Annotated in this window: 101 protein-coding genes and 3 pseudogenes (2 of these 104 cut by a window edge); 56 read left to right on the top strand and 48 right to left on the bottom strand. The window is 59.0% G+C overall.

What is annotated here, in order from left to right; all coding sequences use genetic code 11:
• Positions 1–525, top strand: partial view of a LysR substrate-binding domain-containing protein gene (locus Q1A07_RS19570; RefSeq protein ID WP_299783729.1) — the 3' portion only. Its footprint begins 375 nt before the window's first position; only the last 525 of its 900 coding nucleotides appear in the window; its start codon lies off the left edge, out of view; it ends in the stop codon at positions 523–525.
• A gap of 117 nt (positions 526–642) precedes the next feature.
• On the opposite strand, the gene Q1A07_RS19565 is transcribed toward Q1A07_RS19570, so the two are convergent.
• Together Q1A07_RS19565 and Q1A07_RS19560 are read right to left on the bottom strand one after the other, a co-directional pair.
• Complete coding sequence (locus Q1A07_RS19565) at positions 643–2,565, bottom strand: fasciclin domain-containing protein (RefSeq protein WP_299783727.1); 1,923 nt, start codon at positions 2,563–2,565, stop codon at positions 643–645.
• A 23-nt stretch (positions 2,566–2,588) separates the two neighbouring features.
• A complete protein-coding gene (locus Q1A07_RS19560; protein ID WP_299783725.1) occupies positions 2,589–3,080 on the bottom strand; it encodes a fasciclin domain-containing protein in 492 nt (163 codons plus the stop codon).
• 124 nt (positions 3,081–3,204) lie between these two features.
• On the opposite strand from Q1A07_RS19560, the gene Q1A07_RS19555 reads away from it, so the two are divergent.
• Complete coding sequence (locus Q1A07_RS19555) at positions 3,205–4,047, top strand: DUF6502 family protein (RefSeq protein WP_299783723.1); 843 nt, start codon at positions 3,205–3,207, stop codon at positions 4,045–4,047.
• Positions 4,034–4,957 carry a DUF5666 domain-containing protein gene (locus tag Q1A07_RS19550; protein WP_299783721.1) on the top strand — a complete coding sequence of 308 codons (924 nt, stop codon included), beginning with the start codon at positions 4,034–4,036 and terminating at the stop codon, positions 4,955–4,957. Before Q1A07_RS19555 ends, Q1A07_RS19550 begins: the two co-directional genes overlap by 14 nt.
• Positions 4,958–4,988: 31 nt before the next feature.
• Here the strand turns inward: Q1A07_RS19550 and Q1A07_RS19545 are convergent, their stop codons facing one another.
• Positions 4,989–6,005 (bottom strand): LacI family DNA-binding transcriptional regulator, encoded by a 1,017-nt coding sequence (locus Q1A07_RS19545; RefSeq protein WP_299783719.1) that lies wholly within the window; start codon positions 6,003–6,005, stop codon positions 4,989–4,991.
• Positions 6,006–6,181: 176 nt separating this feature from the next.
• On the opposite strand from Q1A07_RS19545, the gene Q1A07_RS19540 reads away from it, so the two are divergent.
• The 8 genes from Q1A07_RS19540 to Q1A07_RS19505 all read left to right on the top strand — a co-directional run bounded on the left by Q1A07_RS19540 (position 6,182) and on the right by Q1A07_RS19505 (position 16,399).
• Positions 6,182–7,264, top strand: coding sequence for an ABC transporter ATP-binding protein (locus Q1A07_RS19540; RefSeq protein WP_299783717.1), 1,083 nt, complete (start codon positions 6,182–6,184; stop codon positions 7,262–7,264).
• Positions 7,265–7,297: 33 nt separating this feature from the next.
• Entirely contained in the window at positions 7,298–8,635 is a 1,338-nt protein-coding gene (locus Q1A07_RS19535) for an extracellular solute-binding protein (RefSeq protein WP_299783715.1), read from the top strand.
• A gap of 175 nt (positions 8,636–8,810) precedes the next feature.
• Entirely contained in the window at positions 8,811–9,728 is a 918-nt protein-coding gene (locus Q1A07_RS19530) for a carbohydrate ABC transporter permease (RefSeq protein ID WP_299783713.1), read from the top strand.
• The gene (locus Q1A07_RS19525) at positions 9,728–10,600 is read left to right on the top strand and encodes a carbohydrate ABC transporter permease (RefSeq protein ID WP_299783711.1); all 873 of its coding nucleotides are present in this window, start codon (positions 9,728–9,730) and stop codon (positions 10,598–10,600) included. Before Q1A07_RS19530 ends, Q1A07_RS19525 begins: the two co-directional genes overlap by 1 nt.
• A complete protein-coding gene (locus tag Q1A07_RS19520) occupies positions 10,600–11,337 on the top strand; it encodes a cytochrome b561 domain-containing protein (protein WP_299783709.1) in 738 nt (245 codons plus the stop codon). The genes Q1A07_RS19525 and Q1A07_RS19520 overlap by 1 nt, the downstream gene beginning before the upstream one ends.
• A 127-nt stretch (positions 11,338–11,464) precedes the next feature.
• Entirely contained in the window at positions 11,465–12,673 is a 1,209-nt protein-coding gene (locus Q1A07_RS19515) for an FAD-dependent monooxygenase (protein ID WP_299783707.1), read from the top strand.
• 123 nt (positions 12,674–12,796) lie between these two features.
• Positions 12,797–13,000, top strand: a complete 204-nt coding sequence (locus Q1A07_RS19510; protein WP_299783705.1) for a hypothetical protein — start codon at positions 12,797–12,799, stop codon at positions 12,998–13,000.
• 60 nt (positions 13,001–13,060) lie between these two features.
• Positions 13,061–16,399: an EAL domain-containing protein gene (locus Q1A07_RS19505; RefSeq protein WP_299783703.1), complete on the top strand. Its 3,339-nt coding sequence runs from the start codon at positions 13,061–13,063 to the stop codon at positions 16,397–16,399.
• A gap of 90 nt (positions 16,400–16,489) precedes the next feature.
• Here the strand turns inward: Q1A07_RS19505 and Q1A07_RS19500 are convergent, their stop codons facing one another.
• The 5 genes from Q1A07_RS19500 to Q1A07_RS19480 all read right to left on the bottom strand — a co-directional run bounded on the left by Q1A07_RS19500 (position 16,490) and on the right by Q1A07_RS19480 (position 26,142).
• Entirely contained in the window at positions 16,490–19,357 is a 2,868-nt protein-coding gene (locus Q1A07_RS19500; RefSeq protein ID WP_299783701.1) for an EAL domain-containing protein, read from the bottom strand.
• A gap of 227 nt (positions 19,358–19,584) precedes the next feature.
• Positions 19,585–23,529 carry a CHAT domain-containing protein gene (locus Q1A07_RS19495; protein ID WP_299783700.1) on the bottom strand — a complete coding sequence of 1,315 codons (3,945 nt, stop codon included), beginning with the start codon at positions 23,527–23,529 and terminating at the stop codon, positions 19,585–19,587.
• A 147-nt stretch (positions 23,530–23,676) separates the two neighbouring features.
• On the bottom strand, positions 23,677–24,300 hold the full coding sequence (locus Q1A07_RS19490; RefSeq protein ID WP_299783699.1) for a 3-oxoacid CoA-transferase subunit B: 624 nt from the start codon (positions 24,298–24,300) through the stop codon (positions 23,677–23,679).
• Positions 24,300–25,004, bottom strand: coding sequence for a CoA transferase subunit A (locus tag Q1A07_RS19485; protein WP_299783698.1), 705 nt, complete (start codon positions 25,002–25,004; stop codon positions 24,300–24,302). The genes Q1A07_RS19490 and Q1A07_RS19485 overlap by 1 nt, the downstream gene beginning before the upstream one ends.
• 205 nt (positions 25,005–25,209) lie before the next feature.
• On the bottom strand, positions 25,210–26,142 hold the full coding sequence (locus Q1A07_RS19480; protein WP_299783697.1) for a VOC family protein: 933 nt from the start codon (positions 26,140–26,142) through the stop codon (positions 25,210–25,212).
• Between the two features lie 130 nt (positions 26,143–26,272).
• Between Q1A07_RS19480 and Q1A07_RS19475 the strand changes: the two genes are divergently transcribed.
• Positions 26,273–27,178 (top strand): LysR family transcriptional regulator, encoded by a 906-nt coding sequence (locus Q1A07_RS19475; RefSeq protein ID WP_299783696.1) that lies wholly within the window; start codon positions 26,273–26,275, stop codon positions 27,176–27,178.
• 7 nt (positions 27,179–27,185) lie between these two features.
• Here Q1A07_RS19475 and Q1A07_RS19470 read toward each other — a convergent pair whose 3' ends face one another.
• From Q1A07_RS19470 to ltnD, 4 genes and pseudogenes are all read right to left on the bottom strand, one after another.
• The gene (locus Q1A07_RS19470) at positions 27,186–27,953 is read right to left on the bottom strand and encodes a TIM barrel protein (RefSeq protein ID WP_299783695.1); all 768 of its coding nucleotides are present in this window, start codon (positions 27,951–27,953) and stop codon (positions 27,186–27,188) included.
• Positions 27,950–28,597 (bottom strand): aldolase, encoded by a 648-nt coding sequence (locus tag Q1A07_RS19465; protein ID WP_299783694.1) that lies wholly within the window; start codon positions 28,595–28,597, stop codon positions 27,950–27,952. The genes Q1A07_RS19470 and Q1A07_RS19465 overlap by 4 nt, the downstream gene beginning before the upstream one ends.
• A 3-nt stretch (positions 28,598–28,600) precedes the next feature.
• Positions 28,601–29,866 (bottom strand): 3-oxo-tetronate kinase, encoded by a 1,266-nt coding sequence (gene otnK, locus Q1A07_RS19460; RefSeq protein ID WP_299783692.1) that lies wholly within the window; start codon positions 29,864–29,866, stop codon positions 28,601–28,603.
• A gap of 28 nt (positions 29,867–29,894) precedes the next feature.
• Positions 29,895–30,830: pseudogene (ltnD, locus tag Q1A07_RS19455) on the bottom strand (L-threonate dehydrogenase); the annotation flags it as partial.
• A gap of 129 nt (positions 30,831–30,959) precedes the next feature.
• Here ltnD and Q1A07_RS19450 point away from each other — a divergent pair.
• Positions 30,960–31,769, top strand: coding sequence for an aspartate dehydrogenase (locus Q1A07_RS19450; RefSeq protein WP_299783690.1), 810 nt, complete (start codon positions 30,960–30,962; stop codon positions 31,767–31,769).
• 13 nt (positions 31,770–31,782) lie between these two features.
• On the opposite strand, the gene Q1A07_RS19445 is transcribed toward Q1A07_RS19450, so the two are convergent.
• Positions 31,783–32,802: a Gfo/Idh/MocA family oxidoreductase gene (locus Q1A07_RS19445; RefSeq protein WP_299783689.1), complete on the bottom strand. Its 1,020-nt coding sequence runs from the start codon at positions 32,800–32,802 to the stop codon at positions 31,783–31,785.
• Positions 32,802–33,890 (bottom strand): isocitrate/isopropylmalate family dehydrogenase, encoded by a 1,089-nt coding sequence (locus Q1A07_RS19440; protein WP_299783688.1) that lies wholly within the window; start codon positions 33,888–33,890, stop codon positions 32,802–32,804. The genes Q1A07_RS19445 and Q1A07_RS19440 overlap by 1 nt, the downstream gene beginning before the upstream one ends.
• 132 nt (positions 33,891–34,022) lie before the next feature.
• Between Q1A07_RS19440 and Q1A07_RS19435 the strand changes: the two genes are divergently transcribed.
• The 11 genes from Q1A07_RS19435 to ureG all read left to right on the top strand — a co-directional run bounded on the left by Q1A07_RS19435 (position 34,023) and on the right by ureG (position 41,554).
• Positions 34,023–34,313: a putative quinol monooxygenase gene (locus Q1A07_RS19435; protein WP_299783687.1), complete on the top strand. Its 291-nt coding sequence runs from the start codon at positions 34,023–34,025 to the stop codon at positions 34,311–34,313.
• Positions 34,310–35,116: an N-acyl homoserine lactonase family protein gene (locus tag Q1A07_RS19430; protein WP_299783686.1), complete on the top strand. Its 807-nt coding sequence runs from the start codon at positions 34,310–34,312 to the stop codon at positions 35,114–35,116. The genes Q1A07_RS19435 and Q1A07_RS19430 overlap by 4 nt, the downstream gene beginning before the upstream one ends.
• A gap of 174 nt (positions 35,117–35,290) precedes the next feature.
• Positions 35,291–36,106, top strand: coding sequence for an urease accessory protein UreD (locus tag Q1A07_RS19425; protein WP_299783685.1), 816 nt, complete (start codon positions 35,291–35,293; stop codon positions 36,104–36,106).
• A 3-nt stretch (positions 36,107–36,109) separates the two neighbouring features.
• A complete protein-coding gene (locus tag Q1A07_RS19420) occupies positions 36,110–36,412 on the top strand; it encodes an urease subunit gamma (RefSeq protein WP_299783684.1) in 303 nt (100 codons plus the stop codon).
• A 41-nt stretch (positions 36,413–36,453) separates the two neighbouring features.
• Positions 36,454–36,759: an urease subunit beta gene (locus Q1A07_RS19415; protein ID WP_299783683.1), complete on the top strand. Its 306-nt coding sequence runs from the start codon at positions 36,454–36,456 to the stop codon at positions 36,757–36,759.
• Positions 36,760–36,787: 28 nt separating this feature from the next.
• On the top strand, positions 36,788–37,609 hold the full coding sequence (locus Q1A07_RS19410) for a cyclase family protein (protein WP_299783682.1): 822 nt from the start codon (positions 36,788–36,790) through the stop codon (positions 37,607–37,609).
• Between the two features lie 84 nt (positions 37,610–37,693).
• Complete coding sequence (locus Q1A07_RS19405) at positions 37,694–38,080, top strand: lysozyme inhibitor LprI family protein (protein ID WP_299783681.1); 387 nt, start codon at positions 37,694–37,696, stop codon at positions 38,078–38,080.
• 14 nt (positions 38,081–38,094) lie between these two features.
• Positions 38,095–39,804: an urease subunit alpha gene (gene ureC, locus Q1A07_RS19400; protein WP_299783680.1), complete on the top strand. Its 1,710-nt coding sequence runs from the start codon at positions 38,095–38,097 to the stop codon at positions 39,802–39,804.
• Positions 39,805–39,811: 7 nt separating this feature from the next.
• Positions 39,812–40,300, top strand: a complete 489-nt coding sequence (ureE, locus tag Q1A07_RS19395; RefSeq protein WP_299783679.1) for an urease accessory protein UreE — start codon at positions 39,812–39,814, stop codon at positions 40,298–40,300.
• Complete coding sequence (locus Q1A07_RS19390; protein WP_299783678.1) at positions 40,272–40,931, top strand: urease accessory UreF family protein; 660 nt, start codon at positions 40,272–40,274, stop codon at positions 40,929–40,931. The genes ureE and Q1A07_RS19390 overlap by 29 nt, the downstream gene beginning before the upstream one ends.
• Positions 40,928–41,554, top strand: coding sequence for an urease accessory protein UreG (gene ureG / locus Q1A07_RS19385; RefSeq protein ID WP_299783677.1), 627 nt, complete (start codon positions 40,928–40,930; stop codon positions 41,552–41,554). The genes Q1A07_RS19390 and ureG overlap by 4 nt, the downstream gene beginning before the upstream one ends.
• 2 nt (positions 41,555–41,556) lie before the next feature.
• Here the strand turns inward: ureG and Q1A07_RS19380 are convergent, their stop codons facing one another.
• The 4 genes from Q1A07_RS19380 to Q1A07_RS19365 form a co-directional block, all read right to left on the bottom strand.
• Positions 41,557–41,931 carry a hypothetical protein gene (locus Q1A07_RS19380; RefSeq protein ID WP_299783676.1) on the bottom strand — a complete coding sequence of 125 codons (375 nt, stop codon included), beginning with the start codon at positions 41,929–41,931 and terminating at the stop codon, positions 41,557–41,559.
• A gap of 203 nt (positions 41,932–42,134) precedes the next feature.
• Positions 42,135–42,593, bottom strand: a complete 459-nt coding sequence (locus tag Q1A07_RS19375; protein WP_299783675.1) for a (2Fe-2S)-binding protein — start codon at positions 42,591–42,593, stop codon at positions 42,135–42,137.
• Between the two features lie 231 nt (positions 42,594–42,824).
• Positions 42,825–44,468 carry a hypothetical protein gene (locus tag Q1A07_RS19370; protein ID WP_299783674.1) on the bottom strand — a complete coding sequence of 548 codons (1,644 nt, stop codon included), beginning with the start codon at positions 44,466–44,468 and terminating at the stop codon, positions 42,825–42,827.
• An 18-nt stretch (positions 44,469–44,486) separates the two neighbouring features.
• The gene (locus tag Q1A07_RS19365) at positions 44,487–45,599 is read right to left on the bottom strand and encodes an S-(hydroxymethyl)glutathione dehydrogenase/class III alcohol dehydrogenase (protein ID WP_299783849.1); all 1,113 of its coding nucleotides are present in this window, start codon (positions 45,597–45,599) and stop codon (positions 44,487–44,489) included.
• 229 nt (positions 45,600–45,828) lie between these two features.
• Here Q1A07_RS19365 and Q1A07_RS19360 point away from each other — a divergent pair, with 229 nt between their 5' ends.
• Complete coding sequence (locus Q1A07_RS19360; protein ID WP_299783673.1) at positions 45,829–49,260, top strand: indolepyruvate ferredoxin oxidoreductase family protein; 3,432 nt, start codon at positions 45,829–45,831, stop codon at positions 49,258–49,260.
• On the opposite strand, the gene Q1A07_RS19355 is transcribed toward Q1A07_RS19360, so the two are convergent.
• Positions 49,227–50,246, bottom strand: a complete 1,020-nt coding sequence (locus Q1A07_RS19355) for a LacI family DNA-binding transcriptional regulator (protein WP_299783672.1) — start codon at positions 50,244–50,246, stop codon at positions 49,227–49,229. The two genes, Q1A07_RS19360 and Q1A07_RS19355, sit on opposite strands and share 34 nt — an antisense overlap.
• Positions 50,247–50,531: 285 nt before the next feature.
• On the opposite strand from Q1A07_RS19355, the gene hisD reads away from it, so the two are divergent.
• The 7 genes from hisD to Q1A07_RS19320 are packed head-to-tail and all read left to right on the top strand — an operon-like array spanning position 50,532 to position 56,278.
• On the top strand, positions 50,532–51,839 hold the full coding sequence (gene hisD / locus Q1A07_RS19350; protein WP_299783671.1) for a histidinol dehydrogenase: 1,308 nt from the start codon (positions 50,532–50,534) through the stop codon (positions 51,837–51,839).
• Positions 51,840–51,844: 5 nt separating this feature from the next.
• The gene (locus Q1A07_RS19345; protein ID WP_299783670.1) at positions 51,845–52,597 is read left to right on the top strand and encodes an SDR family oxidoreductase; all 753 of its coding nucleotides are present in this window, start codon (positions 51,845–51,847) and stop codon (positions 52,595–52,597) included.
• Positions 52,594–53,610: an alcohol dehydrogenase catalytic domain-containing protein gene (locus Q1A07_RS19340; RefSeq protein ID WP_299783669.1), complete on the top strand. Its 1,017-nt coding sequence runs from the start codon at positions 52,594–52,596 to the stop codon at positions 53,608–53,610. Before Q1A07_RS19345 ends, Q1A07_RS19340 begins: the two co-directional genes overlap by 4 nt.
• Positions 53,611–53,654: 44 nt before the next feature.
• Positions 53,655–54,059: a universal stress protein gene (locus Q1A07_RS19335; protein WP_299783668.1), complete on the top strand. Its 405-nt coding sequence runs from the start codon at positions 53,655–53,657 to the stop codon at positions 54,057–54,059.
• A gap of 53 nt (positions 54,060–54,112) precedes the next feature.
• Positions 54,113–54,619: a sulfopyruvate decarboxylase subunit alpha gene (gene comD, locus Q1A07_RS19330; RefSeq protein WP_299783667.1), complete on the top strand. Its 507-nt coding sequence runs from the start codon at positions 54,113–54,115 to the stop codon at positions 54,617–54,619.
• On the top strand, positions 54,616–55,170 hold the full coding sequence (gene comE, locus Q1A07_RS19325; RefSeq protein WP_299783666.1) for a sulfopyruvate decarboxylase subunit beta: 555 nt from the start codon (positions 54,616–54,618) through the stop codon (positions 55,168–55,170). Before comD ends, comE begins: the two co-directional genes overlap by 4 nt.
• Before the next feature lie 4 nt (positions 55,171–55,174).
• Complete coding sequence (locus tag Q1A07_RS19320; RefSeq protein WP_299783665.1) at positions 55,175–56,278, top strand: alpha-hydroxy acid oxidase; 1,104 nt, start codon at positions 55,175–55,177, stop codon at positions 56,276–56,278.
• On the opposite strand, the gene Q1A07_RS19315 is transcribed toward Q1A07_RS19320, so the two are convergent.
• Positions 56,275–56,955: an SGNH/GDSL hydrolase family protein gene (locus Q1A07_RS19315; protein WP_299783664.1), complete on the bottom strand. Its 681-nt coding sequence runs from the start codon at positions 56,953–56,955 to the stop codon at positions 56,275–56,277. The genes Q1A07_RS19320 and Q1A07_RS19315 overlap by 4 nt on opposite strands.
• Before the next feature lie 491 nt (positions 56,956–57,446).
• On the opposite strand from Q1A07_RS19315, the gene Q1A07_RS19310 reads away from it, so the two are divergent.
• The 4 genes from Q1A07_RS19310 to Q1A07_RS19295 all read left to right on the top strand — a co-directional run bounded on the left by Q1A07_RS19310 (position 57,447) and on the right by Q1A07_RS19295 (position 60,861).
• A complete protein-coding gene (locus tag Q1A07_RS19310) occupies positions 57,447–58,010 on the top strand; it encodes a MarR family transcriptional regulator (protein WP_299783663.1) in 564 nt (187 codons plus the stop codon).
• Between the two features lie 66 nt (positions 58,011–58,076).
• On the top strand, positions 58,077–58,730 hold the full coding sequence (locus Q1A07_RS19305) for a DUF4166 domain-containing protein (protein WP_366944116.1): 654 nt from the start codon (positions 58,077–58,079) through the stop codon (positions 58,728–58,730).
• Complete coding sequence (locus Q1A07_RS19300; protein ID WP_299783662.1) at positions 58,730–59,131, top strand: thiol-disulfide oxidoreductase DCC family protein; 402 nt, start codon at positions 58,730–58,732, stop codon at positions 59,129–59,131. The genes Q1A07_RS19305 and Q1A07_RS19300 overlap by 1 nt, the downstream gene beginning before the upstream one ends.
• Complete coding sequence (locus tag Q1A07_RS19295; RefSeq protein WP_299783661.1) at positions 59,128–60,861, top strand: SDR family oxidoreductase; 1,734 nt, start codon at positions 59,128–59,130, stop codon at positions 60,859–60,861. Before Q1A07_RS19300 ends, Q1A07_RS19295 begins: the two co-directional genes overlap by 4 nt.
• A gap of 51 nt (positions 60,862–60,912) precedes the next feature.
• Here Q1A07_RS19295 and Q1A07_RS19290 read toward each other — a convergent pair whose 3' ends face one another.
• Positions 60,913–61,407 (bottom strand): ClbS/DfsB family four-helix bundle protein, encoded by a 495-nt coding sequence (locus Q1A07_RS19290; RefSeq protein ID WP_299783660.1) that lies wholly within the window; start codon positions 61,405–61,407, stop codon positions 60,913–60,915.
• Between the two features lie 243 nt (positions 61,408–61,650).
• Here Q1A07_RS19290 and Q1A07_RS19285 point away from each other — a divergent pair, with 243 nt between their 5' ends.
• Entirely contained in the window at positions 61,651–62,337 is a 687-nt protein-coding gene (locus Q1A07_RS19285) for a D-lyxose/D-mannose family sugar isomerase (RefSeq protein WP_299783659.1), read from the top strand.
• Positions 62,338–62,386: 49 nt separating this feature from the next.
• On the opposite strand, the gene Q1A07_RS19280 is transcribed toward Q1A07_RS19285, so the two are convergent.
• The 3 genes from Q1A07_RS19280 to Q1A07_RS19270 all read right to left on the bottom strand — a co-directional run bounded on the left by Q1A07_RS19280 (position 62,387) and on the right by Q1A07_RS19270 (position 66,537).
• Positions 62,387–63,208, bottom strand: coding sequence for a DNA/RNA non-specific endonuclease (locus Q1A07_RS19280; RefSeq protein ID WP_299783658.1), 822 nt, complete (start codon positions 63,206–63,208; stop codon positions 62,387–62,389).
• A gap of 47 nt (positions 63,209–63,255) precedes the next feature.
• Positions 63,256–65,262: a S41 family peptidase gene (locus Q1A07_RS19275; protein WP_299783657.1), complete on the bottom strand. Its 2,007-nt coding sequence runs from the start codon at positions 65,260–65,262 to the stop codon at positions 63,256–63,258.
• A 348-nt stretch (positions 65,263–65,610) separates the two neighbouring features.
• Positions 65,611–66,537 carry a LysR family transcriptional regulator gene (locus Q1A07_RS19270; protein WP_299783656.1) on the bottom strand — a complete coding sequence of 309 codons (927 nt, stop codon included), beginning with the start codon at positions 66,535–66,537 and terminating at the stop codon, positions 65,611–65,613.
• 166 nt (positions 66,538–66,703) lie between these two features.
• On the opposite strand from Q1A07_RS19270, the gene Q1A07_RS19265 reads away from it, so the two are divergent.
• The 5 genes from Q1A07_RS19265 (at position 66,704) to Q1A07_RS19245 (ending at position 70,821) form a co-directional block, all read left to right on the top strand.
• Positions 66,704–67,747 carry a D-cysteine desulfhydrase gene (locus Q1A07_RS19265; protein WP_299783845.1) on the top strand — a complete coding sequence of 348 codons (1,044 nt, stop codon included), beginning with the start codon at positions 66,704–66,706 and terminating at the stop codon, positions 67,745–67,747.
• 32 nt (positions 67,748–67,779) lie between these two features.
• Positions 67,780–68,646: an amino acid ABC transporter substrate-binding protein gene (locus Q1A07_RS19260; RefSeq protein WP_299783655.1), complete on the top strand. Its 867-nt coding sequence runs from the start codon at positions 67,780–67,782 to the stop codon at positions 68,644–68,646.
• Between the two features lie 70 nt (positions 68,647–68,716).
• Positions 68,717–69,436: an amino acid ABC transporter permease gene (locus Q1A07_RS19255; protein ID WP_299783654.1), complete on the top strand. Its 720-nt coding sequence runs from the start codon at positions 68,717–68,719 to the stop codon at positions 69,434–69,436.
• A gap of 3 nt (positions 69,437–69,439) precedes the next feature.
• Complete coding sequence (locus Q1A07_RS19250) at positions 69,440–70,096, top strand: ABC transporter permease subunit (RefSeq protein WP_299783653.1); 657 nt, start codon at positions 69,440–69,442, stop codon at positions 70,094–70,096.
• Positions 70,093–70,821 (top strand): amino acid ABC transporter ATP-binding protein, encoded by a 729-nt coding sequence (locus tag Q1A07_RS19245; RefSeq protein WP_299783652.1) that lies wholly within the window; start codon positions 70,093–70,095, stop codon positions 70,819–70,821. The genes Q1A07_RS19250 and Q1A07_RS19245 overlap by 4 nt, the downstream gene beginning before the upstream one ends.
• Positions 70,822–70,899: 78 nt before the next feature.
• On the opposite strand, the gene Q1A07_RS19240 is transcribed toward Q1A07_RS19245, so the two are convergent.
• A complete protein-coding gene (locus Q1A07_RS19240) occupies positions 70,900–71,478 on the bottom strand; it encodes a chemotaxis protein CheB (protein WP_299783651.1) in 579 nt (192 codons plus the stop codon).
• A gap of 275 nt (positions 71,479–71,753) precedes the next feature.
• Between Q1A07_RS19240 and Q1A07_RS19235 the strand changes: the two genes are divergently transcribed.
• On the top strand, positions 71,754–72,623 hold the full coding sequence (locus Q1A07_RS19235; protein WP_299783650.1) for an ABC transporter ATP-binding protein: 870 nt from the start codon (positions 71,754–71,756) through the stop codon (positions 72,621–72,623).
• 13 nt (positions 72,624–72,636) lie between these two features.
• Here Q1A07_RS19235 and Q1A07_RS19230 read toward each other — a convergent pair whose 3' ends face one another.
• A complete protein-coding gene (locus Q1A07_RS19230) occupies positions 72,637–74,028 on the bottom strand; it encodes a mechanosensitive ion channel family protein (protein WP_299783649.1) in 1,392 nt (463 codons plus the stop codon).
• A 191-nt stretch (positions 74,029–74,219) separates the two neighbouring features.
• On the opposite strand from Q1A07_RS19230, the gene Q1A07_RS19225 reads away from it, so the two are divergent.
• On the top strand, positions 74,220–75,455 hold the full coding sequence (locus Q1A07_RS19225; protein ID WP_299783648.1) for a putative DNA modification/repair radical SAM protein: 1,236 nt from the start codon (positions 74,220–74,222) through the stop codon (positions 75,453–75,455).
• Positions 75,455–76,279: pseudogene (locus Q1A07_RS19220) on the top strand (TIGR03915 family putative DNA repair protein); the annotation flags it as partial. The gene Q1A07_RS19225 and the pseudogene Q1A07_RS19220, both read left to right, overlap by 1 nt.
• 140 nt (positions 76,280–76,419) lie before the next feature.
• Here the strand turns inward: Q1A07_RS19220 and Q1A07_RS19215 are convergent.
• Positions 76,420–77,328: a GNAT family N-acetyltransferase gene (locus tag Q1A07_RS19215; protein WP_299783647.1), complete on the bottom strand. Its 909-nt coding sequence runs from the start codon at positions 77,326–77,328 to the stop codon at positions 76,420–76,422.
• Between the two features lie 271 nt (positions 77,329–77,599).
• Between Q1A07_RS19215 and Q1A07_RS19210 the strand changes: the two genes are divergently transcribed.
• A complete protein-coding gene (locus tag Q1A07_RS19210; RefSeq protein ID WP_299783646.1) occupies positions 77,600–77,998 on the top strand; it encodes a RidA family protein in 399 nt (132 codons plus the stop codon).
• Positions 77,999–78,109: 111 nt separating this feature from the next.
• Here Q1A07_RS19210 and Q1A07_RS19205 read toward each other — a convergent pair whose 3' ends face one another.
• Positions 78,110–79,060 carry a LysR family transcriptional regulator gene (locus Q1A07_RS19205; protein WP_299783645.1) on the bottom strand — a complete coding sequence of 317 codons (951 nt, stop codon included), beginning with the start codon at positions 79,058–79,060 and terminating at the stop codon, positions 78,110–78,112.
• Positions 79,061–79,143: 83 nt separating this feature from the next.
• Here Q1A07_RS19205 and Q1A07_RS19200 point away from each other — a divergent pair, with 83 nt between their 5' ends.
• The gene (locus tag Q1A07_RS19200) at positions 79,144–80,055 is read left to right on the top strand and encodes a PhzF family phenazine biosynthesis protein (protein WP_299783644.1); all 912 of its coding nucleotides are present in this window, start codon (positions 79,144–79,146) and stop codon (positions 80,053–80,055) included.
• Between the two features lie 117 nt (positions 80,056–80,172).
• On the opposite strand, the gene Q1A07_RS19195 is transcribed toward Q1A07_RS19200, so the two are convergent.
• The 3 genes from Q1A07_RS19195 to Q1A07_RS19185 form a co-directional block, all read right to left on the bottom strand.
• On the bottom strand, positions 80,173–80,949 hold the full coding sequence (locus tag Q1A07_RS19195) for an ATP-binding cassette domain-containing protein (protein WP_299783643.1): 777 nt from the start codon (positions 80,947–80,949) through the stop codon (positions 80,173–80,175).
• A complete protein-coding gene (locus Q1A07_RS19190) occupies positions 80,949–81,974 on the bottom strand; it encodes an ABC transporter permease (RefSeq protein ID WP_299783843.1) in 1,026 nt (341 codons plus the stop codon). The genes Q1A07_RS19195 and Q1A07_RS19190 overlap by 1 nt, the downstream gene beginning before the upstream one ends.
• Positions 81,975–82,066: 92 nt before the next feature.
• Positions 82,067–83,086, bottom strand: coding sequence for a sugar ABC transporter substrate-binding protein (locus tag Q1A07_RS19185; RefSeq protein WP_299783642.1), 1,020 nt, complete (start codon positions 83,084–83,086; stop codon positions 82,067–82,069).
• Positions 83,087–83,235: 149 nt separating this feature from the next.
• On the opposite strand from Q1A07_RS19185, the gene Q1A07_RS19180 reads away from it, so the two are divergent.
• From Q1A07_RS19180 to Q1A07_RS19165, 4 genes are all read left to right on the top strand, one after another.
• Entirely contained in the window at positions 83,236–84,426 is a 1,191-nt protein-coding gene (locus Q1A07_RS19180) for an ROK family transcriptional regulator (RefSeq protein WP_299783641.1), read from the top strand.
• Positions 84,427–84,863: 437 nt separating this feature from the next.
• Positions 84,864–85,436, top strand: a complete 573-nt coding sequence (locus tag Q1A07_RS19175; protein ID WP_299783640.1) for an aspartyl/asparaginyl beta-hydroxylase domain-containing protein — start codon at positions 84,864–84,866, stop codon at positions 85,434–85,436.
• A gap of 118 nt (positions 85,437–85,554) precedes the next feature.
• Complete coding sequence (locus Q1A07_RS19170) at positions 85,555–86,391, top strand: alpha/beta hydrolase (protein WP_299783639.1); 837 nt, start codon at positions 85,555–85,557, stop codon at positions 86,389–86,391.
• Positions 86,388–88,037 (top strand): ABC transporter ATP-binding protein, encoded by a 1,650-nt coding sequence (locus Q1A07_RS19165; RefSeq protein WP_299783638.1) that lies wholly within the window; start codon positions 86,388–86,390, stop codon positions 88,035–88,037. The genes Q1A07_RS19170 and Q1A07_RS19165 overlap by 4 nt, the downstream gene beginning before the upstream one ends.
• A gap of 197 nt (positions 88,038–88,234) precedes the next feature.
• Here the strand turns inward: Q1A07_RS19165 and Q1A07_RS19160 are convergent, their stop codons facing one another.
• The 5 genes from Q1A07_RS19160 to Q1A07_RS19140 form a co-directional block, all read right to left on the bottom strand.
• Positions 88,235–88,906, bottom strand: a complete 672-nt coding sequence (locus tag Q1A07_RS19160) for a response regulator transcription factor (RefSeq protein ID WP_299783637.1) — start codon at positions 88,904–88,906, stop codon at positions 88,235–88,237.
• A 121-nt stretch (positions 88,907–89,027) separates the two neighbouring features.
• Complete coding sequence (locus Q1A07_RS19155) at positions 89,028–90,593, bottom strand: HAMP domain-containing sensor histidine kinase (RefSeq protein ID WP_299783636.1); 1,566 nt, start codon at positions 90,591–90,593, stop codon at positions 89,028–89,030.
• Positions 90,594–90,771: 178 nt separating this feature from the next.
• Entirely contained in the window at positions 90,772–91,875 is a 1,104-nt protein-coding gene (locus tag Q1A07_RS19150) for a hypothetical protein (RefSeq protein ID WP_299783635.1), read from the bottom strand.
• Between the two features lie 193 nt (positions 91,876–92,068).
• Positions 92,069–92,839 carry a hypothetical protein gene (locus tag Q1A07_RS19145; protein ID WP_299783634.1) on the bottom strand — a complete coding sequence of 257 codons (771 nt, stop codon included), beginning with the start codon at positions 92,837–92,839 and terminating at the stop codon, positions 92,069–92,071.
• 1 nt (position 92,840) lies between these two features.
• Positions 92,841–93,374, bottom strand: coding sequence for an RNA polymerase sigma factor (locus Q1A07_RS19140; RefSeq protein ID WP_299783633.1), 534 nt, complete (start codon positions 93,372–93,374; stop codon positions 92,841–92,843).
• Between the two features lie 140 nt (positions 93,375–93,514).
• On the opposite strand from Q1A07_RS19140, the gene Q1A07_RS19135 reads away from it, so the two are divergent.
• The 3 genes from Q1A07_RS19135 to Q1A07_RS19125 all read left to right on the top strand — a co-directional run bounded on the left by Q1A07_RS19135 (position 93,515) and on the right by Q1A07_RS19125 (position 98,357).
• Positions 93,515–94,951: a S8 family serine peptidase gene (locus Q1A07_RS19135; protein WP_299783632.1), complete on the top strand. Its 1,437-nt coding sequence runs from the start codon at positions 93,515–93,517 to the stop codon at positions 94,949–94,951.
• A 412-nt stretch (positions 94,952–95,363) separates the two neighbouring features.
• Positions 95,364–97,055: an SLC13 family permease gene (locus tag Q1A07_RS19130; RefSeq protein WP_299783631.1), complete on the top strand. Its 1,692-nt coding sequence runs from the start codon at positions 95,364–95,366 to the stop codon at positions 97,053–97,055.
• Between the two features lie 102 nt (positions 97,056–97,157).
• Positions 97,158–98,357: a glycerate kinase gene (locus tag Q1A07_RS19125; RefSeq protein WP_299783630.1), complete on the top strand. Its 1,200-nt coding sequence runs from the start codon at positions 97,158–97,160 to the stop codon at positions 98,355–98,357.
• A gap of 210 nt (positions 98,358–98,567) precedes the next feature.
• Here the strand turns inward: Q1A07_RS19125 and Q1A07_RS19120 are convergent, their stop codons facing one another.
• The 8 genes and pseudogenes from Q1A07_RS19120 to Q1A07_RS19085 all read right to left on the bottom strand — a co-directional run bounded on the left by Q1A07_RS19120 (position 98,568) and on the right by Q1A07_RS19085 (position 108,476).
• Complete coding sequence (locus Q1A07_RS19120; RefSeq protein WP_299783629.1) at positions 98,568–98,987, bottom strand: response regulator; 420 nt, start codon at positions 98,985–98,987, stop codon at positions 98,568–98,570.
• A 99-nt stretch (positions 98,988–99,086) separates the two neighbouring features.
• Positions 99,087–101,300, bottom strand: a complete 2,214-nt coding sequence (locus Q1A07_RS19115; RefSeq protein WP_299783628.1) for a response regulator — start codon at positions 101,298–101,300, stop codon at positions 99,087–99,089.
• Between the two features lie 96 nt (positions 101,301–101,396).
• Positions 101,397–102,113 carry a transporter substrate-binding domain-containing protein gene (locus tag Q1A07_RS19110; RefSeq protein WP_299783627.1) on the bottom strand — a complete coding sequence of 239 codons (717 nt, stop codon included), beginning with the start codon at positions 102,111–102,113 and terminating at the stop codon, positions 101,397–101,399.
• A 738-nt stretch (positions 102,114–102,851) separates the two neighbouring features.
• Positions 102,852–103,067, bottom strand: a pseudogene (locus Q1A07_RS19105) (integrase); the annotation flags it as partial.
• A complete protein-coding gene (locus Q1A07_RS19100) occupies positions 103,015–103,650 on the bottom strand; it encodes an endonuclease (protein ID WP_299783841.1) in 636 nt (211 codons plus the stop codon). The gene Q1A07_RS19100 and the pseudogene Q1A07_RS19105, both read right to left, overlap by 53 nt.
• Positions 103,651–103,915: 265 nt before the next feature.
• The gene (locus tag Q1A07_RS19095; RefSeq protein ID WP_299783626.1) at positions 103,916–105,154 is read right to left on the bottom strand and encodes an FAD-dependent oxidoreductase; all 1,239 of its coding nucleotides are present in this window, start codon (positions 105,152–105,154) and stop codon (positions 103,916–103,918) included.
• On the bottom strand, positions 105,155–107,368 hold the full coding sequence (locus tag Q1A07_RS19090) for a TRAP transporter fused permease subunit (RefSeq protein ID WP_299783625.1): 2,214 nt from the start codon (positions 107,366–107,368) through the stop codon (positions 105,155–105,157).
• Positions 107,369–107,465: 97 nt separating this feature from the next.
• Positions 107,466–108,476 carry a TAXI family TRAP transporter solute-binding subunit gene (locus tag Q1A07_RS19085; protein ID WP_195818332.1) on the bottom strand — a complete coding sequence of 337 codons (1,011 nt, stop codon included), beginning with the start codon at positions 108,474–108,476 and terminating at the stop codon, positions 107,466–107,468.
• 107 nt (positions 108,477–108,583) lie between these two features.
• Here Q1A07_RS19085 and Q1A07_RS19080 point away from each other — a divergent pair, with 107 nt between their 5' ends.
• The gene (locus Q1A07_RS19080) at positions 108,584–109,537 is read left to right on the top strand and encodes a LysR substrate-binding domain-containing protein (protein WP_366944115.1); all 954 of its coding nucleotides are present in this window, start codon (positions 108,584–108,586) and stop codon (positions 109,535–109,537) included.
• Positions 109,538–109,556: 19 nt separating this feature from the next.
• Here Q1A07_RS19080 and Q1A07_RS19075 read toward each other — a convergent pair whose 3' ends face one another.
• From Q1A07_RS19075 to Q1A07_RS19060, 4 genes are all read right to left on the bottom strand, one after another.
• Complete coding sequence (locus tag Q1A07_RS19075; protein WP_299783623.1) at positions 109,557–110,837, bottom strand: TRAP transporter large permease; 1,281 nt, start codon at positions 110,835–110,837, stop codon at positions 109,557–109,559.
• Between the two features lie 8 nt (positions 110,838–110,845).
• Complete coding sequence (locus Q1A07_RS19070) at positions 110,846–111,358, bottom strand: TRAP transporter small permease (RefSeq protein WP_299783622.1); 513 nt, start codon at positions 111,356–111,358, stop codon at positions 110,846–110,848.
• A gap of 66 nt (positions 111,359–111,424) precedes the next feature.
• On the bottom strand, positions 111,425–112,402 hold the full coding sequence (locus Q1A07_RS19065; RefSeq protein ID WP_299783621.1) for a TRAP transporter substrate-binding protein: 978 nt from the start codon (positions 112,400–112,402) through the stop codon (positions 111,425–111,427).
• Positions 112,403–112,489: 87 nt separating this feature from the next.
• On the bottom strand, positions 112,490–113,233 hold the full coding sequence (locus Q1A07_RS19060; RefSeq protein WP_299783620.1) for a glucose 1-dehydrogenase: 744 nt from the start codon (positions 113,231–113,233) through the stop codon (positions 112,490–112,492).
• 239 nt (positions 113,234–113,472) lie between these two features.
• Between Q1A07_RS19060 and Q1A07_RS19055 the strand changes: the two genes are divergently transcribed.
• On the top strand, positions 113,473–113,759 hold the start of the coding sequence (locus Q1A07_RS19055; protein ID WP_299783619.1) for a GntR family transcriptional regulator. Its footprint extends 394 nt past the window's final position; 287 of the gene's 681 nt are visible here — the first part of the coding sequence; it begins with the start codon at positions 113,473–113,475; the stop codon falls past the right edge of the window.

Raw genomic sequence — 113,759 nt, 5'->3', positions numbered from 1 at the left:
CAACTGATCACGACGATCTGGCCGGATGACTTCGCCGCCAGCACCGCAGACATCGAGATCCGCTTTGGCGCGCCGGGGGTCGTGGGGACCGGTGCCAGCCTGCTGGAACCGTCACATCTGCATGTCGTGGCAGCGCCTCAGGTCGCGGACACATTGCCGAAGTCCGTACATCTGGCAGACCTGCGCGCCTTTCCTTTGATACAGGCGGTTGGCCTGTCAACGGGATGGACCAGCCTGTCACGTCAGCACAAACTCCCAGAGGCTTTAGAGACCGATCTTTACGTCGATACCCACGGCATGGCGGTGGACCTTGCCATCGCCGGGGCCGGTGTCGCCCTGACCCATTGTCAGATCACGCGCAACGCGATCCAGCACGGTGACCTTCGTGAAATCGCCCTGCCACATGTCCCTGCAGAAGAAGGGTATTACGTCGCCCTGAAGGCCACCGCGCTGCCGGAACAACAACAGCAGTTCGTTGACTGGTTTCTGGAGGTTACGAGGCCATCCCCTGTTCTCGGGGGCTGACCGCCAGGAACGCTGTGAAGCACATCCATCCGGTCGCAGGACCGCGCCGCGTCCGGAACACGGACCCGGCACCGCCAACTGCGCGGCGCCGGGCCTTACAGCCAAAAGCATTGACCGTCAGAAAATGAAATCCTCTTCCGTCAGATTTAAGCGCGTGCCCTGCACCAGGATGCTCTGATCCTCGCTCAGCTTGATCTCTGCCCGGTGGCCACGGACATGAATGGCATCCTCCAACTCGGCGAAACTTTCGAACCTTGTGCCGCTGAGATCAATCAGATCCAGACCGTCCTCAAAGCCGATGATGCGGTCGTGCCCATCCCCGGTATTGAAGATAAAGATATCCGCATCCCGCCCGCCAAAGAGCTTGTCGTTGCCCAGACCGCCGGTCAGCATATCCATTCCGCGCCCACCCAGGATGATGTCATTCCCATCCCCGCCAAAGCCAACGTCATCACCACGGCCCAGCGTAATGAAATCGCGCCCACCGTTGCCATCGACCAGATCATTGTCACGACCCGTGCGGATATGGCTGCTGCTATCGTCGTCGATGATGAAATCCACATCATTCGACCCGTCCGATTGCAACAGGTCAGCAGGCAGGAGCACGCCGTCCAGCACATGCGCAATGCCGTTCGAGGCTGCGATATCGGTAGCAATCAGCGTCGGATCGGGCACGTCCGGGTCGGCATCCACCAGCGTGGCCCCATCGACCCCCAACGTACCGCCCTGCAGGGTTTCGATTTCTGTGGCGGCCAGTACTGCCTCTGATCCAAGCGCCGCGGGGGCCACGTGATAGGTCAGAACCTCGGTCAGGAGCGGGATCGGATCGCCGCCACCCAGAAGCGTCAGCGCCTCCACGAGATAGGCAAAGGCTTCACCTTCATCACTGCCCTCAAACCCAAGCGCCTGCGACAGGCCGACAAAGGCCGCATCGTTGGGTGCAAAGACCGTGAGGTCAGCCTCCGGATCATTCAGCGCTCCGGTCAGGTTCGCGGCCTGCACCGCGTTGAACAGCAGATCGAAATCGGTCCCGTCCTGGTCGAAGGTACCCCCGCTGGCCGCGACGATACCGGCCAGGGTCGGCAGCTCCGGCTCCGGCGGCGTGTTGCCGGGAATGTCGATGGGCAGCAGCACCCGGTCGATCACCTGAAGGGTGCCATTTGCCGCCGGGATGTCCTCCGCCACGATGTTCGGATTGGCAACGTCAGGCTCGTTGTCCACGAGTTCAGTGCCCTCCGATCCGAACGTCGCCCCGTCGAGCAGTGTCGACACCTCACTGGCGGCATCGACTTCCTCGGCGGTCTTGGCGCCCGGAGACACATGATAAAGCAGGATATCCGCAAGCAAGGGGATCGGGTCGCCATCCAGCGCAAGCCCGGCCAGGGCATCGGCAATGAAGCCAAAAACGGCGTCTTCATCCGTCTGGTCACCGGCAAACCCCAGATCAACCGCCAGCGCGGTGAAGGCAGCGTCCGTGGGTGCGAAAACGGTGATGTCGTCCGAGGCATGCACCGCCCCCGCCAGACCCGTGACTGTCAACGCCTGCACGAGGATGTTGAAATCACTCGAACCTGCCGCGATGTCGACAATGTTGGGCGGTGGCGCCGGCAGATCCCCCGCAGAGAGGTCATCGTATTTCAGCCCCCGGAACACATTGGCAGTGCCCCCGACGGTGAGCGTCACCCCCGCAGGCGGAACGGGCCCGAGAAAGGTGAAGCTGTCCGGCAACCGGCCCGGCTGTTCCAGCTCCACCAGCCTGTAGGTCTGACCGTTGTCGCCGTAGAGATGCCACACCTGTTCGGCGTAAAGGCGGCCACCATTGCCGACCTCCTCGCCATCGCGGACAATGGTTGCGGTCTGGCCGGATCTGTCATCGCCGCGCTCGTTTCTGAACGCGTCCCCCGACAGGTATGCGTCGTCATCGGTCACGCTGAAGTCGAGGGTTGCCGCTTCAGGCATTGTGAAACTGGCGTGTCGGGCAATGTGGCCTGCACCAAAGAGATCGGCCGAGGCGAACCCGGTGAAAGTAAAAACACTCATGTTAACGTCCTCTCAGTCTTGGATCAGGGCAAAAGCACTTTGTCGATCACGTGGATCACACCGTTCGAGGCCGTGATATCCGCGCTGACAACCGTTGCATTGCCGACTTTCACGCCGTTGCGCCCGTCAACCCTCAGGGCCTTGCCGTTCACGGTTGTGGGGCTGAGGCGTTTGCCTGCCACATCCGCCGCCATCACCTTGCCGGGCAGCACGTGGTAGGTCAGGATCGCGGTCAGCTGGTCTTTGTTCTCCGGCTTCAGCAATGTCTCAACGGTGCCTGCGGGCAAGGCGGCAAAGGCCTCATCGGTTGGCGCAAACACCGTGAAGGGGCCATCGCTCTTCAGCGTGTCCACCAGATCGGCGGCGCTCACTGCGGCGACCAGGGTGTCGAAGGAGCCCGCCGACTGCGCGACCTCGACAATATCGGGATTGGGCGGCGCGGTGGTTCCGGCGCATCCCGCAAGGGCCACGGTTGCGGCCAGAGCAGATGCCTTCAGCAGTTTCGAAAACGTCATCAAGTGGGTCCTCCTTTATAGTTGTGTGTATTTTACACACGATGCATGCGACATATCTGTACCGAGCACCGGAATTGGCAAGATTTTTGTGGAAATTTTTCACACTTGCACCCATGTTGCCGCCATGACTGCGCGCGACCCCATCTCTCAATCCCGCCTGTTCGAGCGGGCGCTGAGACGTCTTCTCAGGCCATTGGTGCGCGCGCTGATTGCGCAGGGCGTGTCTGCTCCGGCACTCTACCGCATCGTAAAACAGACCTACGTGGAGGTCGCTTCCGATGATCTGGGCACGGCGGCAACAGACAGCCGGGTCACGGTGTTGACCGGGGTGCACCGGCGCGACGTCAAGGAATTTCGCACCCGCGATCAGGAAGAGGATGGCGAGACACAGCGCAAGGTTTCCATCCTGCTGACCGTGGTGGGACGCTGGATGTCGGACCCTGTCTATCTTGAAGACGGTCAGCCCCGCGTCCTGCCTCGCTTTGGTCAGGACGGCCCAAGTTTCGAAACGCTGGTGCAGTCTATCAGCAGGGACATACGGCCCCGTACGGTGCTGGATGAATTGACGCGGCAAGGCATCACAGGCGTTGACGAGGATCAGGTCAGCCTGATGTCAGAGGGTCTCGTCGGCTCTGCGGACACCGATCAGAAACTGCATTTCTTTGCGCACAACCTTGGGGACCACATGCAGGCGGCGGTCGAAAACCTGCTGTCCAATGACCCGCAACACCTGGAACGCGCGGTGTTCTACAACCACCTCAACGCGGCATCCGTAGAGGACGTCGAAAGCGAGGCGCGGCGTCTTTCGCTGGATGCCTTGCGGCAAATCAATGCGCTGGCTGCGGGCAAACAGGCAAAAGACAAGACAGAGGCCTCTGCCACCCACCGATTCAGATTTGGCGTGTTTTTCTACAAGGAAGATGAAGACGCCGAGACAAAAGGAAAGACCTCAGATGACGACCGGTAAATTCTCCCGCCGCGCAGCCTTGGCCGCAGGTCTGTCCGGCCTGATGCTGCCGGGCACCGTCTGGTCGCAATCGGCGGAGCGCGAGGTCGAAGGCGGGATCGGTGGCACCGGGATCGTCGGTGTGCTGACCGATTTCGGCAGCCTGATTGTCGGCGGGAACCGCGTGCAGACAGACGCGACAACACGGTTCAGCGATGGCTTCGGCGGTCTGCGCGAAGAGGATGTGCAGATCGGCGACAGCCTGACGGTCGAGGCGACGGGCACTCCCAACGCTTTGATCGCGCGCCGGGTACATGTGACACATCCGCTGGTCGGACGGATCAGTGCCGCATCTGAAGACGGGCGCAGGGTGAAGATCAACGGGGTCGAGGTTGTGACCGGCAGAAGTGATCGCGGGTTTGTCCTTGGCGATCGTGTCGCTGTCTCCGGCCTGTGGCAAGGCCCGCGTGTGATGGCGAGCCGTCTCACCGCGGCGCGTTCCGAACTGGATCTGATCTCGGGCGACGTCAAGCGCAGCGCGGGAGACATACGCCTTGGTACAGTCTCTGTAAGAGGCCGAGGTGTTGGCGCTCTGGCACAAGGCTCCTTTGCAAGCGCCACCGGTCGCTATGACGCGGATACCGGACGCTTCCGGGTCGACACGCTGAGCACGCAACGTTTTGTCGGCGCTGCCGGGCCGTTGGCCCGCCTGTCCATCGAAGGATACCTCGAACCCACCGACACGGCACCGGGCTACCGGATTTCCGGCCTCGGCCATAGTTTCGAGCGGACCCTGGATCTGCGGCGATATGCTGAAGCGCGGGTCCGGTTCAGCGGTGCCTATACGGGGCGGTTTGCCGCCGACAGCGCGGTGATTTTGCCTGAAGGGACCCAGGCACGCCGCCGGGTGCTGCGCCGACTGAGCCGATAGCACCCAGCAAGACGATCCCGTGCGATCTTTGTCAGATCTGCGTCCGCGTGGTTTCACCGGGGATCAGTTCCAACGGCAGGGGTTTGCTCTTTTCCGTCGGCACCCCGTTGATCCGCGCCAGAAGCTGGGTGGCGCCCGTGATCCCCATCAGGCGCCGCAGCGTCCGAACGGTTGTCAGTTTCCTCGGCAGTACGCTTGCCAGATCCAATTGATTGAAACCAACAATGCCGAGGTCTTGCGGCACGGACAGTCCACGCATCTGGCAGCACATCAAACCGCCAAAGGCCATGTGGTCATTGAGATAGCAGATGATGTCGGGCGCGCCCGCGTCCAACAGCTCGGCTGTGCCGTCAAAGCCCGTGGCGAATGAATTGCCCGACTGCGGGCGGGCAGAGAGCACCTCGGTCCCTCTTTCGCGCGCAAACACGTCCCGGAGCCCTGCAAGGCGATTGTCGGCGCGCGTGTCGTGCCCGCGCGGGGTGCTGACAAAAGCCGGACGACGATACCCAAGGGACACTGCGTGATCCCCGATCATCTGGCCCGCCCTGTAGTGATCGATCCCGACGCAGATATCGATTGGTGTATCGGTGTGATCCCATATCTCCAGAACCGGGATGGGCGAGGCCCTGAGCAAGTCCACCGTCTCCGGCTGGTGATCGAGGCCGGTGAGGATGATACCCGCAGGCTGCCAGGACAGCAGGCGACGGACCCAGCTCAGCTCCGCCTCGGGGCTGTATTCAGTGGTGTCGATCACGCTGGAATAGCCCGCTGAATCAAACGTCCGTCGCATCCCGTTGAGGATGTCGGCAAAAACCTCGCCCGCGAAGGTCGGCAGCGAAATGCCGATCAGGTTGGAGTTCGCGACGGCGAGGGAACGGGCATTGCTGTTGGGCACATATTTCATCTCGCGGGCAATCCTGAGAATCTCCCTGCGCTTCTTTTCAGACACCCCGTCGACCCCGCGAATGGCGCGCGAAACGCTCATGATGCTGACGTTCGCGCGGGCTGCGACGTCCTCGATCTTGGCTGGGTGATGCTTTTTACTCATGAAACCGCTACGTCCGGACGCAATTTTTTGCAATTATTTTCAATGTATTGAACCTCAAATAACGTTAACGCTAACGTTCATTTTGGCTTTTTCGCTTCGTTATTGGAACCCCTTTCGGCACTCTGGAACGCAAAGCTGGGAGGCTTTTCAGGGAATTCGGCGCGTCAGGGGGGCAAGTGCCACGTATCGTTTTTGATCAGGTGTCTAAGAGCTATGGCGCGGTGGAGGTTCTGCCTCCCTTCGACCTGCATCTTGATGACGGAGAGTTCACGGTTCTGGTTGGCCCGTCGGGCTGCGGCAAGTCGACGACCCTGCGCATGCTCGCGGGGCTGGAGACCCTTTCCGGTGGCGAGATCTTTTTTGACGACACACCGATCAGCAGGCTGGATCCGAAAGAGCGGGACCTTGCGATGGTGTTTCAGGACTATGCGCTCTACCCGCATATGAACATCGCCAAGAACATGTCCTTTGCCTTGCGTCTCGCCCGGGTGTCGAAATCCGAGATTGAAACCAAGGTGCAGCGGGTGGCAGGCATGCTGAACATCGCGCATCTGCTGGACCGCAAGCCGGCGGAGCTTTCCGGTGGGCAGCGTCAGCGGGTCGCCATGGGCCGCGCGCTGGTGCGCGACGCGGGGACGTTTCTCTTCGACGAACCGCTTTCCAATCTCGACGCCAAGCTGCGCGGCAAGATGCGCGCGGAGCTTGCCGAGATGCGCGACACCATCGACAAGAACATGGTCTACGTGACCCATGATCAGGTCGAGGCGATGACCCTGGGCGACCGGATCGTCGTGATGAGCGACGGGTTCATCCAGCAGCAAGGTACGCCCGAGGAACTCTTTAAGGCGCCGGTCAACAAGTTCGTGGCGGGCTTCATTGGCGCGCCGACGATGAACTTTGTGGACGGCGATCTTGTCGATGAAAAAGGCACGCTTTGGGTCCGAGGCGACGGGTTTGCCCTGCCGCTGACCGCCGAGGCAGGCCAGCGTCTGGCAGCGGCCAAGGATCGCGCCGTGACGGTTGGTTTGCGGCCCTCCAGTTTCACCACCGATCTGACACGAGGCGCGCCCATTGAGCTGAAAGTGGTCGTGTCCGAATACCTCGGTGCACAATCGGTTCTGGTCACCCGCTGCGGCGGTGCGGAGATCCTGGTTGAGACGCAAAGCGCCTCGCCTGTCCGTTCCGGCACCGAACAGACCTTTGGCGTGCTCACGGATGAAATCATGATTTTCGACAAAACGTCAGGGCTCCGGCTCTGACACTTCAGAAATAGCATCAGGGAGGACTGACGAATGCTATCACTCAAGACAATCCTGACGGGGACAGCCGTTTCCGCAACACTGGCGAGCGCTGTCTTTGCCGCGGGTCACGGCGGGCCTTACGAGCCCTATGCGGGCACCACGCTGGTGATCAACGTGCCCGCGCACCCGCACTATAATGCGATGATGAAGGTGCTGCCCGCCTTCACCGAAGAGACCGGCATCGAGGTCGAAGTCGACCAGCTGCAGTATCTGAAAATGCGCGAGCGCCAGACGCTGGAACTGACCAAATCCGAAGGCGACTATGACATGATCGCCTATGTGGTCTTTTCCAAGGCCGACTACGTCTATGCGGACCAGCTGGAGAACCTGGCTAAATACTTCATGAACCCCGCATTGGCCGATCCGAACTATGATCAGGCGGACCTGATTTCAGGCTACGTGGAGAACATCGGCGTGGCGGGCGGTCAGAAGGGCTATCTGCCGGGTCAGTTGGGTTCGGCCTTTGGTATTCCGTTTGGCTCCGAGACCTCCGTGCTGGCCTATCGTAAGGACATCTTCGAAAAGCACGGCATTGCGGTGCCCGAAACCTATGACCAACTGCTCGATGCGGCCTGCAAGATCCCCGAAGTGGAGCCGGGCATGGGCGGCATGGCCTCGCGCGCGGCATCCGGCCACCAGGCCAGCCACGCGTTCCTTTTGCATCTCGCCCCGCTCGGCGGTCGTGTCTTTGACGACAACTGGGAGCCGATCATCAACAACGAAGCCGGTGTCGCTGCGGCCAACGCCCTGAAGACCATCGTGGATTGCGGTCCCGAAGGGTCACAGACCTTTGGCCCGGCAGAGGCTGCGGCTGCGTTCCAGCAAGGGCAAGCGGCCATGTTCATGGACAGCATCGCCTTTGCGGCTGGCTTTGAAGACCCCAGCAAATCCACCGTTGCGGGGAATGTCGGTTACGCCCTGCACCCCGAAGGTGTGCGTCGTGGCAGCCAGACCGGCGGCTTCGGCATCGCAATCCCCAAGAACGCCCAGAACAAGGAAGCGGCCTTCCTGCTGATGCAGTGGCTGACCTCCAAGAAGGGCGATCTGATGGTGGCCATGGCGGGCGGCAACCCTTCGCGCTTCTCCACCTATGAAAACGCGGAGTTGAACGAGAAATACACCTATTCCGCCACCTTCGGCGAAGCCCTGAAGCATGCCGACCCCGACTGGCGTCCGATCATCCCCACCTGGGGCAAGATCAACGCCGACATCGGCACCACCATGAGCCAGGTACTGACCGAGGGTCTCGACCCACAAGAGGCGCTGAACGGTGTCGCCGAACGTGCCCGCGCGATCATGGACGAGGCCGGGTATTACACCTGGCAATAACGGTCAGCTCTGCTGACTGAGTGTGGAAAAGCGGGTTTTCCGGAGGAAAACCTGCGGCCCCACCCCCTCACCACTCTTTGCGCTGACCGCCTAGAGAAAACCACCCAAGGCCCCGGCGCGCCAATCACCAGCGCCGGGACCACCCAGAAGCCCTCGTAGCACGGACCAGCAGCCCATGCAGACCGCCAACGCAAATCGGCTCACGCCCTATCTCTTCCTGGCGCCTGCAGCGCTGGTGATGGCGGTGGCCCTGCTCTACCCGATTGGCTACATGATCTACGCCAGTTTCCTCGACTGGAACCCCAGTCAACGGATCGGCGAGGCGGAATTTGTTGGCCTGAAGAACTACATCGGCCTGCTGAGCGACGCGGCCTTTCGCGAGAGTTTCTTTGTCACGCTGAAATTCGCTGCCGTTGTGGTCACGCTGGAGATGGTGCTGGGCGTCGGTCTTGCCCTGCTGCTCGACCGCAACATTCGTGGCATGTCTGTACTGCGCACGCTGTTCATCCTGCCAATGATGATTGCGCCGATCGTGGTTGGCCTCATGTGGCGGTATATGTATCACCCGTCGGTTGGCATATTTAATAGAACGCTGAAATCATTAGGGTTTGAGCCGGTCCCCTGGCTGAGTGACGGCAGCTGGGCCTTTGCCTCGGTGGTGATCGCGGATGTCTGGCAGTGGACGCCGTTCATCTTCATCCTGTCGTTGGCCGCGCTGCAATCGCTGCCGCGGTCCGCGATGGAAGCCGCCCGGATTGACGGCGCCACCGGCTGGCAGCAGATCGTCTATATCAAGCTGCCGCTGATGATGCCGGTGCTGATCGTGACGCTGCTCTTGCGCCTGATCGACGCCTTCAAGGTGCTTGAGGTGATCCTCGTGCTCACCAACGGCGGGCCGGGTCTCTCGACGGAAATCCTGTCGCTGCGCATCTCGCGCACCGCCTCGGAATTCCGAGAACTTGGCGAGGCGGCGGCCATGTCGAATTACCTGCTGATCCTGCTGGTGATCCTGACCTTCGCGATGTTTGCCTACAACAAGGCGGTCGAAGCCCGCGCCGCGCGGCTGCGCAAAGCGGCGGAGGAGGACCTCTGATGGCCGAAAAAATCTACGACAAGCAGAACCCGGCCTTTTACGCGCTTCTCGTGGCGCTGGTGGTCATGGCCGTCGGGCCCATCGTGATGATGCTGACCACCTCACTCAAGTTGAACGTGGACATCATGTCAGACAGCTCTTCGCTGCTTTTCATGCCCACGCTGCGCAACTATGAAACGGCGCTCTGCGACTTCCTGTGGTACGAAGCCCCGCACATTGATTATTGCGACAAGACCTTTGGCCGCGCGCTGGTGAACTCGCTGATCATCGCGCTGGTCTCGACGGTGCTGACGCTGGTGATTGGCTGTATGGCCGCCTACGCGCTGGTGCGCTTCCGCTTTATGGGGCGCGATACGGTGTCGCTCTCGACACTGGCGATGCGCATGGTGCCCCCCGCCGTATTGCTGGTGCCCGTCTTCGGCATCTGGACCTTCCAGTTCCAGATCGACGGAACGCGCGCGGGCATCATTCTGGTTTACGTGGCGATGAACCTCCCCTTCGTCATCTGGATCCTGCAGAGTTTCATCGTGCAGGTGCCGATCCAGCTGGAAGAGGCCGCGCGCATGGATGGCGCGGGCCCCTTCCAGGTTTTCTTTCTCGTTGTCCTGCCGCTGATCAAGCCGGGGCTGGCGGCCGCGGCGATCTTCACTTTCCGGGTCGCGTGGAACGAGTTCCTGCTGGCCAATGCGCTGGCGGACCGCAACTCGCGCACGGTGCCCGTGACCATCGTGAATTCGATCACCGAGTTCGACATCGACTGGGGCGTGATCATGGCCACCGGCATGTTGCTGGCCATTCCGCCGATCATCTTTACCTTCGTGGCGTCGCGCCAGATCATCACCGGCATGACTGCGGGCGCGGTCAAGGGCTGATGCTGGACTGGCTTGCCGCCCCGATGGATACCAGCCGCCTGCATGATGTGGGTTGGCATCTGAGTTGGCACGCCCGTTTCATGGTTGTGTCCTGGGGCGTTCTTGTCCCGCTGGGGATATTCATCGCCCGCTATTTCAAGATTGCACCCGGCCAGAACTGGCCCGAAACACTGGACCATCATTTTTGGTGGAACACCCATCGTATCTGTCAGTATTCGGCCTGCGTGCTGATGGTGGTCGGGCTCTGGTTCATTCGCAGCGCACCACCTCTGACGACGATCCCCGGCCCGCATCAGTTTCTGGGGTGGACCGTCCTGGCGCTGGCGATGGTTCAGCTAACCGGTGGATTGCTCAGGGGCACCAAGGGAGGCCCGACAGAACCAGCGCCAGACGGCAGCCTGCACGGTGATCACTATGACATGACACCGCGAAGACTGGTTTTTGAATATGCGCATAAGGGCGCGGGATATCTGGCGCTCCTCCTCTCCATCGCGACCATTCTGTCCGGCCTATGGCAGGCAAATGCGCCAAACTGGATGTGGCTGTCACTTGCACTGTGGTGGGGAGGCTTGGGCATTGTGTCCCTTGTTCTGCAATCGCGCGGCATGGCCGTCGACACATATCAGGCAATCTGGGGCCCTGACCCCACTCTGCCTGGCAACCGGCGCAAGCCAATTGGCCTTGGTGTGCACCGCATTTCTCCGAACGGCCAGCGCGCGCGGGGCACGGATAGCTGAGCAGACAAGCGCCAGCATTCAGAAAACATTCAATTCCTTTTCAGGCAAGCCAGAACCGGGCGGGCTACCCCTCCAACACGCTGACACCATAAGGGCGGCGGCTCGGGTCTGCACCTGCACGACACCGATGTTGTGGGGTATCTCGGAAAAGGCATTTGACCTGATGCGCAGTCATCCAAATCACGACTACTACGATGCTGTGATCGTCGGCGCACGCTGTGCGGGGGCGGCCACGGCCCTGTTGTTGGCGCGGCAAGGCGCAAGAGTTCTGTTGATCGACCGGGATCCGGATCTGGACGATACCTTGTCGACACATGCGCTGACACGACCGGCAGTAAGGCTGCTGTCCGACTGGGGTTTGCTTGACGATATTATCACCAATGATACGCCAGTGGTGACCAAGACGCACTTCCACTACGGTCCTGAGCAGATCAGCCTGCCGGTCAAAGAAAATGCAAGCGTGCCAGGTCTGTTGGCGCCCCGGCGGTGGCTGTTGGACACCCTTTTGCGCGATGCCGCCATCCGGGCGGGCGCGGAGTTTCAAGGTGATGTAAGCTTGGTTGGCGTCGGACGCGACTTAAGCGACCGTATTGGAGGCGCGACACTGCAGTTTGCGGATGGCACGGTGCGTACGATTTGCGCATCCCTGGTCATCGGCGCAGACGGTGTCCGATCCAGTTTGGCCAAGGCGGTCGGAGCCCCCATGCAGATACGTTCCAAGGCCTGCACAGCCACGGCATACACATATGTGGAAGGTATCGAGAACGCGGGGTATCGCTGGTATTTCGGCACAGCAAGCATCACCGGGTTGATCCCGACGACAAACGGCCTGCATTGCCTATTCAGCCAGATCAAACCGGGTCACTTCATAGACGAGTTTGCGCCCAACGCGTATCGCGCGATCTTGGGCGAGCTGGCGCAATGGGAGCCGGGTATCGCAGACGATTTGCAGGCCCGTGGGCCTGCTGAGCGGCTACGCAGATTTCCCGGTGTGCGGGGCTACAGACGCGTCTGCGCGGGCCCCGGATGGGCACTTGTTGGAGATGCGGGTTACTTCAAAGACCCCTGCACGGCGTTGGGAATGACGGATGCTCTGGTCGATGCCCATCGCCTCGCCAGTGCCTTTACTCAAAACCCCGACGACGTAACATCTTACCAAGCCGAACGCGACAAGTTCACCACTAAGATGTTCGATATCACGCAGGAGATTGCCGCGCTGGACTGGCACTTCGAGCGGCTCAAATCGCTTCACCTTGAGCTGAGTGACAGCATCCGCGCGGTAGAAGACAGGCTCATTTCGCAGGTCCGCCCGAATATGATGTCCGCTCCGGCATAAATGCGGTCGCACCCGCGAGACCCTGGCGATCATGACGCATGAGTATCGCTACGCGACCAGAATACATCTTTCGAGCTCCAGTGTTCTCGCCACCTGGACGAACACGGCTGCAAAATGCCCTTCATGTCTCCGGTCGCTTGGACAGATAAGCAGCTGGATGTTGCCCGGTCCGTCGCAGGTAAACCTGCAATACCGCCGACCCCGAGAAAGAAAAATGTCTTCAGTTTTACCTATCCACAAGCATTCGGTCACTGGAAGCCGCAGCATTGCTCAAATAGCCTGCTTCTGGCGGCCTTTCATGCAAAACCGAAATATCTAAAAATCTAAGGTTACGCTTCGAGTAACCTATCAAACGTATGTATCCGCCATTAATGCAAAGGCCGATGCATGCAGCTGTCAGATGTTCTAAAGGACTTTCTATCGCTGACCCAGGATGCGGTGGGGGTGGGCTATCGCGGTCCGTCGGATGAGACCGCGCGTCTGGTCTATGTGAACCCTTCTTACACCAAGCTCTTTGGCCACGATCCGGAGGACATCCTGGGCGGACCGGTCGACATCGTGCACGATCCCGACACCTGGGACGAGTACGTGGCCAGCGTGGCCCCCAAATTCGCGGCCGGCGAACAACAGTTCCACGCGGAGACCAGCTGCGTGCGGGCGGATGGCAGCAAGTTCTGGACCAGTATCTCCTTCTTTGCCTTTGATGATCCGGAAAATGGCGGCCGATACAGCTGTGCCACGTTTCGCGACATCTCTGACCTCAAAGCGCGCGAGGACGCTGCAGCGCAAGCGCTGAAAGACCGCGATGCCTTGCTGGCCGAACAGGACGGCATGTACCGTGAGCTCCTGGCCACGCAGACCCGCCTGCTCTCGGCGATGAACGCCTACCCCGATCCGTTCGTAATCTACGACAAGGACATGCGGCTGGTGATCAGCAACACGGCTTACCGCAAATCGATGTCCACCGATCCGGAGGCGATCAAGGCCGGCATGCACATTCGTGATGTGATGAATGTCGCCTTTGACTGCGGCTTGATCGCCGTGCCGCCACAAGGCCGGGACGCATATTTCGACAAATTCAAGAAACCTGAAACCATCACGCGTACGGCGGAGAACATCGAGTTAGCAGGTGATGTGCACCACCGCATTCTGCGCAGTGTGGCAGAGAATGGCGATTGGGTGATCATCCGGCTGGACATCTCCGAGCTTGTGCGGCAGCGACGCCAGTCCACCGAGATTCACGAGCGGACCATCGCGGCGCTAAACGCCTATCCCGACCCGTTTGCCATCTATGATGCCACAGAGCGGTTGGTGATGTGGAACGATGCGTTCACAACCTCGATCACGGACACGCCGGATGATTTGCAGGCCGGCATGGCCGCATCCGAGGTACAAGCACTGGGCGTACGCAATGGGCGTTTCCAACCGGATGACGTGAACGACCCCAGGAAACTGACCCGCCAGACAAAACCGATGGCGACCGTGTCACCACACACTGACCTAGAATTGCCGGGCGACGTTCACCACAGGGTATTACGCAACCAAGCGCCAAACGGCGATGTTGTGGTGATCCAGATGAACACCACCGAACTGGTGCGGCAAAGACGGGATGCAGAAGCGCTTCAAGAGCGGTTTCTTGCGGCAATCAGCGCCTATCCGGCCCCGTTCTGCATCTACGATTCAGGCTCCAAGCTCGTGGCGTGGAATGAAAGTTACACTGCCGCCCTGACCGACAATCCCGACGAGATGCGCGAAGGCATGAGCCTCGAAGAGGCGATGCGGGTTGGTCTGCGCAATGCACGCTTTTCCGACGCCATCGGCCGCGAGGACGCCTGGTTGCGCGAAACGTTAGACGCCGCCGAAAACGTTGTTCCGATTGAAGACATGACGGTCGCCGGTGACATGCATCACCGATTACTGCGATCAAGATCCAGCAATGGTGATTTGGTCGTGGTGCGTCTGGACACCACCGAACTGGTACGCCAGCGGCGGGAACTGGAAGAATCCCAAGGCCGTCTGATTTCGGCCATCAACGCTTTTCCCGACCCGTTCTCAATCTACGACAAGGATCTCAATCTGCTGATCTGGAACCCAGCTTTTACATCATCTCTGACAACTGACCCAGACGACATCTATGTCGGGATGAACGTCTCCGAGGTTTTGGGGCTGGCCACGCGTAATGGCCATGTGCCAGCAGCAAAGGGACGTGAAGCTGAGTGGGTCAATGAATACATTGACTCGGAGATGGTGCACATCGAAGAAGAGGATTTCGAATTCGCCGACGATATGCACTACCGCATCATTCGGTCGCGCTCCGAAAATGGCGAAACCCTCGTGCTGCGTCTGAACATGACCGAAGCCGTACGCCAGCAGCGCGCATTGGAGAACTATGCCCACCAGTTGGAAGAAGCCAACCAGCAGATCACGTTCAAAGCACTGCATGATCAACTGACGGGATTGGGTAATCGGCGTTACCTGTCCGAAAAATTCGGCGAACTATCGAGGTTGCGACGCAGCTCAGGTGGCGAACTTGCCTCGTTACACATCGATCTGGATCGTTTTAAGCAGATCAACGATACGATTGGCCATGCCGCAGGGGACCATGTGTTGATCGATGTGGCCAATCGCATTCGCAACAATGTACGGTCAGAGGATGTAGTTGCGCGGATTGGCGGTGATGAGTTTGTTATCCTCCTGAATATCCCGAAAGACAGCGACCGCCCTGAAAGGCTGGCTGAAGCACTTCTTGTGGATCTGGTCAAACCTTCTACGTTCGAAGGCCGCGAATGCCGGTTTGGCGCGTCCATCGGGATCGCGCGTACGCCACTGGCCGACGAAAGAGACCTGCTGACGAATTCTGATGTAGCTCTTTACAAGGCAAAGCGGGCCGGGCGCGGTCAGCTGGCGATCTTTGACCAGTCTGACATTGAAGAGATGCGGAAGACCAAGAAGCTGGCTGATGACATCATGCGGGCGTTGGAGGAGCACGAATTTGTGCCCCATTATCAGCCACAGGTGGATGCGCAATCCGGGCGTGTTGTGGGTGTTGAGGCGTTGGCGCGCTGGCATCATCGAAGGGACCGCATTCTGACACCTGACAGTTTCCTGCCGGTTGCAACGGACCTGAATGTGGTTGCGGATATTGATCGAATGATTTTCGAAAAAGCGATTGCAGAATGCGAAGACGCATTTCGGGGAATGGAGAGGCAGCCCAACCTTTCCTTTAACGTCAGTGCCAATCGCATCCAGTTTGAAGAGATTGCCGAAATCGGGCGTCTTGCAAACACTTATTCAGGCGAGATCGCCTTTGAATTGCTGGAAACAATTTTCCTGGAAGAAGAAAGCGATGCCTTTCTTATGCAGCTTGATCAGTTGCGGGACATGGGCATCGCCTTAGAGGTGGACGACTTCGGCAGCGGGCGGGCATCAATTGTTGCGCTGCAGCGGATCGGCCCCGATCGATTGAAGATTGATCGTCGCCTGATCAGTCCCATGGCACGAGGAAACAACGCAACCCGTCTGGTGCAATCGATCATAGAAATAGGCAATGCGCTGGATATTGGTGTGATTGCCGAGGGGGTCGAAACCCAGGAGCAGGCAAGCATTCTGAGCGAGCTGGGCGCAGGGAAGTTACAAGGGTATTACTTCTCCGAGCCGCTTAGCCTGCCGGACCTTCTGAAGTACCTTGAGAAAAACCGGACCGAGAGGTGGTTTGAAACCCGCTGACGGATCGACCCTGATCGGCCTACAGCCGGAGGTTCTCACCTCCCTCTGAGCGAACGCAGCTGATACGCACAAGACCCGCAGCGCGCGGGCTCAGGCAAGTTTCAGCCTGCCCTGCGTATTGCCAAGCTCCACCAGGAACGCTCGGACCGCATCCGCATCCATCGGCCGCGCCAAACCGTAACCTTGCAGATAGCAGCACCCCATATTTTTCAAAATTGGCACGTGAGCCTCTGTTTCCACCCCTTCGGCGACAACGCGGATGTCCAGCATGCGACCAATTCCGATGATGGTCTTGACCAACTCACGCTGTCGTCGGGAGTCAACAATTGGCTGGATCAGCGTACGGTCGATTTTAAGCCGCTGCGGAGCGATCTGTAGCAGACTGGCAATCGAGGCATGACCACTGCCGAAATCATCGATTTCAATATCGATCCCCATCTCGCTGATCTTTTTAAGGTTTTTGTCGATCACGTCATTCCGGGCGTCCAGAAATGCAGATTCCAAAAGCTCAAAGGACAACATACCGCGTGGCAAGTCCAATTCTCGTAACCGATCCCCAAGACTGGGGTCATTGAGCCGATTGGCAGAGACGTTCACGGAGATGGGTGGCACCGCCAACCCTGCACTCTTCCATTGTTTCATGTCATAGAGCGCACGACGCAACACCAGTTCGTCAAATTGCGCAAGCAAACCCATGTCTTCCGCCGTTTCCAGAAACTCCTCCGGCATGATCAGACCGAACTTGGCGCTCTCCCATCTGACCAGCGCTTCCAAACCGGTGAGTTCAAGCGTGTTCGCATCAAATTGCGGTTGGTAGTGACAGGTGATTTCACCTTGATCAAACCCGGCCAGCAAGGCGTCAAACGAGTTCTTTCGGCGCCGGGCCTCTTCCTTCATAGCGGTATTGTAAAACCGGTACCGACCTCGACCAGCCTTTTTCGCCTCGTAAAGCGCCAGATCGGCGTCAATGAAGAGGTTGCAACCGGGCTTGATTTGCCCATCCACAACGGCAATTCCAATGCTTGTACCAATATTGCATTCTTGCGAGCCGTAAAAATACGGGCGCGACATGTCATCTATTATCCGCTCCGCGATCTCCTCGAGCTCGCCGTCCTCGGGTGCGTCAAACAGCAAGGCAACGAATTCATCACCGCCCACACGGGACACCAGTGCGTTTTCGGGCGCATTCCTGCGTAAGATATCAGCGGCATGTTTCAGCGTTGCATCACCCGCATCGTGGCCGAGCGTATCGTTAATCTGCTTGAAATGGTCGATATCGAAATGAAGAACGGCCAGCCGTACATTGGCCGCAGCCCTATCGCGCATGTATTCGGTATAGACGTCATCAAGACGCCTGCGATTGGCAAGCCCGGTCAGCGCATCGTGCCGGCTTTCATGCTCCAATCTCGCGCGCGCATCTTCCAGTTCCTGCGCGCGGAGCTGATCCTTCGTGATGTCGAAGTTCACCCCATAATATCTTGGGCCGGTTTCACTGTCGTTTACAAACTTACCGCGCGTCCGAATGTAGCGAAGAGTTCCGTCCAGGGCCACAAGCCTGTAGTCGCAGGCCACGTCTTGTTCTTTTTGCAGGCACTCTTCGGTATAGGCAACCGCCGCTTCTCGGTCTTCGGGGTGAATGAAGGTGCTCCAATCGGCCCCGGTGCGCAAGTTTTGACCGTCCTTTATGCCGAACATCTTGAGCAAGCGATCATCCCAGAAGGCCTGATCCGAATTCACGTTGAACTCCCAGCGCGCCATGCCTGCCGCTTCCATGGCAACATCCAGTCGCTCCGCCATTCTCTGGCTTTCAATCTCGACGGTCTTGATGTCGGTGATATCGATATCGGTACCGATAATGCGCGCGGGCAACCCATCAGCATCACGCCTGACAATGCGCCCCCGGCTCAAAAACCAGACCCATTGGCCATTGGAATGACGCTGACGAAACTTGTAGTTGATGTCGTCCGTTTCACCGCTATCGAGACGGTCGAGTTCGGCCTGTATATGGTAGAGGTCTTGCGGGTGAATGGTCTTCAACCAGTCTTCGGTTGTTTCAGGCACCTTCTCATCCCCGGTCAGGCCGCGCAAATCCCGCCAGGTTTTTGAGAGGAAATGCCTTCCGTGCTCAAAGTCGTGATCCCAAACACCTTGATTTGCACTGAGCACAGCCGTTTTCCATCTCAGCTCACTTTCGGCAAGCGAAGCATGGACGCCATCGCATTGGGCGAACTCCGAAATGTCCGTTTCCTGCAAGGTGATTTCGGCGGGAAAATCCTTGGCATCGCGACGGGTCACATGCCCCTTTGCCGAAATCAGAGTATCCTGTCCATTCTCTCCCGCAACCTGATACGTCAGGCGGATCTCATTCTCGACCGTTGAGATCAGCGTTGCGAGCGCGCATCTCAATCTATCACGCCCGTCGGGAAGTACTTTCTGCAAGTAATCCTGCAGACACTCCTCTTCGATTACAGGCATCATTGCCACACCTGTCTGCGTGCGCGAAATCTTTCCGGTTTCTATCGAAAAACTCCAACAGCGCTGTGCCATATTTTCGGGCTTGGGCCGTGGTGCCTCAATCACTTCAACATGTTGCAGTGCTTCTGTGCATTGACACAGGAAACCCCAAGGCGCTTCATCCTCCAGCTTCAGCGGCTTGGCGGAAAAAAGACGCAGTGCGGTGGCGTTGCCCAGGGGCAGTATCGCTACGTCCAAAGCGGCCACATCTGAGCTGGCCATTTCCAGACTTCTAAGAACAGCAGGTGCGTGATCCGGATGGAGCAGTGCATGGAGTTGCCGTCCGACACGGGCATCGCGTTCCCGTGTATCCAGCAATGCTCTGCACTGACTGTTTGCCGCAATGATCCGGTAGTCGGAATCCACAAAAAAGGCAGGGACCGCCAGCGCATCCACCAGCGACCCGATCAAAGAAACTGCGTTTGCGTTTCCATTCCGGCGCATCACATCCCTTCTGACAACCCCGTACAACAGATAGACGAGCGCGTTTAAGGCCGCGTTATCACGTAAAAATCTAATCGTTTTGGCTGTAAAAAATCCGGTGTGAAAAACCTGCGCGCCCGCCAGATTTCAAGGCGCGCGCCGAGAGAAATCAGATGTGAGATCGTTGGTTGTCTTCTTCTTGGTCCGAGGCCTTCACACGTTGCCGACATCAAACCCGACGATCATGCCTACCCGAGAATAAAGTGGCTCGCCCAAAAGCGCGGATGATGAAAACGTTCCAAGGCCGGATCAGCCAATAGGCCCGACACCGCCTGCCGGATGGATGTCGAAAAATCCTCCGCTTCTCCTGTACGTTGACTGGTCGCCACGCGCTTCATCAGCTCAACACCTGCACCGCTGTCGATTTCCCAATGGGTCAACAGAAGCGATCCTGCGCCAGCATAGAGAAAGGCGGATGCCAGATCAGACAGCCCTGCCCCCGCGCCTGGCGTGCCGGTGTTACAGGCAGAAAGGATGACCAGATCAGCCCCGATGCGGTAGCTGTAGATCTCGGGCGCAGTTAAAATGCCATCCGAGCCGGGGCCTTCCGGTAAGGACATCATCAATCCGGCAGCCCCCAGAGAACCGGTTTCACGCGACAAAAGCCCGTGAGTTGCCAAGGCAAGAATACCCGCATCCGCCAGACGGTCAGACCGGTCCAACGCGCGCATCTGTGCTTCTGTTGCGCGCTCACGCGTAAAGACGTCACTGGTTGGATTGCCACCGAAAGCCAGCGCCATAAAGGTCAGCTCGGCCGCGGTTTCCGGCAATTCGGGCAAGGCAGCATTTGGTCCGAGCAACATCTTCCGGGTCGCCAAATCTCCATCGGTAAGGTTGGGATCGCCGAGACCTACGAAGCCACGTCCCGGTTCCGGTTTACGCAACTCTGCCGACGCTCTTGCAACAGAGGGCGCTGCTCGCAGAACAGCCGTGGCACCCAGCCAGTCCTCCCCGCGTCTTAGAGCGGCAAAGGGCAATGTCGCCAAAGGACCCGTGAGCACGAGGCGCAGCTCTGATGGGGGCCTTTCCTGACCGGAATGTCCCCAGCCGATCAGCTCGTCATAGATCTGCGATGCGCGGGTCTCATCAAAAAGATCGAGCCGTTCCGAGCTTTCAACAACGCTCCGCCGAAACGCGGTCACAAGCGCCGCCATGCCCGCCTCATCCCGCGCCAACCTCCGCGCACGCGCGCCCGACCCATCGACATATGTCAGGACGACACCATCGCTCAGTTGGGTCGCCACAATCATGGCCCCGTCCGAGGCGCGCATTGCCTGTACAACCTCTCGAAGGCTGCGCGTCACCCCGATCTGGTGGCTGCGCCGCGCTGCATCCGCATCTGGCAGGCGGGTCGAAATTGCCTGCAGACGCTGGTTCAACTCAATGATGCGCTGCTCGTTCTGCTCTGGCGCATTCAGCGCGGACCGCAGCGCCCGCAGTGTGTCCTGATACTGACGCGCCGCCTCTGGGGCGGCAGAATTCAGACGCTGCTCCAAAACCGAGAGCGACGCAGTGGAGCCTGCCAGTTGCAGATACTGTTGAACGGCAAAAAGTGCCGGATAATTGGGCCCTTCACGCAACCCTTCGAACTGAAGTTCAAGGTAAAGGGTGAACAACGGCTCCAGTCGCTGCGCCCATTGCTCAACGGTCCCGGGCAACGGGTCCGCATCGGTGCCAAGCCGTGTCACGGCAAGTTCTGCCAGCGGACCTACCGCTTGATAGGCCCGGTCCGGGCGGCCCTGCTTGCGGTAGAGGCCGGCCAAGGCGATACGGTGCTCGATTGCATTCGGTCGCAACAGGTCACGCGCCAGTTCCACCTCCGTTTCCCTTTCAAAATCAAACATTTCGCCAGGAAAAGAGGCGTGATAATATGCCTCTGCAAGATTGAGAAAGCCAAGCCGTTCAAAGGCAATCGCCTGACTTAAGGCCCCCGCATAGTCCGTTTCTTGTGGCCCAATATTGCCGAAGGACCCACCAAATGAAGTGTAGAAATCCTGTAACCTTTTCCTGCGCAAATCCGTTGGAACTTCCGCTTCCAGACGCCGCCAGTCCACCTCCCAGTAACCGACATAATCATCCGTTTGCGGCGCAGCTGCGGCGGCCTGCCGGCGTTCATGCGGGCTCATCATGAGAAAGCGCAGATTATCCGCCCGGTGGTCAGCCTCCACCGTATCAAAGGGCGGTTCAAACCACTCGAAGCGCCCGGCGTGTATCAGCCCCATGGCGCAGGATGTCCAGGTCCCCAAGCCATCGTCATATACCGCGGGCTGGGCACGCAGGATGTAGTCAACAACATCCTTGCGCCCGGAAAGCGCCGCCACCGCGCAGGTTGCGGTTAACTCCATACCAAAGACATTATAGTCAGGATTGCAGGAGATCATGCGCGCCATCATCCCTTCGTCAACAAGCGCTTTGGCGACGGCGGGGTCATCGCCGAGGGCCCGGTAATCAATGAGCGGGAAGGAGAGGAACCTGTCTTGATCAGAAAATGGCGCGCCCTCGCAACCGGTTCCGTAGTGCCCCTCCAACTTGCCCACCAGCAGCGGGCCCGGGCCCATAAGGGTAAGGCGCGACAGGTTCAGCGCCTCCCGAACGGCGGCTATGCGGGTTTTTACTTGCGGCAAGAGCTTAAGTGTTTGCGCGAGTGACACTGCCCGCACCAGCGTCGGCTCTGCATCCTCAAAGGCCCCGATGATGACCGCTGCCTCGGCCTGCATCAAGCTGATCTCGAGCGCGTCGGCATAGCTTTGATCAGCAAGGACCGACGGTATCACCTTGGCACCGAGATCAAAGACTTTGCGATGCTCTTCGGTCCGCCTGAGTTCGCGCAGCCCGATCAAGGCCCCTTCCCATGCGTTGGCCTCGTCATCAAAAAGAAAGAACCCCCGGTTTGGCGCAAACGCCTGACTGTTGAGAAAGCTGCTGAGGCGACGGATCAGATCGACCTGATCCATTTCCATGAACATCTGGGATGTTCTATAGAGATTGTAGACATACCAGCCTTTCTCGGCTCGCGATGCATGGACGGTAACAACTGGTGTTCTTTCGATGTTTTCCATCGCGGCCACGGCGCGAGCACGGGCGCGGGCCATCAGCCCGACCGCATGCATGGCAATGGTATCGCTGCTTTCCAACACCGGGCCAAAACTCTGCTCGTCATCAGCCTGCGCAGCGGGCGTCAGTGTCCAGTCATGGAGTTGCGCATAGTATCGAGAAGCTTTCTCGTTTTTGCCCTGCGCATAGGTTTCGCGTGCCAGATCGCGCATCACCCGGGCCTGTGCCGCCTCGGACACTTGGGCCGCAAGCATCAACCTTTGATGCATCAGCGCCTCGCGGTTCTCAGGTGCTACGCATTTTATTGTCGTCTCCAGGATACGCCCGCGCACAAAAACATCTGCAGTGGAGTCTGCAGCCAGCTCTGCCACCGCAGCGGTCACACCTCCGAACATCACGGCACCCGCTGGCTCTTCGCAGGCAAACCCGTTGCCCAATCGCCGTCGCATCGACTGCGCCAGAAACGCCACATAAGCAGGCTCATCTGGCGATGCCTGGGCCGTATTCAGGACAAACCGCATGGCCGCCTCGATCTCGCCGTAGATTTCCGGGGCGTCTTCCCACGTGGACAGCAGCATGAGAGCCCGCGACAGGCCGTTGCCGGAATTCTGTGCCAGGGCCTCCGCCTGTTCCAGAAAGAGCTTTTGACGTTGGGTATTGGCGTCCATCAATGGTTTGGTGATCGAGGTGGAAAGCCGTCGGTTATTCGCGTTCGAGTTCAGCCTCAAACGCTCCGCCAGATAGTGCGGTCCACTCGCATAGAGCATGCGCCGCGGCTTGGGAAATCCCCAGCCAAGAAACATCTGCTCTGGTGTTCCGGTCTGCTGTCGCGGTTCTTCGACAACAAGGGGTGTAGGCACCTGCGCGATCTGATAAGTCCGCGCCAGAAACGTGACCTGTTCCTGTGTCAGTTGCCCGGTCGCATCAAAGCCAAAGCTGTACTGAAAATCGACCACGGCGTTTTGCGTATTCGCGTCGGCAATTCCATCCACCGCGCCGACGCCATAACCCAGCCCGGCCAGCTGTTGTTCGATCTCCACAAGGGACTGGCCCAGCGCAAGGCAGGGCCAGAATATCAAGACCAGAAACAACCCCCGCAAAAACCAAACCCCCAGCAATCATCGCTGAGGGCCCAGTTGCGTTGTGACTTGTGGCACAGCAGCGTGTCACCCATCAAACCCGGCTGCTAATTAAGCGTCAACAGTTTCCGCAATTCAACACCGTGTTCAGACAATTGTGGCTTCGGTTGCGTCCCGCAGCTCCGCCTCAGTCACGCCCTCTGCCGTTTCGACGATCTTCAGACCACCTTCCACAACATCCAGCACGCCAAGATTTGTGATGATCCGGTCCACCACACCCTGCCCCGTCAGCGGCAGCGTGCATTCTTTCAAAAGCTTGCTCTCGCCGTGCTTGTTGGTGTGATCCATGACCACGATCACGCGGCCCACGCCCGCAACCAGATCCATCGCACCCCCCATGCCCTTCACGAGCTTGCCGGGGATCATCCAGTTCGCGAGGTCGCCGTTCTCAGCCACCTCCATGGCCCCCAGAATGGCCGCCGCGATCTTGCCACCGCGGATCATACCAAAGCTGGTGGCGCTATCGAAATACGACGTGCGGCGCAGCTCGGTGATCGTCTGCTTGCCCGCGTTGATCAGGTCGGCGTCTTCCTCGCCCTCAAGCGGGAAGGGACCCATGCCCAGCATGCCGTTTTCCGACTGCAGGGTAATATCCTTGTCGCCCACGTAATTGGCCACCAGCGTCGGGATGCCAATGCCGAGATTGACATACATGCCGTCTTCCAGTTCCTCCGCCGCCCGCGCGGCCATCTGATTGCGATCCCACGGCATTAGGCGGTCTCCTTCTGGCGCACGGTGCGCTGTTCGATACGTTTCTCATGGGTGCCCTGGACGAGGCGATGCACGTAGATCCCGGGCAGGTGGATCGTATCGGGATCAAGCGAGCCTAACGGCACGATTTCCTCTACTTCGGCCACGCAGACTTTGCCGCACATCGCCGCCGGTGGGTTAAAGTTGCGCGCCGTCTTGCGGAAGACCAGATTGCCCGTCTCGTCCGCTTTCCAGGCTTTCACAATGCTCAGATCAGCGAAAATGCCGCGTTCCAGGATGTAGGTTTCCCCGTCGAAATCCTTGTGCTCCTTGCCCTCGGCGATCACCGTGCCGACACCGGTCTTTGTGTAGAACCCCGGAATGCCGCAGCCGCCCGCACGCATGCGTTCGGCCAGCGTGCCTTGAGGGTTGAACTCCAGCTCCAACTCGCCGGACAGGTACTGGCGCATGAATTCGGCATTCTCGCCGACGTAAGAGCTGATCATCTTCTTGACCTGCCGGGTCTGCAGCAAGATGCCAATGCCAAAATCATCCACACCGGCATTGTTCGAGGCAAAGGTCAGATCCTTTGTGCCCGCGTCCTTGATCGCCTGCAAAAGCAACTCCGGGATACCGCAGAGCCCAAAGCCACCAGCGGCAATCAGCATGCCGTCCTGCAATACCCCATCCAGCGCTGAGGACGCCGTATCATAGATTTTTTTCATAAAACCCCCATGCAACCTGGGCGCATCACGCCCAGGGCGGAAAACGCACAATCTGTTATCGAATCTTAGGAGCAACTGTTTCGCGCGGCGACGGGGCTTGCAACCACATTCCGGCGGAAGGTCGCATTTCCACGTCCTTGCACGTCTTTGCACGTAGGGAACCGCCGCAACCGGACAGGCTGCGACGGGTTTGTATTGTCGATGATCAGGCCGGGATCGGCTGCAGCTTCTTTTCCAGCGCCTCGCGCAAATGCTCGTGCTGCGTGGGTAGTTTCAGGGCTCTGCCCAGATGGGCGGTATCCTCGTCGCGATCGAACCCGGGCTCATTGGTGGCGACCTCGAAAAGAACGCCACCGGGCGTGCGAAAGTAAATCGCCCAGAAGTAATCGCGATCGATCACCGGCGTTACGGCGTAGCCGGTATCGAGCAGTGCCTTGCGCACCTCAAGCTGGGCCGCCCTGTTGTCCACGGCAAAGGCGATGTGGTGCACGGAGCCTGCCCCCTCACGCGCGGGTGCAACCTCGGGCAAATTGACCAGATCGATGGTGTTGGCGCCGGTGCCGCCCGAGACGGCGTAGCGCGTGACATTTCCCTGCCTGTCCACCTTCTGATAGCCCATGAAGGTCAGGAGTTCGGCCATCTGGCCATCATCGCGCAGGCGTATCCCGGCAGAGTGAAAGCCACGAATGGTGTGATCCGCGCTCACGCCATTGCCGGTCCAGGCCGGTCGCGTGTCATCAGCGACCTCTGCCAGGGCAAAGCCTTCACCATCTGGGGTGCTAAAGCGCAGACGCGCGTCCCCAAAGTGATCTTCGCGCGCCAGACCCTGCACATTCTGCGCAGCAAGGCGTTCCTGCCAAAACGGCAGCGATCCTGTGGGTACGGAAAACACCGTTTCCCCGATCTCGCCGGTGCCCCGACTGCCTTTCACGATGTTGGGAAAGGGAAAATAGGTCATCACCGACCCGGGCGTGCCGACCTCGTCCCCGTAGTAGAGGTGGTAGACATCCGGCGCGTCGAAGTTCACCGTTTTCTTGATCCGCCGCAGGCCGAGGACCTGCGTGAAAAAGCTGTTGTTCTCGACCGCATCACTGGCGAGCGACGTCATGTGATGCAGGCCTTTGATCTGAGTAAGCATGGCATGTTCCTTTGCAACGGTAGGGGCTCCCGCAAGGGGCGCCGGTTGCAACTATAGATAGCTGCGCCTCACTGTTGCGATAAGGATGTTATTGTGGGAATAATTATCCCGATTTGTGGGATAATATCAAATGACCGGGCACCTGGAACGGATCAAGACCTTTATGGAGGTGGCAAGCGCAGGCAGCTTTACCGCTGCGGCGCGCGCGCAAGGCAGCTCGTCTTCTGCTGTCACCCGCCATATTGCCGACCTTGAGCAGACCCTTGGTGTCCAGCTATTCGTCCGCACCACGCGGAAAGTATCGCTGACCCAGGCAGGCGCGGTCTATTTCGAGAAAGTGCATCCCCTGATCTCTGCACTTGCGGCTGCCGATGACGGCGCGCGCGCCCAGCAGAAGGCATTGAGCGGCACACTGCAGGTCAGCTGCCCCTTGTCCTTCGGCACCCGCTTTTTGCAGGCTCCCCTGACCGAATTCGCGGAATTGCACCCAGGTATCGACCTCAGGATCAACCTGACCGACAGCTTCGTGGACATCATCAAGGATGGCTACGATATGGCATTGCGGATTTCCGCAGCGCCCGCAGACAAATCAACGATCTGGCGCAAAATCTGCCCGGTGCCCCGCTGTCTGGTGGCAGCACCAGGCTATCTGGAACAGGCGCCCCCGCTTGCAACGCCTGCCGATCTGCCGAACCACCGATGTCTCAGCTATACCAATCAATCCGATGGCGACACCTGGCATCTGGCGCATCATGCAGAGGAGACAATGCGCCCCGTGCGGCTGACGCCCGCGTTTGCCTGCAACAATGGTGATTTGCTCGCGCAGATGGCTGCGGCTGGCGGGGGGATCGTTCTGCTGCCCCGGTTTATCGTGGCCGACGCACTTGCCGCTGGCACGCTCCGTACGGTTCTGGAGGACTGGCGCGCGCCCGAAATCTGGCTGACGGCCTTTTATCCGCCCTACCAAAAGCTGCCGCTTGCGATTGATCGCTTCACCGACGTATTCGAACAACACGCGGGGCAATTCGGTCTTTAGGCGGTGCCTATGCGCGAAGTTGGGTCATCCATCCCAATGTATCGTCCGTGTTCTGTGTCGATTTGTATTCTGCCCCCAGCGGCGCATTAAACCCCAACCGAGATACAACATCGAAGATATGAGCATAGTTGATCTCGCCGCTGTCGGGCGGCCCCCGATCAGGTACGCTGGCGAACTGGATATGACCAATCAGCGGCATCAGTTTTTCAAGCCTGTGGCTTAGATCCCCCTCCATCAGCTGCACGTGGTAGCAGTCAAACATCAGTTTCAGGTTTGGGCGGTCCACCTCCGCAATGATCTGCCGCGCCTGCGTGGTAGTGCTCAGAAAATACCCCGGCGCATCGTAATAGTTTAACGGTTCAATCAAAATGCTGATGCCCAAAGGCGCGGCCTTGTCGCAGGCATAGCGCAAGGCAGAGATGAAACAGGCATGCGCTGCCTCCCCTTGCGCAAATCCCGCCATCACATGCACCTTGCCCGTACCTGTCCGCTGCGCGTAGTCCAGCGCCTCATCAATAGCCCCACGGGCCTCCTCCTCACGCCCAACCAGCGCCGATAGACCGTTTTCGCCTGCAGCGACATCACCCCGCCGCGTGTTGAGCCCCAACATGCTCAGACCTGTTTCCGACAGGGCCGCGGCAACCTCGGCGGCGGGGATGTCATAGGGCCAATGGCACTCCACCGCATCGAATCCGGCGGCTTTGGCGGCGCGAATGGCGTCCGGCAGAGGCCGGTCATTCCACAAAAACCCCAGGTTGGCGGAAAACCGGGTCATGTGTCCCACTCCACATCGAAATGCGTGACCAGATCGGTAACCTGTGCGGGGCTCAGCATATTGGCGTCATACCCGCGCATCAGCATGGCAAGGCGCGCGGTGTCTTCCAACTCTTCAATGGCATTGCAGGCCCCCTCCACGTCCTTGCCCGCGACCACCGGCCCGTGGTTGGCCAGCATCACTGCGGTTCTTTTGCCTGCCAGACCGCGCACCGCCGCGCCCATCGCCGGATCGCCGGGACGGAAAAACGGCAGCAGCTTGACCTTGCCCAGTTTCATGATCGCATAGGGTGTCAGGGGGGGCAGAAAGTTATCCGGGTCCACTCCGGGCATCATCGACCACGCTACCGAATGGCACGAATGCAGGTGCACAACGGCCCCCGCGGTGCTGCGCGTGTCGTAGAACGCGGCATGCAGGGGCATCTCCTTTGTCGGCGCGTCTCCGGAGACCAGATTGCCCTGCGGGTCGAAATGGCTGAGCCGCGCCGGATCGAGGCGACCAAAACTGGTGCCGGTGGGGCTGACCAGCAGCCCGCCATCCTCTGTCCGTGCCGAGATGTTGCCGGTACTACCGCCGGTGAGTCCTCGGTCAAAAAGCGATTTGGCCAGCAGGCACATCTGCTCACGCAGTCTTCTGTCCGTCACGTTTCAGTTCTCCAGTTTTGCCAGCGCGGTGCCGAAAAAGTCTTCAGTCCCGAAATTGCCGGACTTGAGGGCCAGCGCGATCTGATGTCCGCCGCTCTCGCAGAATGTCCAGGGCACGCCGGGTGCGATTTCGGCACCAATATCGAGACGGCTGACGCCAAGCGCCTGTGTCACCGCGCCGGATGTCTCTCCACCGGCCACGACAAAACGGCGTGTACCTCGAACCCGCGCTTTGATCGCGAGTTCGGCCAGCGCGGCCTCCACAATCTGCCCGGCCCGTGCCGTGCCCAACTCTGCCTGCGCGGCGCGCACGTCCTCCGGCTCTGCCGTGGCATAGATGATCGGCGCGGCGTCAAGAGATTGCGTCGCCAGCCAGTCAAGCGCTGCTCCGGATCCGTCGCGGGCCAGAACCAGGGGATCGAGCCGGTAGCTCGGCGCGTCCTTGGCATAGAGCACCACTTGCGCGCGCGTCATCGCCGAACAACTGCCCGACAGCACAATCGCCCCCGGTTCGATCTGCGGCGGCGTGACTTTGGCGACATTCGCGTCCAACGTGCCGTCTTGTGCGTAAAGCGATGGCAGGGGCATCGCGAGCGCACTGCCGCCTGTCAGTAGCGGCATATCCCGACAGGCCGTTGCGATCTTCTGCAGGTCCGCATCGGCCACCGCATCGACGATCACATGCGCGACCCCATCATCCGCCAACCGGGCCAGTGCCGCTTCAATATCCGCTGCCCCCCGCGCCACGGTCAGCCGGTCCACAAGACCGGTTGTCCTGGTAACCTGCGGGGCAAGCAGACGCATCAGGTTGCTGTCCGTCATCGGGGTCAGCGGGTGGTCCTTCATCGGACTTTCAGCCAAAGGCTGCTGCCCGACGAAGAGATTGCCCATGAAGATGGAGCGTCCATTCTCGGGAAAAGCGGGACAATAGATTGTCTGTTGCACCCCGAGATCAGCCATCAGGGCCTCGGCAACCGGGCCGATGTTGCCCTCGGCCGTGCTGTCGAAGGTGGAGCAATACTTCCAGAAAAACCGTTGCGCACCAGCGTCCTTCAACCATGCAAGCGCTGCGCGGCAGTCCGCAACCGCCTCTGCGACAGGGGCTGTCCTACATTTGAGCGCAATCACTTCAAACGCAGCCGTTTCCTTTGGGGTTTCTTTCGGCACACCGATCCGCAAAGACACCCGGACACCACTGCGGGCCAGCAGACCGGCAAGATCCGTCGCGCCGGTGAAATCATCAGCGATACAGCCAAGCAGTGTTGTCATTGAAGCAGGGCCCTCTTGGTCAGCAGGTTCATTCCGCCGCGTCGCCCGGCAGTGTCAGACCGGCGTTGCGGGCATAGACCTTCGCAACCGCGGCATCGTCTTCGCCACCGAGTCCTTGCCCGGCGGCGGCAACAAACTGCTGCAGGGCGGCGGCGGTCAGTGGCGCGCTGAAGTTGTCACCCTTGGCAATGTCCAGCACGATGCCGAGGTCCTTCAGCCAGATGTTGACGGCACTGTGCGGCGTATAGTCCCCCGAAACAATATGCGGCGCGCGGTTTTCCAGCATCCAACTGGTGCCCGCGCATTTGCTGATGACTTCAACGAATTTCTCCGGCGGCACGCCTTGGGTCATGCCAAAGGTCAGTGCTTCGGCCATTGTGGCGATGTGCACCCCGGCCAGCAGTTGGTTGACCGCTTTCATCGCCGACCCGGCGCCGACATCGCCCAGTTCAAAAACGGTCTCTGCAATGGCCTCCAGCACCGGCGCCGCAGCTGAAAAAGCCTCGCTGCTGCCTGCCGCCATGATTGTCAGCTGTCCCGACGCCGCCTTGCCGGCGCCTCCCGAGATTGGCGCATCAAGATAGTGCACTTGATGCGCGGCGGCCCGCGCTGCCAGATTGCGCGCAACCTCGGGCGGGACCGTGGCGCAGGACACAACAACCGCACCGGGCTTGAGCATGGGCACAACCCCGTCATCCCCAAAGAGGACATCCTCGGTCTGCCGGGCATTCAGAACCACGACAATCACCGCATCCAGATCACCGGCGACGGCGGTCAGGTCTCCGGAACTGCCCCCGTCCGCAACAAAGGCATCACACCGGACGGGATTCACATCGCTCCCAAAGGTTTCATGCCCGGCCCGCAGCGCCGACTGCGCGATCCCGTACCCCATAGAACCCAGACCAATGACAGCTACCTTTTGCGACATATTCCCGCTCCCTCGCCTCTCGTCCTGGGCCTTGTGCTGCCCTTCGCGACACTATGGGGCATATCCCACGCCAATAAAATGGCCATTCCCGCAGATGCAGATCGACGCAGGGACCGCACTCGTCTAGTTTCGAGGGTTCGTGCCCATATCTGGGAAGGGGATAGCATGCATCTTGCGATTATCGGGTATGGCAATATCGCGCAATCGATCATCGAATGGCTCGGGACCAAACCGGCAGCACATCTCACCATGCTGGTGCGTTCCACTTCCCTGACACGGGCGCTCAAGGATGAGGCCCTTGCACAGGCAGGGGCCTCCGTGACGATCACCGATGACATCACGACACTCATCGAGGCGACCCCTGATCTGGTGGTGGAATGTGCAGGGCAGACCGCCGTCGCAGAATTCGGCCCACCCGTTCTGGCGGCTGGTCTCGATATGGTGATTGTCTCCACCGGCGCTTTGGCGGATGAGGCTCTGTTCGGCACTCTTGAACGTGCAACCCAAGCGGGCCGGTCCCGTGTGATCCTGCCACCGGGCGCCATTGGCGGCATCGATCTTCTGAGCGCGCTGACACTGGCCGGAGAGGTGACAGTAACCTATCGGGGCACCAAACCACCCGACGCCTGGCGCGGCACCCCGGCAGAGGATTGCTGTGACCTCGCCGCTCTGACAGAGCCATGCGTGTTTTTCTCCGGCTCCGCACGAGAAGCGGCGCAGGCCTATCCGAAGAATGCCAATGTCGCGGCCACGCTTGCCCTGACCGGGGTGGGCTTTGAGGCAACCCGGGTAGACCTAATCGCCGATCCGAACGCACCGGGCAATGCCCACGCCTATGAGGTGGACAGCCCCGTGGGACGTTTTGCCATGCAGATTGAAAACGCGGCATCATCGGGGAACGCAAAGACATCGATGGCAACGGCATTCAGCGTGATCCGCGAGATCGACGAGATTCGCGACGGTCTCGGATCCTAGCCCGCACGCCGGGTCAGGGGAGTGCAATCTTCTGCCCCGTTTCAGCGGATCGGTAGACCGCATCCTTGATCCTTATGACCTGCAGATAGTCATGGGCCTCGTTCTCCAGCGCGTCCCCATCGAGCACTGCGCGCACCACGTGGTTTTGCAGATGGTAGACGCAGTCCCCGCCAAAGCCCTCCCAGGTGTCAGGCGGCAGAACCGGCTCAACTTCGAGACGGCCATGGGCCCGGAAATCGACGCGCCCATCCCCCATCAGGGTCAACACACCCGCCGTTCCTTCGAAAAAGGCCTCGCCCATCGTGCGCCGCTGGTTGTCCGCCGCATGGTCGCAATGGCGGTTGCCATCAAAGAGGGTGCGCACGCCCTCCGGGTGGTCAAAGATCACAAAGCCTGCGTCTTCGCCTTGGATGACCGGGTTGATCTGGCGCAGATCGGCATAGACGGCACTTGGGTTGCCAAACAGAAAGCGAAAGGTGTCGATCCAATGCACACCGGTCTCATGCACCAGGAACTGCGGCATCTGCTGGAAATAGGGCTGACGGTCCAGATAGGCGTCGGGTCCCTGCCCGTCCCCGGGCCGCAGACGAAAATGCGCCTGCAAGGGGGTCCCGATGCGTCCTGCGGAAACCTCTTTCCTGATCGCACGGTACCACGGCATGAACCGGAAGTTTTCATGGACGATCAGACGGGCGCCCGCCTGTTCCGCCAGCAAGGTCACCCCCTCAGCCTCTTTCAGGTCACGACAAAAGGGCTTCTGGCAGATGATGGTTTTCACCCCGGCATCCAGCGCGGTCAGAATGGCTGCGCGATGGGCCACCGGTGGCAGGATGATGTCGAGGATGTCAGGGTTGGTGGCGGCCAGCATCGGCTCCAACCGGTTGAACGCGGGAAACCCAGTTGCCCGCGCGGCCTCGATGTTACGGTCTGCCGCACCGACGCAGGTGACCTGCGGAATGCGCGCCCAGGCGCCATAGTGGAACTGGCTGAAGTATCCCGCGCCGAGACAGGCAACTTTGAGGGTCGCCGCCATTACGTGTCCCCAAGCGCTGCTGTTACTGCCCCGGCCGCCTCGGCGGTTGTCGCCCGCCCGCCAAGATCACCGGTCAATACGCTGCCGTCGGCGATGACGCCCTCCGTTGCAGCCCGCAGCCGCGCACCATCGGCAACCATCGCAGGGTGGTCGTGGCGCAGCCCCAGCCATTCCAGCATCATCGCCGCCGACAGGATCATCGCCAGCGGGTTGGCCACCCCCTGCCCTGCAATATCCGGCGCCGAGCCATGGCAAGGCTGGAACACGGCGTGGTCCAGCCCGATATCCGCAGAAGGGGCCACACCCAGACCGCCCATCAGGCCCGCGCCCAGATCGGACAGGATGTCCCCAAACATGTTTTCGGTGACCAACACATCAAACTCCCACGGCTTTTGCACAAACCACAATGCCATGGCGTCAACATAAGCGTGATCGCTGGCCAGATCGGGGTGCTGTGCCGCCTCAGCATCAAACAACGCACGGAAAAAGGCAAAGGCGCGGAATACATTCGCCTTGTCGACGCAAGTGACGCGCCCCGGACCGCGCCCTGCCTCTCTGCGTTCACGCGCGAGATTGAAGGCGAATTTAAACAGCAGCTCCGAGGTTTTCCGGGTGATCAGCAGCGTCTCGCGCGCCTCATCCGGTGTTACCTCGCCCCGCCCCTGCGTGTGAAACAACCCTTCAGTGCTTTCCCGGATCAGGACAAAATCAACCTCTTTCCCCGCCGGCATGTTCAGCGGCGTTTTCTGGCCCGGAAAGATCCGCACCGGGCGCACCCCGGCAAAAAGGTTCAGGGCCTTGCGCAGGTCGATCTGCGGCGAAATCTCGGTGCCATCCGGGTAACGTACAGACGGAAGCCCCATAGCAGAGAGCAGAATGGCATCCGCCGCACGCGCTTCTTGCATAGAGGCCTCCGGCAGCGATTGGCCGGTTTGCGCGTAGTACGCCGCCCCCGCAGGACAGTCCTTGAACGATAGTGTGTAGCCGCCCTGCGACGCGAGGGCGCTCAAAATCTCCAGCGTCGGATCGGTGATCTCCGGCCCGATGCCATCGCCGCGAAAAACCGCGATGTCGAAACTCTCTTTCATTTATTCTTGCGCCCCTTAAAGTTTGCTGGCGGTCACATGCCGGTCGATATTTGGATAATGACAAAGGTTGCCACATTAATGTATGCATTAATGCATGCGTAATTGACAAATTGAGTAGTTGCAAGGATGGACATGTTCGCGGTTATTGTCACTTTTCAGATCAAACCGAACCACGTGGCAGATTTCCTGCCTCTCATGACGCGCAACGCCGCGACCTCTCTGGCGGAGGAGCCGGGATGTCACCAGTTCGATGTCGCGACAGACCCGGCACGGCCCGAAGAGGTGTTCCTCTATGAGCTTTATAAAGATGCCGCCGCGTTCGAGGCGCATCTGGCGTCCGAGCATTTCAAATCCTTCGACGCCGCCGTCACCGACATGATTGCCGGGAAATCTGTGAAAACCTATGCGAAGGTGACCTCATGAGCGCCTGGGAGGTCTTTGCCGTAAAATATGCCGACCGCAATGCCCGGACCCGGCGCGACAGTTTCATCTTTGATGACAACCACGATGCGCCCCACCCGATGGACTACTTCATGTGGGTGCTGCGGCGAGGGACGGAGGTTATTCTGGTCGACACCGGCTATGATGCCGACGAAGCGCGCCTGCGGGACCGCCCCATTCGCATGGACCCTGCCGCCTCGCTGGCGCCCTTGGGCCTGACACCCGAGGACATCACCTCGGTGATCGTCACGCATCTGCACTATGATCACGCGGGCGGCCTGCATCTTTTCCCCAACGCGAAACTGCATATGCAGAAAGCCGAGATGGCCTATGCCACGGGCCCCTGCATGTGTCATGACACGCTGCGCATGCCTTTCACCGCCGGGCACATCTGCGAAGCGGTCAAACGGCTTTATTCCGGTCAGGTCGTGTTCCACGATGGCGATGCCGAAATTGCCGAAGGGGTCACCGTGCATTGCATCGGCGGGCACAGCCGCGGGCTTCAGGCGGTGCGCGTGCGCACTGCGGCGGGGTGGCTGGTGCTGGCCTCGGATGCCGCGCATTATTACGAGAACATCTTTGCCCGCAAACCTTTCCCGATCGTGGTCGATTTGCAGAATATGCTGGACGGTTTCGACAGGCTGGAGGCTTTGGCCTCTCACAACACGCTGATCGTGCCGGGGCATGATCCGCTGGTTACGCAGGCGTTTCCGCAGGCCATGGCAAACCACATCTGGCGGCTGGATCAGGGGCCCAAGACCCCCGGTCTGATCACGGGCGACTAGCCCGGCACCGGCGACGGAACGCCTTACGCGCCCATCCGCAACGGCATCTGCCCAAAAAACAGGCGCTGCCGCCTGCAAATGCACCAAGCAGCGGGCCAACTCTGGCAAATGGTCCGGCCCCATGTGAGATTGCTTCCCGGAGAAATCACCAACCGAAGGCCGTTTGACTTGTTGATGCAGCCCGCAACCTTGCTGGACCAACCCCGTGCGATCGGGTCGGCGATGGTGTCGAGCAAACTGCGCGATGGACGTTCCTGTATTGATGGGTTGCGGCAATCAGGGGCGTTGAAGCTGCTGTTCCCGCGCAACAATGACTTGCTGGAAACCACGTTGATCAACACCGCTGGCGGCATCACCGGTGGGGACCGATTTGAAGTTGCCGCAACGGCCAGAGCGGGCTCCAGGCTGACACTCACCACCCAGGCAGCAGAGCGCGCCTATCGCGCGCAATCGGGTCAGGTTGGCCGGGTCCGGACGCGCCTGACCGTCGACGGCGATGGCCAGATGCATTGGCTGCCGCAGGAGACCATTCTTTACGAGGCCTGCGCCCTGTCACGCCGGTTGGACGTCACAGTGTCCGATCAGGGACGATTTCTAATGGTGGAGCCGGTGCTTTTCGGCAGGCAGGCCATGGGTGAAGAGCCCCGCAGTATTCTGTTTCGGGATCGCGTCAGCATCCGCCAAGCAGGCAGCCTGATCTACCGCGATGGTGTCACCTTTGACGGAGATGCCGCCGCAGCCCTTGACCGCCCGGCCATCGGCGGCGGTGCGCGTGCGATGGCCAACCTCGTTCTGGTCGCGCGGGAAGCGGAAGGTCTGCTTCCCATGGTCCGTGAAACCTTCGGCGCGACCGGCGGCGCGAGCCTGCTGAGGGACGGCCTACTAGTGGCCCGTCTGTTGGCGCGAGATGGTTTCGAATTGCGTCAACGCCTGATCCCGGTGCTGGAGCAACTGACACATCACAGACTACCTGCGAACTGGAGACTTTAACCCATGCAGCTCACCCCTCGTGAAAAAGACAAACTGCTGGTGGCCATGGCTGCCGAGGTGGCGCGCAAGAGGCTGGACCGCGGCGTGAAACTCAACCACCCCGAAGCCATCGCCCTGATCACCGATGCGGTGGTCGAGGGGGCCCGCGACGGGCGGTCGGTTGCCGACATGATGCAGGCCGGAGCCGAGGTGATCACCCGTGAACAATGCATGCAGGGCGTGCCCGAGATGATCCACGACGTGCAGGTCGAGGCGACGTTTCCGGATGGCACGAAACTGGTCACTGTACACAATCCGATCCGGTAGCAGCGGCATATTTTTGGAACAATGAAGCAGAGGATGCGCATATGATCCCCGGGGAAGTCATGACTGCAAGCGGCGAGATCGTTCTGAACGCGGGCGCGGAGGCGATCACGCTGATGGTGGCCAACACTGGCGACCGGCCCGTGCAGGTCGGCAGCCATTACCATTTCGCGGAAAGCAACGCTGCGCTAGAGTTTGACAGGGATGCAGCGCGCGGGTGCAGGCTCGACATTGCTGCGGCGACCGCTGTGCGGTTCGAACCCGGCCAGCGCCGGGAAGTGCAGCTCATCCCTTTGTCCGGCGCGCGGCGCGTGTTTGGCTTCAATCAACAGGTCATGGGGGATCTATGATCGCCCGGTCCATGGAGGAGGAAAGACAATGTGTGATATCTGTGTGATCAATTCGGTGAAGGAACGGATGCTGTCGCGGCGCGATTTCTTCAGGAAGACAGCAGCCGTGGGGGCCGCGGCAACCCTGGGCGGCATGGCCGCAACACCACCGGCATTGGCGGCGGGCCACGGCGGGGTTTTCGACATGACCCACAAGCTCAGCCCGGAGTTTCCCACCTTCTTCGGTGTGCCCGGCATCTCGATGGAGCAGCAGTTCAATTTCGCCGAACATGGTTTCAACCTAATGAATCTCAGCATCAACGAGCATACGGCCACGCATATCGACGCCCCGCTGCATTTCTCCGCAGATGGCGCATCTGTTGATGAAATCCCGGTCAGTGATCTGGTGGTGCCGCTCTGCGTGATCGACATCGCGGCAAAGGCCGCTGAGGATGCCGACGCTCAGGTCACGCCGGATGATCTCAAGGCGTGGATCTCGGACAATGGGGCGATCCCTGACAAGGCCTGCGTCGCAATGCATTCGGGCTGGGCGACCAAGACAGCCAGCCCGGACTACGTGGGCAATGACGCGGATGGGGTCAAACACTTCCCCGGCTTCCACGTCGAAGCCACGCAGATGTTGCTGGAGGAAACGACCGCAGCGGCCATGGCGGTGGATACGTTGTCGCTTGATCACGGCCCTTCGCCCGATTTCGCGACACACTATGCCTGGCTGCCCACCGGACGCTACGGGATCGAAAACCTCGCAGGTCTCGATCAGGTGCCGGCTGCCGGGGCAACACTGGTTGTGGGAGCGCCAAACCACGCGGGTGGAACAGGCGGCCCCGCCCGCATCTTTGCGATGGTGTAATGCATCCACCCCTCACGGCTGCAGCCGGGCGTCGCGTCTGGCTGCAGCCCGTTCTCTGACACATCAGGTGGTCTCATCAGCCTTATGAAATATGCATTCCTTCTCCTTTTGCTTGTGGCCCCCGCCGCCGCGCAGGATCTGGACTGCGCGAACCCGGTCACGCAGGTGGAAATGACCAGCTGCGCCAGCCTCGCAGCCGATGCGGCAGACGAAGAGTTGAACGACGTGTGGAAGCTGGCCGTCAAGGCGGCGCAAGACCGTGACACTCTGGACCCCGGACATGAGCCTTCCGGCGAAAGCATTCTGCGCCGGGCGCAACGCAGCTGGATTTCCTTCCGCGATCAGGCCTGCAGCGCCGAAGCCACCATCGCGCGCGGCGGCACCATGGCCAGCCAGCTTTTTCTCATTTGCCTCGAAAGGCTCACCCAGCGCCGTATCGAAGACCTCCGCCTCTTTACAATGACCAACTGACCAGGACGACACCTATGCCAGCTACAATTTCCCGCTCCAGCTATGCCGCGATGTTTGGCCCGACGACAGGCGACAAGGTGCGGCTGGCCGACACCGATCTGATCATCGAGGTGGAGCGGGATCACACAATCTATGGCGAAGAGGTCAAATTCGGCGGCGGTAAGGTGATCCGCGATGGCATGGGGCAGTCTCAGGTCACGCGGGCGGGCGGCGCCGTCGATACGGTGATCACCAATGCGCTGATTGTGGATCACACGGGCATCTACAAGGCGGATGTGGGGTTGAAGGACGGGCGCATCCACAAGATCGGCAAGGCTGGCAACCCGGACATGCAGCCGGGCGTCGATATCATAGTCGGGCCGGGTACGGAGGCCATTGCGGGGGAAGGGAAAATCCTGACGGCGGGTGCCTTCGACAGCCATATCCACTTCATCTGTCCGCAACAGATCGAGGACGCGCTGCACTCCGGCGTGACCACGATGCTGGGCGGTGGCACTGGCCCTGCGCATGGGACGCTGGCCACCACCTGCACACCCGGGCCGTGGCACATCGGGCGGATGCTGCAGAGCGTGGATCATTTTGCCATGAACATCGGCGTCTCCGGCAAGGGCAATGCCAGCCAGCCCGAGGCGCTGGTGGAGATGGTCGAAGGTGGCGCCTGCGCGCTGAAGCTGCACGAGGATTGGGGCACAACGCCGGGCGCGATCGACTGCTGCCTGAGCGTGGCGGACGACATGGACGTGCAGGTGATGATCCACACCGATACGCTGAACGAGAGCGGCTTTGTGGAAAATACAGTTGCGGCGATGAAGGGCCGCACGATCCACGCCTTCCACACCGAAGGCGCGGGTGGCGGGCACGCGCCGGACATCATCAAGATCTGTGGCGATCCGAATGTGATCCCCTCCTCCACCAACCCGACGCGGCCCTTTACGGTGAATACGCTCGAAGAGCATCTGGATATGCTCATGGTCTGCCACCACCTCGACAAGTCGATCCCCGAGGACGTCGCCTTTGCCGAAAGCCGCATCCGGCGCGAGACCATCGCCGCCGAGGACATCCTGCATGATATGGGCGCGTTTTCGATCATCGCCTCGGACAGTCAGGCCATGGGACGCGTGGGCGAGGTGCTGATCCGCACCTGGCAAACCGCTGATAAGATGAAGAAACAACGCGGACGACTGGCGGAAGAGACGGGCGAAAACGACAACATGCGCGTGCGCCGCTACATCGCGAAATACACGATCAACCCGGCAATTGCCCATGGGATTTCGCATGAAATCGGCTCCATCGAGGAAGGCAAACGCGCGGACCTCTGTCTCTGGAACACTGCGTTCTTCGGCGTGAAACCCGAGATGGTTCTGATGGCTGGAACGATTGTCTGCGCGCAGATGGGCGACCCCAACGCCTCCATCCCAACGCCACAGCCAGTTTATACCCGACCAATGTTTGGCAGCTTTGGCCGGTCCGTCGAAAAGTCATCCGTGACCTTTGTCAGTGCCGCCGCAGAGGCCGCAGGGATCGGGAACTCGCTCGGGCTGCGCAAGGATGTTGTCGCGGTGAAAGGCACCCGCTCGATCGGTAAGAAGGACCTGATCCTGAACGACGCCCTGCCCGAGATCGAGGTAAACCCGGAAACCTACGAGGTCCGCGCCGACGGCGAGTTGCTGACCTGTCAACCGGCCGAGGTTTTGCCGATGGCGCAACGTTATTTTCTGTTCTGAGGACACCATGATTACCACCGCACAAAAGATTGTTTCGCACGGTCACACCACCTCGGATCAGGTGACGCTGGACTATGACGCCCGGTTTCTCCGGCGCAAGGTACTGACGACCGACAACGGCGCGCAAATCCTCGTCGATCTGCCCAAGACAACATCGCTCGCACAAGGGGATGCGCTGGAAACCACGGATGGCACGCGTATCGGTATCCGCGCGGCGGCGGAACCACTGCTTGAAATCAAAGGCCAGGATCTGCACCGCATCGCGTGGCACATTGGCAACCGCCACACCCCGTGCCAGATCGAGGCGGATCGCCTGTTGATCCAGCGCGACCACGTCATGGCACAGATGCTGAACACCCTAGGCGCCCATGTGCATGAGGTCGTGGAACCCTTCACCCCTGAGGGTGGCGCCTATGGGCATGGTCGCACGCACGGGCATGATCACAACGCCCAACATGGGCCGGACCATGAACACAGCCACGCCCATGACCACTGATGCCATCCTGACACTGACCCAATGGATGTCACCGGGCTTTCCGGTGGGCGCCTTCGCCTATTCCCACGGGTTGGAGACCGCTATTGCCCATGGCGAAATCAAGGATATCAGCAGTCTTGAAGATTGGCTGCGTGACCTCATCGCTTGTGGCAGCGGGCAGGCCGATGTTGTGATCCTGTCAGCAGCCTACCACGCCACGGAAACCCAAATCGCCGGGATCGACACCACCGCCCGCGCGTTCGCGGCAACGGGGGGTCGGCTGTTGGAGACAGACCAGCAGGGCGGCGCCTTTGCGCGTACGGTGGATGATGTCTGGGGCACTGATCTGGGTGCGCTGACCTACCCTGTGGCCGTTGGACGCGCCGCATCGGCCAAGGGTTTCGCGCTTGATCTGGCTACACATCTGTATCTGCAGGCATTTGCTGCCAATCTGATTTCGGCAGCTGTGCGGTTGGTCCCCCTGGGGCAGACCGAGGGTCAAGCCCTGCTCGCAAGCCTCACCCCTCTCATCCACGAGACGGTGGAGCAAGCCACGCAAACACCCTTGTCGCGCCTGTCTGCCAGCTGTTTGGCCGCCGATATCGCATCGATGCAGCATGAAACCCTCTATTCAAAGGTATTTCGCACATGACAAATCTGAATGGACCGCTGCGCATCGGGATTGGCGGCCCCGTTGGCGCCGGAAAAACCACGCTGACGGCGTGTCTTGCGCGTGCGCTCAGCCCGCACCACTCCATCGGGGTGATTACAAACGACATCTACACGCAGGAAGATGCGGATGCGCTCATGCGGATGCAGGTTCTGCCGCAAGACCGGATCATCGGCGTGGAAACCGGCGGGTGTCCGCACACCGCCATCCGCGAGGATGCCTCGATCAACTTGGCGGCAGTGGCCGAAATGCAGACCCGCCATCCGGACGTCGAAGCGATTCTGATCGAAAGCGGTGGCGACAATCTCAGCGCGACGTTTTCGCCGGAACTCGCTGATGTGACCCTGTACGTGATTGATGTCGCGGCGGGCGAGGAAATACCGCGCAAGGGTGGGCCGGCCATCACGCGCTCGGATATCTTGGTTATCAACAAGACCGATCTTGCCCCGCATGTCGGTGCTTCCCTTGAGGTGATGGAACGGGATGCGGCGCGGATGCGGGCCGGACGCCCCTTTCTGTTTACGGCGCTCAGGCATGGTGATGGGCTGGACCAGGTGATCGCCTCCTTGCGCGAAGTCTCCGGGCTGGGATTGGTCCGCGCCTGAGGTCAGTCGAAGGCGCAGGGCTGACCCGCCGCGCCCCAGAGGCGCAGATCCTCAATGTGATTTTCAAGGTCGTAAGGTGCAGGTTCTCGCGTGCCGCCCGGCGCCCAGGCCCAGTGCAAGATCACGTCGTGACCCAGGTGTTCGGCAAGCTCTTCAACAGTACGTCCACCGTTCCGCGCCGGATCGCGCAACTGGGCGCAGATAAAATCACTGGAGCGCCCAAACCAGTCTGCCTCCACCGGCGCCAGCCGCCACGCATCGGCCACCTGCGGTGCCGCGTGTGGCATGTCCTGCCCGCCGGTCTCGTTGGTTACGTGGCACGTGCGACAGGGTATCGTTTCCGCGCCGATGCGGCTTTCACCTGCGCGGATCATCATGCCGTGCGGTCGCGGCTCTCCGTAGCTCGGGCCGGACCACATCGGGCGATCACTTGATCCGACATGACAGTTCGAGCAGCGCGGGTGGGAGACAACTTCGTATATGCGATTCCAGGCTGTGAGACCTTCGCCGCGGCTGACGATTACTTCACCTTCTGCATGAGAAGCAGCCAGCAGAGATATGAAAAATATCAGAAAATAATTCATTTCTGCCTTAGGGAAGCCGCCGCTGTTTTGATCGCGGCTCGAATGCGCGGATAGGTTCCACATCGACACAGATTACCGCTCATCGCGGCATCAATATCCTCATCGTTGGGATCCGGCACAAGATCCAGAAAGGACGCCGCCTGCATGATCTGGCCAGATTGACAGTAGCCACACTGTGCCACTTGATGCTCAATCCATGCGGCCTGCACCGCGTGCAGCGCCTCTGGCCTCCCCAAGCCCTTGACGGTCGTGACATCCCCGTCGACATCCGCGATGGCCAACTGGCACGACCGGACGGCAATACCATCGACATGCACGGTGCACGCACCGCATTGCGCGATCCCGCAGCCGTATTTAACATCTGTTATGCCAAGCGTATCACGCAGAACCCAAAGCAACGGCATGTCCTCCGCCACGTCGACAGTATGTTCGGTGTCATTCACTTTAAGCTTCATCTGACGCGCCTTCCGGGTTGCTTCTAACCTAACCTGCGCTGTTTTCTTCGGCAATGACGGCGTCGCGTCAGTCCAGAGGCTAGCATATGACGGCTCAGGTCAAAGCTAATGACGAGCAAAACCGCACCTGTGGGAAAGCCCCTTGTCTGATTGCAAATTAGTATGCCACTTGCGCTTTGGTTGTGGACAAACATGCGGCCGCGATCAGCTGTGGGCTAGCAACGAGGTAGATCAAGCGGCAGCGTTTGTACCCCGGCAAAAGCAGGACGCGCGGATAGGAACGGTTGCGCGGGCCAGAGCAGGGTCGAGTTGAAGCTTAATGTGCCGTGCTTCTGTCAATGCACCGCGCTGCACCAGGCATTCGTACAGACCGTGCAATGACCAAACGTTACGTGGGTGCTGACAAGCGCGAGCCAAGGTTTCATCCAGCCCGAGGTCTGCGCGGTAGACCGCTTCAGCCTCTTCAAACTGCCGCCGCTCCATCAAGAGCGCACCCAACGCGTGGCGCGTGGGTTGCATCCACCCCCAAGGCTCGTCGTAGAGTAAAGCATCGTCCAGCGCGACAGAGCGGCGCAGGTGTGCGATACCCGCTTCCGGATCGCCCGATTTGAAGGCGAGCTCGCCCTCCATCATCGCTTCACCCACTGCAAGAACATCAGATCCGAAGTTATTGAAAACCATACGCGTTTCCTGCACACTGGCCAGCGCCCGACTGGCCAACTCCCGCTCTGCCTGCGCCGCGTCAATCTGACCGAGATTGGCAAACGCAATGACCCGAGCCTGACGCATGGCAGCCGTCGTGTAGCTATAGAGCTCCGGGTCGTCGGGAAGCGTCATGTCTATGATCTGCTGCCACATCCCAAAGCGGACCATGACGTGGACTTTCTTGCCCCAGAAGCTTTCAAACAAATCCGGCATGTAGCGCACAACCGGATCGGGCAGCATTTCAATCAGCCGGTCAGAGGCCGCCAACGCGCGTTCAGGTTGCCCTAGAAACATCGCGCCATAAGCTTCGAAATGTACATTATGAATGCGGTAAACGGTGTAGAAGTTCTTGGCGCCCATCAACGCTTCGTACTTGCGATCCACCTCTGCCGCACGGGCATTGCGCGCCACGACATTCTGGTATTCACCACAGAGCACATCAATATGCGTCGCCATATGCACCAAATGCCCGGAATCCGGCACCAGATCGACCAGCCGATCGCCGTGGCGCAGAGCCTTTTCCGGGAAAGGCGACATCTCCATAAGGTGAATATACATGTGCAGAAGGCCCGGATGATCCCAAGCGCCGGGCAGGGTGTCGAAGGCAGTCTCCAACGCAGCCTGCGCCTCCAGCGTTGACGCGCCTTCGCGCGGCTCACCGCTCGGCAAGTCCCATAGCAGCCACGGCGTACGATTCATCAGCGCCTCTGCAAAGAGGCAGATCACATCAAGATCACGCGGATGCGCTGCGTAAACACGGCGCATAGCATCCGAGAAAGCGTCGTTCCATGGTGCGAAATCTTCAATCTCCGGATCGTCAGGAAAGCGGTCACAAAGCGCTTCTATCAACGCTGCCTCGACCGGGGTGAGGCCTGTGACCAGTCGCTTGGCCTCCGCAAGCGCCGCATGGGCCTCATCAAGCGTGCTCACCCGCTCTTCAGGTGTAAAAAACTCCCAAGGTTTATTATAGTTGGGGCCAACCGCGTAAGCCACACCCCAATATGCGATCCCGCACCCGGAATCTGCGTCAATCGCCTTCTGGAAACAGCGTGCGGCGGCCTCGTGGTTGTATCCGAAGAGCCAGACCAAGCCGTCATTGACCTGCTTTTGCGCCTCTGACGATACGGTTGTAACCGCACGCGAGAAGCTACCGAGATCAAAGCCCTCCATGATTACGAACCAATCATCTCAGAACTCCACGACGGCGCGGATGGATTTGCCTTCGTGCATAAGCTCGAACCCGTGGTTGATCTCGTCCAGGGTCAGCTTGTGGGTGATCATCGGGTCGATCTCGATCTTGCCGTCCATGTACCAATCCACGATCTTCGGCACATCCGTGCGCCCCTTGGCCCCGCCAAAGGCCGTGCCGCGCCAGACCCGCCCTGTGACCAGCTGGAAGGGCCGTGTGGAAATCTCGGCCCCCGCGGGCGCCACGCCGATGATGATGCTCTCCCCCCAGCCCTTATGCGCAGCCTCGAGCGCCGTGCGCATTACGTTGACATTGCCCGTGGCGTCAAAGGTGTAGTCCGCCCCACCCTTCGTAATCTCAACCAAGTGGGCAACCATATCCCCACTCACCTTGGACGGGTTGACAAAATCAGTCATTCCAAAGTGTTTTCCCATCTCGGCTTTGTCATCGTTCAAATCAACACCGACGATCTGGTCTGCCCCTGCCAGTTTAAGGCCCTGGATGACGTTGAGGCCAATGCCACCCAGTCCAAAGACAATGGCGCGGGATCCAATTTCAACCTTGGCAGTGTTGATCACCGCCCCGATGCCTGTAGTCACACCGCAGCCAATGTAGCATATCTTGTCGAATGGCGCGTCCTTGCGCACTTTTGCCAACGCAATCTCGGGCACCACGGTGTGATTGGCAAAGGTCGAGCAGCCCATGTAGTGGTGGATCGGTGTGCCATCGAGCATCGAAAACCGCGTGGACCCGTCAGGCAGCAAACCTTGTCCTTGGGTGCTACGCACTTTTTGGCAAAGGTTGGTTTTCGGATTCAGGCAGTATTCGCATTCCCGGCATTCCGGCGTATACAGCGGGATAACGTGATCGCCGACTTCGAGCGTTGTGACGCCCTCGCCGACCTCAATCACAACCCCCGCACCTTCATGGCCAAGGATGGCTGGGAAGATGCCCTCCGGGTCATCACCTGAGCGGGTGAACTCATCGGTGTGGCAAAGACCCGTAGCCTTGATCTCAACCAACACTTCGCCTTTACGGGGGCCTTCGAGGTTCACCTCCATGATCTCAAGCGGTTGTCCGGCAGCAACGGCAACGGCGGCGCGGGTTTTCATCATGGGGCCTTCTCCTCACTGAAATCTGACAATTACAGAGAAAGCCGCGCGGCTGTGATGTCAAGAGAATGATGCCGCGAAGCAAAAGTGCTGTTTTAAGAAATTATTTCACAAGGCGACCAAAGTTGGGAATTTTTTATCACACATCCGTTCAATCGTGAATTTCTGGCAAGTCTTTTCGCGCCCTTTCCGTAAGATCACATGCACGCATAGAATTCGGGGAGCCGACGTGACTCATCAACCGCAAAAAATCAGCACCTACGCCTTGGAAGATCGCTATTCCAAAACAACAGGGCGCGTGTTCATGACCGGGACACAGGCGCTGGTGCGGATCATGCTGGATCAGGCTCGCCGCGACCGGCAAGCCGGATTCGACACGGCGGGATTTGTCTCGGGCTATCGCGGCTCACCACTGGGTGGCGTGGATCAGGAGATGTGGCGGTCAGCCGACCTGCTCAGCGATGCAGCGATACGGTTCATGCCAGCAGTGAATGAAGATCTCGGCGCGACCGCAATTCTGGGTGCGCAGCAAGCCAGCCTCGATCCGCAGTGTGACGTCGAGGGCTTATTTTCGATGTGGTACGGGAAAGGCCCGGGGGTGGACCGATCCGGCGACGCGTTAAAACACGGCAATGCCTATGGATCTGCCGCGAAAGGTGGCGTGCTGGTCGTTGCGGGCGACGACCATGGCTGTGTCAGCTCATCCATGCCGCATCAATCAGACGTCGCTTTCATGTCGTGGTTCATGCCCACCCTGAACCCGGCAAGTGTCGCGGAATATCAGGCCTTCGGTGAATACGGTTTTGCGCTCTCTAGATTTTCAGGGACCTGGGTCGGTTTCAAGGCAATCTCCGAAACCGTGGAGAGCGGGCAGTCAATCGACATCACGCCGGACCGGATTTTCAGCCAGCCCGACTACACAGCCCCGCCCGGTGGGCTGCACGTGCGGGTCGCAGATTTGCCCAGCCCCGAAATCGAGACGCGCATCCGCCACAAGCTTGACGCCGTGCAGGCCTTTGCCGAAGCAAACCCCATTGATCACGCGATTTACGGCATCGAGAAAGCCACGTTTGGATTTGTAACCACGGGCAAGGCGCATCTGGACCTGATGGAGGCGCTGCGCCTTCTGGGGCTGGATGAGGCCCAGTGTCGCGCGCTTGGCATTGACATTTACAAGGTAGGGATGGTCTGGCCCCTCGCCCATCACGCAGCGCTGGATTTCGTGACCGGCAAGCGTGAAGTGCTCGTGATCGAGGAAAAGCGCGGCATCATTGAGTCGCAGTTCAAGGAGCATTTTTACGACTGGCCCGGTCGAAAACCGGAGCGGATGGTGGGCAAGTACGACGAAGAGATGAGCCCGCTGGTGCCCTGGACCGGAGAGTTGAGCCCCAGGGTGCTGATCCCCATCATCGCGGACAGGCTGAACCGGTTTTTCCCGGATGAGAGGTTCGTGGAAAAAGCACGCATACTGACACAGGTTGAGCCGCCGGTGATACGGGTCGAGGGCGCAACGCGCACCCCTTACTTTTGCTCTGGCTGCCCGCACAACAGCTCCACCAAAGTGCCCGAGGGATCGAAAGCCGCCAGCGGCATCGGATGCCATGTCATGGCCTCGTGGATGGATCGGGAGACAGTTGGTTACGCACAAATGGGGGGCGAAGGGGTTCCGTGGATCGCCAGCTCGCTCTTCAATGGAGGCAAGCACATCTTTCAGAACCTCGGCGAAGGCACGTGGTATCATTCGGGCTCCCTGGCCATCCGTCAGGCGGTCGCGGCGGGCACGAATATCACCTATAAAATCCTCTACAACGATGCAGTGGCAATGACCGGGGGGCAACCGGTGGATGGCCCGGTGTCCGTGACAGGGATCGCACAGACCTGCCGCGCAGAGGGCGTCACGCGCATTGCACTTGTTTCTGATGATGTCGGCAAATTTAAAGCGCCGGACTTTCCAACCGGGACAACTTTCCATGACCGCGGCGAAATGGACAAGCTGCAACGAGAGCTGCGCGAGGTCTCAGGCGTTTCAATTCTGATTTATGAACAGATGTGCGCCACCGAGAAACGTCGCAAACGCAAGCGTGGTCAGATGCCAGAGCCTGAGCAGGTTGTAGTGATCAATGATCTTGTCTGTGAAGGCTGTGGTGACTGTTCCGTAGAGAGCAATTGCCTGAGCGTGGAGCCGCTGAAAACTGAATTTGGCACCAAGCGGCGGATCAATCAATCAAGTTGCAACAAGGACTTCTCCTGTCTGAACGGATTTTGCCCAAGCTTTGTGACACTGGAAGGAGCTACGCGCCGCCGTACACCCCGGCAAGAGGTGGATGTCACAGCGCTGAGTGCGGCGCTCCCCTTGCCCCCTCTACCAGAATTGGACAAGCCGTACGATCTTTTGGTTACCGGCGTCGGCGGCACAGGCGTCATCACCGTCGGCGCGCTCATTTCCATGGCCGCGCATCTGGAGGGTAAAGGCTCCAGCGTACTCGACTTCACCGGATTTGCGCAGAAATTCGGTACCGTGTTGGGACACATACGGATCGGGGCTGGCCCTGACCACCTGCATCAGGTGCGGATCGACGCCGCAGCCGCAGATGCCATCATCGGGTGTGACGCGGTCGTCTGCTCTTCGCCCAAAGCCTCCGCGCACTATCGAAAGGGTACGAAGGTCGTATTGAACCAAGCCGAAATGCCGACCGGTGATCTGGTTCTAAACCGCGATGCAGATCTGCGGATCGACAAACGTAAGGCCGCGATCGCAGCGGTTGTGGGACAAGACGCGCTGGATGCCGTAGACGCAGGTCAGCTCGCCGATGATGTGATGGGCGATGCCGTCTATGCAAATGTTATTATGTTGGGATTTGCCTGGCAGCGCGGGCTGGTACCAGTTGGATTCGAAGCGCTGATGCGGGCGATAGAACTCAATGGCGTGGCACCTGAACAGAACAAGCGGGCCTTTGCCCTCGGGCGAGTGATGGCGGAAACACCGGACACACTGCAGGCACCCATGCGGGCAGCAGACGAAACCTTCGAAGATGTGATGGCGCGGCGCATAACGTTTCTGAAGGCCTATCAGAATGCCGCTTGCGCTCGGCGTTTTGAGGACAAAATGGAGCACCTTGCGCAGCTGCCGGAAGATATTCAGATTTCAGCGGCGAAATCACTTTTCAGATTGATGGCGTACAAGGATGAATATGAAGTGGCCCGCCTGCACCGGGATCCCGGCTTTCAAGCGCGATTGCGAGAAGATTTCGAAGGGGATTTTCGGCTACGCTATCATTTGGCCCCGCCTTTGTTGTCGCGCAAAAAGGACGGCCGCGGCAGGCCGATAAAACGTAAATTCGGGCCTTGGCTTGGCCCCGTTTTTGGTGTTCTGGCCCGTCTCAAGTGGTTGCGCGGCAGTTGGGCGGATCCATTTGGATTTCATCCCGACCGCAGGCTGGAACGTGCATTGATCGACTGGTTCGACGAAATCCTGACACAGATACCGAGGTTGTGGCAGGCGGGTCATCACGCAACCGTTCGCAATCTAGTCGCCGCCCCCACGGACATACGTGGCTATGGCCCGGTCAAGGAAAACGCGGCAGCGGAGGTCCGGACGCGGGTGGCACAGCTGCTCGCAGAGACAGGTCAGTGCGGCGGTGCCGCCAGCGACGCGCGATGAATGAACTCGGTGGACAGTGGCGCAGGCGCCTCAATCGGCTCCCCGCTCAGTTTTGCAAGCAGCATTTTGGCCGCGGCGCGTCCCATTTCAATCTGCGGCACACGTACGGTCGCCAAGGGCGGATTGGACACAGACGCCAGCCCGATGTCATCGAACCCCACAAGGGAGACGCGGCCAGGCACGTCAATCCCCATCTGGCGCGCGCGCATCAGGGCCCCTGCCGCCAGCACGTCATTTCCGCACATGATGACCGTCGGCGTATCGGGTCGTTCCAGAATCTGCGAAAAGGCCTCGCCGCCGAATTCCAGCCGATACTTTGTTTCTTCTACGTGTAGCAGTGCGGCGCCTTGCCCGAAATCGGTGATGGCAGCTTCGATCCCGATGTGCCGGTCGCGCGCCCTGTCATTCCCCTCCCGCACCCCGCTGATCATTGCGAACCGACGATGGCCCATGGCCAAAACACGGCGTGTCGCGTCATAAGCCGCCTGGCGATTGTCAAATCCGACATAAGTCTGATCGGACTGCGGCCTGAAACACCACGAAATTACGTGCTGTACGTGCCGCTTGGCCAGAAAATCGCGTGTCGCCTGCGGACGTTCGTCCCCGATCAGCAACAACCCGTCCGCGCCATGGGCAATCAACGCCTTAATCTGGCGGAGCTCCTGCTCCGGATCATACCCGGTGCTGGCCAGCAGCAGGTTGACCCCCGCTTCGGAAAGCACCTCCTGAAACGCCTGCACACCGCTGGCGAACATTGCATTCGCCATGCTGGGGATGATTGCGCCCACCGTATTGGTCCGGTTCGACGCCAGCGCTCGACCGCCGAAGTTAGGCGTGTAGCCCAATACCTCGATCGCTTTCTCAATCTTGTCGCGCGTTTGCTTGGCAACTTTATCGGGGTCGTTCAACGCCCGCGAGATACTGGCGGTCGACACACCAGCCATCCGGGCAACATCTTCAAGAGTAGGGGCAGAATTTCGGGCCATCCGTGGATCGTATCGTCCTTTGCAGTCAAAGGCTTGCAGTTTCTGGTGCAGACACCGCCCGACCTTTTCAAGACCTTAAGAGGAAAGACTTGCAAGAATCAATGTAAGCGCTTACATAAACATTCCAACAGGAGCTGTTCGATCACCGTTCAGACTCCGTCTGGGAGGTTGTCATGTACACTTCGTCATGCGCAATTGCTGTCGGAACGGCGCGGCGGTTGTCGAACTTACGCATGCTTCTCCACCCAGAAATCAGATCCGGATCATCAGACAGGAATCCCTTAAATGGCTCGTGAGTACCTCAAGAAAGCTGCAAAAACCGCAATGACGGATGCGGGCGATGTGCGCGAAACGGTTCAGAACATCCTCAACGATATCGAGGCGGGCGGCGATGCAGCAGCACTGAAGTATGCTGAGAAATTCGACAATTATCAGGGCAGCATCATTCTGAATGATGAAGAGATCGCTGCCGCGTCGGTTCTGGTGTCGCAAAAACTGAAGGACGATATCGCCTTTGCACATGACAACGTGCGCCGTTTCGCCGAGACGCAGAAATCAACCATGCAGGATGTCGAACTGGAAGTTGTGCCAGGCTTGATTGCGGGACAGAAGGCCATCCCCTGCCGTGCCGCGGGATGCTATGTACCCGGCGGTCGGTATAGCCACATCGCCAGCGCCATCATGACAGTGACAACGGCGAAAGTTGCCGGCTGCCAGCACATCACTGCCTGTTCGCCGCCACGTCCGGGTGTTGGGATCAACCCAGCCATTATCTATGCCGCCAACCTCTGTGGAGCCGACAATATCCTGTCGATGGGCGGGGTGCAGGGTGTGGCCGCGATGACCTTCGGTTTGTTCGGTCTGCCCAAATCGGACATCCTCGTGGGACCGGGCAACCAGTTTGTGGCAGAGGCCAAGCGCATTCTCTTTGGACGCGTGGGCATTGATATGATCGCCGGGCCCACCGACAGCCTCATCCTCGCGGACAAGGACGCCGATCCGTTCATTGTCGCCACAGACCTCGTCGGTCAGGCAGAGCATGGGTACAACTCGCCGGTCTGGCTGGTCACCGATAACCGCGCTCTTGCAGAAAAAGTCATGGAGATCGTGCCCGGACTGATTGCCGATCTGCCGGAATTGAACCGCGCCAATGCAGAAGCCGCATGGCGCGACTACGCCGAGGTGATTGTCTGCGCCGACCGCGAGGAAATGGCGGCTTGTTCAGATGACTACGCCCCGGAACACCTGACCGTGCAGGCCAAAGATCTGCCTTGGTGGCTTGATCGCCTGCAGTGCTATGGCTCGCTCTTTCTGGGCGAGGAAACCACCGTGGCGTTCGGCGATAAGGCGTCAGGCACGAACCACGTGCTGCCGACGTCGCAATCTGCAAAATACACAGGCGGTCTTTCGGTCCACAAGTACATGAAGATCGTCACATGGCAGCGCGCAACGCGTGAAGGGTCCAGACCGGTGGCGGAAGCAACAGCACGCATTTCCCGCCTCGAAGGTATGGAGGGGCATGCACGCACGGCAGACGCACGACTGCACAAATACTTCCCAGAAGAAAACTTCGACCTGTCCGCAACTGATTGATCCTGATGAGCACGCTCTTCGATGTTTCCGGAAAAGTAGCCTGCGTGACCGGGGCCAGCAGCGGCCTCGGGCGTCAGGCAGCCAGCCTGCTGGCACGTGCGGGCTGCCGGGTCGTCGGGGTGGCCAGACGACCGGATCAGCTTGCAGCATGGACGCAGGAAACATCCGGGGAGACAGCCACGGTAAGTGCTGACCTTTCTGATCGCCGCGCGCTCCGTGGGATCGCCGCAGCAGTGGAAAAACCATTTGGGCCGATTAATATTCTGATTAACGCGGCGGGGATCAACACGCGTCAGACAGCGGATGAGGTTACGGACGAAGGCTGGGACGCCACGTTGAACATCAATCTGGCTGCGCCATTCTTTCTGGCCCAAAAACTGGTGCCTGCCATGAAACAAAGCGGTTGGGGCCGGATCATCAATTTTGCCTCGTTGCAGTCGCGCCGGGCTTTTCCGGGCGGTATCAGCTATGGCGCATCTAAGGGCGGCGTGGAACAGATGACCCGCGCCATGGCTGAGGCATGGTCCACCCATGGCATTACAGCCAACGCTTTGGCGCCGGGCTTTTTCCGGACAGAGTTGACGGGACCGGTTTTTGCGGACCCTGAACTGGCGCAACGCAATGCTGATCAGACGTGTATCGGGCGCAATGGCGAACCCGCCGATCTCGACGGGCCACTGATGTTCTTTTGCTCGGAGGCATCGGCCTATGTGACCGGACAAACCCTATTCGTAGACGGAGGTTTCACCGCGAAATGAAAGCGCTTGTGTACACGGACGTCGAAGAACTCTCTTACATCGACCGCCCCATGCCCCAAGCCCGCGAGGGCGAGGCGCTGGTACGCATCATGGCCTCCGGCATATGCGGGTCAGACATGCATGCATTCCTCGGCCATGATCCTCGTCGCCCCCCTCCGCTTACGCTGGGCCACGAGGCAGCCGGTATTGTGGTTGGCGGGCCCGACGATGGCCGTCGCGTTACTATCAACCCTTTGGTCGCGTGCCAAAGCTGTCAGGACTGCGAGGCTGAACGTGAAAACCTTTGCGCGCAGCGCGAAATAATCTCCATGCCGCCACGACAAGGTGCGTTTGCCGAATATGTCACCATGCCATTGCAAAACCTGGTGACCGTGCCAGATCACGTCCCGCTTGCGCATGCAGCGCTGGCGGAACCGATCGCTTGCGGCTGGCACGGCGTCCGACTGGGTCGGGCGGTTCTGGGCGGCGATCTGTCCGGTTTGCGCTGCGCTGTGATCGGGGGCGGCGCCATCGGCGTCGGTGCGGCGCTTTCGCTGTCGGCGCAGGGTGCGCGTGACATTACCGTAGTCGAGCCCAATGAGGTACGCCGAGCCCGGCTGGCCGATGTTGCAGGCTTCGAGGTCTGCGCCCCGGATGAACCGGCAATGCCTCCGGAAGGATCGGTGGATTTCGTGATCGACGGTGTCGGATTTGCCGCAACCCGCGAGACGGCGAGCCGCATTGCCCGCGCCGGTGGTGTGATTGCTCACGTAGGTCTGGGCGAGGCAACGGGGGGCCTCGATATCAGAAGGATGACCCTGCAGGAGATTACCTTCATCGGCACCTACACCTATACCGCCAAGGACTTTGTCGACACTGCTACCGGGATTTTCGACGGACGGTTGGGCCCATTGGACTGGCTGGAAGAGCGCCCCCTTTCGCAAGGTCAAAACGCGTTTCGGGACATTCGCGCCGGAACTGTGGCCGCACCGAAAATCATATTGACCCCGGAACATCACGCGTCCGACACTTGAGGCCCGATCAATCGGCCATTGGCCGTCGCACATGAGGACACGACATGCACAAGAAAATTATCGTTTCGCTGGCTTTGGATCACGGCATCAGTGAAGAAGCGCTCGCCATGGCGCGTCATCTAAAAGGAGATGACGGGGAGATTCTAGCCGTTCACGTCCATGAAATGCCGAACAGCACTGTGAATGCCTATGTCTCCGAGGATGTGATGAAGCGCGCAGTCGATGGAGCCAAAGAGAAGCTGGCGAACCGGGTGGCTAACACACCGGATGTCGAGCCGGTACTCCTGCACGGCAACCCCGGCCAATCCCTTACAAGCTATGCCAAGAAGATCGGAGCAGACTGCATCATCGTCGGATCGCACAAGCCCGGACTGAGTGATTTCTTTCTGGGTTCAACAGCCTCGCGCGTCGTGCGTCATGCGCCCTGTTCTGTTTATGTAATACGTTAGAATCCCCCCATAATGCGCTGTATATACAGCGTTTCACCACAAGGAGTACGTAGGTGTCCATCAGTACTAAAATCGTGGATGACTTCGTTGCCAACGGCATCGAGTTCGTCACCACAGTCCCGTGCAAACAGCTTGCCGGCGTCATCGACGAAGTCGAGGCGCGCGAGGAGATCTACCACATCCCCTCCAATAAGGAAGACGAGGGCATGGGCCTCTGCGCGGGTGCATTTATGGGCGGCAAGCGGCCTGCAATCATCATGCAGAACACCGCCATCGGCGTGACGATCAACACGTTGGTAACGCTGACGCAATACTACCGGATGCCGCTGCCGATGCTGATCTCCTACCGCGGTGAACTGCGTGAGCCGGTGGCCTGTCAGGTGGAAATGGCTGTGCACACCAAGGCTCTGCTCAACCAGCTCAACATTCCGACCTATCACTTTCACACGGAAAGCGATGCGGATGAGCTCGACACGATCCTGAAGTATACCTTCATGTGCAACAAACCTGTGGCGATCCTCACGGATGCGTCCTTCTGGGGAGGCTACGGCGACCAATGATCCGTTCCGAAGTTTTACGCGAAATCGCTCCGATCCTGCGGGATCATCTCGTGGTCTGTAACATCGGTCTGCCCAGCCAAGAGCTGCATATGATCGACGATCAGCCGTCCAACTTTTACATGTTGGGCACGATGGGTTTGTCTTCTTCCATCGGCCTCGGCGTAGCTCTTGCGCAGGACAAGACCGTCATCTCCATCGATGGGGACGGGTCTGTTCTCACCAACTTTGGCACATTGCCGACCATTGCCAACAACGTGGCCGACAACTTCATTCTGCTGATCGTCGACAACGGATCTTATGGCTCTACCGGCGACCAGCCGACCTACGCAGGCAAAAAGACATCGCTTGCCGCAGTCGCCAAGGCCTGTGGCTGCGAAAACGTTATCGAGTGTCAGGACAAGGACACTGGCGAGGTGCTTCAAAAGGCCATCGAAAGCAAGAAAATGACCATCATCGTGTGCAAATGCGACAGTGGGAATATCAAACTGCCCGTCATCACCATGGACCCGGTCGTGATCCGCGACCGCTTTATGAAATCGGTGCAGGCCTGATCCCTTGGGAGGGGCAAACGCCATCCACGATTATGCAGATGCTCGCCGCCTTGCGCGCAGGCGTCTTCCGTGGATGGTGTTTGATTATATCGACGGGGCGGCAGGGAACGGCGTTGCAGAAGCCCGCAACCTCGCCGCTCTGCGCGACATCGAATTGCAGCCGCGCGTTCTGGTTAACGTAAAGGATCGCGATCTTTCGGTGCCGGTTTTTGATCACGCCGGACTGGTTCCCTTCGGCATCAGCCCGATGGGCATGTGCAATCTGTCCGCGCCGGGTGCTGATCTGATGCTGGCGCGGATGGCAGCGCGACATCAAGTGCCCCTGGGCGTGTCCACCGTCGCGTCCACTTCGATGGAGAAGCTGATTGCGGCAGCGGAGGGCCACGCGTGGTTTCAGCTCTACTTCAGTGGCGATGGCAGCGGAACGGCGCGGCTGGTCGAGCGAGCCAAGGCCGCGGGTTACCGAACGCTGGTCATGACCCTGGACGTGCCGGAGGTTGGTCGCCGTCCACGTGAATTACGACGCGGGTTTAAAATGCCGTTCCGGATCGGACCGATGCAGTTCATCGATTTCGCCCTCCATCCACACTGGTCTTTGAGAACCTTGGCTGCAGGCGCCCCTGCCTTGGCGAATTTTACCGAACCCGGTTTCGAGTTTGATCGCACGGAAAGTCGGGCGGCCGCGGATTGGGACTTCCTAAAACGTCTACGGGATCAATGGGACGGCAACCTGGTGGCCAAGGGCGTGACTCATGTGGATGATGCGACACGGTTGAAAGCCGAAGGGGTGGATGCAATACAAGTGTCCAGCCATGGTGGCCGCCAATTGGATGCCGCCCCGCCTCCGATCCTGTCTTTGCGGGCGATCCGCGAGGCCGTCGGCCCGGAATTTCCGCTTTTCTATGACACCGGACTCAGATCCGGTGAAGATGTGGTCAAAGCCTACATGATGGGGGCCAGCTTTGCGTTTTTCGGGCGCGCAATGCAATTTGCGATTGCCGCCGGTGGTGAAGGAGGGCTCGCCCGCTTCTCCGAATTGGTTACCGAGGAAGTGGGACTGACATTGGCGCAGATGGGACGGACCAATTTAACCGTCGCCTTCAGCTAGCGGTCGATTATTCGGGCAATGCGTTCGGCAATCGCCTTACTGGCCTTTTTGGACGGATGAATACGATCGCCCGAATGGAAAGACCTGTCACCATGCGGCACAAGATCCTGCAAAGACACGAAATGTACGCCCGAATCCGCCTTGGCCATACGGGAAATACGGCGCTCGAGTTCATTGCCCTCGTCCCGGCAGTGTTCGATGATCGAGCCGACTCCTGGACTACGCAGGTAACCGACGTAGATGACCTGGGCACCCGACTGCCGCATCATTTGGACCATGCGCGCGATCTCACCCTTTTTCCCGTTCGGGCCAATCATACGTTGCATCTTGCCGTCGCACCGGCTGCACCCGCAGCCTAGCCAGAGATCATTTCCGCCACCATTGACAATAATCCAATCCCAATTGCCCCGCGCGTACTGCTTGGAAATGTTCAGCCCCATCGCACCTGTCACCGGCAGGTGATACAGGACCCGCGCGCCGACAACGGAACGATCAATGACGGGTTCGTTCAGTATCTGCTCGACACCATCCGCGATTCCCTGATCACGCCCGGCGTGCCATGCCATCATCGAATCCCCCATTGCGAGAATTCTGGGGGATTTGTCATGTGGAACGGTTTCGCCGCACCCAACAAGAACGAGAATTAAAGCAATCAATTGACCCCAAAGAAGCTTCATGTACACCACCATCTTTTGTCACCAGACGCCCGCATGAAAGGCGCTTCCACAGCGTCATTAGTACTTCCGGGACTCTGAAAACCCGTTAACGCTGGGCCATAATGCGTGTTCTTAAATGCAAAGATTTTTGCACAAATCCGCTCAAATGAAAAACCAAGAGAACAGCCTGATTTCAAAAATACATATTGTATTCGGTTGGTTAAAGCACTTCAAACCCTAGTGACGATTTGGAATCGCGTCAGAAATCAGCAACAATCAGTCTGCTGTAATGGCATTCGGCCCATCCGGAGAACAATCGACCCTCCCAACACATCGTTAACAGCCATGCGGCGACGAAACTCTCAACGATTCTTCTCCGAACCATCAGCTCCATAACCAAATATTGGGTCCACCGACGTCCTGACCATGCCCCACGATCTCCCCAAGAATGCCTTTAGACGCGCAGTCATCGAAGATTGACAAAAACGCAGAAAACATCTACAATTTCAGTCATGACAGAAATAACTAACAAAACGAACAGAACAGACGCTATATCACAATTCATCCTGTATTGGGGTGACATGGGTGGCCAATGGGGCGTCAACCGCTCTGTCGCGCAAATACAGGCGCTGCTCTTTCTGAGTGTTTCGCCTTTGAATGCCGAACAGATTTCCGAAGAACTCGGTATTGCACGATCGAATGTGTCCAACTCTCTCAAGGAACTCGTCAGTTGGAAGCTGATCCGCCGCGTGCCGGTGCCCGGCGACAGGCGCGAGCACTTTGAGGCAGAAACCGACGTTTGGGAGATTGCCCGTTGCGTGGCCCAAGGCCGGAAAGCGCGCGAGATTGACCCAGCCATGCGGGTGATTTCCGACTGCGTAACCACCGCTGAAAGCGAGGATAATCTCGATCCTATCATCCTCAAGCGGATGAAAGACATGCAGGAATTTTTGAGAACAGCGGACAGTTGGTATGCGCAGATGCTGGGTGTCCCGAAAGCGAAACTGAACTTACTTCTCAAGATGGGAAACAAGGTGCTCTCCGTACTGACACTGACGGGGAAGAAACTCGACTAACAAAAAAATTTGCCAATACATTTCTGTTCATACAGAAAATTCAGATCAAATTAAAAGGTACTCGACATGCAGATGAACTCTCGATTTGACCCGCACCTTCCCCGGAAAGACACCCGCTTTAGCAAACTGCTGGGGCAAGAGATGTGGCACCGAATGCCACCGGCCATCCGGCAGCGTTTCGGCAAAAGAGTCAGAGGCGGCGCGAGCGTCGCATACCAGGGGGTCGTGACAGACATGCAGATGAACTGGGCCGGGTGGCTGCTATCGCAGGCGGCACGTCTGGTCGGCGGCCCCCTGCCCTATGACATGTCCTGCGTCGGTCAGCCTGCCATCGTGGTTGTGACCGAAGATATTGCGGGAAACGGGCAATTCTGGATACGGCAGTATGGTCGGCAATCCGGGTTTCCGCAAATGGTCCACAGCTCGAAGAGATTTACGGGACCGACCGGATTGGAAGAGTACATCGGCTACGGCATCGGCATGGCCCTGAAAGTCGAGGCTCAGGAGGCGGCGCTCCTCTTCAAAAGCGACCACTACTTCCTGTCGCTTCTCGGTCTGCGCATACGCATGCCCGGCTGGATAAGCCCCGGCGCCCTGACCATCGGACACCACGATCTGGGCGGAGGCAGTTTCAGGTTTTCGCTGCGTCTCACCAATCGTCTCTTTGGGTTGTTGATCGGTCAGGATGCAGTCTTTCAGGATGCGGGAGGATCAGACTGATGCCCACTCAAGCGATCTGGGTTTTTGACAGCCTTTGTGTGCTTTGTGACGGCGGCGTGCAGTACACGCTGAAGCACGAAAAAACCGACAGCATTCGATTTGTCGCCATCCAGTCGCAGGAAGGACGCGATCTGGCGACCGCGCATGGCATTGATCATGATGATCCGGCCACATTCCTGTTCATCGAAAACGGCGCGGCCCTTGAAAAATCTGATGCCATCCTTGCGCTTGCCCGGCACTTGAAGGGCCCCGCGCGATTGGTCCTCCTGACGCGTTTTCTGCCAAGGCGGCTACGCGATGTCGGCTACGAACTACTGGCCCGCTACCGTTACCGTCTTTTTGGAAAGAAAGACGCCTGTATGGTTCCGACCGCGGCAAACCAGCACAGGTTCAGTCTATGAAACGGGCACGCATTCTTATTATCGGTGGCACCGGAGTCTTTGGCAGACGTCTGGCCCGCCACCTGATGGCTTTTAGAGGTATTGAGCTTTTCGTCACCTCCAGATCCAGCGCCAAGGCGGGCCGATTTGCCGAGGTTTTGCGTGCCGGAAGTGGGGCCACTCCGGTGCAGGGCGTGGTACTCGACTGTCACGAAAATCTAACGACTCGTCTGGACGAAATCAGACCTTTCGCCGTCATTGATTGTTCAGGCCCCTTCCAACATGCGGACTTTGAGACCGCCCGCAGTGTTGTCTCCGCTGGCGCGCATCTGATCGATTTAGCCGACGCGCGCAGCTATCTTGCAGGCTTTACCGATATGCTGGGCGAACTTGCCCGCGCAAAGGGTGTCGCAGCCCTGACCGGCGCAAGCTCGACCCCGACCCTTTCCGCCTGCGTGGTTGATCACTTGACCCGGGAATGGCAACGCGTGGACACGATCGACATCTGCATTACCCCCGGCGGGAAAAGCGAGGTCGGTCGTTCCGTCATTGAGGCGATCCTGAGCTACGCGGGCAAAGACATCCCGATCTGGCGCAACGGCCAGCTATCGCACACGTCCGGATGGTCCGAGCCGCGCCTCGTGGACATCCCCGGTCTAGGTCCCCGGCGCGTGGCAGCTGTAGAGACATATGACGCAGAATATCTGGGCTCGCGCCACGAGGTTCAGTCCCGCGTTTCCTTCTCGGCAGGGCTGGAATCCATCATTGAGCAACGCGGTATTGAAACCCTCGCGGCCTTGCGCAAAAGGCACCTGCTGCCAGACTTGGGCATCCTGGTTCCAGCGCTGCTGAAGGCAAGGCAAGTGACCCGCCTTCCCACCTCGGATCGGGGCGGCATGCAGGTGTCAGTCTGCGGTCTGGATGCACAGGGCGGATTTACACAAGCCCATTGGACTCTCGTTGCCAAAAACGACCACGGGCCCAATGTCCCCATCCTGCCTGCTGCTGCCGCGCTCGAAAAACTGTTGGCAGGCGAGGTCGAGGCCGGGGCGCGCCTCGCACATAACGCCGTCACACTGTCCGACATCCTCGCAGAGGCAAGTTCCTACGCGATAGAAACGAAGACGGAGGTAATGTCGCGCGACCACGGATTGTTTGAAGCACATCTTGGGACTGAGCGGTTTCAGCAGTTGCCACGCGCCTTGCAGCATTTTCACGGGCAAACATCGTCCCCCGTCTGGTCCGGAGAGACGGATATTGATGCGGGACACTGGTTCTTGCCGAGGTTTGTCGCGTGGGTGTTCGGCTTCCCAAAGGCCGGGCGAAACATACCCGTTTCCGTCAGCGTTGATCGAAAGATGTCGCGGCGCAGGTCCCCCATTGAGCACTGGACCAGAAGCTTCGATGGCCAGAAACTGACCTCGCGTCTGGCGCGTCAAAAAGATGGTTACCTGACGGAAACATTCTGGCCTTTCTCCTTTGTCCTCCCGGTTCAGGCAAGCCCTGACAGGATCAAGATGCCTGTTGCATCCTGGACCTTGGGCAAAGTGCCCCTACCCAGCCTCCTCGCACCAAGATCAGAGACATCCGAATTTCAGGACCACAAGGGTCGCTTTTGCTTTGATGTGCGCCTCAGCCTGCCGATGATCGGCCTGCTGGCGCATTACCGCGGCTGGCTACGCCCAATGGGTGACAGGGCTGCCCGGAAGAACGGCACCGAAACCAAGCGCCAGACATCTGGACACGGCTGACACAACAAACATGGATGGCGATTGGCGGATGAGCCTGAACTGTCCGCGATCTTATCCCGCCGCTCTGAGGCGTGCCCGAATGTACTTGGCGGCTGACCGAAAGTGGCTCGGCCCCGCCGCTTCCGCCCAGCGACCGGTTGTCCAGTTGTTGTTCGCTCCTTTCATAGGACTCCCGTAGAGCTCGGTCTCGGAGTGTTCTTCCAGGAACCGCGTCAACGCTTCGTATCTTTCCTGCAAAAGTCTGCACGCGTCATCCCAACTCATATGCGCTTGCTTACGTCGCAATTCGGCGTTGTATCGCTTCAATTCATTCCATTTGTATCCTTCCGCAGGAAAGAAGACCGGCTTGCCGGCAAGCCCGTCATGATACCACCCAAGGAACAGATCAATCCAATGCGCACGATGCGCGATCACATCCCTGACGGATGTATCCTCGTCGTCTTTCCGCCGGGCAAAGGGCTCTTCGATCTGCGTGACAAGCCTCTGTAGCTTGGCATACTCTTTCCGGGTGATGTCGAGCAGTTCTGTCTTGTTTTGTGCGGCCATGACTTTTCTCACGATACCACCCAAGTCTGGCATCTCACCTGATCCCGCGCATTGAGCCATGTCAACGGCGCCTCACCGAGCAAACAACTCTTTTGTCGAAACCCGCCTGACAGAGACCTGTGGGATGCGGCTCTTTTGACAATGGCTACGGGCGTATTGGTGGTGCCTCACGGAAAACTATGTCTAAGTCCTCTAAACCGCCGCTAAAGCTGCCGACTGCATGTTCCAACCGAAAGACCCCGAATGAAACGTTCCCGCATCAACGACACGCTGGCACAGGCGGACGAAATGATCCGTTCTTACGGCTTCACACTGCCGCCCTTTGCCTATTGGTCACCTGACGAATTCAAGGCGCGAAAGACCGAGGCACGCGCCCTGATCGACGCGCGGTGCGGATGGGACATCACCGATTACGGCGCGGGTCGGTTCGACGAAATGGGTCTGTTCCTCTTCACCCTGCGCAACGGCTTGCTGTCGGATCTGAAACGCGGCGGCGGCATGTGTTACGCGGAAAAACTGCTGATCTCACGACAGGATCAACTGTCCCCGATGCACACGCATATCATCAAGGCGGAAGACATCATTAATCGCGGCGGTGCGACGCTTGTGGTCGAACTCTTCGGCTCGGATAACGCCGGTAACTTCGCCGGGGATCGCGGGGGCACGGTCTGGTGTGACGGTATTCGCCGTGACTTCGCACCCGGAGAAAAGCTGCATCTAGCACCGGGAGAGAGCGTGACACTACGCCCGGGTGACTGGCATGCCTTCTGGGGCGAGGGCGGCGATGTGCTGGTCGGGGAGGTTTCCACCGTGAACGATGATGAAACCGATAACATCTTCCGCGAACGCATTGGCCGCTTCGCAACCATCGAAGAGGACACAGACCCGGTGCATTTGCTGGTCAGCGACTACGAGACCTGGCTGCGCTGAACCCGGCCTGCCAAGGCGGATGTCGCCCGTCCTGACGGGACACCATTGCCTAAAGCTGCTGAAGCAATCGGTGCCGCACCTGTGCCACAGCTCCGTCTGCCATGGCTGCCGAGAGATCGACAGAGTAGTCCCAACCCGGGAAAAACCGCAGCTTTGTCGCCTCTTCGATATCCAGAATATCAACCAGAAACCGGTCCAGTGGCGTGCCACTCGGCGCATCCTGAGGAAAGAGGAAGCAGGCAATATCCACGTTACCCTCCGCATCCCAGGGATAGGCGAAGGGATCAACCGAGATGTAATAGTAAGCATCGGGGATCGGTACCTCAACGCCGTCACGAGCGATCACCTCAGGATCCTCGCCAAAAACAGGACCGGCGATTGCCCAGATATGATCTTTCTGGGAGGTGTCATCGATGTTCCTGATCTTGTTTTCGAGATCAAGCCAGACACCGGTGTTCAAGCTGCCGCGCTGCGGGCTCATATTGGTCATGAAAAAGGTTTCGAGCTGTGCCAGACGCCCGAATTGCCGGTTGATGGCTTCGTTGGGCACCATGTGGCCCACATGGTATTGAATGCCGTCTTTCCGACCGAAGGTCTTTGAACTCAGCCTGATGCCTTTCTCGATGCGTTCATCGGCATAGTAGAGATGTGGGCGGTCATAGCCGACATCGCGACTGGCCCGCGCAACCCGGTACGCGGACCAGAGCGGTTGAAACCGGGTTGGACAGTACCCGGCCACGTAGCCGTGGTTGATGAGGATAGAGACCTCATGGTCCTCATCTTCGTTGACCGGCGCGCCCTTGAATAAAAAGAGGTCAATCAAATGCGCGAAGTGCTGACTGCTCGGGTGAACCTTGGTGTTATCGACCATCGAAAAATCCTTTTTGAATGAATGGTTTTCACTGCCCGGCGGGCGGGTCAGTTATTGATCCGCCATGCAGCGGCCAATTCATCCCCGTCAAACCCCTGCAGATAGAGAGTGTCGAAGGCGCCAACATCCTCAATGGTCAGTTCCGTATCACCATCCTCGACGTCCAGCGCGCCAATCGGCCGATTGTCCAGATAGACATCGACCCGCGCGAGGTTCTCTGTTTCGATGGAGATCGTAAGATCGCCAGCTTGCTGGCTCACAATCTCACCACGCAACACCCGTGTCGGCAGTTCAGCAAGCTTGCTCGCCGCGAATTCAATCAGATCGACATTGCCATCCAGCAAATCGGCGCGTGTCGGATTGTGCAGAAAATCGGGTTGCACCCCCAGATCCTCAACCGGCGTGCCGGAGCGGTCCTTGACCCTTAGGGTGCGCCGGATGGCGACCCGCATGTTCGCGCCCCCCGGCAGCCTGGCATAGGGACCACCGCGACCCGCCAGCCGCCGCAACAGCGAATGCGTCCAGACATTCGCACCGCCTGCCCCGGTGTTGCCGTCCACCCCAATGATCGGGCCAATATCGTGATCCTGAAATCCGGCGGCAAAGATGTCAGTGGTCGAATAACACTTGGCATCTGTGATCAGCACAACCGGCCCCTGATACCGTTGCCCGATGCCATTCGCCGTCTCAACCTCCGTGATCGGATAGCTTCTGGAGTAGACTGCCCCGGTTGAAATCGATTCCTCCATGGAGTCGCGCCACGGCGCCAGGTCAAGCCCGATCACCGAGGACGAGGGCGCGTTCTTGCGAACAATATCGAGGTTGAGCGCTGTATTGATGAATTGTGTGCGTTCCGTCTCGATGGGCTGAGGCGTCAGTACCTGCAACAGCCGCTCGCCCGCATAAATCAGGCCACCGCCATTGCCGCGCACATCGATGATCAGACCGTTTTGCGGCAACAATTCGGCAAGGCGCACGAACTCGGCCACGAAGGCATCGGCATCGTCCACACTAAACGTGTGAATGCGGATGTGCCCGACCTGCCCCGCCGCAGTGTCCACTGTCTTGGCGTGCAGGACCGATGGCATCGACGACGGCACCGCCTCACCCACATCAAATTTCTTACGCCTGCGCGACGGCTTCTTCGCGCGGACAGCGGCTTCGGCGGCCACGACTGAAGGTGCGAACAGCAGCTTCTTGGCGATACCCGCAAGCTCGCCGTCGATGTCCACGCCCATTGCGAAGGCGTTGCCACTGACGTCCTCGATTTGCGCAACCACGGCACCTGAAGCATCAGGCGTGAAGACCAGCCAATTCAGCCTGATTTCATGTTCAGCGCCATCCGCTGTCCGGTATCCAACCAACACGAAATCCTCATCCGGGGGCAGCGACTGGATGAGCGGCCGGATGGTCATCCGCTCCAATCCGCGGGCCCGGCGGGCCTCCATGTTTGAGCCTGCAAACCGGGTGGCGTTGGTCGCCACCGCCAGATCAATCGGTGCCCCGTTCCAGGACGTGACCTCAACGCCCGGACCAAAAGGGGGCTGATCCAGTCCAGCGACCAGATGAGACACCAGATAGCGTCGCTCATCGCCCTCGAAATAGCTTTCCAGCAGGAACGGCACATAGGCGGTTTTTGCGTTGTAGGGCGCGGGCAGAAAGTAGTTGGTGTGCAGGTCCCGCACCGAGGTGAAGATACGCAGCATTTCTGCGTGGAACTCCAGATCGGACATTTCGTCTTCGGAGGATTCCAGTTTCTGCAACAGCAGGCTCAGCGCCTGAACCGGGCGCACAGCATGCATGTTTTCCTTGAGCGGCAAATGCACGTAGTTGTCCCGAACCAGAACCATACCCTGTCGCACCAGTTGGATTTTCTCATCCGTTGCAAGTTCACTCGGCGTCTTGCGGAAATCCGGCAGCGTTTCGGTCGCGGCCATCACCGTCTTCACTGCGGCGTGGGTATGCATCAAAAACGGGGCGGCAAGATCCTTGCGACGGTTGCGGGTGGGTGTCTTTGGTTTGTTCAATGAACGTTGGAGCGTCTTACGGGCCATATCCTTCTCCAAAAAATGTACTTGAGTTAAAAAATCGACTGAATTGGGCATCACGATCAAAATTCTCGGAGCCGTTGCACCTGCCACGATAACCCGAAGTTGCAGAATCTCAAAATCGGGCCTTGATCCGACTGAGCGCTGCACATCGCACCTGACCTCCGCACCCACCGGGGTTCAAGCGTGCGGTAGCTGCCTGAAAGAGCTCGATTTGCGCGGCCTCCGGGCGTCTACGCGCCCTATTTCGAAGGAACGGAACAGAATGCCAAAAGATCCTGCACCCTGTCCAAAGTTATCAGGTCCGGTGCACTGGCGTCCGAAGGCATCCCGGCCAATTGTTGGGTACGCGGGCTAGGCGGGTGCCGCTGTATTCAACGCGCCCCCGGATCGATGCTTTGTGCTCCAGATGTTCAGCAGGGCAACTGCGGCTTCCTCGCGTGCATCCGCATAAAGCGCGATGGCAAGGGGTTCGTGCCCGAGCTTGTGCGACAGGGAAAGAAACTCGCCCGTTTCGATCTCCCTATGCGCCATGCTGAATGGTATCCAGCCGACCCCGAGCCCCTTCAGCGCCATCTCCTTGATACCGCTGGAAAACGCAGATTCGCAAACTGGGTTATCCGTGAACCCTTGCGTCCCGAACGGCCGTTCCGCCTTGCCCAGCACCTCGCCGAAATAGCTATCCTCAGGATAGACAATCGCGGGCGTGTCGCTGGCGATCATGGCATCACCCGTTACGCCATAACGCAAGCCACCGCCCACAACCGGGATCAGCTGATCGCTGCCCCAGATTTCGCGCCGCACCGTATCTCCAAACGGAAGCGGCTCCGTGTTTTCAGTCTCGTAGCACAGCAACATGCTCGTATCGCCGCGCAGGAAGAGAGAGACGCAGTCATGGTGGTTGCCGGCACGAAGCCTGAACTTCAGCGACGGATAGTACTGTTTGGCATGCAGGGCCATTTCCGGAAATGTTGAGAAGATCGGCGCGTGCTGCGCCGCTATGGCAACAGTCGTACTTTCAGGATCGAAGTTCGCGATCTTGCCGCGCAAGGCCCGGATACGAGCCGCCAGTGCACGAATTTCATCTTCATTCGCGCTGAGCGCAGCATTGATATCGATCCGGTTGGTACCGCGCGTGAGGATTGGCGCGCCAATCCAGTTCTCCAGCCCCCTGATCCGCCGCGAGAAGGCGGGTTGCGTGATGTTTCGCCGCGATGCCGCGCGGGTCATATTGCCCTCTTCCAGCAGCACCAGAACGTCCTCAAGCCATTGCGTATCCATGCTCTCCCCCTCTTTTGCCCATACAATAAGTATGAACAGGCAGAGAAAGAAGCATTATTCTTCACTTCGGCATTCGGCCTAGTTTGGGCACAGCAGTTTGAAGGACCCAAACCCTATGTCAGTGAGCGACGAGACAACGACGCCGGAACCGGCGAGCGCACCGGAGATGATGGCAAGCCGATGCAAGGGTCTGTCGATCGCGCTTGCCCGTTTTCCGCGGGTGCGTCTGGGACATCTACCCACCCCGCTGGAGCCCATGGATCGCCTGAGCGAACATCTGGGCGGGCCGCGGCTCTGGGTGAAACGGGACGATTGCACCGGGCTGTCATCCGGGGGCAACAAGACGCGCAAACTTGAATACCTGATGGCCGATGCGCAGGCCAAGGGGGCCACTTGCATCGTGACGCAGGGCGCTACCCAGTCCAACCACGCGCGCCAAACGGCAGCAGCAGCCGCGAAACTGGACATGCGCTGCCACATTCTGCTGGAAGACCGCACGGGATCGAACGATCCGAACTACACATTGAACGGCAACGTCCTGCTGGATCGCTTGCATGACGCCACGGTGTCAAAACGCGCCGGCGGCACCGATATGAACGCAGAGATGGAAGCTCTGGCTGCAACACTGCGCGATGATGGCCAAACGCCCTACATTATTCCTGGCGGCGGGTCGAACCCGACCGGCGCGCTCGGCTATGTGAACTGTGCGCGTGAGCTGGTGGAGCAAGCGACCGAGATCGGCCTGCACATCGACGCCTTTGTGCATGCAACCGGCAGCTCCGGCACGCAGGCCGGGCTGGTCACCGGCTTGGCCGCGATACAAAGCGATATGCACCTCTTGGGGATCGGCGTGCGCGCGCCACATGGTAAACAGGAAGATATGGTGTTCGATCTTGCCCAGCGCACGGCTGATCATCTGGGCACCGGATTGCGGATCGACCGGACGCAGGTGCGTGCCAATTGCGATTATGTCGGGCCGGGTTACGGCCTGCCAACCGAAGGCATGATCAAGGCGGTCAAACTTCTGGCACGGACCGAGGGCCTTTTGTTCGATCCGGTCTATTCCGGCAAGGGGCTGGATGGCCTAATTGACCTGATCCGCAAAGGATACTTCGACGGGATGGACAACATTGTCTTTCTGCACACCGGCGGCAGTGCTGCCCTCTTCGGTTACCCGGACACTTTCGATCTGCATGGATATGTGGACTAAAAAAACCCAGAAATACAACAAGGAGACGAACGATGTCGTTCAAGAAATCACTGATCACTGCCCTATGCGCCTTGGGGCTGTCCGCCCCCGCCGCCCTCGCGGACGGCCACGGCGGCACATTGGATAAAATCGCTGCAAGCGGCGAAATTGTCATCGGACACCGCGAAAGCTCGGTCCCGTTTTCCTACCTCGACGACAATCAGGACCCAGTGGGGTACTCCATTGACCTCTGCCTCAAGGTCGTCGACGCGGTTGCTGCCGAACTGGGCAAGGAACTGACGGTGAAATACGTGCCTGTCAATCCCAAGACCCGGATCGCCCTGATGGCCAATGGCACCATCGATCTGGAATGCGGATCGACCACCAACAACCTGACACGGCAACAGCAAGTGGAATACCTGCCGGTGACCTTCGTGACCGGGACAAAGATCCTGACGCGTAAGGATTCCGGGATCGGGTCGGTCGCCGATCTGGATGGGAAGGCCGTGGCCCTGGCGCAAGGTACGACGAATGAGCGTGCCGTTCTGGCCGCCGTTGAAGCCGCCGGTCTCGACGTCAAAGTCCTGCCGGTGCGGGATCATGCCGAAGGGATGTTGTCGCTGGAGACCGACCGCGTGGATGCCTATGCCACGGACCACATCCTACTCTTCGGTCTCATCTCGAAGTCCAAGACCCCTGAGGAATTCGCTGTTGTCGGTGATTTCCTTTCCTTTGACCCCTATGCGCTGATGGTGCGGCGGGATGACAGCGCCTTTGAATTGATCGGTAAGAAAGCTCTGGCAGAGGTGTTCCGGTCCGGCGAGATCAATGCAATCTATGCCAAATGGTTCGACCCGCTGGGCGTCCCGGCTGATCCGCTCTTGCAGGCGGCATTCAAGCTGGGCGCTTTGCCGAACTGACGCGGTTCCGGGCCGGGCACGCATGATGTGACCCGGCCCCGGATCAACAGGTGCAGTGGGGCAAACGAACATGAACTACAATTGGAACTGGGGTGTTCTCTTTGAAGAGCAATACCTCAACTGGCTGATCTCCGGGTTTGGCTGGACCATCTCCGTCGCTCTCTCGGCATGGTGCATCGCGATTGTCATCGGCTCGCTGGTGGGGGTCGGCAAGACGGTCCCCAACAAAGTCATTCGCGGCATCTGCGCCACCTATGTCGAGATCTTCCGCAATGTTCCACTGCTGGTTCAGATGTTCATCTGGTACTTTGCGGTGCCGGAAATGCTGCCCGAGGACTGGGGCCGCTGGATGAAGCGAGACCTGCCTAACCCGGAGTTCGTGACCGCCGTGGTCGCGCTCGGGCTCTACACCGCCTCCCGCATTGCCGAGCAGGTGCGCGCGGGCATCGAAACAGTCCCGCCGGGCCTGTCTGCTGCGGCAACGGCGCATGGTCTCAGCACCGCGCAAACCTACCGCTATGTGCTCCTGCCGATCTCCTTCCGCATCATCGTCCCGCCGCTGACGTCGGAATTCCTGACCGTTTTCAAGAATTCCTCCCTCGCGCTAACGATTGGCCTGCTGGAATTGACCGCGCAGAGCCAGCAGATCGCGGAATACACCTTTCAGGGGTTCGAAGCCTTCACCGCCGCCACCGTGATCTACGTCTGCATCGCATTGGTCGCGACCATCCTGATGCAGGTGCTGGAGAAATACACCCGCATCCCGGGCTATGTCGGCAAGGAGGCCTGAGCGATGACGGATTTCGATTTCAACGTCATATGGTCGTCCCTGCCTTTCCTGTGGCAGGGCCTTCAGCTTAGCTTGTTGCTGACCTTTCTATCCATCATCGGCGGTATTGTTCTGGGCACTCTGCTGGCGCTGGCGCGGCTCTCCGGCATTGCCCCCCTCGCGATTGTGGCAGCCACCTACGTCAACCTGATCCGCTCTGTACCGTTAATCCTGGTGATCTTCTGGTTCTACTTTCTGGTGCCCCTGGCACTTGGCCGCCCCATCGGCGGTTTCTATTCCGCGCTGATTGCCTTCGTGCTGTTCGAAGCGGCTTATTATTCGGAAATCATGCGCGCGGGCATCCAGAGTGTGAAACGCGGACAGGTGCATGCCGGGCAATCCACCGGCCTGAGCTACTGGCAAATCCAGCGCTATGTCGTCCTGCCGCAGGCCTTTCGCAATATGGTGCCGATCCTGGTCACCCAAGGCATCATCCTCTTTCAGGACACCTCGCTGGTCTTCGTGGTCAGCCTGCGGGATTTCATGACCGCCTCCTCCATCGTGGCGCGCACCGAGGGCAGGCTGGTTGAAATGTATCTCTTCGCTGCCCTTGTCTATTTCGCAATCTGCTTCTCCGGTTCGATGCTGGTCCGAAGCCTCAAATCCCGGATGGCTACATGATCGACATTGAAAACATATCCAAGTGGTACGGTGACTTTCAGGTCCTGACAGACTGCACGACGCAGGTCGCCAAGGGGGAGGTTGTTGTCGTCTGCGGACCATCCGGTTCCGGCAAATCGACCCTGATCAAATGCGTAAACGGTCTGGAGCCTGTCCAGCAGGGTCGGATTTCCGTGGATGGGGATGACGTGACCGCCAAGGGTGCCAATCTGACCGCGCTGCGCTCCCGGATCGGTATGGTGTTTCAGCACTTCGAGCTCTATCCGCATATGAGCGTGCTGGAAAACCTCTGTCTGGCGCAGGAAAAGGTCCTCAAACGCCCACGAGCCGAAGCCGTCACCCGGGCTGAAAAGTTGCTCGACCGCGTCGGCATGGCCGATCACGCCGCAAAGTTTCCCAGCCAGCTTTCGGGCGGCCAGCAACAACGCATTGCGATTGCACGATCTCTGGCCATGGACCCGATTGCGATGCTCTTTGACGAGCCGACCTCGGCGCTGGATCCCGAGATGATCAAGGAGGTGCTGGACGTCATGGTGGAACTTGCGCAGGAAGGCATGACCATGATGGTGGTGACCCATGAAATGGGCTTTGCCCGAAAGGTCGCCGACCGGGTGATTTTCATGGACAATGGCGCCATCGTCGAGGACAGGCAAACCGCGGCCTTCTTCGACAATCCCGAAAGTGAGCGCGCGCAGGATTTCCTGTCCAAAATTCTCGATCACTGATCGACGTTCAGCCCATTGAGGGTCTCCGACAGACGTTTTTCAGATGCTTGCCAAAGGCCCGGGGCTGTGGTGACAGGATCAGGTCTCCTGTCCGATGAGAGCGCGGAGCCAGATGCCGAGCTCCTTTGCCGATCGCACTGTTTCGGGGTGGTCATTCATGATGACGCTGTTTGGCATCCCTGCGTGTTGCGCATCCTTTGGGTCCTGCACAATGGTTTGCCCGCCCATGTCATAGATCACCTGGGCCCCGCGCATCCCGTCTTTCATTGTGCCTGAAAGGACCACGGCAATCGCCCGGCTGCCGTATTCAGCCGCAAGCGTCATAAACAACGCGTCGATAGAGGGGCGAAATCCGGAATCTCGTACGAGGCTGGAAAGATGAATTCTTTCGTTCCGGAAAAATGCATGGGTCGCGCCGGGCACGGTGTAAATCCAGCCTTTCCGCAATTTTTCACCGTCTTCAGCGCGCTTGATCGGCAGATCACTCACAAGCTTCAAAACATCCGCCAACCTGGAGGAAGGTTCGCTGTGCACGGCAATCACAATGGGCGCGTCAAGATCCGCAGGAAGCTCCGCAATCAGATCCTTGATCGCCGCCAGCCCGCCAGCCGATGCCCCAATCGCAACGACGAACTCAAGCTCATCTGCAGATGCCATATACTATCCATTTCCCCTGATCCGGGAAGCCTAGAGAATACGTCGGCTGCCCGCAAGGCGTGGCAGCGCCCCCGGGGCGACGTCGCAACAGGGGCGATGCTTCAGGAATGCAAGGTCGGATCACTGATCCGCGCGCAATGACACACATTGAGACCGCTGTCCTGCTGTGGTAGCGCGGATATGTGAGAGTATTGCGACGAACAGGCACGCCGCGCAGGGTACGTCAGACCGGAGATGACAGCCCCGCGTCCTCCTTGCTGGGGTATGTGTGGCGCATGAGCGAATGGCATCAGGTTGCGGTTTGCCTGCTGGCGGTCTGTGTCGCCGTCCTGAACCTGGCCCCCTTGGAACTGCAACGGCGCATCGTGAACGAGGTGGTGGAAAGCCGGGATGTCTCCATGCTGGTGCAGTTTGGCACCGCCTACGTGGTGCTTATCCTTCTACATCAGGCGGTCAAATACGTTCTTTGGATTTATCAATCCTGGATCACGGAAAGTGCCAGCCTCTATACACGCCGCCATCTTCTGACCCTTCACGAGGAACGCAACGGCGACGCGGCGGACGGCAACGGGCGCGCCGTGTCGATTGTGGGGTCGGAGGTGGAAAAACTCGGCGGTTTTGTGGGCGAGGCGCTGTCAGGGGCTTGTGCCAATGGGGCGATGCTGCTGGGCGTCGCGATCTACATGTTTGTGGTGGAGCCCCAAATTGCCATCTTCGCCCTTGGATTTCTAGTGCCGCAGGTGGTGCTGACCCCGCTTTTGCAGCGGCGCCTCAATCGACTGATCGAAGAGCGTGTCGGCCTTTTGCGCGACCTTGGCGACGAGATTTCAGACCACAGTGTTGAAACACGGGACCAGTGCAAAAGCCTTCTGACAGATATCTACAAGAACCGTATGCGCTTTTTCATCCTGAAATTCGCCATGAAATCAGCGCTCAATCTGTTGAATGCGATGGGTCCGTTGACGGTCCTGCTGTTCGGCGGATATCTCGCCATGCAGGGCGAGGTCCAGTTGGGTGTGATCGTTGCCTTCATCTCCGGGTTTGAACGGATTTCGTCGCCGCTGCGCGAACTCATCGGTTTCTACCGGGTGGCGGCACAGGCCAATGTGCAACACCGGCTGATCGCGGACTGGATGTCCAAGTAAGCGTCGCCTTCGACTATTCCCCACGCGACAGCAGGTCTTCTTCTCCCTCCTCGACACGTGTGGTCGCCTGTTGCTGCAAATCCTCCGCCTCATTTGCCAGATCGGCGTCGAGGCTGGAATGAGCGGGTTCATGAGGCAGCTGCGCGGGGGCCTCTGTCTGAACAGGCTTTGCACCCGCGGCGTCCTCGCCGTCAGACGCGTTCTTGATCGGTATTCCCTGCGGGAAGATAACCTCACGGGCTTCATCCGGCATGGAAACACCGCCTTCGGTCAGTGCCTTCTTGGCCTGTCGCAACAGGGCTGATTTGAGTTTAAGGGGCGAGAGTTTGGAAAAATCATACCAGTAATAGACCTTGACGTTCACGGTCGAGGCCCCCAGCGAGTCCACCAGCACCATCGGGTGCGGATCGTCGTAAATCATATCGTTTTCAACCAGCAAATCGGTGATGATCTGCTGCACCTGAACGACAGAGGCGTCATAACCGATGCCCACATCAAAGGTGTCACGCCTTTTCGCCGCGGCGGAGAAGTTCTCGATGGTATTCTTGAAAACAGCCGAGTTGGGGATCTGGATGTGATTGCCTTCGCCAGAGATGAGGACCGTGCTGCGGGTGTTCATGCTCTGCACCAGCCCCTCCTGACCGTCGACGCGAATCCAGTCACCGCGCCTGAAAGGCTGCCGGATGCTCAGCAGCAGGCTGGCGAGGAAATTCTCCGCGATATCGCGAAAGGCGAAACCGATCACGATGCCCAGAACACCGGCGCCGCCCATGACCGACAGGGCCAACTGGGTCAGACCGGCAATCTGCAGCACCAGATAAAGCCCCAGGAGGAACACCGGGAAGGATATGGTGCGCGCAATGATGTCTTTCAGAAACGGCGACTGGATTCGGCTGCCCATCATCCATCTGGCAATGCGCGACACCAGCCGGGCCAGCATCCACGACAGCGGCAGAATGAACAGCGACAGCAACACGAGCGGCATCGCGACAATTGTCTGCTGCATGAAGTTGCGCAATTCCCGCCGCGCCGGATCAAGGCTCCAGGAAACCTTTTGCTCCACCTCCAGCCGGTTGACGACGGCGACGACCCCATCGGTCTTTGCTGCCAGATCCCGCGCCCATGTGCGGTGGTCCGCCAGTGCCACGGTCCCGTCAAGGAATGCGACCCCCTCCTGAACGCGCACCACAGGATTGATGAACCAGCCCGTCGCCTCAAAAATGCTTTCGACACGCTCGGCAATTGTCACATCGCTGGCCGTGGGTTCGAGTGCCACGGTCTGCTCCGGTACGGATATGTCGGCATCCTGGTTCGCGTCCTGTGCCGCGACGGAGGTGGTCAGCAAACTGATCACGATGAGGCCGAGGAAACCCTGGCGCAGGGTCGTCAGATTCAAGCAAATCATAAAGGTGTCCCGGATACTGGCCGACCTTCGGCCGTTCTACTGAATACTCTGGCTCAAAGATTGCGCTGAAGTGAGCCGGGATGGAAAGCCCCCGCCGGCGGTATCCTTGCGTGCATGATGAAATTTGTCAGCGCAACGTCCCTGCGCCTTTCTGTGTTGCGCGTGTCGCGTGCAGAACATAAAGTGAACAAATGACTCGCATGACCGTCAAAAGAAAGCTCGAAATCCTGAGCGATGCCGCCAAATACGATGCCTCATGCGCCTCGTCAGGTTCCAGCAAGCGCGACTCGCGGGATGGCAAGGGGCTCGGCTCGAACGAAGGCAGTGGCATCTGTCACGCCTATGCCCCGGACGGACGGTGCATCAGCCTGCTCAAGATCCTGATGACCAATTTCTGCGTCTACGACTGCAGCTATTGCGTGAACCGGGTGTCTTCGAACGTGCCACGTGCACGCTTTACCGTAGATGAAGTCGTGGACCTGACGATCAACTTTTATCGGCGCAACTACATCGAAGGGCTGTTTCTCTCCTCAGGGATCATCCGCTCGCCGGACGCAACGATGGCGGATATGGTGCGGATCGCACGCAGGCTGCGCAAGGAGGAATCCTTCAGGGGATACATTCACCTGAAGACCATTCCGGACGCGGCACCCGAACTGATTGCCGAGGCGGGTCTGCTGGCGGATAGGCTGTCGATCAACGTCGAATTGCCTACGGATGCCGCGGTCGAGGCCTACGCGCCGGAAAAAAGCCCCGAGCAGATCCGGGGCGCAATGGCAGATGTCAGGCACCGCAAGGACGCGGCACAGGACAGGTCACACCGCGGTCGCCGTCCACCGCGGTTCGCGCCCGCCGGTCAGTCGACGCAGATGATCATTGGCGCGGATGGCGCGACAGACAAAACGATCCTGGGCCGCTCCACCCGGCTCTATGGCGACTACAAGCTCAAGCGCGTGTATTACTCGGCCTTTTCGCCGATCCCGGACAGCTCTGCCAAACTGCCCCTGATCAGCCCGCCGCTGCAGAGAGAGCACCGTCTGTATCAGGCGGATTGGCTGCTGCGCTTTTACGGGTTCGAACTGGATGAAATCACCTCGACCACGCGCGACGGCAATCTCGACCTGGCGGTCGATCCGAAACTCGCCTGGGCGCTGGAACATCGCGCATTGTTTCCGGTGGACGTGAACAAAGCCCCGAAAGAGCTGTTGCTGCGGGTGCCCGGTTTTGGCGTGAAGACGGCCAAGCGGATCGTGAGCACGCGCCGACATTGTTACCTGCGCTATGACCATCTTCTGCGGATTGGCGGCGCGATGAAAAAGGCCCAGCCCTTTATCGTCGCGGGCGGGTGGAGCCCGGGCAGCCTGACCGACAGCGCCTGCTTGCGTGCGCGATTTGCGCCGTCGCCCGAACAGTTGACCCTCTTTTGATGTATCACGTCGTGATCCCCAAAATCGGAGCTGCCACTGCGTGGCGCACGGCGGCGCGGGGCTTTCTCGCAGCGCAGATCCCTCCTCATGAAATATGCTGGCAAGAGCCTGGAACCGCGCCAGAACTTTTTGCGCACACGCAGGCGCTCCCGCCCACAGGCGACATCAAGGTGTCCCGCCGCTTTGTAGCGATGGCCAACAGCGTTGTCTGGCATCGGGATCGCGACCGTTTCGCGCACCTTTACGGTTTTCTGTGGCGGCTACGGGATGCACCACATTTGATCGGCGATCACGGTGACCCGCATCTCGCGCGCTTGCGGCGGATGGAAAAGAACGTGCACCGATGTCAGCACAAGATGAAAGCCTTTGTCCGCTTTCGGGAGATCGGCGATCCGGAAGCGCCACGCCGCTCTTTCGCTGCGTGGTTTGAGCCCACGCATCACACGGTCGAGCCGACGGCATCGTTTTTCGCGAGACGCTTTGGGGACATGGACTGGCGGATCATAACGCCTGACAAAACCGCCATATGTGTTGATGGGGTGGTATCGTTTTCAGCGGGCCAAGCGCGCCCGGATTTACCCGAGGATGCTCACGAAGACCTGTGGATCGCTTATTTCGAGAACATCTTTAACCCCGCCCGCCTGAAGGTGTCGGCGATGTGTTCTGAGATGCCCAAGAAATACTGGAAAAACCTGCCCGAGGCGGTCGCCATCCCGAACCTCGTGAAAACTGCGCCCGAGCGCGCAGAGAAAATGGCCCGCGCCGCACCGACCTTGCCGCCACTACGCGCGGAAAGGATGAAGGAGCGGCTTGCACAGGGCAACGCAACGGACGGGGCGCTGCCTTCTCAGACCTCTGCCCCGCGCCAAAGAAAGTGACCTGGCCGGTCGCCAGGAAAGACTGCGCCTTGCGACGTCAGGCACAAAGGCCGATCGCTCGCATCCGTTCAGGTTGTGCAAGAACTTCACAGGAACATCTTCAATTCATATTGTCCAAGTGTCCGCTCCGCGCCGAGAGAGGCCATGAAATCGCGGAAACCATCTGAGGCGTTGTCGGCGTTGATCACACGCAGACTTTGCACGTCCCGATAACTTCCCAGCAGTGCGCCTGCGATCCCCATGCGCCGTTTGTCTTGCCTGACGGCAATCTGCGCCAGGGTCCCCGTGCTTGGAACAATCGCAGCGTAACCTGCCACCCCTGCACCGTCGAAAACCGCATGACATGTCACATCATCGGCGATCGCGTTCAAGGATTCAGCGTCGTTTTGCCAGGACGGCCGAAAATCCTGCAGGGGCTGAACAGCCTGCGCCACCGCGTGCCAGGAAACCTCTGACACCTCATGTTGCCCCGCCGGACCTTCTGGACGCGACAGAGCATAGCAATCCAGAACACGCGCGGTCGTCATCCCGAGCGACAGATACAGATCATGGGCCTGTTTGTTGTCGATCAACACTTCTGTCTGCAAACTTGCCGCCCCGGCGCGTTTGAACGCCGAAAGGCACTCTGCGGCAAGGGCGCGCGACAGCCCACGCCGCCGATGTGTCGGGTCAGTTCCGCTGGAAATCAGATAACCTGCCGCGCCGCGAACGGACACGAGCCAAATTGCGGCAATTTCACCATCGATGAGCGCAACTCTGGACGCCGCACGATCAAGCCCTCTCTGGCGCATCATGAAAGTGAAGGCCTCAGTCGTCAGATGCATCGGCACTGCGTAGTCGGAGAAGGATCGGTTCATCGCAGCACACAACGCCTCCATCGAGCAGGCTTCTGCGGATTGGATTTTTGCGGGACTGGTAATGGCTGATGATCCTTCAATGCGGGCAGGTGTGTTGTCTTCGGGTTGCATGAACGGGTAGCGATAATTTGTCGTCATCCAAGTGCGACCTAAAATCAACCGTTCTCGCTGAATTTCAGTGCATGTTCAGCTGCCGGACGCCAATCGAAAACCCAAGCGCGGCACAAAGAGGCCTTGTCGCCACTCAACGTCGGCGCAATCAAACAGCGCCATACACCAGATTAGACGTCGCCGTTTCTGCGCGACATAAACACAGCCGATACCTGCATTGCGCCTTTTATTGGTAGAGTGACACGTCGACAGCGTAACACCCAGCAAAACAGTCAATGTCCAAGGCTTGGAGTTTCAGATGCTTAAGCGCCTTTCGCCAAACACTCTCCGTGCAGTTCCTGAACAGTACCAAGGCATATATGTGCACGGCACCGAGATCACGGAACCACGTAGGTTCGTCTTCCTATCCGGCCAGATCGGTGTGGCGCCGGACGGCACGACCCACGCGAGTTTCAAAGATCAGTGCAACCAAGCGATTGACAACGTCGAGGCACTCTTGGTTGACGCGGAGATGACGACTGCCGATATTCTGCGGGTCACCTACTTCGTGACTGACGCTGACAACCTGGCAAGTCTTTCCGAGGTGCGCCAGACCAGATGGAATGAGGGAAATGCACCTGCCGTGACAACTTTGGTTGTGGCCGCGCTGGCCGCTCCCGATTTGTTGGTAGAAATCGAAGTCACGGCTGCGAAGTAATCTGTTTCAGATTGACCCGTAATCTTCCGGAGATATGCAGTTTTAGACCGCAAATCCTTAGGTGCAGACGTGCTGCTTCTAAGTAAGACGATCGCTCGGTAGGCATTGGGGTCAAAGACTGCTCCCGGAGTATCTCTCCGAACGGTGCTTGCTGAAAAGCTGCTTGCTCAGGCGCACTTCAGCAGCCAGCCAGCTAGACAGCTTTTCAAATGCATCGGTCTGCGCAAAATCATATGTGGTAACCAACCAGTATTTGGACGCAACTGATTTGGGTGGCCCGGAGTTGACGAGCAAACCAGCCTCCAGATCACTTTCGAAGAGCAAGCTGCGGGCAAGCGCATGTCCCATACCACCTATGGCCGCCTGTATCGCAACATCCGTACGCTCGAATGTCACAGAGGTGTCAAAGGGACCTTCTCCATATCTTTCAGCCCCAAGATACTGCTCCCACGAGTTGTCGGGATCGTCCATCTCGGCGCGCGTATCCCGTAACAGCACCGCGCGGCGCTCGCCGCTCATCAAGGATGATGCCAAGCTGCCGCTGGATACGGGGATGGCAAAGCAACTTGACAGCACGGTCGCGTACAAACCGGGGTATGGGCCCGGGCCGAAGCGGATCGCAGCATTTGATGCGCTGCTCGGGCCAAACTCCGTTAGCTCGTCATCTACGTTGAGCGTCAGTTTCAAACCACTCGCCTGAGCGCGCGTCATGGCGGGCACGACCCATTTCATTGCAAGAGATGAAGAGAGGGACAGAGTTGCCCCGTCGCGCTGCTGAATGCGAAGGACGGCATCCAAGGCGTGTTCCAGCGCATCCGTTGCGCTTTCACAAGCCGCGCAAACTGGCCCACCTTGCAGCGTTGGCGTCACGTTTCGCGTGGTACGCGTGAAGAGAGCGAACCCCAGGTCTTCCTCGAGAGCGTTGATTTTATGACTGATGGCGGACTGATGGACGCCCAGCTCATGCGCCGCCTGCGTAAAGCTCATTGTCCGAGACACGGCCGCAACGGTTGGCGCCGCCGCTGCAAGTTTCCGAACAGATTTCTGATTAGTTCTTTTCATGAAAATAGCTCATTAATATATGATCCATTTTCACGCAAACTCCTTTTATAGATGGGCATAACTATCCACCTGAGGAAGGTACCATGAACATAACAGATGAGAAGACAAAAGTGACTGCCCACATCGTCAATGGCTTCGTCAAAAACGGAACGGGTGGAAATCCTGCTGGCGTAGTCTTCGATGCAGATCATCTAACCGATGAAGACATGTTGCAAATTGCGGCAAAGATTGGCCTGTCAGAAACGGCATTCGTGTCCAGCTCTGATGAAGCCGGGTTTAGGTTGGACTTCTTCACACCGAACCGCCGTATTGCGCATTGCGGTCACGCGACAATCGCCGCCTTTGCGCATATGGCCGAGACCGGTGCCGTTGCTGAAGGCGAAACGTCAAAGATGACGGTCGATGGTCCACGCAAGATCATCATCAAGGGCGAGCAAGCCTTTATGGAGCAGATCGCTCCCTCTTATGAAACACCCGCACAATGGTCAGGCAAGGGTGTCTCGCTCCCGGATGTACTGCGCTCCCTGGGGCTCGGCGAGGCCGACATGATGGAGGGCGTTGACCCCCAGTTAGTCAATACCGGGAACAGTTTCGTGGTTGTTCCGGTCAAGAATGAAGACGTTCTCGCCGGGATTACACCAGACCTGGACGCAATCAGCGCGATCAGCGACAAACTCGACCTCATCGGCTACTATGTATTTGCGATGTCGCCTTCTTCTTCGAGCCACGCGACGACGCGGATGTTTGCCCCGCGATACGCAATCCCGGAAGAAGCTGCTACGGGTATGGCCGCTGGCCCGCTGGGATGTTTTCTCTACGATGTCATGGGCATCAAAGAGACCCATATGACCATCGATCAGGGTGATTTCATGACCCCGGCTTCACCAAGCACAATCATGGTCGATCTGACGCTTGATACAACCGGAGCGATCACAAGCCTGACTGCGGGTGGGTACGGGCGCTCGATGCGACAAATGGAGATTGAGCTCGAATGACAGGCTCTCCGCCCCGGGGTCATAGGGCCCCGGGCGTGTCAGCCAAAAGCGGGACACGCGGACAGACGCCCCTAGCGCTTCTGTCAGATGCGCGTGAGCGACGACTACCTATAGCGATTACGCGTCGACGGCTTCCGCAGGCGCATCTTTCGCCCCCGTCATGAAAGCAACGGCGTCGGACATCGTGTAGTCCTTGGGGTTGATGACACAGAGCCGCTTTCCCAACCGGTGCACGTGAATTCGGTCAGCGACTTCAAAGACATGCGGCATGTTATGGCTGATCAGAATGATCGGAATGCCGCGGGACTTCACATCCTGAATGAGTTCCAGCACCTTGCGGGATTCCTTGACGCCAAGCGCCGCTGTGGGTTCATCGAGAATAATCACCTTGGATCCAAAGGCCGCTGCCCGCGCAACCGCCACCCCCTGGCGTTGCCCGCCGGACAGCGTCTCAACCGCCTGGTTGATATTCTGAATGGTCATCAACCCAAGCTCGCTCAGCTTTTCCCGCGCCAGACGTTCCATCTTGGGGCGATCCAGCTTGCGGAACCACTTGCCCACGATGCCCGGGCGACGGATCTCGCGGCCCATGAACATGTTATCCGCAATTGAGAGCGCGGGCGACATCGCGAGCGTCTGGTAGACCGTCTCGATCCCTGCTTCGCGCGCCTGAATGGGCGACCGGAAACTGATTTGCTGACCTTCCAGAAAAACCTGCCCCTCGTCCGGGATGACCGCACCGGATACCGCCTTGATCAGGGAAGATTTACCCGCACCGTTGTCGCCAATCACAGCCAGGATTTCACCCGGCATCAGATCAAAATCGCAATGGTCCAGCGCCGTCACCTTGCCGTAGCGCTTTACCAGACCACGTCCTTTGAGAATGGGTTCCATTATGCGGCCACCTTTCTGATCCATTGGTCCACGGCAACCGCCGCGATGATGAGCACGCCAATCAACAGGTAGGTCCACTGTGCGTCCGCCCCCATCAGGCGTAAGCCAAGGGTAAAGACGCCCACGATCAATGCACCGAAGAAGGTGCCCAGAATGGAGCCGCGCCCCCCGAAGAGCGAAATGCCCCCGATCACCACCGCCGTGATGCTTTCGATGTTCAGCAATTGTCCCGATGTGGGCGAAACTGATCCGATCCGTCCAATCAGGGCCCAACCGGCGAAACCACAGATCAGCCCGGCCACAGCGTAGACGGAGATGAGCGTGCCCTTGACGTTCACGCCAGACAGCTCTGCAGCTTCGGGATCATCCCCAACGGCATAGACATGGCGCCCCCAGGCCGTGTGGCGCAGCACATAGGCCAGCAGGACGACCAGCACCACCAGGAAGAGCACACCGACCGTGAAGACCGCCCCGCCCACTTTGAACTTGGCGCCCAGCAGCTGCAGCAAGGCGGCGTTGGACGCGATTTCCTGACTGCGGATCGTCTCATTTGCGGAATAAAGGAAGTTTGCGGCCAGCACGATTTGCCACATGCCCAAGGTGACGATGAAAGGCGGCAGTTTCATCACCGCCACAAGCCAGCCGTTCACATATCCAATGGCGGTCCCTGCAATCAGGCCGCAGGCGACGGCAACCTCGACCGGCAGGCCATAACGAAAGGTGAACTGCCCCATGATGACGGATGAGATGACAGCAATCGCGCCCACACTCAGATCAATACCTGCCGTCAGGATGACCAGCGATTGCGCCGCCGCGACGATGCCAACGATCTGCACCTGCTGCAAGATCAGCGTCAGGGCAAAAGGCGAGAAGAATTTAGATCCCAGGAGCAGGCCGAAGACAACAACCGATGCCACCAGAACGATCAGCGGCACCAGAGCCGGGTTGATATGCAGCCAGTGTTGCAGCGTCCCAATAAGACCGCGGTGTGGGTCGTCGAACCGGGCGACCCCGTCTTCTGTCATCTCTGCGCGTGACATTTCTTCCCTCTCCCTTGGTAAAAAGGGGCGCTCTGAGCCGCCCCTCTTCTTAGTTTAGACATGTAAGGCGCTCGACGTCAGCCCCAGCAGAGGTTTGTGCCCTCGACTGTATCGATGCTCTCGACACCCTCCACGGGTTCATCCGTGACCAGTGCGACGCCCGTGTCAAAGAAGTCTTTGCCCGGCGTCAGTGCAGGCTTGGTGCCGTCCTTCGCCCAGGCCGCGATGGCTTCAACGCCCTTGGAGGCCATCAGCAGCGGGTACTGTTGAGATGTCGCACCGATCACACCGTCCTTGATGTTGGCCACGCCGGGGCAGCCGCCATCGACGGAAACGATCAGCACGTCGTTTTCGCGGCCGATGGATTTGAGTGCCTCATAGGCCCCCGCCGCGGCAGGCTCGTTGATGGTGTAGACGACATTGATTTCCGGGTCCTTCGCCAAAAGGTTTTCCATCGCCTTGCGACCACCCTCTTCATTCCCCGCCGTGACATCGTTGCCGACAATCCGGGGGTCAGTCTCGTCCCCCCATTTGTTCGGATCGCCGATATCAATGCCGAAACCTTGCAGGAATCCCTGATCCCGCAGCACGCCGACGGTCGGCTGCGATACGGCAAGATCAAGCATCCCGATCTTTGCATTTGCGGCCTCATCGCCAAGCTTGGCAGCGGCCCATTTGCCGATCAACTCGCCCGCCAAAAAGTTGTCCGTGGCAAACGTCGCATCCGCTGCATCAATGGGAGAGAGGGGTGTGTCGAGGGCAATGACAACCAAACCAGCATCCCGCGCCTGCTGCACAGAGGAAACGATGGAGGATGTGTCAGACGCCGTCAGCAAGATGCCTTTTGCGCCATCGGCAATACATGTCTCGATCGCAGCGACCTGCGTTTCATGGTCACCGTCGACTTTACCAGCAAAGGATTTGAGCGTCATGCCCAACTCTGCCGCCTTGGCTTCGGCGCCTTCCTTCATTTTGACAAAGAACGGATTTGTGTCTGTTTTCGTAATCAGGCACGCGGTCACGGCATGACCATCTGCAAATGCCGCACCGGACAGTGCAGTCATGGCGACAGCAGTTGTTGCGAGTAGTTTTTTCATGATGTCCTCCCAGACGATAGATCCAATTAAGCGGAACTCGGTTCAACAAAACCGATTCTCGGAACAGGGTCAATAAATAAATAAACTTGATTTATTAATTCAGCACGACGTATCTTTCACGTGTAACTTTGCGTGTAAGGCCTGTGTCCATGGATGGGTCCAAGATCAGAACTCTCAGTGGCGGCGTGAACCAGAGCGGATTGCGAAACCACAATGAACGTCTGCTTCTGTCGATGCTGCAGCGCAACGGCCCCCTGCCGGGCAGCGATCTCGCGCGGCTTGCCGGTCTGTCGCCACAGACCGTTTCTGTCATCCTGCGAAAACTCGAAAAGGACGGCCTGCTCCAGCGCGGAAAGCCCGTGCGCGGCAAGGTCGGAAAGCCCTCGGTCCCGATGCGGTTGGCGCCCGATGGCGCGTTTTCAATCGGGGTCACAATCGGACGACGCAATGCCAAGATCATCCTGATGGATTTCACCGGCGTTGTGCGCGCCGAACGCAGCATCGGGTTTCAGTATCCCCTGCCAGATGAAATCTTCGCATTTCTCCGCGACGGCTGCGCAGATCTGGTTGGTGTTTTGCCTCAGAAGCTTCAGGACAGGATTTGCGGCATTGGGATTGCAGCCCCATTCGAGCTGTGGAACTGGCACGAGATGGTGGGCGCCAGCGCAGAGGAGTTCGCGCTGTGGCAGGATGTCAGCTTTCGCGAGGAAGTCGCCGAGTTCTCGGATTTACCGGTTCACATCGTCAATGATGCCACTGCCGCCTGCCGGGCGGAACATGTCTACGGACGGGGGAAAGAGTTCCGCGACTACGCATATTTTTTCGTCGCGGCCTTTGTCGGCGGCGGCGTTGTGCTCGATCATTCGGTGTTCGAAGGACATCAGGGCAACGCGGGCGCGCTGGGGTCTTTGCGCAGCGTCGGCCCGAATGGGGAAAGCCGTCAATTGATCGACATCGCCTCGATTCATCTGCTGGAGGCGCGACTGGCGGAGGTGGGGCTCGACCCCAGCGCCCTGTGGACCAGCGGCGACTGGAGCCCTTACGAACGCTACGTCGAACCGTGGATCAGGCAGACCGCGCAGGAGCTTGCAAAGGCTGCACTCTCGACCTGTGCCGTGATCGATTTCGAAGCCATTCTCATCGACGGCGGCCTACCTGCGGACGTCAAGCGCACGCTGGTCGAACGGACCCGGCGCTATATCTCAAATCAAGACACGCGCGGTCTCATCCCCCCGCAGATCGAAGCCGGAGAAATTGGGCATAAGGCGCGCGAAATCGGCGCGGCATGCGGGCCGATCTGGTCGCAATTCCTGCTGAAATCAAATGCCGGGCTGACCTGATCCACACCCCAGTCTGCCGGACTTCTTCTCAAAGCGCCTTATTCATCGCATCCGAACTGACCTTTTAGAACCAGTTTTTCTGGTCGCATTGGCGCAAGGCCTAAAGGATCCTGGCTACGTTTAGCAGACGCCTCGCGCCACCATCCCCGCACCCTGAGAACTGCCCCAATCGATTCTCAAAACCGACCAAGACAGAGCAACCACAATCGCAGTTTCCTCCTGAAACACACTGAAACACGCCTGTCCTGAAAGTCAGATGAAAATTCGATGAAGCCTCGGTTAAGCGATTATAAATTTATTATTAAAATCAATATCTTGATTGAAAAAACAGGTCGAGCCTCTCATCCTCACCACATACCCGCCGAACAACCTTCGGGTCAACAGGCGGGTGCGAAGGTGAAACTGACAACCCCAAGCGACCCCAGAGAGGACATGAAATGCAATACTTCAAACGGCTCAAATCCGAGATAGATCCGACCCCGTTTCTTGACGAGATCAACGGCGTCGCAAATGCCTGGGACGCGTCCACGGGCAGACAGGACAAGATCGCCGTGCAACGCGAGGCCAAGGCCATCCCGCTGCGCGGTCTGCGCAAATCGGCCATCGGCGGTCGCAAACGGTGCGACGTGCATGAAAGCAGATGGACCACCGGATCGCAGAACTACCCGCTGGCACGTGCGTTTCTGGAGGACTTCGCGCGAGAGCAGGACAGCATCCTGGGCCAGGGGAAAATCGTCTGCCTGCCCGCCGGAAAACGCGTCTACCCGCATATCGACCGGGGACAGTATTACCGTGTTCGCAACCGCTACCATTTCGTGCTGAACTCCGCGCTTGGATCCTGGATGAAGGCGGGCGACGAAGAAGTGCGCATGAAACAGGGCGAGCTCTGGTGGTTCGACAACGACCAGATGCACGAAGCCAACAACGACGGGGATCAGGACCGTATCCACATGATCTTTGACATGTTGCCCCGTCACCTCGCCGAGGAAGTTCTGGGCACGGCCGCCTGAACCACCAGAAATTGGGAGCGTTACCATGTGCATCGATTTAAACACTCTTACCCCCCAAACCCCGTCTCACCGACTGGTTTTCCGGTCTGGGAAAGGCCCGGGCGAATTGGACTGCTGGATGGCGCTCCCCCACAACATCGCGCCGGATATGCCGCCGCTGATCGCGGTTCACGGTATCCGTCGCGGTGCCAAGCTTCAGGCGGATCTGTTCGGGAAACGGGCTGCGGCTTTGGGGCAACCCGTGATTGCCCCGGTTTTCGACAAGGCCAACTGGCTCGGATATCAACAGGCGTTCCTGTGCGGCCGCGCCGATCTCGCCTTGCTGGATCTGGTTCTGGCGCTGAGGAACGAGGGCGTCGTTAAAACGGAAAAAATCGATCTCTTCGGCTTTTCGGGGGGTGCGCAGTTTGTTCACCGCTTTGCAATGCTGCACCCGGATCGGGTCTCTCACCTCAGCATTGCGTCGCCGGGGTGGTACACTTTCCCTGACAATGCGCCCTATCCTTACGGGCTTTGGCCACGCCCCGAGCATCCGGACGAATGGAGCTACTGCCTGATCGCGAAACTGGACAGGTTTCTCGCATTGCCCATCCGTGTCTGTGTTGGCGAAAACGACTGTGTGCGGGACAAGAATACGCGCAGCGGCGCTGCAATCGACGCACAACAGGGCCTGAACCGACTGGACCGCGCCAAAAGGTGGGCAGAAACCGTGCACACCACAGCTATTGATATGAAAGTGGCGCCCCAGATCACACTGCATGAGCTGAAAGGCTGCGGCCATGACTTTCAGACCTGCGTAACCAAGGGGGAGCTCGACCGGATCGTGATCCCCGATCTACCGTCGCACCAGTGGCCTGTCACATCCTGCAGCGGCACATGCACAGCGAAACAACGGCAGATGTGTCATGCAAAATCCAGCGCAACACCGCTGAACGTCATGGAGGCCACAGGATGAGCTCGCTTCCGAAAATCATGGGCGAAGGGCGCAATCGCAGCCTCATGCTGCTCACCGGTCTGGCTTTGGGGCAGGCGATCGCCACCGGTCTCGCAGCCTTCGCAACCCGTGATGTATTTCTCGCTTTTCGCGAAATGCCGCCTTCCTTGCCACTAGGCTCCCTCTTCCTGATCGCTCTGACCGGTGCAGCAATTGGCGCCTTCAGATTTTCCGAACGCTTGGTCGCCGAAAGAGTTGGACAGAACTATGCCGCCTCACTCCGCATCACGCTTTTCAAACATATGGCGCGCGTGTCCGCGCGCGATGTCGCTGCACGGCGCAACGGGTCTTTGGCGCTCAGGTTCGTGGGTGATCTGACCGCCGTCCGAGCCTGGATCAGTATGGGATTGGCCCGGCTGATCTCGGCGCTGGTCGTTCTGCCTGTGGCAACGGGGGTCCTCTTTTACATGAATTTCGAGATTGGATTGGCTGCTACGATTCCAATCGTCATTGGATTGCTGTTTTCCAGTGTTCTGGGACCGAGGCTTGGTCCCGCGCACAAGCGGTTGCGCGCCCGACGCGCGAGATTGGCGGCAGATATGAGCGAGCGCATTCCGCATGCCCCTGAACTGCGGCTTTTAGGACGTATCCAGACTGAAACCCGGCGGCTCGAAGTGAAGACGGAAAAACTGGTCGACGCTGCCCTTGAACGGGCGAAAGGGGCCGCTTTGCTGCGCGCGATACCTGACATCGTCTCCGGCATCGCGGCTGCGAGTGTGTTTAGCGTGGCATTGCATCGTGGGTTGCCTGCCGCAGAAGCGGCCGGTTGCCTGGCCGCTGTTGGCTTGATGATCCAGCCTATGCGAGACCTCGCAAGCGTTTGGGACCGGCATCGTGCATGGCAAAACGCCCGCGAGAAATGTCTCAATCTGCTGAATGTGCCCAAGCTTGAGATTGACAGGTCCACGGATGTTACCGTGCCAGATGCACCACCTGCTCTGATGTTTTCCGATGTCTCTGCAGGCGGGCTCTCAACGATCAGTGCCACGGCATTGCCGGGGCAACGGATCGGGATTGTTGGCGCAAACGGTGCTGGCAAATCCACGCTACTCAGCCTCGCCGCAGGGCTTGAACATCCAACATCCGGCACCGTGATGTTTGGAGACATCTCACCTGCGGCACTGACCACCCGGGAACGCCGCCAGATGATTGCCCTGATTGGTACGAGATCCCCAATCCTGAAGGGATCGCTGCGCCGCGCGCTGACCATGGGTGTTCAGGGGCGCCCGGCGGACGCGGATATTGTGCGCCAGGCCAAGACCTTCGGACTTGGCAAAGTTATCTCCCGCCTAGGTGGGCTGGACGGCACGGTGTCGGAAGGCGGTCGCAATCTATCTGCGGGCGAAATCCGCAGGGTGCTTCTGACCCGTGCAGCGCTGTCCAACCCACGCCTGATGCTGTTGGATGAACCTGACGATGCCTTGGATCAGGAAGGCCCGGAACTGGTGCGGACCCTTGTGCACGGATGCGAGGCGACAACGATTCTGATCACACACAACATGCAAATTGCGAAAATGATGGACGTCCTTTGGGTCATTGAAGACGGGCGCATCGCGCAAACGGGCACGCCAGACGAAGTATTGATAAACCTCGCGATCAATCGCTGATGTCCGGCGGCGGCATGCCTTGAAGCGCACCCCTCGTCTTCACGGCACGCCCATTTTCTATTCGGATGAATAGGGAAGCCACAGCAGACAGCATCCCGTGACAAACCCGAAGAGAATGGCCCGTAACCTGGCAAGGCGCCAGCGTGAGCTTTGTACCTGAACAGAACTATGCACAGGCTTGGCATCTCGACACGGGCTTACCCGAACCGATAACCGGCCCCGCGCACCGTTGCGATGAGTTGACCGTACGGGCCGAGCTTCTTACGCAACCGACCGATGTAAACATCAACGACGTTGGTCATCGGGTCCTCATGTGTGCCCCAGACGGAATTCAGAATGCGTTCTCGGCTGAGGGCCTTGTTCTTGCTGGCCATAAGAATGGCGATCAGTTCCCGTTCCTTGGCGGATAGCTCAACCACCACACCGTCTACCGTCAGCACCATGGCGGCGCTGTCATAGACCAACCCCTGATGCTGCAGCTTGCCCTCGTCGCCATTGCTGGCGTATCCGGTCGCACGGCGGTGCAAGGCGGACACCCGCGCAATCAGTTCATCGAAATCGAACGGTTTGGGCAGGTAATCATCGGCCCCCAGACGCAAGCCGGAGACACGTTCATCGGTGCTGTCCAATGCCGTCAGCATCATCACGGGCGTTTTGTTCAACCGGGCGCGCAGTTTTTGACAGACCTGCTGACCACTGATGCCGGGTAGCATGAGATCGAGGATGATGACATCGAATTTTCGGTCCCGGATGATGTCCAGACCAGTCTCGCCGTCACCTGCATGCTCGACAACCCATCCTTCGGCCTTCAAACCACGACGGATAAAGTCTGCCACCCGCAATTCGTCTTCGATCAACAGGATATTCATAGCCAATGCGCCTTCTTGCTGTCTTTCGGGCGCGTTGCTCTCGCCCTGTGAAAGACAAACGGCTAGGGCTATCACTTTATTCCCGATTAATTTCTCGAACCAAACGCGCGCCGCAAAACTGTCAGGATTGCGATACAACCCGCAAGGGCGTGGAGACTGGCAGTTCCATAATGCTCGAGAGTCCGCCGCCATCCCGGTCCTGCAAAAGCGCGTTTCCGCCATGCGCACGGGCTATGGAACGCACCACCGGCAGGCCAAGACCTGCCCCGTCTTCGTATTGGTCCGCGGCGTTCGATCCGCGGAAGAACCGCTCGAAAGCCTTCTCTTTCTCGTCATCTGGAAGGCCTGGGCCGTCATCTTCCACACAGACGCGGTAACCGGTTGCCATCCGCACCAAGCGGACGATAATCTCGGGCCCGCCGTAACGGCGGGCGTTCTGGATCATGGCCGCAACGCATTGCCGAACGCGCGACACATCCACCGACACCTCCGCCGTCTCGAGATCAGTGATAACCGGTATCTCCGGTCCAAAAACGCCGACCGTGTCAGACAACAACTGCTTAAGATCAACCCGTTCTAGCTTGAGGCGAGTTTGCCCGGCCTCTTCGCGCGAAATGAACAGCAGGTCATTTACCAGCAGGTTCGTATGCCTGGCCGTCTCGCGCGTGCGCCGCAGCGCCTCGCGATATTCCTCGACCGTCTTGTCCGCACCGCGCAGCGCCACATCGCTTTCCCCCTGAATGATGGTCAGCGGGGTGCGTAGCTCATGGCTGACGTCGGCGAGCATCTGGCGGCGCGCGTCTTCGGCGACCCGCGATTTTGTAAGCAGGCTTTCCAGTTCTGCCGTTCTGCTACGCACGGCTTCTTCCAACTCGGTGTTTTGCGAGGTCAAGGATTTCGTGCGGGCTTCGACCATGGCCGCCATGGTGTTCATCACCCCGCCAATCGCAGAAATTTCGCTACGCCCTTTCAATGCAATACGCTGCCCGAATTTGCCTTCGGCCAATGCGCTGACACCCTCCATGAGATGGCTCATGGGGCGCAGGATCTGCCGCGTGTAGATCCACAAGGCCCCGGCAGAGACACTCAACGCCAGTAATACAAGAAAAAATGCCACCGAATTGGCGGTTTGCAGGTGCTTGTCTGCCGCTGCGCGGGTTGCCTCGACCTCCTCCAATTCTTCGTCAAGGGCGGCGTTGATCATTGAATGAAAATCACGGTCGATCTCGTCGTCCAACATGACCGACAGACCGGTCCAATTGCGTTCAAACCGGTCAAATGCAGTGTCAGTGCGAACAATTTCGAAACGTGTGATCAGGCCTTCGATCTTACGCTCGATCTGGGAAAGCAACTCAAGTTCTTCGACCTCTTCATCTCCAACCAGTTCGATCTCCCGTCCGATCAGGTATCGGATCGAGCGGATGTTTTCCCGGATCAACCGGATTAACTCGGCCTCTCCCCTGCCCTTGTCACGATCTCCGATCAGCATGGCATCGCCATATTGCTTGAACAATTGATAGGTATTGCCGCTCAACTGCAGATGAACCTCATAGGATTCATGCGCCAGATTGATCCGTTCGTTGTAAAATGCGGCCCGCTGCGCCGTCCAATACGCGAGCGCAGATCCGCTCAGCGCCACGATCAGCATGATTGCCGCAAGGATGCGTAGCAGATTGGCAATACTCATACTCTTCTCCTTAGCGTTCCAGGCAAAGCGGCGAACATGTTTTGCGTTATGTGCGCCGACCCTTTCCCCGATGCTGCAAACACCTCATGAAAGACGGCAGGCTCTGTCGCGACCATGTTATCCGCAACAAGGGCCGCATGAAACATGCGGCCCTTTCTTTTCAGCATAGCAGTCTTGGTCATGCGGCAGTCATCTCTTCGATCACCATCGGTGTTCCCGCCCGCTGGACGGTTGAGACGCGCAAAACGCTCTCGGCGACAGCCATCACCTTCGACGGTGTGCACAAATCGGTCCGGGAAAGAGCGGGGATGCCAGTTGCTTTTTCGGCCTCCATCGTCGCGAGAGGCGACTGCGTGAGCTTGCCTGACATCGCGAAAGACCGCAAACCGTAGTCAGCCAATACCCGGGCTCCACCAACCGCACCCAACGCATCAGGTGTCGCAAAGAGGATACCATCCATACGCTCACAAATGGACGATCCGGCCAGAATTTCTTGGGTTTCCTGTTGGAAAACACCATCTGCGATTTCCACAACCACGATATCCGCGCCATTTGCTGCTGCTGTGCCGACCAGAGTGTCGAACCCCTGCTCGACCCGGTCCATGGGCATCCGGTAGGTTGTGGGCATGCCTGCATCCGTAAAATCCATGGCACTGACACCAGCATCTTCGAACGCGTTGAAATCGCTGAACGCCCCAGTCCCTGTTGCTTTGACCCCGGCCACGCTGAAACCAGCTTGCGAGAGGCCATGTGCCAAGCTGACTGCGGCAGTTGTTTTGCCAGCATTCATTGAGGCACCGAAGACCCCAATGACAGTCACATGGTCAGGGATAGTTGCTGCTGGCAATCCGTAACGCGCGATGTTGATCACCTCGCCTGTGCGGTCTGTCAACAAACCAATCGGACGGAGCTTGGTGGGTGCCATCATCCGGTCATGTGCATGTTCCATGCTACCAACCACGCCGCCCCCGGCAAGCAAGTCAGCGCCTGCAGCCGTAACACGTGCGGCACCTTCGAATTGATCCGGCGCATAGCGATCGCCGATACACAGAACAACCTTGTCGCCAACGTAACTGGTGGACGCGCGGCCGCTGGCCAGCTGAATTTTCTGATGCTGATTGACTTGTGTAATTTCACACAGCAGCAAGTCTCCAGCAACACCCAACTCGACGGCAGGATCCAGCCCGGTCACATCGTCATGATTGACACGGCGGGTCGTGAAAGCCCATTTCGCGGTCAGGTGCAGCATTGTCAGGTCGAAATCGAAGTTGTGAACGGTCATGTCAGTTATCCTCTTGGGTTAGTGTGTCTGAGGATCAATTTAGGCAGAGTGATTGTCTGTATCCTGTCGTCGGGATGAATGGTTCGACAACAGATAATGAACGGAAAATGAATACTTAATGTATTGTTTTAAAAAAGTAAAATCCACCCGCTAGGGTGGACTTACCTCATCGCCAGCTTGAAAGGCCGCGGGTTCAGCGCAGCGCCTCTAGTGCCGCTGCCTCAGCTTCCAAATCAAGGGGAGGACCTGCATCGTTGGCCGTAAGATATGCATCCAAGGTATCCAGCGACGACGCTGGCGCATATCCGGTATCAGTCGCTGCAGCAGCCGCAACGGCCATCTGCACATCCCACGCGCCATTTCTCTGGCACGCGACGGATACGATTGTCATCCCATCTGCACGGTCAAACTCAAACTCACGGCACAGCGTTTGCGCCCCATCAAAAAAAGTCGCAATCGGAGCAATACGTGCGCCATTCTCCAACTGCGTATCTTCCCCCGAAGGCAGCGTGTCCAAAGCGGCGATAACCTGACGATCCGTCAGCGCAGCAATCTCGATACTGCCGAAACCGCCACCTGTATCCTGAGACAGCATCAATCCTGCGCCAAGACCCACCGCAAGTGCCAGACCCGCCGCCAGCGGCAGTTTCCAAATAGGTGTTGCCGCCTCTGGCCGTGCATTTTGCGGGAAGGCGACAACTGTATCACCGGCGGCTTCGTGCGTACCCTCATCAGCAGCGGCAAGGTCGCGAACTCGTTGTACAAGGTATTCCGGCACAGGTTCTTGCAGCACCGGCTCCCAGGCATCTTTCGCGACCATCTTGGTATCGACGAACAGCGCGAGGCGATCTGCCAGATCAACGCTCTCGGCCAGCGCGAGATCCAGCGCCGAGGCCCGCTCTTCCGCCAATTCGCCGTCAGCGTAGGCCATCAATTCTTCATCTGTAAATTCAGGCTTTTGCATCTCAGCTGTCTCCTTGACTGCCAGAAGAACGCGCGGTGTCGGTGTTTATTCCCAACTTTTTCGCAACCGCCAGCCGCGCACGGGCAAGACGGCTCATAACGGTGCCAACCGGCGTGTCCAGAACCTCTGCGGCCTCTTTGTAACTCATCTCTTCAACGCAGATCAGCATCATGACATCGCGTTGGGCTTCGGGCAGCGTTTCAATCGCCGCCTTGGCGGATTTCAACATCAACGCGGTTTCTGTTACCTTGGTGCCGTCCACCGTGCTGGCATCGGGCGCATCCTCTATGTCAATCTGCGTGCCCCGTGTCTTGGTGCGGCGCGTCATGTCGATCCAGGCATTGCGCAGAATCCGAAACAGCCATGCCTCAAGGCGGGTGTCCGGGTCGAACTGGTGACGCGCGGCAAAGGCGCGTTCAACTGTGATCTGGACAAGATCATCCGCCGTGTCCGGTGATCTGCACAGCGAGATCGCAAAGCGCCTGAGGTTGGGGAGAAATGCGATGATGTCATCTGCAAAGGTATCTGACACCATTGTTATTTTCTCTCTCGTTAAAGAATGGAATATTCCGCTGGGTGTGCCGTTACCTTTATTGCAATCAGGAAGCGCGGCGCAATAACTTGCGGTCTTTGGCTGTCCAAACATGCAAATTGCGACTCACAAGGAGGCCCCGAATGTCAAAGTCACTATTTCGGTTCGCATTGACCCTTCTGCTTGTGACGGCCCTGCCGATTGTCTCACCGTATGGTCCCTATTATTCAATCGCCCTCGCCGATGACGATGATGGCGATAGTGATAACGGGGACAGCGACAATGGTGGTGATAGCGATGATGACGACGATGATGACGACAGGGACCGGGGAAGCCGTTCGGAACAGGGAAGCGACAGATCGCCGCGTCAGGCAAACCCGGGCGGCAATCTGCTCGACCGGATTTTTGGCCGCACCCCTCAGCCCCGCGCAGCCCAGAGACCGGCGCCGCAACCCCTGCCGGACCGCGCCACTGACGAGATCGTTGTTCTTGATCTGGCGCAGAGCGACCTCGATGCGTTGACCGCGCTTGGATATCAGGTGCTGCAGGTCGCGGAGATTGGCGCCCTGGACAGCACCATCCGACGGTTGCGCGTGCCGCCGGGGACATCGTTGGAGGCCGCGTTGGACACGATACGCGAGCTTCCGACCGGTCAGGCGGCGGACTTCAATCATTTCTACCGGATGAGCGAGGGCATCACGCCGCAATGCGAAGGTCTGCACTGCGCCACCTTCGACCTGATCAGTTGGAAACCACCCACGTCGTCTCTGGCCTCCTGCAGTCAGGCGGTCGTGCCCATCGGCCTGATCGACACCGACATCAACCCGGACCACGAGGCCTTTGTCGGTAGCCAGCTCTCTGTGCTGGACTTCGATACCGGCCAGAAAGCGGGATCGGGTGCGCAACATGGCACCGCCGTAGCCGCAATCCTTGTTGCCTCCCGCCAGGGACGCGCCCATGGGCTACTGCCCGAAGCAAAGCTGATTGCCATCGATGCCTTCTATACCGCCGGGCGCGACGAACGCAGCGACGTCTTCAATCTCGTGCAGGCCATGGACAAACTGGCGGCAGCAGAGGTCAGGATCATCAACATGAGCCTCGCGGGCCCGCACAACGCGCTGCTGGAGCAGATGGTGGCGCGGCTGAGTGATGCGCAGATTCTGATCGTGTCAGCAGCAGGCAATGACGGCCCGCGCGCCGCGCCGGTTTTTCCCGGCGCCTATGATCCCGTCCTGACCGTCACGGCCGTGGATGCCTCGGGCCGGGTGTATCGGCGCGCCGGGCGTGGACCCCACGTCGATCTTGCGGCCCCCGGCGTCGAGGTCTGGACCGCGGCCTCGATCAGAGGGGTTCGCACGAAAACGGGCACCTCCTTTGCCGCCCCCTTCGCCACGGCGGCGGCGGCGATCCTGATGTCAGAGCAACCCGACATGGCGGTGGCGGAGGTCAAATCATTCCTGCGCGACGCCGCATTGGATCTTGGCGATGAAGGGCCGGACGAGGTTTTTGGCGCGGGACTTGTCCAGTTCGCGCCGATTTGCGCAAACCCGCCGGGCGTGCAACCGCTCCTGTTGGAATAAGGGGCCTTTCACCGCACCCCCATCATCGTTTCAAGAAGCAGAGGGATGGCACCGCCAAGGTGCGGCGTAGATAATCCAACTTGGCCATTCTGCAGACGATGGCGGCGAGACTGCATTACCCCTCCTTCAGCGTTGACGGCATATCCGCATTCTTCGCTCAGCGAACGGAGCGGTTATGGCCGGATACCCGGTAGTGCACTCTAGCGGGCAAGCCCCGCAGGTTTCTGGAGCGGGCTTCGTCTCATGCTCCTTTTGCAAGCGGACGTGTCCCTTGATGAGAACCCGGACGGCCACAAGAACTGCCTTATCACATCGGCGACCAGACGCCCATGTTACGATTTTATGAAATCCGCTGGAATAAGCACTGCGCCGCGACGTTTCCTTCTCAAACACGCACACGGAAGGACGCCCGATGACCACTCTCTCACTGTCGCCACCTCTCTTTCGCAACTGGCCTCTGCAACAGACCGAGATGATGGCCCTCCCGCTGGCACTCGTTGCTGTTTTGCTGTTCTGGACCCTCCCTGAAACGCTCAGCCCCGGCGGACGCAGCGCGCTGACAATCACCGCCTTCGCCGTGATCGGCTGGACCATGACGCGCCTACCGGATTCGTTAGTGGCCATTGCCGCTGCCCTTGCACTCGTCCTGACCGGGACGCTGCCCGAAGACCGTCTCTTTGCCTCGCTGGGCCGCGACCTCGTGTGGTTGCTGGTGGCCGCCTTTGTCATCGCGTCCGTCCTGAAATCCAGCGGGCTGATGGAGCTTCTGGTGGCGCGTGCTCTTTTGCCCTTTCGTAGCTTTATCTCCGTCGCCTATGTGCTGACCCTGCTGATCGCCTGCACCGCGTTTTTCATCCCGTCGACCTCAGGGCGCGCGGCATTGCTGTTGCCGGTCTTTCTTGCCCTTGCAGCGCAGCTGCCCGATCCCAGATTGATCCGGCCCCTGGCACTCCTGTTTCCCACGGTGATCCTGATTTCGGCAGGCGGTTCCCTGCTGGGCGCCGGCGCGCATCTGATTGCCGTCGATGCCATTTCGCAATCCGGCGGCGCCACCATCGGTTATCTGGAATGGATAACGCTGGGTCTTCCGGCGTCCCTGCTCTCCTGCCTTCTGGCAACGGCTTTGATCCTCTGGCTTTTTGTCCCGCCGGATCTGCAGAATGCCCCGCTTGTGTTGCAACGGCCCGCCGGCAGACTGACCACACACCAGAAACGGCTGGCCGCCGTCCTTGTCATGCTTCTGGGCCTGTGGACCACAGCGGGGCTGCACAATATCTCCATCGTGCTGATCGCCCTGGCAGGCGCGCTTGTCCTGCTCAGCAGGCCCTTCACAGACAGAAAGACCAAAGAGATTTTCCGCGACGTCGATATGGAGCTGATCCTCTATCTGACGGCCACCATCGTCATCGCAGACGCCATCATCGTGACCGGCGCGGATCGCTGGCTGGCAGATGGCATGCTGTCAGTGCTGCCGGAAACGCTGGCGAGAAACCGCGCAGTTGCCATTGGCTTCATGACACTGACGGCGGTGCTGTCCCATCTGGTGATCACCTCCCGAAGTGCCCGCGCCGCCGTTCTGATACCCGCAGTCGCCTTGCCGATTGCCGCCTTCGGTCATGATCCGGCGCTCATCGTGATGGTTGCCGTTCTCGGAACCGGGTTCTGCCAGACGATGATGGCCAGCGCAAAGCCGGTGGCGATCTATGGCGGCTTGGAGCAGCCGACCTTTGACCAGAGAGATCTGTTCCGGCTTGCCGTGCCCCTGATGCCTGCTGTTGCCATGCCACTTGTCCTCGTTGCCCTGACCCTCTGGCCCTGGCAGCTCAATCTGAACACGCCTGCGAAAGATCACATGGCGGCTATTGTGCCTCTCCACCCGGCGGCGGCCTCCACACCCTATGCAACCTCCGACCTTGTGCCCTCATCCAGTTCACGGCCCGTTTTGCGTCCGGACAGAGTGGTCGCAACGACGGCCCCCACGCCGAAGCCGCGGCGATCTGCGCCGTCACGACGCGTCACCCGGCTAGAGGTCGAGCTGTCAACAGTGGCGCGCGAGGTGCGGCAGTCCGTCGGCATTCTGGGACAAAAGCTGGGCCTGCGCTGACTGCGCGGCATACTGCCCAAGACGCGCAAAAAAGGGACCTACATGGAATAATCCCTCTGCCCCGCCGTTCTCCTTTCATGAACAAATTCAAGGAGATAAGATATGTCTTTTACTATTCTCGTCGCACCGTCCGGGTTCAAGGAATCCCTTTCCGTCAATGATGTCACCCGCGCGATCAGCGCTGGCGTTCGCAGCGCCCTGCCAGCAGCGCGCGTGCTGGAAGCACCGATGGTCGATGGCGGCGAAGGCTTTACCAAAGCCCTCGTCAACGCCACCAAGGGGACACTGCACAAAGCCATCGTGACCGGCCCGGTCGGGTGCCCCGTCACCGCCTTCTTTGGTATCATGGGAGGCAGCGGCCCCCGCACAGCGGTCCTGGAAATGGCCGCGGTCGCTGGTCTGAGCCTTGTCCCGAAAGACAGACGTGATCCGGGTCGCACCACCAGTTACGGCGTTGGCGAATTGATTTTGCGCGCACTGGACCACGGCGCGGACAGGATCCTGATCGGCTGTGGGGACAGCGGCATCAATGACGGCGGCGCTGGCATGGCACAGGCCCTTGGTGCCCGCCTGCTGGATGTCGACGGACAGGACATCGGATTTGGTGGCTACGAACTGGCACGGATTGCCGAGATCGACCGAAGTGAGATCGACCCGCGACTGGCCGATGTGTCAATTGATGTCGCCGTGAATTGGCACAATGTCTTGCTCGGGCCCAAGGGCGTTGCCCGCGTTTTCGGACCGCAAAAAGGCGCAACACCGGATCAGGTCGACGCCCTTGAAACCGGACTTGAGCGATACGCCGATCTGATCCATCAAACCACCGGGCTGGACCTGGGCCAATTAAATGGCTCGGGTGCCTCCGGTGGCCTCGGCACCGGGCTGGTCGCTTTTGCCGGTGCCACGCTGCATCCACGCTTTGACATCGTGATGCAATATCTTCGGTTTGACGACATGCTGGACAAGGCGGATCTGGTGATCACCGCCGAAGGCTCTCTGGACGGGCAATCGCCCTACGGCAAGGTGCCCTGTGAGGTCGCCAGACGGGCGCGTGATCAGGGCATTCAGACAATCGCTTTGGCCGGAACCATCGGCAAGGGGGTGCATGAAACGCTGGACAACGGCATTGACGCCTTCGCGTCGATCATCAAACGCCCCTGTTCGCTGGATGAAGCCATCCACAAGGGCGAGAAACTGCTCCGCCGCGCGGCGGAAGATGCGATGCGTATGATGATTGTGGGCATTCGTCTGACGGACCGCCCTGTTGCTATTCCAGTGCAAAAACCTGTTCACGTACACTGACCAAGAAAGGGCTGGAAAAGACGTTTAGTCTCAAGAGTTCTGCCCGAACGACCGCCAGCCTCTGCATCAGGTGCTGGCGGTCGATGCTTTTGGAGACGATAAGGAAGGGCGTTCACACCTACGCTAGCCTCACTTTGAGGGTCACCGATCACGGCAAATCTGCGGTAACTGAATGTTTGACAGCGCAAGTACTCCGTCTGGCGAAATGCGTCAGTTCGAACGGTTGGTTAGCAAATGGATCGCCTGTAGCAGATCATCCATATCCGTCGGCTTACCGAACGCCATATCCGCCCCGAGGTCTCGCGATATCTTCAACAGCTCTGACATGCCCTGATTGTGGATTGCTCCCGAGATGGCGATGATCGGCATCTTCTTCATCCACGGCTCCAGATTCCAACTGAGCGCGCCGCGCAATCGCGAGATCAGGGAAATGCCGCCGTCCGGCACTGGCTTGTCATCCTTCAGAACGATGATGTCGGTGATCAACAGATCATACCGGTTTTCTGCAATCAGGACGAAGGCCTCAGAAGCAGAACGGCTGGTCGTGACGGTATGCCCCTTGGATGACAGCACCTCGTCCAGAACTGCGCTTAGATCATCATCGTCTTCCATTAACAAAATACGAGCCATACGCTACTCCACCAAGTTGATTGGCCATGCGTTGTGCCCGGCGTTCGCGCCCGCATGGTCTGGAGCGGAGAGGGGCGAGCAAGCGTCAGGCAAAAGTCGTCATCCCTGTTTCTCCGACGGCTTACCCGCCAGCGTGTCGGCCAGTATTTCCGCCAGTTCACCGGGCGGGCACGGTTTCTGAACCATCGGTGCCACAACCTCTCCCATTTCGGAAGAGGTAAATCCGGTGTAGCCGGACATATAGACAACAGGCAGGTCGGGGCGCAGCTTTCTGACCCGGGTTGCCAGTTCAAAGCCACCAATACCGCCGGGCATGACGATATCCGTCAGCAACAGATCCACCGCGTCTCCCATCTCGATCAACTCCAGCGCCTCGGCACCCGACCGTGCGGCGATGAATTCGAAACCGAGCTCACTGATCAGATCTTCCATCACCATCAACAGGCTGACTTCGTCTTCGACGACAAGGATTTTCTCTCCTTGCCCGCGTCGCGGCGGCAGCCGGGTCATTGGCTCTTCTCTTTCATTCTCCAGTGTCCCTCGCGGCAAGATCAACCTGATCGTGGTCCCGAATTCAAGTTCGGAATAGATGCGCAACTCGCCATCAGAATTCTGGATGAACCCGTAGACCATAGACAGACCCAGACCCGTTCCGGAATTCGTGTCCTTGGTGGTGAAGAAAGGGTCAATCGCGCGTCTTTTCACCTCATTCGTCATGCCGGGACCATCATCTGTCACGGAAAGCTCGACATAGCGATACGCGCGTTCATCCTTGCGTGCCACATCTGCAGCGTGCTCCTCCCGCATCCCTTGGGTGATATAGGCATGCAGGTCCTCACGCCGCAGTGCCAGATCGACATCTACCTCGTCAATCGCACGCGCCTTGACGATGATCTTACTGCCCTTGCCGCTGCGCATGATGGCGTCCCGGCTGTTGAGCACCAGGTTCAACAGGGCATTGTCGAGTTGGCCATGGTCACAATAGACCAGCAGTTCAGGGTTCGGCGCCAGGAAGGAAATATCGACCGTCTCTTCGATCGCAGGTCGCGCAAGCGCTTCGAATTCGGCAAAGGTCTCGGTGAGCGGGCGCGATTTTGCCAATCCTGGTTGCCGCTTGGCAAAGGCAAGCAACCGATTGGTGAGCGCGCGCCCCCGCTCGACCGCGTTCAGCGCCGTCAACAGAACCCGGTCAGACCGTTCCGAAATATTGTCTGTCCGCGTCAACTGCATTGCGTAGAGGATGGTGGCGAGCAAATTGTTGAAATCATGCGCAATACCACCGGTCAACTGCCCAAGGGCGTCCAGCCTTCCCTTACGTTCCACCTGCTGCCGGTTCTTCTCCAGAAGGGAGACATCATCCAGCAAGATTACACACCTCAAACTGCTCGCGTCATCCTCAACCAATGCGCTGGACACGCGCACGTAACGATTCTCACTACTGCCACTCCGGGTCATGAGATGGGTTTCGCCGGTCAGGACCTGCCCCGCAAGCGCGCGATTGATCGGATCGGAGGACGCATCCAACGGATGCATGTCCGCCACATCCAGAAACTTGATCTCGTCAGGCCATGAAAAGGGCGTCATCTCTGACTTGCCACCAAGCATATGGCGCGCCGCTGGATTTATGACATCCACCACCCCGTTCTCGTTCAGCCCGATGATGCCGTTTGCCGTTGTGTCCAGCACAACGCGCAACTGCTCGGATGTCGCCCGCAGGTCGCTTTCAAAATCAAGGAGCCGGTCTCGTGTCGCATTGATTTCGGTCGAGATGGCGTCAAGGTCATCCCAACTATGAGCATGTCGCCTGTCCAGGTTCAGCGGTGCGCCCGTGGTGAACCATTCAGGCTCCGAAACATGCGCTGCGATATGGCGCAAATGGCGACTGACCAGACGATGAAAGATCACAAGGATTGCGATCGAGGCGAAGCCGGTCTTGGCGATGTTCGACAGGAACACCACCAGCACCTGTGCATAAAGGTTCGACCATATCCGCGCACGGCTCAGACCCAATTCGAGCGTTCCGAGCGATGTCACTCCGCGCACCGGATCGGTGTATTCGAGATCGAAGCGTTCGACGTCCAGTTGTTCATTCGGATCGAGCGGCGCACGGTCCCATGTCTGCCCGCCGCTGCTGGTCAGTTTCAGAGAAGCAATATCGGCACTTGAGAAAATGCCGTCCAGGATATCGTTCACCTGCAATGTGTCAAAGGACCACAGCGCCGAACTCAGGCTTTGCCCAAAGCCCTTTTCAACCTGCAGGACGAGGTCATGCAGTGCGTCGTCCTCCCGCTGAAAGGCAAGGTAGAGTTGCAACGAAGTTGCCAGAACTGACAACAGTGCATTGCATAGAAGGACCCACAATAGCAGCGAGAAAGCGAGCCGGTTATTCCATCTTTTGGGCATCTGCTGTCAGTCCGTGTTGTGCTTTTCCAGCAGCGCATCCAGCGACCCATCCGCGCGCATGTCGGTCAGCGCCGCGTTGAAATCGGCCACGATACCTGCGTGATCCGGTCGTGACCGGGACACAGCCATGTGGATCTGTTGCTTGGTCAGGGCAGGTTGCAGAAATTCAAGTTGGTCCTGAAGAGCATCGTCAGAGAGCAGCATGGAGTGCCGCACGACATGTGAGCTGTCCAGGGTCAGGTCCACACGCCCCGCCGCCACCATCTTCAGGCCCTGCAGGGTCGTGGTCACTTCAAACTTTTTGAGGTGGTCTGCATTGTCGAACTCGGTTTCGTACAGAAATCCGGCTCCAACCGCGATGACATAGGGCTGCAGGGAGTCCAGCCCGTCGTAAGTGATGTCGCGACCCTTTTGCCGCACGAACTGAACCTGCGTTTCAAAAAAAGGCTCTGAATAAAACACGGATTTCTGCATTTCCGGGTCGAGAAACAGGCTCGTGACGACGTCATATTCACCGGATTTCGCACCACTAACCACGCGAGACCACGGCAGGATCGCCGTTTCCACCTCGTAGCCGGCACGCTCAAGCACTGCACGGGTCACATCAAGGGAAATCCCAAGCCCCGGCAGCCCCTCCCCGGAAAAGGGAGGCCATTCATCCGCAACAACAAGAAGCCGTTCCTCAGCGATTGCCACGCCACTGCCAAAGACAGAAATTGCCATCAGCCAAGCGCAGCACCATTTCCCAATGCACACGAAATCACACCTTTTTCACCTGCGCCAAACCATGCACCTGATGGTCAAGAAATACAAGTTGAGGTAGAACTCTCCATAAAGCCTTCTCGCAAGATGAGGATTTGTGACAACTCTTTGAAGATCAATCCCATTGGTCTGTGATCTACCGGACACTCCCAACCATTTGCCGTAACACTCTCATTGGCTTTGCCGACCATTCCTGCTGGGATTGCCGTTGGGCATTTCGCCTGCACCCCTACCGGAGGAGGCGACAAGCGCTGGGGCTCCGTCTATCGCAGCGGCTCTCGCCGTAGGGCAACCATGTTTCCTTCCCTCGTGTTGTCGCTCCATACACGGGCTTTTCCTAACAGATAAAGTTCACTGCTCGCGGCGCGAGTTATTCGATAAGTACTTGCGAGCAGGAGAATCCCGTGAACCTTGCCGGCGCGTCTGGCGCGCTGGGTATGAGGGGAGTCCAACCTCTCATCAAAGCATTCAAATCCTGTTCGAATACTCGGCGCGATAATTTCGCGACCAAGAATTTGCGAAAACCTACACGTATGAAGTCGACCAGCCACCGGCTTCGTGTACGAAACGAATGCCCGCTTCGGTGAAGCTGCGCAGCAGCTATTCACTCTGCAGCCAAGGGCCGGTTTGGGCGGTCCACCACGACAACCTTCCGATCTGGAATTCGATGGCTTCCGCGATGGCCAGAGCACTCTCCAGTTAAACGCCCAGATATCGGACAGTGCTGTCCATTTTGGTATGCCGAGCAACAGGTGGTCTGCGCGTAGGTTGCACTTCTTGTTATAGACTTAGGTCACTTTAGCGCTCCGCACAGAATGTGCTGCCACAGACCATCGCCGCGAGACCAATCGATGTGACCCAATCACGACTTGTCCGTGCGTATTGGCGGGTCGAAAGGTGCAGCCGCTCCTGAAATTGACGTCTGTCTGGTCGCGCGAAAGGCGTCGCACAGGTCTGCGAGACAGCACCCGTGACACTCAGGCCATGTTGCCCGGCATCGATGCTGCCCATGACGCTTGACCAATTGGTGATGGCTGTCCACGTTTGGCGCGCCCCATTGGGGCGGTAATAAGGGCGACAGCTGCTCATACGCCTCCACCGTTCCGGCGCGCGGGCGGATCAGGCCAAGGCGACGGGCAACCCGCAGGTGATGGGTGTCAATCACGAGGGCCGGTTTGCGAAGGGTGCTGAAGTTCAAAACTGTCGCCGCCGTTTTCCGACCAACGCCGGGCAGTGGTTCCAGCCAGTTCAGCGAAGCGCTAACCGACATTGGTTTGAGCAGATCAAGCGTCAGGGCGCCTTGGCTGGCTGTCACCATCTGAAGGGCTGACTTGAGCCTGCGCGCCTTCACCTCCGCAAAGGTCACAGGTGCAATCAGCTGCCTGATTTCCTGCACCGGGGCATCCCGCAGGCTTTCCCAATCACGAAACCGTCCTTTGAGCGCGCAAAAGACGGATGTCGAAATCTCTCCCCGCGTCTTGCCCCCGATAAGCCCCATGACAAGCTGTGATACAGGGTCCAGCAACACGTGAGGGCCTTGAGGACCGTATTGCCTGCGCAGGCGTCGATGGATGGACAGCAGGCGGTCTTCCCGATCATCTGGAATCAAGGATAGCTGCATGTGGTGCAGCCTACCAAAAATAGAACAAAGCATGAACTAAATTCTCGCCTGACGAGAATTTCCGCCTATTGCCTGCGACCAAATCAGTGGGCTGGAAACATGAAATGAAAGGCTGAATTCGCCTTGCTTGCGCGGGGTAACGTCACAAAAAGCGTTCAGCCCCCAATGCCGTGACATCCGCATTTGACGCCCGACCGATCACCATATCCGCCAGCAACTCACCCGATTTCGGCGCCATCATCAAACCATAGTGCGAATGTCCAAAATTCAGAAACAACCCTTGTTTTTCAGGCGCTTCGCCCAACACCGGCAGGCTGTCGGGAAAGGATGGCCGACGCCCCATCCAGAAGCTTTTGACACCCGTTTTCAGGTCTGGAAAGGCCGCTTTCGCCAGCTTGCGCAACTGCCCGCGTTTCCGGTCATCAGGTGGGGCGTCAACCGGTGCGAATTCGGCCTGCCCGGCAATCCGGACACCTGTCTCCATGCTGCTGGCAACCAGTTTCGCATCGACGTCCATCACCGAATTCCGGATTTCGATCCCCGGCCGCGCAAACTCAACATGGTAGCCGCGCTCGGCCATCAGCGGCATCCGAAGACCGAGGGGCGCCAAGAGCTTGGCGCTCCAAGCCCCCATCGCCACAACGACGCGGGCCGCGGCATAGGTGTCCCCATCGCAGACAATCTGCCAGTCACCGTCCGACCTGTTCAGCTTGCGAACATTGTCCGAAACGAAATCGACCCCAAGACCTCTGGCTTTTTCTGCAAGAACACGCCCGATACGTCCGGGAGAGAGCGCGCGCGCCTGATCGTGGATCAGGACTGCCGCGTTGAAGTCCGGGCTGAGTGCTGGTTCGGTGGCTTGCAACACATCCTGCCCCACCAGTTCAAGATTGGCCCCTTTCTCGCGCCGGATCGCGTAGTCGAGGGACGTTAGGGTGGCCCGGCTCCCGTCCCTGAATGCATGTACGTAAATGCTATCCTTGATGAGCGTCTCAGCGCCCGTCCCTTGCAGGTGCCGCCGGTAAAGATCAATGGACGGCGCACAGAGCAGCTCCATCACCTCCGCCGTTGCCCGCACCCGGGCTTCGCTGGCCTGCCGCAGGAACCGCAAGCCCCAAGGGATCATTTTCGGCAAGGCGGCAGGTCGGATCGAGAGCGGTGCCGCCCGCCCGAACATCAGCTGCGGAATTTGTCGCCACACCCCGGGCATGGATTGCGGAATGACCGACCAGGGCGAGATGATGCCAGCGTTGCCAAAAGAGGTCTCCTGCCCCGGCTCCCTGCGATCAATGACCCGCACTGCAACGCCGCGCTCGGCGAGAGAGAGCGCCGTGCAGATACCGATGATACCTGCACCCAGAATGAAGACGGGTTGATCCATTCAGCTTGCCGCTTTCGCTCCGCGCCGCACGATCAGCTGCGTGACGATCACAGGCGAGGCAACAATCAGCGCCACCAGATCGGCCTGCAGCGATGGCGCGATAAAGATGAGCCCGGCAATGGCCAGCAACCAGCGGAACGCGATGTTCACCGGAGCCAGCCAGTACCCCACGACGGCGGAGGACAAGGCGATCACCCCCGCGATGCAACTGGCCGCCGTATAGGTGAACTCCCACAGGTCGAAACCGGTCGACGAGACAAAGAGCAGCACCGGCGCATAGACGAAGGCCATGGGCGCCACCACCTTGCCCAATCCAAGGGTGAAGGCTGAAATCCCCGTGCGGAACGGGTTGGAGTTCGCGATGGCCGCTGCCGCATAGGCCGATGTGCAGACCGGTGGCGTGATTTCAGCGACAACGCCGTAGTAGAGCACGAACATGTGGCTCGCGATGGGAGGAACGCCCAGTTGTGCCAGCGCGGGCTGCGCCACGGACACAAGCATGATGTAGAGCGCGGTTGTCGGCACCCCTGCCCCCATCAGGATGCAGGCCAGCGCGATGAAGACGAGGCTGATGAAGAGCGTCAGGTCCTCGACGGAAAATAATTCATAAGCGCCGAAGGTAAAGAGCCATGAGATGTCATTGCCCAGATTTGAGGCCGCCTGCGTCACCATAAACCCGATACGAAACCCCACGCCGGTGGTGTTGATCACGCCGATCACGATCCCAACCGCGGCAGAGGCGGCACCCACGGCCAGCGCGTATTTCACGCCGGTCTCAAAGGTATCGCCCATCTCCGGCAGGGAAATGCGACGCTGGGGGTTGAGCGTGGCCACAACTGCGCCGAGAATGAGGATGGCGGACATTGCGACGTCGAAGCCGCCGCCAGCCTGTTTCCAGACGACAAACCCGATAAACGCCGCTGCATAGACTAGCGTCACCGGTTCCCTGAGCCTGCTCATGCCTGCGATGATTGCCAAGGAAATCCCGCAAAAGGCGGACATGTAGGGTGTGTAGCCTGAGAAGAGCACCACCAGCAGACCGACCAGCGGCACGATGTTGGCCCACCCATCGCTCCAGACCGCGCGCAGTTTCGGCAGTGCGTCTTTGGTCAGCCCCTGCAGACCCAGCTTGCGCGCCATCAGATGCACAACGGTGAACACGCCCACGTAGTGCAGCAGCGCCGGGAAGATCGCGGCAATGACGATGGTTGTATAGGGAAGCTCCAAGAACTCCGCCATGATGAAGGCCGCAGCACCCATGATCGGCGGCGTGATCTGGCCACCTGCGGATGCTGCGGCTTCGACGCCACCGGCAAAGTGACCGGGATAGCCCAGCCGTTTCATGTTCGGGATCGTCAGCGCCCCGGTTGAAACCGTATTGGCCACCGACGAGCCAGAAATCGTACCAAAGAAGGCGGAGGATACGACGGACACTTTGGCGGGTCCGCCCGTGTAACGCCCGGCGAGGATGGTGGCATTGTCGATGAAAAGCTGCCCCAGCCCGGTGCGCTGCGCGATCACGCCGAACAGCACGAAATGAAAGACGATTGTGGAGACCACCCAGAGGGTGACGCCAAAGATACCTTCCTGCGGGAAGTACATCGAGGAAACGAAGGTGTTGAATTTCACACCCGGGTGTTGGAGCAGGCCGGGAAAGTAGGGGCCAAGCAGCGCGTAGGAAATGAAGATGCTGATGATGAAGGGCAGTATCCACCCCAGCGTCCGCCGCGCGATATCGAGCACCAGCACGATCAGGATGCAGCCAAACAGCAGATCATAACCATTGGGATTGCCCATGCGAAAGGTCATTTCCTCCACGCCCAGCATCCCGATCCCGCGCCATGCCAACCCCAGATACAGCGCCGAGGCGACGCCGAGGACCATCAGAATGATATCGAGGTAGGGCACCCCCCCAAGGCGCAGTGCGCCAGTGTTGAGATCAAAGGAGGTTGGTGTTTTGACCATCGGATAGAGCGCGTAGGTCAGGATGAAGAGCCCCGACAGGTGCCAGCCCATGTGCCAATAGTCCGGCGGCAGGGCGAAACCGGCCGTCAGATAGTGATAGACCGCAAAGGTCAGCGCCACATAGCGCAGGACCTTGCCAAAGGCGGGCGTGACTGACCGCGTGGCCGCCCCCTCATCGTATTTCTCTTCAATGGCGGCCAGTTCTGCTTGGGAAAGGTCGCGCACGGCTTCGGACTGCTGATCGCTCATCTGGCGTCCCCTGTCGTCATGTGGTGCAGATCATCCATCGGGCGGCGGACAGGTGTCGCCCGCCGCCCGTGCTCTGGTAAGGCTGGAAGAGGAGACCTTACTTCAGAAGTCCGGCTTCCCGGTAGAACTTCTCGGCACCCGCGTGCAGCGGCACACCAAGTGCGGCGATGCCATCAAGCGCCGTATCCGGTGTGATCTGCTTGCCCTTGGCATGACCATTGTCGAGCAGCTTGCGTGTGTTGTCGTTCCACATCGCCTTGGTGATGCCATATACCAGTTCTTCCGAAAGATCCGAGGACACGATCAGCAAGGCGGAGACCGCCGGCGTTTTCACGTCGTAATCCACGCCCTCATAGACACCGGCAGGGATTTTCGACGGGATGTAGGCCGGAATGATCTCGTTGATCTTGGCCAGATCTTCATCGCTGAAGCTGTGCAGCTCCATGCCCTTGGTCGTGGAGAGCTGCACCATCGCGGAGACCGGCCAGCCTGCGGCGTAAAAATAGGCGTCAAGCTGCCCGTCCGCCAGACGTTCGGCCGACTGGCTGTTGTTCAATTCTGCCTCGTCCATGTTGTCACGGGTCACGCCCCATTCTGCCAGCATCTGCTCCACGGCCACCTGCGTGCCGGATCCGGCCTGAGCAATCCCGACCCGTTTGCCCGCCAGATCAGCCAGCCCGCCAAGGGACGCGCCTTTTGGCATGACAAGATGCAGGTCTTCGGGGAAGAGGTTGGCGACGATCCGCAGTTTCGGATGCGGTTTGCCGTCAAACTTGCCTTCGCCCAGATACATCGACCGGGTCACATCCGCGGCGGCAAGCCCGGCTTCCAATTCGCCATTCTCCACCGCCGTGTTGTTGAACACCGACGCTGTCGTCGATTGCGCAATTGCGATCAAACCGGGCACGCCGCACTGGCCCCCCTCGTCGCAGGCGCGTGATCCCGGAGGCGCAGAAATGCCATTGGCGATTGTGCCACCAATGGGGAAGTAAGTGCCCCCTGCACTGCCTGTCCCGATCCGAAAGAAGGTCGGATCCTGTGCAACCGCTGTTCCGGCTGCCAGGGTCGTTGCCAGAGCAACGCCCGTAAGCTTTGAAAATACCTTCATTACAGTCTCCCATGTAGCTGACTTCTAAAACGAGTCATGCCGGTCAGCGTAGCCAATCCAAAAATAAAGGCAAATTTGAATATCTTTTCTTTCCATAGATTTAAGTTATGTATATTTTTATGAATATTTCACAGATTTCAGCTTTTCAGGCAGTCATGACATCGGCCTCCCTCTCGGACGCGGCGAAGAAACTCGGGCGGACGCAACCCGCCGTCAGCGCGGCCATCAAGACGCTGGAAGATCAGCTGGGCCTGCAGCTTTTTGACCGGCAGGGACGCAAGCTGGTCCCGGTACCGGAGGCGCACTACCTGCTGACCGAAACCGATGCGATCCTGAGCCAGCTGTCCCGCGTCCGCCAGACCATGCGCAGCCTTGTGGACGGGCAAACCGGCAATCTGAGCGTTGCTGCCATGCCGGGCCCTGTCTCCGTCCTGTTTCCCCGGTTTATTGCCACCCAGATCAAAGGGGATGCGGGCATCACCGTATCGATCCTTGCGCGCAGTTCGAACCAGATCGCCGAACTTGCCCGCGCGCAGAACATCGATTTCGGATTTGCCGACGCGCCGCAAAACACCGAAGCGCAAAACCTCTACAATGCCGAGTTTATTACAGCAGAGTGTTTTCTGGCCATGCCATCAGATCACCGTTTGGCAGAGCGGGATGTCGTATCCCTCTCTGATCTCGATGGGGAACCGATGGGCACCTTGCAGACCAGTCATGCCCATCAACAAGAATTGCAGGATATGTTCAGGACACGCGGTCTGACCTTTCGAACCATGGTCGAGAGCCAGACCTTTCTGCCGATTCTGCAATTCGTCTCTGCCGGTCAGTGCTGTTCCATTCTGGACCCGTTGACGGTTGCGCATGTGAAGACCGCGGGTGCGATGACGGAGGAGATCCAGGTACGCCCGCTCACTGAAAAAATCCGCTATCGCTACGCCATTGTCGCGCCGCTCTACCGACCGGCATCCGTGCTGGCGAACAAGATGCGCGATGCCTGGCGCCAAGAAGTCATGACGCTGTTGAACGATGTTGGATCAGCCCCCCATCTGGAAACCTGAGCTGCGTCATCATCAGGTGTCAGCCAAGGATGGATGGCAGGGTCATCGACACGGCGGGGAAAAATGTCGTCAGCATCAGCGCCACGAGGATCGCAAAATAGAACGGCCAGATCGTACGCACGGCCACCTCCATGGGCAGTTTGCCAACGGCGCACCCAACAAAGAGGCAGGAGCCGACAGGTGGGGTACAAAGACCAAGCCCGAGGTTCATCATCAGGATCATGCCAAACTGCAAGGGGTCAATCCCAAGGCTGTGGGCCACCGGCAGGAAGATAGGCGTGCAGATCAGGATCAGCGCCGCCATATCCATGATCATGCCCAGCACCAACAGGGACAGGTTGACCAGCAACAGGATGATGATCGGATTGTCGGTCAGCGCCGTCAGGAAATCCACCGTCTGGCTGGGCACGCGGAAGAAGGTCAGCATATAGGCAAAGGCGCCCGCGCAGGCGATCAGGATCATCACCATCGCCGTGGTCCGCACCGCCTGCAAAACCGCGGTGCAGAAATTCTCCCAGGTGATCGTGCGGTAGACCAGCAAGGTTATAATGAATGCGTAGATGGCGCCGAATGCCCCGGATTCGGTCACCGTGAAGACGCCTGACAGAACGCCGCCGACGATGATCACGGCAGTAAAAAGCCCGGGCAGCGCAAAGATGAAACTCAACGCCAGGGCGGTCCAGCCGGGGAAGGTCTCTGCCGCATACCCCCGCCGCACAGCGACGACATAGGCGGCCATGGCGAGGCAGATGCACATCAAAATGCCCGGCACCACACCTGCCAGAAACAGCTTGGAGATCGAGATGCCGCCGCCCGCCGCCACGGCAAAAATGATCATATTGTGGCTGGGTGGGATCATGATGCCCGCGATGGAGGAGGTGACCGTGACGTTCACCGCGTAGTCCGTGTCGTAGCCCTTTTCCTTCATCACCGGGATGAGGATTGAGCCCAAGGCGGAGATATCGGCCACGGCGGAGCCGGAAATGCCGCCGAAGAGCATGGAGCTGAAGACATTCACGATCCCCAGCCCGCCCCGGACGGCGCCAACGGCGGCGGAGGCGAACCGCACCAGCCGGATGGCGATGCCCCCGTGGAACATCAATTCGCCCGCGAAGATGAAAAACGGGATGGCCAGCAGGGAAAAGACATTGATACCGGAGACAATGCGCTGAAACCCGATCATCAGCGGCAGGCCCTCCCACCAGAAGGCGGCGATGGCCGAAATGCCCAGAGCAAAGGCGACAGGCGCGCCGATGAGAACACAGAAGGCAAAGATGCCAAGCAGAATGGTAAGTCCCATTAACGCGCCTATTCAATCGTGTCTTTGCGGAGATCTGCGCCGCGCAGGATGCGCGTCAGATGTCCCAGAGAGAAGAGAAAAATCAAACCGCCCGACAGGGTCAGCGGCAAGGACCGCAGCCCTTCGGGCAATTGCAGCATCGGGATCAGCGACCCCCATTTAAAGAGGGTAAGTTGCGCGCCATACCATGCCATCAGCAGACCAAACCCGCCCATGATGCAATCCGTCATCACGGCCAGCGCCTGCCGGATTTTGCGCGGTACGGAGGTGCGCAGAATGGTGACGGAGAGATGCGTATTCTCATGGATGCCAACGGCAGCGCCCAGAAACGCGATGGTCATGACCAGCAGAAAGGCCACCTGTTCGACCCAGGTCGGCGTGGCGTTCAGCACGTAGCGGCCAAAGACCAGCCAGCCGAAGATCACGGTCAGCGTCACGAGCGCGATGCCGGTGACAAGCTTGCAGGCGTGGCTCAAACGATCCAGGGCCGCGTCAAACTGGGCCCATGTGCGGCTCGACATCTCGATGATCCCCCCGGTGCTTTTCCCGCCCGGCACCCATGCGCCGGGCGGGGAAGTTTGTTTTATTTATTCGGTGCTCTGGATCAATTCGACCAGGCCGCGCAGGTCGGGATTGGCCTCGAGATAGGCTTCATAGACCGACGCCATGGCTTCCTGGAAAGGAACCTTGTTTGAGATTTCGTTGAACTTGACCCCGGCTGCCATGACCTTTTCCTGGCTGGCGGCTTCGCGTTCCTTCCAAAGCTGACGCTGAAGCAAGGCGGCTTCTTGCGCAGCGTCCTTGACCGCCGCCTTCATGTCGTCAGACAGGCCATCGTAAACGGCTGTGTTGATGCACAGACACTCGGGAATAATCAGGTGCTGGCTGAGCGAATAGTAGCCCGCCACCTCGAAATGCCCCGTGGCTTCATAGGACGGCCAGTTGTTTTCGGCGCCATCAACAACCCCGGTTTTCAGCGCCTGATACACCTCACCAAAGGCCATCGGCGACGGGTTACCGCCAAGCGCCGAAATCATGCCGGTGAAGAGGTCGTTATTCATCACACGAACCTTGAGGCCGGTCACATCCGCCGGTGTCTGGATCGGTTTCTGGCTGTAGAAGGACCGGGCACCCGCATCGAACCACGACAGCGGCACAAGGCCCTTTTCGGCCATGCCTGCCGCAATGGCTTCGCCGCCCTCGCTTTCAAGAACGCGGAACATGTGGTCTACGTCCTTGAAGATAAACGGCAGGGAGACGACATTGGCGGACGGCGCAATCGGACCGATCGGGCCAAGGTTGAAGTTGCCGATTTCCAGCCCGCCGATGCGCACCTGCTCGATCCCGTCAGGTTGATTGCCCAGCGTGCCGCCGTGGAACATCTGCAGCGTGATCTCGCCGCCGGTCTTCTCTTCCAGAAGTTCCGCGAATTTATCCATCGCGACGGTGTTCGGATAGCCATCCGTGTGGATGTTCCAGCCCCGCCAGCTCTCTGCCTGTACAGCGGTGGCCATCAGGCCGACAAGGCCCAGCGTGCCCATGGTTTTGGTCAAGCGCGTAAACATATATCTTTTCCTCCCTATTGCGCGTGATCGGTCTTTGGTCGTTTGCGGCGCCCCTCCCGGGCGGACGCGGCCTCTGCCGCGCCTGCGTTATGAGAACAGGGTCCCGCCGTTGATGTCGATGTTCGTGCCGGTGATGAACGCCGCCTCTTCCGAGGCCAGATAGGCCACGAGGTTGGCCACATCTTCCGGCGCACCCTCGCGTTTCAGGGGCGTCACGTTGGCCACGTGGCTGCGCACCTCAGGCTTGGTAAAAACGTTGTGGAAATCAGTGTCGATCATGCCGGGGCAAATGGAGTTCACCCGGATGTCGGGCCCAAGCTCCTTTGCCAGCCCGCGGGTCATTGTCATCACCGCTCCCTTGGCCGCCCCATAGGCAACAGCGCCCGGACCACCCCCGTCGCGTCCGGCCTGACTGGCCAGCCCGATGATCGAGCCACCGCGCCCCATGTGGGGCAGCACCGCCTTGACCGCATGAAAGAAGGACGTCGCATTCAGGTCCATCACCCTGTGCCAGTGGTCGATATCCATTTCCGGGATCGCCTTGCGCGCAACCAGGCCGCCGGTCACGTGCACAAGGATGTCGATACCATCGCCAAAGGTCTCGCGAGTCTTTGCGACCAGCGCGCTGACATCTTCTTGCTGGGTCATATCTCCTTGTAGGGCGACGGCTTTACCACCCGCAGAAGTGATCTCGCGGACAGCGCTATCCGCCCCGTCGGACGAACTATGGTAGTTTATGGCGACAGAGGCTCCGGCGGCAGCCAGACGCATCACACAGGCCCGGCCGATGTCCCGCCCACCGCCTGTGACGATAGCCGTTTTGGCTGTCAAATTCCGAGAACCGGTGGCGGATACTTCTGGCATGTTCATTCCGTATTCCCAGCTTTATGCGAGCACGATATGCAGACTAGTATACCAGTTTACAACCTCGGTCAAACGTGAACTTCTTCGCACACGCAACATAAGAACCCAAAAAAGTGCTGTACTACACCTCAATCGGTCAGAATACATGCCTTTTATCTCCCAAACTGGTATGGTAAATGATGATCAAACGACAAAGGAATATCGGTTTGCAAAATCCAACAATTGCGGAACGGCGGACCAGCGCGGATGAGGTCTTTGATTTTCTCCACGGTCAGATTTCCGCGCTAAAGCTCATGCCCGGCACACGCATTTCGGAAGTCGAGATCGCCAAACGCTTTGACATGTCGCGCCAGCCCGTCCGGGAAGCTTTTATCCGGCTGGCAAATCAGAATCTCATTCAGATTCGCCCCCAGAAGGCGACTGTCGTCAGGGGGTTTTCCTACGAAGCCATCCAGCGGTCGCGCTTCATCCGCCTTGCCGTGGAATGCGAAAT

It is taken from the genome of uncultured Roseobacter sp., assembly GCF_947492555.1.
In the GTDB taxonomy this organism is placed as follows: Bacteria; Pseudomonadota; Alphaproteobacteria; order Rhodobacterales; family Rhodobacteraceae; genus Roseobacter.
This window is presented reverse-complemented; position numbering and strand designations above follow the sequence as displayed.

What these genes read in the sequence shown, in the direction of transcription:
- Q1A07_RS19565 (WP_299783727.1), bottom strand. Translation starts at nt 2,565, where the DNA reads ATGAGTGTTTTTACTTTCACCGGGTTCGCCTCGGCCGATCTCTTTGGT.
- Q1A07_RS19560 (WP_299783725.1), bottom strand. Translation starts at nt 3,080, where the DNA reads ATGACGTTTTCGAAACTGCTGAAGGCATCTGCTCTGGCCGCAACCGTG.
- Q1A07_RS19555 (WP_299783723.1), top strand. Translation starts at nt 3,205, where the DNA reads ATGACTGCGCGCGACCCCATCTCTCAATCCCGCCTGTTCGAGCGGGCG.
- Q1A07_RS19550 (WP_299783721.1), top strand. Translation starts at nt 4,034, where the DNA reads ATGACGACCGGTAAATTCTCCCGCCGCGCAGCCTTGGCCGCAGGTCTG.
- Q1A07_RS19545 (WP_299783719.1), bottom strand. Translation starts at nt 6,005, where the DNA reads ATGAGTAAAAAGCATCACCCAGCCAAGATCGAGGACGTCGCAGCCCGC.
- Q1A07_RS19535 (WP_299783715.1), top strand. Translation starts at nt 7,298, where the DNA reads ATGCTATCACTCAAGACAATCCTGACGGGGACAGCCGTTTCCGCAACA.
- Q1A07_RS19530 (WP_299783713.1), top strand. Translation starts at nt 8,811, where the DNA reads ATGCAGACCGCCAACGCAAATCGGCTCACGCCCTATCTCTTCCTGGCG.
- Q1A07_RS19525 (WP_299783711.1), top strand. Translation starts at nt 9,728, where the DNA reads ATGGCCGAAAAAATCTACGACAAGCAGAACCCGGCCTTTTACGCGCTT.
- Q1A07_RS19520 (WP_299783709.1), top strand. Translation starts at nt 10,600, where the DNA reads ATGCTGGACTGGCTTGCCGCCCCGATGGATACCAGCCGCCTGCATGAT.
- Q1A07_RS19515 (WP_299783707.1), top strand. Translation starts at nt 11,465, where the DNA reads ATGTTGTGGGGTATCTCGGAAAAGGCATTTGACCTGATGCGCAGTCAT.
- Q1A07_RS19510 (WP_299783705.1), top strand. Translation starts at nt 12,797, where the DNA reads ATGTCTCCGGTCGCTTGGACAGATAAGCAGCTGGATGTTGCCCGGTCC.
- Q1A07_RS19505 (WP_299783703.1), top strand. Translation starts at nt 13,061, where the DNA reads ATGCAGCTGTCAGATGTTCTAAAGGACTTTCTATCGCTGACCCAGGAT.
- Q1A07_RS19500 (WP_299783701.1), bottom strand. Translation starts at nt 19,357, where the DNA reads ATGCGCCGGAATGGAAACGCAAACGCAGTTTCTTTGATCGGGTCGCTG.
- Q1A07_RS19490 (WP_299783699.1), bottom strand. Translation starts at nt 24,300, where the DNA reads ATGCCGTGGGATCGCAATCAGATGGCCGCGCGGGCGGCGGAGGAACTG.
- Q1A07_RS19485 (WP_299783698.1), bottom strand. Translation starts at nt 25,004, where the DNA reads ATGAAAAAAATCTATGATACGGCGTCCTCAGCGCTGGATGGGGTATTG.
- Q1A07_RS19480 (WP_299783697.1), bottom strand. Translation starts at nt 26,142, where the DNA reads ATGCTTACTCAGATCAAAGGCCTGCATCACATGACGTCGCTCGCCAGT.
- Q1A07_RS19475 (WP_299783696.1), top strand. Translation starts at nt 26,273, where the DNA reads ATGACCGGGCACCTGGAACGGATCAAGACCTTTATGGAGGTGGCAAGC.
- Q1A07_RS19470 (WP_299783695.1), bottom strand. Translation starts at nt 27,953, where the DNA reads ATGACCCGGTTTTCCGCCAACCTGGGGTTTTTGTGGAATGACCGGCCT.
- otnK (WP_299783692.1), bottom strand. Translation starts at nt 29,866, where the DNA reads ATGACAACACTGCTTGGCTGTATCGCTGATGATTTCACCGGCGCGACG.
- Q1A07_RS19450 (WP_299783690.1), top strand. Translation starts at nt 30,960, where the DNA reads ATGCATCTTGCGATTATCGGGTATGGCAATATCGCGCAATCGATCATC.
- Q1A07_RS19445 (WP_299783689.1), bottom strand. Translation starts at nt 32,802, where the DNA reads ATGGCGGCGACCCTCAAAGTTGCCTGTCTCGGCGCGGGATACTTCAGC.
- Q1A07_RS19440 (WP_299783688.1), bottom strand. Translation starts at nt 33,890, where the DNA reads ATGAAAGAGAGTTTCGACATCGCGGTTTTTCGCGGCGATGGCATCGGG.
- Q1A07_RS19435 (WP_299783687.1), top strand. Translation starts at nt 34,023, where the DNA reads ATGTTCGCGGTTATTGTCACTTTTCAGATCAAACCGAACCACGTGGCA.
- Q1A07_RS19430 (WP_299783686.1), top strand. Translation starts at nt 34,310, where the DNA reads ATGAGCGCCTGGGAGGTCTTTGCCGTAAAATATGCCGACCGCAATGCC.
- Q1A07_RS19425 (WP_299783685.1), top strand. Translation starts at nt 35,291, where the DNA reads ATGCAGCCCGCAACCTTGCTGGACCAACCCCGTGCGATCGGGTCGGCG.
- Q1A07_RS19420 (WP_299783684.1), top strand. Translation starts at nt 36,110, where the DNA reads ATGCAGCTCACCCCTCGTGAAAAAGACAAACTGCTGGTGGCCATGGCT.
- Q1A07_RS19415 (WP_299783683.1), top strand. Translation starts at nt 36,454, where the DNA reads ATGATCCCCGGGGAAGTCATGACTGCAAGCGGCGAGATCGTTCTGAAC.
- Q1A07_RS19410 (WP_299783682.1), top strand. Translation starts at nt 36,788, where the DNA reads ATGTGTGATATCTGTGTGATCAATTCGGTGAAGGAACGGATGCTGTCG.
- Q1A07_RS19405 (WP_299783681.1), top strand. Translation starts at nt 37,694, where the DNA reads ATGAAATATGCATTCCTTCTCCTTTTGCTTGTGGCCCCCGCCGCCGCG.
- ureC (WP_299783680.1), top strand. Translation starts at nt 38,095, where the DNA reads ATGCCAGCTACAATTTCCCGCTCCAGCTATGCCGCGATGTTTGGCCCG.
- ureE (WP_299783679.1), top strand. Translation starts at nt 39,812, where the DNA reads ATGATTACCACCGCACAAAAGATTGTTTCGCACGGTCACACCACCTCG.
- Q1A07_RS19390 (WP_299783678.1), top strand. Translation starts at nt 40,272, where the DNA reads ATGAACACAGCCACGCCCATGACCACTGATGCCATCCTGACACTGACC.
- ureG (WP_299783677.1), top strand. Translation starts at nt 40,928, where the DNA reads ATGACAAATCTGAATGGACCGCTGCGCATCGGGATTGGCGGCCCCGTT.
- Q1A07_RS19380 (WP_299783676.1), bottom strand. Translation starts at nt 41,931, where the DNA reads ATGATGATCCGCGCAGGTGAAAGCCGCATCGGCGCGGAAACGATACCC.
- Q1A07_RS19375 (WP_299783675.1), bottom strand. Translation starts at nt 42,593, where the DNA reads ATGAAGCTTAAAGTGAATGACACCGAACATACTGTCGACGTGGCGGAG.
- Q1A07_RS19370 (WP_299783674.1), bottom strand. Translation starts at nt 44,468, where the DNA reads ATGGAGGGCTTTGATCTCGGTAGCTTCTCGCGTGCGGTTACAACCGTA.
- Q1A07_RS19365 (WP_299783849.1), bottom strand. Translation starts at nt 45,599, where the DNA reads ATGAAAACCCGCGCCGCCGTTGCCGTTGCTGCCGGACAACCGCTTGAG.
- Q1A07_RS19355 (WP_299783672.1), bottom strand. Translation starts at nt 50,246, where the DNA reads ATGGCCCGAAATTCTGCCCCTACTCTTGAAGATGTTGCCCGGATGGCT.
- hisD (WP_299783671.1), top strand. Translation starts at nt 50,532, where the DNA reads ATGGCTCGTGAGTACCTCAAGAAAGCTGCAAAAACCGCAATGACGGAT.
- Q1A07_RS19345 (WP_299783670.1), top strand. Translation starts at nt 51,845, where the DNA reads ATGAGCACGCTCTTCGATGTTTCCGGAAAAGTAGCCTGCGTGACCGGG.
- Q1A07_RS19340 (WP_299783669.1), top strand. Translation starts at nt 52,594, where the DNA reads ATGAAAGCGCTTGTGTACACGGACGTCGAAGAACTCTCTTACATCGAC.
- Q1A07_RS19335 (WP_299783668.1), top strand. Translation starts at nt 53,655, where the DNA reads ATGCACAAGAAAATTATCGTTTCGCTGGCTTTGGATCACGGCATCAGT.
- comE (WP_299783666.1), top strand. Translation starts at nt 54,616, where the DNA reads ATGATCCGTTCCGAAGTTTTACGCGAAATCGCTCCGATCCTGCGGGAT.
- Q1A07_RS19315 (WP_299783664.1), bottom strand. Translation starts at nt 56,955, where the DNA reads ATGAAGCTTCTTTGGGGTCAATTGATTGCTTTAATTCTCGTTCTTGTT.
- Q1A07_RS19310 (WP_299783663.1), top strand. Translation starts at nt 57,447, where the DNA reads ATGACAGAAATAACTAACAAAACGAACAGAACAGACGCTATATCACAA.
- Q1A07_RS19305 (WP_366944116.1), top strand. Translation starts at nt 58,077, where the DNA reads ATGCAGATGAACTCTCGATTTGACCCGCACCTTCCCCGGAAAGACACC.
- Q1A07_RS19300 (WP_299783662.1), top strand. Translation starts at nt 58,730, where the DNA reads ATGCCCACTCAAGCGATCTGGGTTTTTGACAGCCTTTGTGTGCTTTGT.
- Q1A07_RS19295 (WP_299783661.1), top strand. Translation starts at nt 59,128, where the DNA reads ATGAAACGGGCACGCATTCTTATTATCGGTGGCACCGGAGTCTTTGGC.
- Q1A07_RS19290 (WP_299783660.1), bottom strand. Translation starts at nt 61,407, where the DNA reads ATGGCCGCACAAAACAAGACAGAACTGCTCGACATCACCCGGAAAGAG.
- Q1A07_RS19285 (WP_299783659.1), top strand. Translation starts at nt 61,651, where the DNA reads ATGAAACGTTCCCGCATCAACGACACGCTGGCACAGGCGGACGAAATG.
- Q1A07_RS19280 (WP_299783658.1), bottom strand. Translation starts at nt 63,208, where the DNA reads ATGGTCGATAACACCAAGGTTCACCCGAGCAGTCAGCACTTCGCGCAT.
- Q1A07_RS19275 (WP_299783657.1), bottom strand. Translation starts at nt 65,262, where the DNA reads ATGGCCCGTAAGACGCTCCAACGTTCATTGAACAAACCAAAGACACCC.
- Q1A07_RS19270 (WP_299783656.1), bottom strand. Translation starts at nt 66,537, where the DNA reads ATGGATACGCAATGGCTTGAGGACGTTCTGGTGCTGCTGGAAGAGGGC.
- Q1A07_RS19265 (WP_299783845.1), top strand. Translation starts at nt 66,704, where the DNA reads ATGATGGCAAGCCGATGCAAGGGTCTGTCGATCGCGCTTGCCCGTTTT.
- Q1A07_RS19260 (WP_299783655.1), top strand. Translation starts at nt 67,780, where the DNA reads ATGTCGTTCAAGAAATCACTGATCACTGCCCTATGCGCCTTGGGGCTG.
- Q1A07_RS19255 (WP_299783654.1), top strand. Translation starts at nt 68,717, where the DNA reads ATGAACTACAATTGGAACTGGGGTGTTCTCTTTGAAGAGCAATACCTC.
- Q1A07_RS19250 (WP_299783653.1), top strand. Translation starts at nt 69,440, where the DNA reads ATGACGGATTTCGATTTCAACGTCATATGGTCGTCCCTGCCTTTCCTG.
- Q1A07_RS19245 (WP_299783652.1), top strand. Translation starts at nt 70,093, where the DNA reads ATGATCGACATTGAAAACATATCCAAGTGGTACGGTGACTTTCAGGTC.
- Q1A07_RS19240 (WP_299783651.1), bottom strand. Translation starts at nt 71,478, where the DNA reads ATGGCATCTGCAGATGAGCTTGAGTTCGTCGTTGCGATTGGGGCATCG.
- Q1A07_RS19235 (WP_299783650.1), top strand. Translation starts at nt 71,754, where the DNA reads ATGAGCGAATGGCATCAGGTTGCGGTTTGCCTGCTGGCGGTCTGTGTC.
- Q1A07_RS19230 (WP_299783649.1), bottom strand. Translation starts at nt 74,028, where the DNA reads ATGATTTGCTTGAATCTGACGACCCTGCGCCAGGGTTTCCTCGGCCTC.
- Q1A07_RS19225 (WP_299783648.1), top strand. Translation starts at nt 74,220, where the DNA reads ATGACTCGCATGACCGTCAAAAGAAAGCTCGAAATCCTGAGCGATGCC.
- Q1A07_RS19215 (WP_299783647.1), bottom strand. Translation starts at nt 77,328, where the DNA reads ATGACGACAAATTATCGCTACCCGTTCATGCAACCCGAAGACAACACA.
- Q1A07_RS19210 (WP_299783646.1), top strand. Translation starts at nt 77,600, where the DNA reads ATGCTTAAGCGCCTTTCGCCAAACACTCTCCGTGCAGTTCCTGAACAG.
- Q1A07_RS19205 (WP_299783645.1), bottom strand. Translation starts at nt 79,060, where the DNA reads ATGAAAAGAACTAATCAGAAATCTGTTCGGAAACTTGCAGCGGCGGCG.
- Q1A07_RS19200 (WP_299783644.1), top strand. Translation starts at nt 79,144, where the DNA reads ATGAACATAACAGATGAGAAGACAAAAGTGACTGCCCACATCGTCAAT.
- Q1A07_RS19195 (WP_299783643.1), bottom strand. Translation starts at nt 80,949, where the DNA reads ATGGAACCCATTCTCAAAGGACGTGGTCTGGTAAAGCGCTACGGCAAG.
- Q1A07_RS19190 (WP_299783843.1), bottom strand. Translation starts at nt 81,974, where the DNA reads ATGACAGAAGACGGGGTCGCCCGGTTCGACGACCCACACCGCGGTCTT.
- Q1A07_RS19185 (WP_299783642.1), bottom strand. Translation starts at nt 83,086, where the DNA reads ATGAAAAAACTACTCGCAACAACTGCTGTCGCCATGACTGCACTGTCC.
- Q1A07_RS19180 (WP_299783641.1), top strand. Translation starts at nt 83,236, where the DNA reads ATGGATGGGTCCAAGATCAGAACTCTCAGTGGCGGCGTGAACCAGAGC.
- Q1A07_RS19175 (WP_299783640.1), top strand. Translation starts at nt 84,864, where the DNA reads ATGCAATACTTCAAACGGCTCAAATCCGAGATAGATCCGACCCCGTTT.
- Q1A07_RS19170 (WP_299783639.1), top strand. Translation starts at nt 85,555, where the DNA reads ATGGCGCTCCCCCACAACATCGCGCCGGATATGCCGCCGCTGATCGCG.
- Q1A07_RS19165 (WP_299783638.1), top strand. Translation starts at nt 86,388, where the DNA reads ATGAGCTCGCTTCCGAAAATCATGGGCGAAGGGCGCAATCGCAGCCTC.
- Q1A07_RS19160 (WP_299783637.1), bottom strand. Translation starts at nt 88,906, where the DNA reads ATGAATATCCTGTTGATCGAAGACGAATTGCGGGTGGCAGACTTTATC.
- Q1A07_RS19155 (WP_299783636.1), bottom strand. Translation starts at nt 90,593, where the DNA reads ATGAGTATTGCCAATCTGCTACGCATCCTTGCGGCAATCATGCTGATC.
- Q1A07_RS19150 (WP_299783635.1), bottom strand. Translation starts at nt 91,875, where the DNA reads ATGACCGTTCACAACTTCGATTTCGACCTGACAATGCTGCACCTGACC.
- Q1A07_RS19145 (WP_299783634.1), bottom strand. Translation starts at nt 92,839, where the DNA reads ATGCAAAAGCCTGAATTTACAGATGAAGAATTGATGGCCTACGCTGAC.
- Q1A07_RS19140 (WP_299783633.1), bottom strand. Translation starts at nt 93,374, where the DNA reads ATGGTGTCAGATACCTTTGCAGATGACATCATCGCATTTCTCCCCAAC.
- Q1A07_RS19135 (WP_299783632.1), top strand. Translation starts at nt 93,515, where the DNA reads ATGTCAAAGTCACTATTTCGGTTCGCATTGACCCTTCTGCTTGTGACG.
- Q1A07_RS19130 (WP_299783631.1), top strand. Translation starts at nt 95,364, where the DNA reads ATGACCACTCTCTCACTGTCGCCACCTCTCTTTCGCAACTGGCCTCTG.
- Q1A07_RS19125 (WP_299783630.1), top strand. Translation starts at nt 97,158, where the DNA reads ATGTCTTTTACTATTCTCGTCGCACCGTCCGGGTTCAAGGAATCCCTT.
- Q1A07_RS19120 (WP_299783629.1), bottom strand. Translation starts at nt 98,987, where the DNA reads ATGGCTCGTATTTTGTTAATGGAAGACGATGATGATCTAAGCGCAGTT.
- Q1A07_RS19110 (WP_299783627.1), bottom strand. Translation starts at nt 102,113, where the DNA reads ATGGCAATTTCTGTCTTTGGCAGTGGCGTGGCAATCGCTGAGGAACGG.
- Q1A07_RS19100 (WP_299783841.1), bottom strand. Translation starts at nt 103,650, where the DNA reads ATGGGGCTTATCGGGGGCAAGACGCGGGGAGAGATTTCGACATCCGTC.
- Q1A07_RS19095 (WP_299783626.1), bottom strand. Translation starts at nt 105,154, where the DNA reads ATGGATCAACCCGTCTTCATTCTGGGTGCAGGTATCATCGGTATCTGC.
- Q1A07_RS19090 (WP_299783625.1), bottom strand. Translation starts at nt 107,368, where the DNA reads ATGAGCGATCAGCAGTCCGAAGCCGTGCGCGACCTTTCCCAAGCAGAA.
- Q1A07_RS19085 (WP_195818332.1), bottom strand. Translation starts at nt 108,476, where the DNA reads ATGAAGGTATTTTCAAAGCTTACGGGCGTTGCTCTGGCAACGACCCTG.
- Q1A07_RS19080 (WP_366944115.1), top strand. Translation starts at nt 108,584, where the DNA reads ATGTATATTTTTATGAATATTTCACAGATTTCAGCTTTTCAGGCAGTC.
- Q1A07_RS19075 (WP_299783623.1), bottom strand. Translation starts at nt 110,837, where the DNA reads ATGGGACTTACCATTCTGCTTGGCATCTTTGCCTTCTGTGTTCTCATC.
- Q1A07_RS19070 (WP_299783622.1), bottom strand. Translation starts at nt 111,358, where the DNA reads ATGTCGAGCCGCACATGGGCCCAGTTTGACGCGGCCCTGGATCGTTTG.
- Q1A07_RS19065 (WP_299783621.1), bottom strand. Translation starts at nt 112,402, where the DNA reads ATGTTTACGCGCTTGACCAAAACCATGGGCACGCTGGGCCTTGTCGGC.